At 45.5% G+C, this 115,343-nt stretch carries 88 protein-coding genes and 1 tRNA gene (1 of these 89 running past the window's edge); 43 read left to right on the forward strand and 46 right to left on the reverse strand.

Translation table 11 applies throughout. The annotated features are described in order from the left end of the window. Positions 1 to 881 carry the 3' portion of a replication restart helicase PriA gene (priA, locus tag K7R11_RS12235; RefSeq protein ID WP_224491030.1) on the forward strand. The gene continues 1,585 nt to the left of window position 1, outside the view, so only the last 881 of its 2,466 coding nucleotides appear in the window; the start codon falls outside the window, past its left edge; the stop codon is at positions 879 to 881. A gap of 19 nt (positions 882 to 900) precedes the next feature. On the opposite strand, the gene K7R11_RS12240 is transcribed toward priA, so the two are convergent. Next, positions 901 to 1,590, reverse strand: a complete 690-nt coding sequence (locus K7R11_RS12240) for a LytR/AlgR family response regulator transcription factor (RefSeq protein ID WP_224491031.1) — start codon at positions 1,588 to 1,590, stop codon at positions 901 to 903. A 210-nt stretch (positions 1,591 to 1,800) separates the two neighbouring features. On the opposite strand from K7R11_RS12240, the gene rpsF reads away from it, so the two are divergent. From rpsF to K7R11_RS12355, 17 genes are all read left to right on the forward strand, one after another. Next, positions 1,801 to 2,139, forward strand: coding sequence for a 30S ribosomal protein S6 (gene rpsF, locus K7R11_RS12245; RefSeq protein ID WP_224491032.1), 339 nt, complete (start codon positions 1,801 to 1,803; stop codon positions 2,137 to 2,139). A 1-nt stretch (position 2,140) separates the two neighbouring features. Beyond that, a complete protein-coding gene (gene rpsR / locus K7R11_RS12250; protein WP_224491204.1) occupies positions 2,141 to 2,440 on the forward strand; it encodes a 30S ribosomal protein S18 in 300 nt (99 codons plus the stop codon). A 13-nt stretch (positions 2,441 to 2,453) separates the two neighbouring features. After that, positions 2,454 to 2,909 (forward strand): 50S ribosomal protein L9, encoded by a 456-nt coding sequence (gene rplI / locus K7R11_RS12255; RefSeq protein ID WP_224491033.1) that lies wholly within the window; start codon positions 2,454 to 2,456, stop codon positions 2,907 to 2,909. Positions 2,910 to 3,011: 102 nt separating this feature from the next. Further along, a complete protein-coding gene (locus tag K7R11_RS12260; protein WP_224491034.1) occupies positions 3,012 to 6,200 on the forward strand; it encodes a TonB-dependent receptor in 3,189 nt (1,062 codons plus the stop codon). A 65-nt stretch (positions 6,201 to 6,265) separates the two neighbouring features. Next, positions 6,266 to 6,736, forward strand: coding sequence for a DUF6495 family protein (locus K7R11_RS12265; RefSeq protein ID WP_224491035.1), 471 nt, complete (start codon positions 6,266 to 6,268; stop codon positions 6,734 to 6,736). Positions 6,737 to 6,780: 44 nt separating this feature from the next. Further along, complete coding sequence (gene hisS / locus K7R11_RS12270) at positions 6,781 to 8,148, forward strand: histidine--tRNA ligase (protein ID WP_224491036.1); 1,368 nt, start codon at positions 6,781 to 6,783, stop codon at positions 8,146 to 8,148. Between the two features lie 304 nt (positions 8,149 to 8,452). Beyond that, positions 8,453 to 19,144, forward strand: coding sequence for a PKD domain-containing protein (locus K7R11_RS15110; RefSeq protein ID WP_317196481.1), 10,692 nt, complete (start codon positions 8,453 to 8,455; stop codon positions 19,142 to 19,144). Between the two features lie 242 nt (positions 19,145 to 19,386). After that, on the forward strand, positions 19,387 to 28,305 hold the full coding sequence (locus K7R11_RS15115; RefSeq protein WP_317196482.1) for a PKD domain-containing protein: 8,919 nt from the start codon (positions 19,387 to 19,389) through the stop codon (positions 28,303 to 28,305). Between the two features lie 99 nt (positions 28,306 to 28,404). Then, positions 28,405 to 29,037, forward strand: coding sequence for a Crp/Fnr family transcriptional regulator (locus tag K7R11_RS12315; protein ID WP_224491037.1), 633 nt, complete (start codon positions 28,405 to 28,407; stop codon positions 29,035 to 29,037). A 75-nt stretch (positions 29,038 to 29,112) separates the two neighbouring features. Continuing rightward, positions 29,113 to 29,916: a sulfite exporter TauE/SafE family protein gene (locus K7R11_RS12320; RefSeq protein WP_224491038.1), complete on the forward strand. Its 804-nt coding sequence runs from the start codon at positions 29,113 to 29,115 to the stop codon at positions 29,914 to 29,916. A 143-nt stretch (positions 29,917 to 30,059) separates the two neighbouring features. Continuing rightward, positions 30,060 to 31,472: an MBL fold metallo-hydrolase gene (locus K7R11_RS12325; RefSeq protein WP_224491039.1), complete on the forward strand. Its 1,413-nt coding sequence runs from the start codon at positions 30,060 to 30,062 to the stop codon at positions 31,470 to 31,472. 145 nt (positions 31,473 to 31,617) lie between these two features. Continuing rightward, positions 31,618 to 33,030 carry an MBL fold metallo-hydrolase gene (locus K7R11_RS12330; protein ID WP_224491040.1) on the forward strand — a complete coding sequence of 471 codons (1,413 nt, stop codon included), beginning with the start codon at positions 31,618 to 31,620 and terminating at the stop codon, positions 33,028 to 33,030. 192 nt (positions 33,031 to 33,222) lie between these two features. After that, entirely contained in the window at positions 33,223 to 33,567 is a 345-nt protein-coding gene (locus K7R11_RS12335) for a rhodanese-like domain-containing protein (protein ID WP_224491041.1), read from the forward strand. Between the two features lie 9 nt (positions 33,568 to 33,576). Next, on the forward strand, positions 33,577 to 33,852 hold the full coding sequence (locus K7R11_RS12340) for a heavy-metal-associated domain-containing protein (RefSeq protein WP_224491042.1): 276 nt from the start codon (positions 33,577 to 33,579) through the stop codon (positions 33,850 to 33,852). Between the two features lie 84 nt (positions 33,853 to 33,936). Then, the gene (locus tag K7R11_RS12345) at positions 33,937 to 35,193 is read left to right on the forward strand and encodes an NAD(P)/FAD-dependent oxidoreductase (protein ID WP_224491043.1); all 1,257 of its coding nucleotides are present in this window, start codon (positions 33,937 to 33,939) and stop codon (positions 35,191 to 35,193) included. Between the two features lie 128 nt (positions 35,194 to 35,321). Beyond that, a complete protein-coding gene (locus K7R11_RS12350; protein ID WP_224491044.1) occupies positions 35,322 to 35,879 on the forward strand; it encodes a YeeE/YedE family protein in 558 nt (185 codons plus the stop codon). Between the two features lie 18 nt (positions 35,880 to 35,897). Beyond that, positions 35,898 to 36,314: a YeeE/YedE family protein gene (locus tag K7R11_RS12355; protein WP_224491045.1), complete on the forward strand. Its 417-nt coding sequence runs from the start codon at positions 35,898 to 35,900 to the stop codon at positions 36,312 to 36,314. Between the two features lie 53 nt (positions 36,315 to 36,367). Here the strand turns inward: K7R11_RS12355 and K7R11_RS12360 are convergent, their stop codons facing one another. Beyond that, complete coding sequence (locus tag K7R11_RS12360) at positions 36,368 to 36,817, reverse strand: hypothetical protein (RefSeq protein ID WP_224491046.1); 450 nt, start codon at positions 36,815 to 36,817, stop codon at positions 36,368 to 36,370. A 207-nt stretch (positions 36,818 to 37,024) separates the two neighbouring features. On the opposite strand from K7R11_RS12360, the gene trxB reads away from it, so the two are divergent. Continuing rightward, positions 37,025 to 37,996 (forward strand): thioredoxin-disulfide reductase, encoded by a 972-nt coding sequence (trxB, locus tag K7R11_RS12365; protein WP_224491047.1) that lies wholly within the window; start codon positions 37,025 to 37,027, stop codon positions 37,994 to 37,996. A 181-nt stretch (positions 37,997 to 38,177) separates the two neighbouring features. Beyond that, positions 38,178 to 39,464, forward strand: a complete 1,287-nt coding sequence (locus K7R11_RS12370; protein WP_224491048.1) for a beta-propeller domain-containing protein — start codon at positions 38,178 to 38,180, stop codon at positions 39,462 to 39,464. Positions 39,465 to 39,584: 120 nt separating this feature from the next. Here K7R11_RS12370 and K7R11_RS12375 read toward each other — a convergent pair whose 3' ends face one another. The 4 genes from K7R11_RS12375 to K7R11_RS12390 are packed head-to-tail and all read right to left on the reverse strand — an operon-like array spanning position 39,585 to position 42,505. Beyond that, complete coding sequence (locus tag K7R11_RS12375) at positions 39,585 to 40,319, reverse strand: head GIN domain-containing protein (RefSeq protein WP_224491049.1); 735 nt, start codon at positions 40,317 to 40,319, stop codon at positions 39,585 to 39,587. A gap of 27 nt (positions 40,320 to 40,346) precedes the next feature. Next, entirely contained in the window at positions 40,347 to 41,426 is a 1,080-nt protein-coding gene (locus K7R11_RS12380; RefSeq protein ID WP_224491050.1) for a hypothetical protein, read from the reverse strand. Then, positions 41,407 to 41,952 (reverse strand): hypothetical protein, encoded by a 546-nt coding sequence (locus K7R11_RS12385; protein ID WP_224491051.1) that lies wholly within the window; start codon positions 41,950 to 41,952, stop codon positions 41,407 to 41,409. The genes K7R11_RS12380 and K7R11_RS12385 overlap by 20 nt, the downstream gene beginning before the upstream one ends. After that, positions 41,945 to 42,505 carry an RNA polymerase sigma factor gene (locus K7R11_RS12390; protein ID WP_224491052.1) on the reverse strand — a complete coding sequence of 187 codons (561 nt, stop codon included), beginning with the start codon at positions 42,503 to 42,505 and terminating at the stop codon, positions 41,945 to 41,947. The genes K7R11_RS12385 and K7R11_RS12390 overlap by 8 nt, the downstream gene beginning before the upstream one ends. 307 nt (positions 42,506 to 42,812) lie before the next feature. On the opposite strand from K7R11_RS12390, the gene lon reads away from it, so the two are divergent. From lon to rpsA, 3 genes are all read left to right on the forward strand, one after another. Then, complete coding sequence (gene lon / locus K7R11_RS12395) at positions 42,813 to 45,260, forward strand: endopeptidase La (protein ID WP_224491053.1); 2,448 nt, start codon at positions 42,813 to 42,815, stop codon at positions 45,258 to 45,260. A 3-nt stretch (positions 45,261 to 45,263) separates the two neighbouring features. Then, on the forward strand, positions 45,264 to 45,962 hold the full coding sequence (gene cmk / locus K7R11_RS12400) for a (d)CMP kinase (RefSeq protein ID WP_224491054.1): 699 nt from the start codon (positions 45,264 to 45,266) through the stop codon (positions 45,960 to 45,962). A gap of 222 nt (positions 45,963 to 46,184) precedes the next feature. Further along, the gene (gene rpsA / locus K7R11_RS12405) at positions 46,185 to 47,996 is read left to right on the forward strand and encodes a 30S ribosomal protein S1 (protein WP_224491055.1); all 1,812 of its coding nucleotides are present in this window, start codon (positions 46,185 to 46,187) and stop codon (positions 47,994 to 47,996) included. Positions 47,997 to 48,345: 349 nt separating this feature from the next. Here the strand turns inward: rpsA and K7R11_RS12410 are convergent, their stop codons facing one another. The 3 genes from K7R11_RS12410 to K7R11_RS12420 are packed head-to-tail and all read right to left on the reverse strand — an operon-like array spanning position 48,346 to position 50,874. Then, complete coding sequence (locus K7R11_RS12410; protein ID WP_224491056.1) at positions 48,346 to 49,656, reverse strand: cryptochrome/photolyase family protein; 1,311 nt, start codon at positions 49,654 to 49,656, stop codon at positions 48,346 to 48,348. Between the two features lie 16 nt (positions 49,657 to 49,672). Next, positions 49,673 to 50,365 (reverse strand): SDR family NAD(P)-dependent oxidoreductase, encoded by a 693-nt coding sequence (locus tag K7R11_RS12415; RefSeq protein ID WP_224491057.1) that lies wholly within the window; start codon positions 50,363 to 50,365, stop codon positions 49,673 to 49,675. Next, on the reverse strand, positions 50,362 to 50,874 hold the full coding sequence (locus tag K7R11_RS12420; protein WP_224491058.1) for an SRPBCC family protein: 513 nt from the start codon (positions 50,872 to 50,874) through the stop codon (positions 50,362 to 50,364). The genes K7R11_RS12415 and K7R11_RS12420 overlap by 4 nt, the downstream gene beginning before the upstream one ends. Before the next feature lie 196 nt (positions 50,875 to 51,070). On the opposite strand from K7R11_RS12420, the gene K7R11_RS12425 reads away from it, so the two are divergent. Both K7R11_RS12425 and K7R11_RS12430 read left to right on the forward strand, forming a co-directional pair. Further along, positions 51,071 to 51,916, forward strand: coding sequence for a DUF2911 domain-containing protein (locus K7R11_RS12425; RefSeq protein ID WP_224491059.1), 846 nt, complete (start codon positions 51,071 to 51,073; stop codon positions 51,914 to 51,916). Positions 51,917 to 52,097: 181 nt separating this feature from the next. Beyond that, the gene (locus tag K7R11_RS12430; RefSeq protein WP_224491060.1) at positions 52,098 to 53,471 is read left to right on the forward strand and encodes a hypothetical protein; all 1,374 of its coding nucleotides are present in this window, start codon (positions 52,098 to 52,100) and stop codon (positions 53,469 to 53,471) included. Here the strand turns inward: K7R11_RS12430 and K7R11_RS12435 are convergent. From K7R11_RS12435 to K7R11_RS12465, 7 genes are all read right to left on the reverse strand, one after another. Further along, positions 53,468 to 55,195 (reverse strand): sodium:solute symporter family protein, encoded by a 1,728-nt coding sequence (locus K7R11_RS12435; RefSeq protein WP_224491061.1) that lies wholly within the window; start codon positions 55,193 to 55,195, stop codon positions 53,468 to 53,470. The genes K7R11_RS12430 and K7R11_RS12435 overlap by 4 nt on opposite strands. A gap of 106 nt (positions 55,196 to 55,301) precedes the next feature. After that, positions 55,302 to 57,833 (reverse strand): PIG-L family deacetylase, encoded by a 2,532-nt coding sequence (locus K7R11_RS12440; RefSeq protein ID WP_224491062.1) that lies wholly within the window; start codon positions 57,831 to 57,833, stop codon positions 55,302 to 55,304. 94 nt (positions 57,834 to 57,927) lie between these two features. Next, positions 57,928 to 58,461: a mechanosensitive ion channel domain-containing protein gene (locus K7R11_RS12445; RefSeq protein ID WP_224491063.1), complete on the reverse strand. Its 534-nt coding sequence runs from the start codon at positions 58,459 to 58,461 to the stop codon at positions 57,928 to 57,930. A 5-nt stretch (positions 58,462 to 58,466) separates the two neighbouring features. Beyond that, positions 58,467 to 59,378 carry a septum formation inhibitor Maf gene (locus tag K7R11_RS12450; protein ID WP_224491064.1) on the reverse strand — a complete coding sequence of 304 codons (912 nt, stop codon included), beginning with the start codon at positions 59,376 to 59,378 and terminating at the stop codon, positions 58,467 to 58,469. A gap of 36 nt (positions 59,379 to 59,414) precedes the next feature. Next, positions 59,415 to 60,008, reverse strand: coding sequence for a Maf-like protein (locus K7R11_RS12455; RefSeq protein ID WP_224491065.1), 594 nt, complete (start codon positions 60,006 to 60,008; stop codon positions 59,415 to 59,417). A 218-nt stretch (positions 60,009 to 60,226) separates the two neighbouring features. Continuing rightward, positions 60,227 to 60,757 carry a KdsC family phosphatase gene (locus K7R11_RS12460; protein ID WP_224491066.1) on the reverse strand — a complete coding sequence of 177 codons (531 nt, stop codon included), beginning with the start codon at positions 60,755 to 60,757 and terminating at the stop codon, positions 60,227 to 60,229. Beyond that, positions 60,738 to 61,502, reverse strand: a complete 765-nt coding sequence (locus tag K7R11_RS12465; protein WP_224491067.1) for a Rossmann-like and DUF2520 domain-containing protein — start codon at positions 61,500 to 61,502, stop codon at positions 60,738 to 60,740. The genes K7R11_RS12460 and K7R11_RS12465 overlap by 20 nt, the downstream gene beginning before the upstream one ends. 182 nt (positions 61,503 to 61,684) lie before the next feature. On the opposite strand from K7R11_RS12465, the gene K7R11_RS12470 reads away from it, so the two are divergent. Beyond that, the gene (locus K7R11_RS12470) at positions 61,685 to 64,873 is read left to right on the forward strand and encodes a cytochrome c biogenesis protein CcsA (RefSeq protein WP_224491068.1); all 3,189 of its coding nucleotides are present in this window, start codon (positions 61,685 to 61,687) and stop codon (positions 64,871 to 64,873) included. A gap of 194 nt (positions 64,874 to 65,067) precedes the next feature. Here K7R11_RS12470 and K7R11_RS12475 read toward each other — a convergent pair whose 3' ends face one another. Beyond that, positions 65,068 to 66,585 carry an aminotransferase class V-fold PLP-dependent enzyme gene (locus K7R11_RS12475; RefSeq protein ID WP_224491069.1) on the reverse strand — a complete coding sequence of 506 codons (1,518 nt, stop codon included), beginning with the start codon at positions 66,583 to 66,585 and terminating at the stop codon, positions 65,068 to 65,070. Further along, entirely contained in the window at positions 66,572 to 68,704 is a 2,133-nt protein-coding gene (locus K7R11_RS12480) for a thioredoxin family protein (RefSeq protein WP_224491070.1), read from the reverse strand. The genes K7R11_RS12475 and K7R11_RS12480 overlap by 14 nt, the downstream gene beginning before the upstream one ends. A gap of 401 nt (positions 68,705 to 69,105) precedes the next feature. Between K7R11_RS12480 and K7R11_RS12485 the strand changes: the two genes are divergently transcribed. The 4 genes from K7R11_RS12485 (at position 69,106) to K7R11_RS12500 (ending at position 71,745) form a co-directional block, all read left to right on the forward strand. Beyond that, positions 69,106 to 69,621 (forward strand): glutathione peroxidase, encoded by a 516-nt coding sequence (locus tag K7R11_RS12485; RefSeq protein WP_410528200.1) that lies wholly within the window; start codon positions 69,106 to 69,108, stop codon positions 69,619 to 69,621. 16 nt (positions 69,622 to 69,637) lie between these two features. Further along, complete coding sequence (locus K7R11_RS12490; RefSeq protein WP_224491072.1) at positions 69,638 to 70,798, forward strand: trans-sulfuration enzyme family protein; 1,161 nt, start codon at positions 69,638 to 69,640, stop codon at positions 70,796 to 70,798. Between the two features lie 34 nt (positions 70,799 to 70,832). Then, positions 70,833 to 71,555, forward strand: coding sequence for a bacillithiol biosynthesis deacetylase BshB1 (bshB1, locus tag K7R11_RS12495; RefSeq protein ID WP_224491073.1), 723 nt, complete (start codon positions 70,833 to 70,835; stop codon positions 71,553 to 71,555). A gap of 114 nt (positions 71,556 to 71,669) precedes the next feature. Next, positions 71,670 to 71,745 (forward strand) — tRNA-His (locus K7R11_RS12500). Between the two features lie 1,260 nt (positions 71,746 to 73,005). Here K7R11_RS12500 and K7R11_RS12505 read toward each other — a convergent pair. Then, positions 73,006 to 74,559, reverse strand: a complete 1,554-nt coding sequence (locus tag K7R11_RS12505; RefSeq protein WP_224491074.1) for a M28 family peptidase — start codon at positions 74,557 to 74,559, stop codon at positions 73,006 to 73,008. A gap of 220 nt (positions 74,560 to 74,779) precedes the next feature. On the opposite strand from K7R11_RS12505, the gene K7R11_RS12510 reads away from it, so the two are divergent. From K7R11_RS12510 to K7R11_RS12520, 3 genes are all read left to right on the forward strand, one after another. Then, on the forward strand, positions 74,780 to 76,153 hold the full coding sequence (locus tag K7R11_RS12510; protein WP_224491075.1) for a TlpA family protein disulfide reductase: 1,374 nt from the start codon (positions 74,780 to 74,782) through the stop codon (positions 76,151 to 76,153). A gap of 435 nt (positions 76,154 to 76,588) precedes the next feature. Beyond that, positions 76,589 to 79,396 (forward strand): S9 family peptidase, encoded by a 2,808-nt coding sequence (locus K7R11_RS12515; protein WP_224491076.1) that lies wholly within the window; start codon positions 76,589 to 76,591, stop codon positions 79,394 to 79,396. Between the two features lie 251 nt (positions 79,397 to 79,647). Beyond that, positions 79,648 to 82,449 (forward strand): M16 family metallopeptidase, encoded by a 2,802-nt coding sequence (locus K7R11_RS12520; RefSeq protein ID WP_224491077.1) that lies wholly within the window; start codon positions 79,648 to 79,650, stop codon positions 82,447 to 82,449. A gap of 47 nt (positions 82,450 to 82,496) precedes the next feature. Here the strand turns inward: K7R11_RS12520 and K7R11_RS12525 are convergent, their stop codons facing one another. The 10 genes from K7R11_RS12525 to K7R11_RS12570 form a co-directional block, all read right to left on the reverse strand. After that, a complete protein-coding gene (locus tag K7R11_RS12525; RefSeq protein ID WP_224491078.1) occupies positions 82,497 to 83,771 on the reverse strand; it encodes an alpha/beta hydrolase in 1,275 nt (424 codons plus the stop codon). 180 nt (positions 83,772 to 83,951) lie between these two features. Next, on the reverse strand, positions 83,952 to 84,452 hold the full coding sequence (locus K7R11_RS12530; RefSeq protein WP_224491079.1) for a GyrI-like domain-containing protein: 501 nt from the start codon (positions 84,450 to 84,452) through the stop codon (positions 83,952 to 83,954). Between the two features lie 11 nt (positions 84,453 to 84,463). Beyond that, entirely contained in the window at positions 84,464 to 85,006 is a 543-nt protein-coding gene (locus K7R11_RS12535) for a dihydrofolate reductase family protein (RefSeq protein WP_224491080.1), read from the reverse strand. Between the two features lie 9 nt (positions 85,007 to 85,015). Continuing rightward, positions 85,016 to 85,750, reverse strand: a complete 735-nt coding sequence (locus K7R11_RS12540; protein ID WP_224491081.1) for a sulfite exporter TauE/SafE family protein — start codon at positions 85,748 to 85,750, stop codon at positions 85,016 to 85,018. 47 nt (positions 85,751 to 85,797) lie between these two features. Next, positions 85,798 to 86,325 carry a DUF1643 domain-containing protein gene (locus tag K7R11_RS12545; protein ID WP_224491082.1) on the reverse strand — a complete coding sequence of 176 codons (528 nt, stop codon included), beginning with the start codon at positions 86,323 to 86,325 and terminating at the stop codon, positions 85,798 to 85,800. Further along, positions 86,322 to 88,220: a beta-N-acetylhexosaminidase gene (locus tag K7R11_RS12550; protein ID WP_224491083.1), complete on the reverse strand. Its 1,899-nt coding sequence runs from the start codon at positions 88,218 to 88,220 to the stop codon at positions 86,322 to 86,324. The genes K7R11_RS12545 and K7R11_RS12550 overlap by 4 nt, the downstream gene beginning before the upstream one ends. 100 nt (positions 88,221 to 88,320) lie before the next feature. After that, positions 88,321 to 88,773 carry a hypothetical protein gene (locus K7R11_RS12555; RefSeq protein WP_224491084.1) on the reverse strand — a complete coding sequence of 151 codons (453 nt, stop codon included), beginning with the start codon at positions 88,771 to 88,773 and terminating at the stop codon, positions 88,321 to 88,323. A 182-nt stretch (positions 88,774 to 88,955) separates the two neighbouring features. After that, positions 88,956 to 89,501, reverse strand: a complete 546-nt coding sequence (locus tag K7R11_RS12560; protein WP_224491085.1) for a type 1 periplasmic binding fold superfamily protein — start codon at positions 89,499 to 89,501, stop codon at positions 88,956 to 88,958. Between the two features lie 21 nt (positions 89,502 to 89,522). Then, positions 89,523 to 91,934, reverse strand: a complete 2,412-nt coding sequence (locus K7R11_RS12565) for a TonB-dependent receptor (protein WP_224491086.1) — start codon at positions 91,932 to 91,934, stop codon at positions 89,523 to 89,525. Between the two features lie 85 nt (positions 91,935 to 92,019). Next, positions 92,020 to 92,319: a hypothetical protein gene (locus K7R11_RS12570; RefSeq protein ID WP_224491087.1), complete on the reverse strand. Its 300-nt coding sequence runs from the start codon at positions 92,317 to 92,319 to the stop codon at positions 92,020 to 92,022. 204 nt (positions 92,320 to 92,523) lie between these two features. On the opposite strand from K7R11_RS12570, the gene K7R11_RS12575 reads away from it, so the two are divergent. The 7 genes from K7R11_RS12575 (at position 92,524) to K7R11_RS12605 (ending at position 98,523) form a co-directional block, all read left to right on the forward strand. After that, complete coding sequence (locus tag K7R11_RS12575; protein WP_224491088.1) at positions 92,524 to 92,964, forward strand: Hsp20/alpha crystallin family protein; 441 nt, start codon at positions 92,524 to 92,526, stop codon at positions 92,962 to 92,964. A 26-nt stretch (positions 92,965 to 92,990) separates the two neighbouring features. After that, positions 92,991 to 93,428 carry a hypothetical protein gene (locus K7R11_RS12580; RefSeq protein ID WP_224491089.1) on the forward strand — a complete coding sequence of 146 codons (438 nt, stop codon included), beginning with the start codon at positions 92,991 to 92,993 and terminating at the stop codon, positions 93,426 to 93,428. 184 nt (positions 93,429 to 93,612) lie between these two features. Next, a complete protein-coding gene (locus K7R11_RS12585) occupies positions 93,613 to 94,848 on the forward strand; it encodes a PAS domain-containing sensor histidine kinase (protein WP_224491090.1) in 1,236 nt (411 codons plus the stop codon). Continuing rightward, positions 94,845 to 95,891 (forward strand): response regulator, encoded by a 1,047-nt coding sequence (locus K7R11_RS12590; protein ID WP_224491091.1) that lies wholly within the window; start codon positions 94,845 to 94,847, stop codon positions 95,889 to 95,891. The genes K7R11_RS12585 and K7R11_RS12590 overlap by 4 nt, the downstream gene beginning before the upstream one ends. Before the next feature lie 93 nt (positions 95,892 to 95,984). Then, positions 95,985 to 96,767, forward strand: a complete 783-nt coding sequence (locus K7R11_RS12595; RefSeq protein WP_224491092.1) for an MlaE family ABC transporter permease — start codon at positions 95,985 to 95,987, stop codon at positions 96,765 to 96,767. Further along, positions 96,764 to 97,543 (forward strand): ABC transporter ATP-binding protein, encoded by a 780-nt coding sequence (locus K7R11_RS12600; RefSeq protein WP_224491093.1) that lies wholly within the window; start codon positions 96,764 to 96,766, stop codon positions 97,541 to 97,543. The genes K7R11_RS12595 and K7R11_RS12600 overlap by 4 nt, the downstream gene beginning before the upstream one ends. An 8-nt stretch (positions 97,544 to 97,551) precedes the next feature. Next, a complete protein-coding gene (locus K7R11_RS12605) occupies positions 97,552 to 98,523 on the forward strand; it encodes an MlaD family protein (protein WP_224491094.1) in 972 nt (323 codons plus the stop codon). Between the two features lie 62 nt (positions 98,524 to 98,585). On the opposite strand, the gene K7R11_RS12610 is transcribed toward K7R11_RS12605, so the two are convergent. The 17 genes from K7R11_RS12610 to K7R11_RS12690 form a co-directional block, all read right to left on the reverse strand. Further along, a complete protein-coding gene (locus K7R11_RS12610) occupies positions 98,586 to 99,356 on the reverse strand; it encodes a coiled-coil domain-containing protein (RefSeq protein WP_224491095.1) in 771 nt (256 codons plus the stop codon). A 114-nt stretch (positions 99,357 to 99,470) separates the two neighbouring features. Then, entirely contained in the window at positions 99,471 to 100,343 is an 873-nt protein-coding gene (locus K7R11_RS12615; RefSeq protein WP_224491096.1) for a DUF808 domain-containing protein, read from the reverse strand. A 52-nt stretch (positions 100,344 to 100,395) separates the two neighbouring features. Continuing rightward, positions 100,396 to 101,334, reverse strand: coding sequence for an NAD(P)H-dependent oxidoreductase (locus tag K7R11_RS12620; protein WP_224491097.1), 939 nt, complete (start codon positions 101,332 to 101,334; stop codon positions 100,396 to 100,398). An 83-nt stretch (positions 101,335 to 101,417) separates the two neighbouring features. After that, positions 101,418 to 101,876, reverse strand: a complete 459-nt coding sequence (locus K7R11_RS12625) for an RES family NAD+ phosphorylase (RefSeq protein ID WP_224491098.1) — start codon at positions 101,874 to 101,876, stop codon at positions 101,418 to 101,420. Next, positions 101,876 to 102,388, reverse strand: a complete 513-nt coding sequence (gene parS / locus K7R11_RS12630) for a type II RES/Xre toxin-antitoxin system antitoxin (RefSeq protein ID WP_224491099.1) — start codon at positions 102,386 to 102,388, stop codon at positions 101,876 to 101,878. The genes K7R11_RS12625 and parS overlap by 1 nt, the downstream gene beginning before the upstream one ends. 178 nt (positions 102,389 to 102,566) lie before the next feature. Further along, entirely contained in the window at positions 102,567 to 103,994 is a 1,428-nt protein-coding gene (locus K7R11_RS12635) for a S41 family peptidase (RefSeq protein ID WP_224491100.1), read from the reverse strand. 60 nt (positions 103,995 to 104,054) lie between these two features. After that, a complete protein-coding gene (locus tag K7R11_RS12640) occupies positions 104,055 to 104,927 on the reverse strand; it encodes a sulfate/molybdate ABC transporter ATP-binding protein (RefSeq protein WP_224491101.1) in 873 nt (290 codons plus the stop codon). Beyond that, complete coding sequence (gene modB / locus K7R11_RS12645) at positions 104,924 to 105,595, reverse strand: molybdate ABC transporter permease subunit (protein ID WP_224491102.1); 672 nt, start codon at positions 105,593 to 105,595, stop codon at positions 104,924 to 104,926. Before modB ends, K7R11_RS12640 begins: the two co-directional genes overlap by 4 nt. Further along, on the reverse strand, positions 105,592 to 105,996 hold the full coding sequence (locus K7R11_RS12650) for a TOBE domain-containing protein (RefSeq protein WP_224491103.1): 405 nt from the start codon (positions 105,994 to 105,996) through the stop codon (positions 105,592 to 105,594). The genes modB and K7R11_RS12650 overlap by 4 nt, the downstream gene beginning before the upstream one ends. Next, positions 105,989 to 106,768, reverse strand: a complete 780-nt coding sequence (gene modA, locus K7R11_RS12655) for a molybdate ABC transporter substrate-binding protein (RefSeq protein WP_224491104.1) — start codon at positions 106,766 to 106,768, stop codon at positions 105,989 to 105,991. The genes K7R11_RS12650 and modA overlap by 8 nt, the downstream gene beginning before the upstream one ends. A gap of 308 nt (positions 106,769 to 107,076) precedes the next feature. Next, positions 107,077 to 107,901, reverse strand: a complete 825-nt coding sequence (locus K7R11_RS12660; protein WP_224491105.1) for a class I SAM-dependent methyltransferase — start codon at positions 107,899 to 107,901, stop codon at positions 107,077 to 107,079. A gap of 133 nt (positions 107,902 to 108,034) precedes the next feature. Further along, on the reverse strand, positions 108,035 to 108,535 hold the full coding sequence (locus K7R11_RS12665) for an O-acetyl-ADP-ribose deacetylase (protein ID WP_224491106.1): 501 nt from the start codon (positions 108,533 to 108,535) through the stop codon (positions 108,035 to 108,037). Positions 108,536 to 108,638: 103 nt separating this feature from the next. Continuing rightward, positions 108,639 to 109,235 (reverse strand): RDD family protein, encoded by a 597-nt coding sequence (locus tag K7R11_RS12670; RefSeq protein ID WP_224491107.1) that lies wholly within the window; start codon positions 109,233 to 109,235, stop codon positions 108,639 to 108,641. A gap of 144 nt (positions 109,236 to 109,379) precedes the next feature. Beyond that, the gene (locus tag K7R11_RS12675) at positions 109,380 to 109,913 is read right to left on the reverse strand and encodes a flavodoxin domain-containing protein (protein WP_224491108.1); all 534 of its coding nucleotides are present in this window, start codon (positions 109,911 to 109,913) and stop codon (positions 109,380 to 109,382) included. A 208-nt stretch (positions 109,914 to 110,121) separates the two neighbouring features. Then, positions 110,122 to 110,460, reverse strand: a complete 339-nt coding sequence (locus tag K7R11_RS12680; protein WP_224491109.1) for a TfoX/Sxy family protein — start codon at positions 110,458 to 110,460, stop codon at positions 110,122 to 110,124. Between the two features lie 18 nt (positions 110,461 to 110,478). Then, entirely contained in the window at positions 110,479 to 111,030 is a 552-nt protein-coding gene (locus K7R11_RS12685; RefSeq protein WP_224491110.1) for a GNAT family N-acetyltransferase, read from the reverse strand. Between the two features lie 23 nt (positions 111,031 to 111,053). Beyond that, complete coding sequence (locus tag K7R11_RS12690) at positions 111,054 to 112,094, reverse strand: acetamidase/formamidase family protein (protein WP_224491111.1); 1,041 nt, start codon at positions 112,092 to 112,094, stop codon at positions 111,054 to 111,056. Between the two features lie 235 nt (positions 112,095 to 112,329). Between K7R11_RS12690 and K7R11_RS12695 the strand changes: the two genes are divergently transcribed. Genes K7R11_RS12695 through K7R11_RS12705 form a run of 3 tightly spaced genes read left to right on the forward strand, consistent with a single transcriptional unit; the run spans position 112,330 to position 115,123 of the window. Then, entirely contained in the window at positions 112,330 to 112,932 is a 603-nt protein-coding gene (locus tag K7R11_RS12695) for a flavin reductase (RefSeq protein ID WP_224491112.1), read from the forward strand. After that, the gene (locus K7R11_RS12700) at positions 112,929 to 114,104 is read left to right on the forward strand and encodes a M20 family metallopeptidase (protein WP_224491113.1); all 1,176 of its coding nucleotides are present in this window, start codon (positions 112,929 to 112,931) and stop codon (positions 114,102 to 114,104) included. Before K7R11_RS12695 ends, K7R11_RS12700 begins: the two co-directional genes overlap by 4 nt. Then, on the forward strand, positions 114,101 to 115,123 hold the full coding sequence (locus K7R11_RS12705) for a hypothetical protein (protein ID WP_224491114.1): 1,023 nt from the start codon (positions 114,101 to 114,103) through the stop codon (positions 115,121 to 115,123). The genes K7R11_RS12700 and K7R11_RS12705 overlap by 4 nt, the downstream gene beginning before the upstream one ends. Positions 115,124 to 115,343: the final 220 nt, after the last annotated feature.

The raw sequence follows: 115,343 nt of genomic DNA on the forward strand, positions 1-115,343 counted from the left end.
GACACTCCCCTCAATGTCCCAATTGTGATGTGAGTCTCACCTTTCATCGGTACAAGAATCAGTTAAGATGCCATTATTGCGGGTACCATATTGCCATGCAGCACAGTTGCATGGCCTGTGGCAGTTCGGAGGTGGATACAAAGGGATTCGGAACCGAGCAGATCGAAGAGGAGTTAAGAGCGCTGTTTCCGCAGGTAAAAACAGGAAGAATGGATTCTGATACTACCCGGGGGAAACACGGCCATGAAAAGATCATTAATAAGTTTGAGGAGCGGGAAATTGATATCCTTGTAGGAACACAAATGGTTACCAAAGGTCTTGATTTTGCCAATGTAAGACTGGTAGGTGTGCTGCAGGCAGATAGTTTGCTCAATTATCCTGATTTCAGGGCCCATGAGCGAACCTATCAGTTGTTGCAGCAGGTAGCCGGGCGGGCAGGCAGGAGCAAAGAGCGGGGAAAAGTGATCATTCAGACTTTTGACCCCCTGCACCAGGTATTGCAACAGGCTTCGATGAATAGGTACGAGGATATGGTGAGTGATCAGTTAAACGAGAGGCGACAATTCAGGTATCCTCCCTTTTACAGGCTGATTAAGATCGTGTTCAGGGGCCGGGACTACAACAGGGTCAATGAAGCTGGGGAGTGGTTTTCCAGAGCCCTTAGGAGTGGATTTAAGGGTTCGTCTGTAGAGGTTCTGGGACCGGAATTCCCACCGGTGGCGAGAATTCGGAATCAGTATCACAAACATCTAATTGTGAAAATTCCGCTTTCCGGAAACCTCAGAGCTTCCAAGACTATGCTAAAAAAAATTGGCAAGAGCTACGAAGCTATTGCCAATTTCAGAAATGTAAGATTAATTTTTAACGTAGATAATTATTGATCAATACGCACAAAGATTTTTAATTGCTTAAAGCATCCGCCAATTCTTGCTTTTTGTTGCGGCTTAAGGGGATCTTCTTTCCATTCACTTCCACCGTCTTGGAATTAAATTTCTCCACCTTGTCCAGATTCACAATATAAGATTTGTGAATCCTGAGAAATCGGTCCGCGGGAAGTTCTTTTTCAAAAGACTTCATGGTAGACAGGATCACGATATTGGCCTCGTCGGTTACCAGTTTAATGTAGTCGCCAAGGGCCTCTACCCAATTGATCTCATTTAAAAACACCTTACGCTTTTTGAGGTTGCTTTTTACAAAGATGTGTTCGTCGTCTTCCTTGGAAGCCACTTTCAGTTTGTGCTTCTCCTGGGCCCGTTTTACAGCGGCGTCAAACCTGTCTTGAGTGATGGGTTTGTGAAGATAATCAGTTACATCGTAGTCAAAAGCTCTTAAAGCGTAATCTTTACTACCGGTAATTAAAATTACCTGTGGTGGGTCACTTAATGACTCCAGGAGATCGAACCCGCTAACAACGGGCATCTCGATATCCAAGAATATCAGCTCAACCTTTTGATTCTTGAGACCGTTCTTGGCTTCAATGGCGTTGCTGTACTCAGCAACTAGGTTTAGCATAGGGTGGTTTCTGATTAACCGGGCCACAGACATTCTTTGGATACTTGAGTCGTCGACAATAATACAATTCATTCTCATTTTTCTCAGGTAAGTGGTTGGGTTTATGAACACTACAATGTTAATGAAAAATAAAAAGCGCTGCAAACAAAAAGTTGTGAAATGATATAATGTAGTGGAAAAGAGGTTGAAAAACCCTAAAAATGAAGAAGTAATCCCAAAGTATTTGTTATTATCATATTTAGTGTTAATTTTGCACCCTTGAAAAAATAAATTTTAATACGTAAAACAATGAATCATTACGAAACTGTTTTCATTCTTAATCCCGTTTTATCTGAGACCCAGGTAAAGGAAACAGTTAAGAAGTTCGAAGATTTCTTAAACTCTAAGGGGGCAGAATTTGTAGCTAAAGAAGATTGGGGGCTGAAGAAACTGGCTTACCCTATCCAGAACAAAAAAAGTGGTTTTTACCATCTTTTTGAATTCACAGTGGCCGGAGAGGCTATTGAACCATTCGAGTTGGAGTTCAGACGTGACGAGCGTATCATGCGTTACCTGACCGTAAAACTGGACAAGCACGCTATCGAGTGGGCAGAGAAAAGAAGAAAGAAACTAAAAGAAAAAGCTTAACATTATGTCATCTATAGAGCAACAAGCTAAAGGAAAAAAAGATGGTGAGATCAGATATCTGACCCCTCTTAATATAGAAACCTCAAAGACTAAGAAGTACTGCCGTTTTAAAAAGGCCGGGATCAAATATATCGATTATAAAGATCCGGATTACCTGATGAAATTCGTAAACGAGCAGGGGAAAATCCTTCCAAGAAGACTTACCGGAACTTCTTTGAAATACCAGAGAAAAGTTTCGACTGCTATTAAAAGAGCACGTCACCTGGCACTTATGCCATATGTTGGAGATTTATTAAAATAAAAAACAGCAAACCATGGAGCTAATATTAAAGAAAGACGTAGAGAACTTAGGGTTCAAAGACGATGTGGTAACTGTTAAGAACGGTTACGGACGAAACTATCTTATTCCTCAGGGTTTTGCTGATTTGGCTACTCCATCTGCCAAAAAGGTACTTGCAGAGAACCTGAAGCAAAGAGCTTTTAAAGAGAAAAAGATCGTTGAGGATGCTCAGAAGCTTTCTGAGAAGCTGAACGAGCTGGAAGTTAAGATCACTGCAAAAGCAGGAACCGGAAACAAATTGTTTGGTTCTGTAAGTAACGCAGACCTTGCAGAAGCGATCAAAAAAGAATCTGATATCGATATCGAGAAGAAGTTTATCAGTATTTTCGGAGGTAACGTTAAAGTAGCAGGAAAATACAACGCGGTTATCCGTCTTCACAGAGAAGTAGTTGTTGATTTCCCTTTCGAAGTTATCGCTGAAGGAAACTAAAAATTAACTTTTTTTTAAAGATATTAAAGCCACTCTTGCGAGTGGCTTTTTTTATTGTACTTTTGCCGGCGTTAAACTCATGCTAAACTAATTCTATTCAAAATGAAGAGATTACTACTTTTGGCGTTCCTGCTTTTGGTGGGCGTCACAGGGTTCTCGCAGGTAACAACCTCCAACATTAAAGGTTTGGTTACCGATTCACAAAACGAGCCTTTACCGGGCGCCAGCGTTGTTGCGGTACACACCCCAACCGGCACCAATTACGGGGCTTCTACAAATTTTGACGGCCGATTTAACCTGCTCAACCTCAGAGTAGGTGGTCCTTACACTGTAACGGTATCCTATATCGGATTCCAGACTCAGGAAATTACAGATGTTTACCTGGAACTGGGTAAATCGACCACCATCGATGTTGTGCTTTCGGAAGACAGCCAGCAACTGGATGAGGTGGTTATTACCGGAGATCGTTCAGGACAGTTCGGATCAGACAGAACCGGAGCAGAAACCAGTGTGGGCCGAAGAGAGCTTACCAGGCTCCCGACCATCTCGAGATCGGCTCAGGATTTTACGCGTTTAGAGCCTACTGCAAGTGGGAACTCTTTTGGAGGTAGAAATGACCAGTATAACAATTTTTCCCTGGATGGTGCAATCTTCAACAATCCCTTCGGACTTGATGCTGCCACTCCTGGTGGTCAAACAGACGCACAGCCTATTTCACTCGATGCGATCGAGCAGATCCAGGTAGCCGTTGCTCCTTACGATGTTACCCTTTCCGGATTCACCGGAGCTTCGGTAAACGCTGTAACTAAAAGTGGTACCAACGATTTTTACGGTACGGTTTACGGGTTCTTCAGAAATGAGGACCTTACCGGTGGAAAGATCGAAGGAGAGAAGGTAGTTAAGCCTCAGCTCGAGCAGAATCAGTACGGGTTCAGTATCGGAGGACCGATCGTTAAAAATAAGGTATTCTTCTTCGCCAACTTTGAGCGTGACGTAAGAACCGATATCGGTACTGCAGGTTTTGCACCGAACAGAGGAACCGGAGCAATTAATGAATCAAGGGTTTCAGAATCTGACCTGATTGCTGTTCAGGATGCACTTTCCACGATCGTTATCGGTCAGGATGCCCAGGGTAACGATGTTTTTTATAACCCGGGACGTTATGAAGGATTTACCTATGGTGCAGAGTCTACCAAAGGAATCTTTAAGATCGACTGGAACATTAATGACAAGAACAGACTTGCCGTTATCTATAACTTCCTGAAGGCATCCAAAGAAAAACCAGCTCACCCGACAGCACTTGGTTTCCGTGGACCTAACACGAATACCCTTCAGTTTGAAAATGCAGGATATGAGATCAATAATAACATCCAGTCGGTTCAGGTGGAATTAAACTCTACCCTTTCTGATCAGGCTGTGAATAAACTACAGGTAGGATACACGCATTTCGATGATTTCAGAGATCCGCTATCTACACCTGCACCGAGTATCACCATCCAGGAAGATGGAAGTAACTACATCATCGCTGGTCATGAGCCGTTTTCTATCAATAACAGGCTCGATCAGAAGGTATTCCAAATTACAGATAACCTGAACTTCTTTGTGGGTGACCATACCTTTACCACTGGTTTCTCTTTTGAGAAATTTCAGTTTGACAACTCCTTTAACCTGGGAGCTTACGGAGCCGCAGGGGTATTCTTCCCTACCGCAGGTTCTGTAAATGATTTTCTTGCCCAGGTGGCCGATGGCAGCATGCAGGCGCAGTTTGATAATGCGATTAGTGTAGCGGCAAATTCTGAAGCCAACGGAACCGGAAATCCTGGTGGTTGGGCGCTTGCCGAGACCAACGTGGGACAAATGGCTTTCTACCTTCAGGACGAGTGGAATATGACTGATGATTTCAAGATCACTGCAGGTGTGCGTTTTGATAAGCCATTGTATTTTGATACCAAAACCAAGATTCAGGAGAATATAGACAGAAAGGGTGGAGCCGGAACCGGTACCTACCAGCCGGATATCGTTTATTTCGATCCTGAAACCGGAGCTGAGACTAACCTGAATTCCCTTCAATTGCCAAGCAACGACATCCTGATCTCTCCCAGATTAGGGTTCAACTGGGATGTAAAAGGTGATAATTCCTTTAAGGTACGGGGTGGATCCGGAGTATTTACCGGAAGATTCCCATTCGTATGGTTAGGAAACCAGGTACAGGGAGTTGACTTCTTCTTCTATCAGATCGTTGACCCTGACTTTAAATGGCCACAGGTATGGAGAAACAGCCTTGGAGCTGATTACCGATTCGATAACGGACTGGTACTTACCACAGATCTTTCTTATACAAAAGACCTGAATGCGGCCCATGTTCAGAACTGGGGGCTAAACACACCTTCAGGTAACCTGCAGGGTATCGATAACCGTCCGGTGTATGAGAACGCTGATAAGTCGCAGATCTTCGGAGGTCCTACAAATGCTTACGTATTTACCAACTCTGATAAGGGACGCATCTGGAATGCAACCTTTAAGGCACAGAAAAGTTTCGATAACGGATTGTATACAAGTCTTGCATATTCTTATTTGAATGCTAAGGATGTAAACTCTATCGAAGCTGAGATTACCGGGGATGCTTTTGCAGGAAACCCGGTTTCCGGAAATGCAAACAACGACGTTCTTGGATTTTCTAAGTACGGAGATACTCACAGAATCATAGGGGTAATTTCCAAGCAATTTACCTATGGAGGAGATCGTTGGGCGACCACTATCTCAGCCTTTGCCGAATATGCTCAGGGTGGAAGATTTAACTATACCTACGGAGGTGATATTAATAATGACGGGTCAAACTTTAACGACCTGCTTTATATTCCTACCGAAAGTGAGTTGGATCAGATGAACTTCAGCAGTGAAGAAGGGCGTAATGCATTTGAAGCTTATATCCAGCAGGACGATTATCTAAGTGAGAACCGCGGACAGTATGCAGAGCGTTATGCTGCTCTCGCTCCTTGGAGAAGTCGTTGGGATGTTAAGATCCTTCAGGATTACAACTTTAAGGTAGCCGGCGATAAGACCAACACTATTCAGTTGAGTCTTGATATTCTGAACTTCGGTAACCTGTTGAATTCGAACTGGGGTGTGGTACAGATCCCGAATAATATCCAACCGGTTTCTGTAAGCGTTGATGCAGATAATGTTCCGACATATGCATTCAACCCTTCACTATCTAACACCTTTAGTCCGCTGTCTGACGTTATTTCAAGATGGCAGGCTCAGATCGGTCTGAGATATATCTTCAACTAAGAGATTATTTATTTCATAAAGGAAGGCTATGCATTATGCATGGCCTTTCTTATTTTTGCACTCCTATGAAATACAGAAGGCTTACAAAAGAGCAATTGGAAGAACTCCACCGGGAATTTATCAATTTCCTGGCTACCCAGTCCATAACCGGGGAAGAGTGGAAAGAAATCAAGGCGAACAAACCGGAGGTGGCAGAGCAGGAACTTGATGTGTTCAGTGATCTCATCTGGGAAGGTGTATTAAACAAGGTGAAGTATATTGAGAACATCGCTGCCAGGCAGATGCATTTATTCTCGGTAGAAGAAAAGGAGATCAAACTGATTGCTATCCGGGTGAATAACCCCGATATTGACCTGACCACGACCCAGGGTTTTGAGTGGTTCAAAAAACACTATATGAGCGACCTGGTAGAGATTATGACGGCCGCTAAAAAATTCGGGGATGACCCTAACCAGGACAAATTCGAACTGATAGAAAAAGGGGGAGTGATCACCAAAGGTGAATTGTATAATTGGTTTGAAGAAATGCTTCCTTAAGCTTTCTTAGTAACTTGTCTAAAATATTTAAATCGACCACAGCCATGGCAAAAAAACCGGGTATTCCTAAAGGAACCAGAGACTTTACTCCGGAAGAGGTAAACAAAAGAAACTACATCATAGAAACCATTCGTGGGCAGTTCCAGCTCTATGGATTTCAACCTATTGAAACTCCAAGTTTCGAAAATTCTGAAACCTTACTGGGTAAGTACGGGGATGAAGGAGACCGATTGATTTTCAGAATCCTGAATTCCGGAGACTTTTTGAGAAAAGCCGGTGCGGAGGCCATCGAAAACAGAGACAGTAATTCGCTGGCAGCCCAGATCTCCGAAAAGGCCCTAAGGTATGATCTTACCGTACCTTTCGCCCGTTATGTGGTGATGCATCAGAACGAGATCGATCTCCCCTTTAAGAGGTATCAGATACAGCCGGTTTGGCGTGCAGACCGCCCGCAGAAAGGCAGATTCAGAGAATTTTACCAATGCGATGCCGATGTGGTGGGATCTGATTCCCTATGGCAGGAAGTGGAATTTGTGAAACTTTACGATGCCGTGTTTAATGAATTAAATCTCAAGGGAGTATCCATTAAGATCAATAACAGGAAGGTCCTGGCCGGACTGGCCGAGATCATAGGAGCTTCTGATAAACTCATAGACTTTACCGTGGCCCTCGATAAACTGGATAAGATCGGAGAAGAAGGGGTAAAGAATGAAATGCTGGAAAAGGGAATACATCAGGATGCCATAGATCGCATTCAACCCTTATTTGCCTTTCAGGGGAGCAATGAGGAACGTCTCGATCAGCTGGAAGCTATGTTGAAAGACTCGGTGGAAGGCATGAAAGGAGTGGAAGAACTCAGGTTTATAATTTCGAGGGTTGCCGGTTTAGGAACTAAAGCCTCCAGCCTGGAGGTAGATGTTACCCTTGCCCGGGGACTAAATTACTACACCGGAGCCATATTCGAGGTGGCAGCGCCTGAGGGCGTGGCTATGGGCTCTATTGGCGGTGGAGGACGTTACGACGACCTTACCGGAATTTTCGGACTCAAAGGTGTAAGCGGGGTCGGTATTTCTTTCGGACTCGATCGCATATATCTCGTTCTGGAGGAACTGGGGCTATTCCCCGAATCGGTGGTGGAACAAACCAAAGTGCTCATAATTAATTTCGGGGATGAAGAAGCCTATTACGGAATGAAACTTCTTGAAAGCCTTCGAGAACAGGGTATTAAGGCAGAGCTCTACCCGGATGCTGCTAAAATGAAAAAACAAATGAACTATGCCAATAAGCGCAATGTTCCTTATGTGATACTTGCCGGAACCCAGGAAATGAATGACGGTACCTACACCCTGAAGAACATGCGTACCGGAACGCAGGAAACCGTAAAAATGGATGCTATCCCGTACCTGGGATAAAACCGGTTTTTAGAAGAAGAATTTTAGACCTCCCTTTCCGGGGAGGTTTTTTTATTTAAGGGTTTTGTAAGATAAAACATTATTGCATTCAGAAATTAGTTAGTCTTCTTATACTTAAAGTATTACAAGTGCAGGGATAAGGGAATGCACTAAAGTAGTTAGTCGATTTTTAGAATTCTTTAACGATATGTAAAACACTGAATAGCAATAGTTTAAGACCTTTATGTAAGCTTTCTCCCATGCCTGTTACTGCCCCGTAATTAATGACAACCACCAACCATTAATATAAATAAACCGGGATTAAATGGCGTTAAAGTTACTTCCTTCAGTACATCGATTTTCAGGCAATCTTAAACTTTCTAATTTTCACATCAGCATCCTGTTTTTGGTATGTGTATTCCTCATATCCGCCCGGGGTAAGGCTCAAACCGTAAGTTTTGGGGAAACAGGACTTGTGGGAGAGGGGCTTACAAAGCCAACTTCTCTTGCTTTTGGGCCGAACAATAAATTATATGTATCCCAACAGAATGGAATAATCTGGGAGCTGACAGTAGTAAGGGATGATGCCAGTGCGGGTTCCGGAACTTACACCGTAATAGAACAGAAATCTATTTCAACCGTTAAAAATTTTACTCCTAATCACAACGATGATGGTACAATAAATAGTACCACGACGCGTCAGATTACAGGAATTTTAGTTACCGGAACTGCATCCAATCCTGTATTGTATGTCACTTCTTCCGACTGGCGAATAGGTGGTGGCGGTGATCTGGGAGATGACAGGAATCTTGATACTAATTCCGGAGTGCTCTCAAGATTGGTATGGAACGGGCAAAATTGGATAAAAACCGATCTTGTAAGAGGGTTGCCCCGGTGCGAGGAAAATCATTCTACAAATGGATTGGAGATGTTCTCTAAGGGGGGCGAAGATTTTCTTTTAGTTCAGCAAGGGGGGAATACCAATATGGGGGCCCCCTCCAATAATTTTGCAGGAGCAACAGAGACTTTTCTCTCCGGTGCCTTGCTGATTATTAACCTGAGCCAGCTCGAGCAAATGGAAAATGCAAATGGGGGACCTTACATTGATCCGCGAACCGGAACTGCTTATGTGTATGACCTCCCTACCCTGAACGATCCTGAGCGGGAAGATATCAATAATTCGGATCCGCGATTTCCCTATCCGCCGGGACATCCCATGCGTAATGCCACCATTGATGTAGGCGATCCCTTTGGAGGAAATAACGGAATTAATCAGGCCTTTCCGGAAGCAGGTGGTCCAGTACAGATTTTTGCACCCGGTTTTCGGAATGCTTATGATGTATTGATTAACGCTCAGGGGAGAATATATACCAGTGATAACGGGCCTAATTCTCCCTGGGGTGGTCCTCCATTGATTTATAACAATTCTGGAGTCCTAAAAGGTGACGATAGCAACGCTGCTTATAATCCCGGTGCCGGAGATTATGTAACTAATGAGTTTAATATCACTAATGGTGTTTCTCACGGAGACCAACTTCATTATATCGGCACGATTAATGACGTTAATGGAAATTATTATGGTGGACATCCTGCCCCGATCAGGGCCTTTCCTTCTAAGGCCGGTATTCTCAAATATGTTTATACCAGTGAAGGGTGGGTGAATTCCGGAGCTTATTCGCTTGGTAATTTACTACAGGGGGTCTCCGGATATTTTAACGGATCTTTCGGTCTTGCAGATTTCCCTGACGATCAAAGACAGGGGAATTACACAACCGATGATATTTCCAATCCGGATCTGAACATACTTGATATCGTAGGGTCTTCCACTAACGGAATATGTGAATATACTGCCTCCAATTTCGAGGGGGCCATGCAAGGTGATCTTTTAACTGCTACATTTTCATCTACGGGAAAAATTAACCGGTATAAACTGGATGCCAGTGGAACCTCTGTGGTCTTTAAGAATAATTCATTTCTCAGTGGTTTTGGAAGCCAGCCACTTGATGTGATCGCCCAGGGTGATAATGACCCGTTTCCGGGTACCATTTGGGCGGTAACCTATGGCGCTAATAATATCACCATCTTTGAGCCATCGGACTTTATCAGTTGCTTATTACCCGGAGACCCCGGATATGATGCGGCATTAGATTATGATAATGACGGTTTCACTAATGGTGATGAGGAGGCTAACGGTACCAATCCATGTTCTGCCGGTAGTCAGCCGAACGATTTTGATAATGATGGGATTTCAGACCTGACAGATCCTGATGATGATAATGATGGTATTCCTGATAAGGAAGATCCTTTTGCTATAGACCCTGATAATGGTCTTTCCACAGCTTTACCTCTACAGTACCCATTTTGGAATAACGATCCCGGAACCGGATTCTTTGGTCTTGGGTTTACCGGGTTAATGATGGATCCCGGTTTTGCTACAGATTATCTCGATCAGTTCGATGAAACCAACTTGTCGTTTGGGGGTGCTGCTGGGAAGGCTTCCATTGATGAGACCAGCCAGGGGGATGCTTTGGGAGGTCAAAATGATCAGGATTATGGATTTCAGTTTGGTATTGATGTGGATATCAATTCTCCTCCCTTCACTATTCAATCAGGATTGGATACGCCCTTTAGCGGAATTCCTCCCCAGCCAGGGCAGGAATATGGGATTTACATAGGAACCGGGGATCAGGATAATTATTTGAAGCTGGTAATTATGGATGGCGTTAGCGGGGGAGATGCAGTAAGCGGTATTCGGATCTTGCTGGAGGAACAGGGAAATGTCACCTTGTCTGAAAAGTTCGACGTTCCCGGACTTCTGAATACAAATACGATAAATTTATATATCAGTGTAGATCCTTCTGCTAATCTGGCAACCTGTTATTATTCTCTTGATGGTGGGGGAACCATCAATTCTTTAGGTTCAGCAATCCCGATTCCCAATAGCTTTTTAGATCCAAACGACGCCCATGGCCTTGCCGTAGGAATAATCGCTACAAATGGAGGGGCGGCCACCTATCCTGCCACCTGGGATTACATCAATGTCACCCAGGATCAGCCAGGTATTTTGGAAGCAGTGCCATTAACTATGGATTACGGTAATGTTCTCATCAATGGGTCGGATAATGCTTTAAGCCTTGAACTGAACAACGGGGGGGGAGCAACAGACCCGCCGATTTCTGTCACTGCTCTCAACATCTCTGGTCCGGATAGCGAGCTTTTTACCTTTAATGCAAACCTGCCACAGGTGATCGGTTCGGGTGAAACCGGAATTATTCCGATAACGATAACTCCGGGGAGTATCCCGGGAGCAGTTTCTGCGAACCTCGAGGTTGTACATTCAGGGGTTAATAGTCCGCTACAAATAAGTTTGAAGGCAGAACAGGTGGAGGTATTGAATTCTACAGTAATCCGTATCAATTCCGGGGGGGCTCAGCAAAATTATTTAGGGAATGTATACGACGCAGACCAGTATTTTTCAGGAGGTAAGACCTATGCAAATTCGTCAGCCCAGGTTCCGGCGCTGTTTCAATCAGAACGCAGTGCCAAACCACCACAATTCGGGTATAATATCCCGGTACCTGATGGGGATTATACCGTAAACATGTATTTTGCCGAGATCTTTTGGGGCGCCACCGGAGGTGGAGCCGGGGGAACGGGATCGCGCGTATTCGATGTAACCCTGGAAGGAAACCTGGTATTGGATAATTTTGATATCTATGCGGAGGCAGGACCGGAAACTCCGGTGATGAAATCATTTGACCTTACCATCACAGACGGAGAAGTGAATATTTTCCTGGATGCTTCGTCGGCTGTGGGAGGAGCCGATCAACCAAAGATTTCAGCTATTGAGATTCTCAGTGCAGCAAATCTGAACCCCGTTGCTGTTATTGGTGCCTCTGTAACTTCGGGGCCTGCGCCCCTGACGGTAAATTTCACGGCATCCGATTCTCAGGATGATGATGGGATCGTATCTTATTTATGGGACTTTGGTGACGGCAACAGTTCTCAGGAGGAGAATCCTGTGCATATATACAATATTGAAGGCACGTACACGGTAACACTTACCGTGACAGATTCCAGAGGAGCTTCAGATACCGCAACCGCTGAGATACAGGTTGATCCTTCGTCCTCTAACTCAGGGTTCCAGCTAAGGATCAATTCCGGGGGGTCTACAACTACCTATGCCGGAAAGGCCTTCCTGGCCGATCAATATTTTATAGGAGGTAAAGTGTATACCAATACCGATGTAGCATTACCTGCATTATTCCAATCGGAACGCAGCGCAAATCCACCAACTTTTGAGTACCAGATTCCGGTGATCAATGGGCAGTACCAGGTTAACCTTTACTTTGCGGAGATCTATTTCGGTGCAACGGGAGGAGGTGCCGGCGGTTCCGGTCTGCGCGTATTTGATGTATCCCTGGAAGGTGCACTGGTATTGGATAACTACGACATATACGCTGAGGCCGGAGCGGAAACCCCTGTGATAAAAACCTTTACCACCCAGGTAAATGACCAATCGCTGGATCTTTATTTTTCAGCCCTTTCCCAGGACGGAGGCATAGACCAGCCTAAGATTGCAGCTATAGAAATTATTGGTATCGACGATGGAAGTTTTTTACCTATAACCATAGCCAACATTTCCAATCAAACCAATAATCCCGGGGAAATCGCTAGTCTGGCAGTAGCAGCATCCGGAGGAGATCCTAATGAAAACTTCACGTATGCTATTTCCGGCCAACCCGATGGGGTGGATATAGAACCTACCAACGGCCAGATTTATGGGGAAATTTTAAACTCGGCCCTTACAGGAGGTCCCCAGGGAAATGGGGTTCATAATGTTGTGGTTACCGTGACCAAACCCGGATCAGATCCGGCGCAGGAAAATTTTACATGGACCGTTTCAGAAGAAAACCTGGTTTGGAATGATAAAGCAGAGAACCTGTCCTATACGGCCCGCCATGAATGTGCTTTTGTTCAGTCGGGTGATAAATTCTATCTCTTCGGGGGTCGTGAGAGCCCATCCACAGTAGATGTATATGACTATTCCACCAATACCTGGATAAACAATGCCAATAGCGCTCCACAGGATTTTAATCACATTCAGGCAGTGGCCTATGATGGTCTGATCTGGGTAGTTACCGGTTTTAAGACCAATGCATATCCGAATGAGCAGAATATCGACAACATATGGGCATTTAATCCTGTTTCCAATACATGGTACCAGGGACCTGAGATACCCTCTGCACGAAAGAGAGGAAGTGCAGGAACAGTGCTTTATAATAATAAGATCTATGTTTTAGGGGGGAATACAAATGGGCATGACGGGGGGTATGTTCCCTATTTTGATGTATACGATCCTGCTACCGGAAGCTGGAATACCCTTGCCGATGCTCCCCGGGCGAGAGATCATTTTCATACTGCGGTGATCAACGGTAAATTATATGCAGCAGGAGGGAGGCTCTCCGGAGGAAATGGAGGTGTTTTTGGCCCGGTAATTCCCGAAGTTGATGTCTATGATTTTGCAACCAATACCTGGTCGACCTTGCCTGCTTCTCAGAATATTCCGACTCCAAGGGCTTCAACGGCTACCGTGGCATTCCAGGGGAAGTTATTCGTAATGGGGGGAGAAGCAGAATCTTCAACGGTATCTTCGGCTTACAATTTAACCGAGATCTATGATCCGGTAAGTAATACCTGGGAAACCGGTCCGGCTATGAATTACGGACGTCATGGTACCCAGGCCATCGTATCAGGACAAGGCATCCATATCACGGCAGGATCGCCCAACAGGGGAGGTGGAAAGCAAAAGAATATGGAGTATCTCAACGTTGATGCCCCGCAGGGAAACCCACTTAATGAGAGTGAATTACTGCTGCCCTCTGAGGTTACTTTTGCCCAGGGAGAGACTAAAATTGTGGACCTGAATGTGGGTAATGGTAATATGGGAATATGGCTCGAAAATATCACTACGGTCGGTGATGATGCTGACCAGTTCGTTGTGGAAACCACGCCTGTTTCCCATCGGTTACTGACCTCCGGATCGAGCTTTAACCTTACTTTGAAACATGCAGGAACAAAGGAAAATGCTAGTGTTCCCCTGGAAATCACCTACAACGGAGGGCAGGTGGCTACAGTTTTTCTCAATGTTGGTGCCACAGGACCTACCGCAGTTGCCGATGCCAGTGTGTTGACTGGTCCGGTGCCATTGGAAGTGAGTTTTACCGGAAGTAATTCTGTCCCCGGTGATAATCCGATTGCCAGTTATTCCTGGGATTTTGGAGATGGAAGCTTTTCAACAGCCGTAGATCCGGTCCATACTTATTCCGCTGCCGGTAATTATACGGTACTTTTGACCGTGACGGATGAATTGGGGTTAACTGACCAGACCAGTCTGCAAATATCGGCAGAAGCAACCGGTCCTGCCGGAGACTTCGTAGAAAGTTTTACCCTGATTAATGCAGATACCGATTCGGAGTTATTAACCCTTACCGAGGGACAAATTGTGGATATTGGTATAGTGGGTGGTGTAGGTTTAAATATCAGGGCAAATACGAATCCTTCGGTAGTAGGCAGTGTAATTCTGGATCTTCAGGGACCGCAAAGTAATAACAGGAAGGAGTCTGTTGCTCCATATACACTTTTTGGAGATTCTTCAGGGGATTATTTTTCTCAGGTGTTGCCCGAAGGGAATTATACCATAACAGCAACTCCGTATAGTGCATCGGGAGGTAACGGAGATCCCGGAACACCCCTAACCATAAACTTCAGTATCGGACAGCCTGTTGGAGCTTCAGGTCCAACAGCAGTAGTCTCATCTGATGTGGCTACAGGAGAAGCTCCGTTAGAAGTGAATTTCACTGGTAGCGGATCCTCTCCCGGAGATCATGCGATAGCCTCCTATGAATGGGATTTCGGGGATGGAGTAACCTCGGCAGAAACAGATCCTGTGCATACCTATGAATCACCAGGACAGTATACAGCAATCCTTACAGTAACTGATGTCCAGGGAAATGCAGATTCAGCATCTAAAACCATAGAGGTATTTTTAACCGGTACCTTTAATACGTATTATGTAAGTAATTCAGGGAACGACGCGAATTCGGGAACAGATCCATCCTCACCCTGGCAAACCCTGGATCAGGTAAACAGCTTTAGCTTTAAGGCCGGAGACACGATTTTATTGGAATCCGGAGGGGTCTTTAGCGGTGGTATCATTCTAAATGCTGACGATGGTTCCGACCCATTGATGCCAAATTTAATAAGTACTTATAACGGAAGTCAGCCGGCAACCATCGAGTCGGGCGACCTGACGGCGATACAGGTGGTAGATCGGGGGGCAATTGAAATAAAGAATTTAGTTTTAAAAGGGAGTGGTCCCAACCAGAATAGCGGATTCGGTATTCTGCTTTTAAACCAGCTGTCCGGCAACCAGAAACTTTCTCATGTACTTGTATCGAATTGCTCCGTTAGCGGTTTTGGAGAATCGGGGATTGCTATTGCCGGTGTTAATGATATCTCCGGATTTGAGGAAGTTACCCTTGAAAATCTAAAGGTATTTGACTGCCGGGATCGTGGAATTACATCAGTTGGGTTTTTTAGTCCTGATAAATTGGGATATTCTCATAGTAATATAACCGTGAATTCCTGTGAGGTCTTTAATATTACTGGCTATGACAAAGGCGAACACTCCGGAAATGGAATCGTGCTCTCGGATGTCCAAAATTCGGTCATAGCGTATTCCACGGTGTACAATTCAGGACAGGGTAACACCAATTGCGGAGGGCCCATGGGTATCTGGTATTACGATGCAGACCAGGTGGTCATTCAATACAATGAAGTTTACGGGATGAATGCCGGTAGAGGCTGTGACGGTGGCGGATTCGACCTGGACGGGGGAGTGACCAACGGAATCATTCAATACAATTATGCTCACGATAATCAGGGCCCAGGAATATTGATAGGTCAGTTTGAAAATTCAAGGACAATGGATAATATCCAGGTGAGATACAACATCCTTGAAAATGATGCCAAAGTCAACCTCGGAGCGATAACACTATTTAATGAAAACCCGGATAAAGCTCCACAGAACATAAGTATTTACAACAATACCGTATATCTTTCCGGGTCAGATGGAAGAACAGACCGTATGGCAGTTTTGGTTACCAACACTCCAAATAGCCTGGGCAGCGGAGTTAACTTCTACAATAATATTTTTGAAGTTCATGGAACCCCCGGACTGGTATCTGTTCCTTCCGGGTCTAATGTTGGATTCTTTGGTAACCTTTATTACGCACCTGATAATTTTACAATAGATTATCTGGGCACCACTTATGGAACACTTGATGCATTCAGAAACACGGGCAATGAGGTGCATAACGGTTCAGACCTGGGCATTACTGCCGACCCATTATTTGATGAACCCGGATCAGGGGTCACTATCGGTATAGGCAATGCACTGGAGAGTTTAACCGGATATAAATTCGGACCGGGTTCTCCGGCAGTAAATGCCGGGCTGGATCTTGAGCAGGATATAGCTCAGATCTCAAATACCGGTGGATTGGATTTTTATGGGAACGCAAACCTTGTTGGGAGCACTCAGGATGCAGGAGCATATGAATTTGAGACGGCAACCGCTGCAGGTCCTGTCGCAATTCTGTCATCAGATGTTACCCAGGGAGAAGCCCCCCTTGAGGTGAATTTTACAGGGAGTGGGTCTGTTCCCGGAGACAGCCCTATTGTAGCCTATAGTTGGGATTTCGGAGACGGGACAACAGCAACGACAGCAGATCCGACGCATACCTTTACTTCGGCAGGCAACTATACAGTGGTCCTTTCTGTAACCGACCAACAGGGGATTGAAGACACAGTAGAAACAGTTATAAATATAACTAACCCTGCACCGGAAGGAGATGCTGTCGTGAGCTTTACCCTGGTGAATGCAGATAATGATACGGATATATTTAACCTGACAGAAGGACAGATCCTTGATGTTAATGAGGTGGGTCAGCTGGGGTTGAATATTCGTGCAAATACGGATCCTCAGGTTGTGGGCAGCGTCATATTCGATCTTCAGGGGCCGGTGAGTACTGCGAAGACAGAATCGGTGGCTCCCTATGCCTTGTTCGGAGATTCATCCGGAAATTATTTTGCCCAAAACTTTCCGGAGGGGTCATACTCCCTTACCGCTACTCCGTATAGTGCTTCCAAAGGCGGGGGGACTGCAGGAACACCCCTTACCCTGAATTTCTCAATCGGAGCGGTTCCCGGAACAAACGGACCTACTGCTCAGGCACTATCCGACTTAATTACCGGAGAGTCGCCACTTCAGGTTTCCTTTACCGGAAGTGGATCCCTGGCCGGAGATGCTCCTATTTCCTCATACAGCTGGGATTTCGGGGACGGGAATACTTCTATGGAGGCAGACCCTGTACATACGTATTCCGCTGCGGGGACCTTCACTGCGGTACTTACCGTAACAGATGATCTCGGGCAACAGGATTCAGATCAGATTGTTATTACAGTTAATGATCCCGCTGTTACGGGACCAACAGCCGTAGCATCTGCAAACATCACCTCAGGAGAGGTTCCCCTCCAGGTTTCCTTTACCGGAAGTGGATCCCTGGCTGGAGATGCTCCATTCGCAGAATTCAGCTGGGATTTCGGGGACGGGAATACTTCTATGGAGGCAGACCCTGTACATACGTATTCCGCTGCGGGGACCTTCACTGCGGTACTTACCGTAACAGATGATCTCGGCCAACAGGATTCAGATCAGATTGTTATTACAGTTAATGACCCCGCTGTTACGGGACCAACAGCCGTGGTATCGGCAAACCTCACCTCAGGAGAAGTTCCCCTCGAGGTTTCCTTTACCGGTAGTGGATCCCTTGCCGGAGATACTCCAATTGTAGAATACAGCTGGGATTTTGGTGATGGCAATACCTCCTCTGAGGCAGACCCTGTTCATACCTATACTTCTGCAGGGACCTTCACTGCAGTGCTTACCGTAACAGATGGGCAAGGACTTTCCTCTTCTGATGAATTAATGATCACTACCACAGTTTCTAATGTTAACGGACCTGTTGCTGTAGCCGTATCAGATCTTGACACCGGGGAAGCACCTCTAACTATAAATTTCTCAGGTTCAGGTTCTCTTGCAGGAGATAACGCAATTACAGGTTATTCGTGGAATTTCGGGGATGGCAATTTTTCAGGATTAGCTGATCCAACACATACTTATGAGGTTCCGGGGAGCTATACAGCAGTACTTACTGTAACCGATGAATCCGGGTTAGATGATGTGGATCAGATCGATATTCTGGTTACAGACCCGGTTCAGGACATGATGGAAATTATCGGTTATACGCTGGTGAATGCAGAAACCGATACTGATATTCTTGATCTTACCGAAGGCCTGCAGATCGATGCTTCACAGTTTGCAACCAATTCGCTCAATATCCGGGCCAATCCGGGAACAGTAGCTGTAGGCAGCGTTGTGCTTACAATTTCAGGAGCGGTGAATTACAACCGTGTAGAGTCGGTGGCACCCTACGCCTTATTTGGAGATTCCAACGGGAATTATTTCGGACAGAGTATGCCGGCGGGTAACTATACCCTTACTGCAGTTCCATATGCACTCTCCGGAGCCGGGGGAGCACAAGGGAATTCACTGTCTCTTAATTTTAGCATTGTTCAGATTCAATCCAAGTTTGTTTCTTCAGCTAATGATGATGAAACACCCCTGCCTGAGACAACCAACATCATCATTTATCCCAATCCGGCAAGATCAGTTGTTCATATTTCAGGTTTGAAGCTGAGTCCTGGTATTACAGACGGGGAATTTGGGCTTTTTGATATGAATGGAAGGCGCATATTGAAATATACACCATCCGAGGTGTATAATGCAGGGTTGTATTCCATTCCCCTGGATGGAGTTCAAAATGGAAGTTATTTGCTGCGTTTTGTAAATGGGCAGGGAACTCTGTTCTCAAAACAGATTATTATAGGAAAATAACGCGATTTATAGGTATTAAAATATTCGTACTATTTATAGCACTGAACTATTCGGTAATTTTCTATGGAACGTAGTATTTGAGCTTTTAAACAACTATTATTCAATATATTAACGACAATAATTGTGGTACATCGATAAACCCGTTTTGAAGTTCATAATCTACATGCTTTCGATTAATTTTGGTGTTTCCTCACCTGATCCCTGCTGTTTGTTGATTAATTACAGTTTAAGGCAACAGGTATATGAATAGAATTTTACGCTTCCCCTTTCAATGGATTTCCGGTGGCTTGTACTGCAATTGGATTCCCTTATTACTTGCAGTTCTTGTGGTTTTGATTTCCACAGGCGTGGTAACGGGTCAAACCATAAGTTTCGGTCAGACCGGTCTGCAGGGAGAATCCATTGTAAACCCGACTTCTCTGAGTTTTGGCCCTAATGGAAAGCTTTATGTTTCTCAACAGAACGGTACGCTATGGGAATTTACAGTAGCCAGGGATACTTCTGCCCCGGGTTCGGGAAATTATTCTGTGGTGGAATCCAAGACCATAACCCTCATTAAAAATGCTACCCCTAACCACAATGATGATGGGACACAAAATACGACAAGTATAAGACAGATCACCGGTATCCTGGCTACAGGAACACCGGAGAATCCAATACTGTATGTTACTTCGTCTGATTGGCGGATAGGAGGTGGAGGAAGTTTGGGTAACGACACCAACCTGGATACGAATTCCGGAATTCTTTCTCGTTTGAAATGGAACGGGCAGCAATGGGAAAAGGTGGACCTGGTAAGAGGCTTACCGAGATGCGAGGAAAATCACTCGACCAACGGGATGGATATCTTCTCTTCAAACGGACAGGATTATTTACTGGTACAGCAGGGAGGAAATACAAACATGGGAGCACCCTCCAACAACTTTGCAGGGTCTTCGGAGTTCTTTTTGGCCGGAGCCTTGTTAATTGTGAACCTGTCCCAGATACAGGAGATGGAGAGTTCCAATGGAGGGCCATTTACAGACCCCAGAACTGGAACGGCCTATATTTATGATCTTCCTACCCTCAATGATCCGGAGCGCCCGGATATCACTAATGCGAGCCCTTCCTTTCCGTATGGGCCACAACATCCGATGTATAACGCGACCATAGACCTGGGCGATCCTTTTGGAGGAAACAATGGTTTAAATCAGGCTTTTCCGGAGCCTGGTGGACCGGTACAGATCTTTGCCCCGGGTTTCAGAAATGCCTATGATGTCGTGGTAACATCTTCCGGAAAAATATATACCAGCGATAACGGGCCGAATAAGGGATGGGGTGGTCCGCCTGCCATATATGACAATACCGGTACACTAAAGGGAGATGACAGCAATACCACTTATAACAGTCAGCAGGGAGATTATGTAACCAACCAGTTTAACATTACCAACGGGGTTTCTCATGGGGATCAGTTGCATCTTATTGGAAATATAACTGATGGAAATGGAACCTATTATGGGGGGCACCCGGTACCCGTAAGAGCCTTCCCGGATAAGGCAGGCATCTATAAGTATTCTTATGACGGGAGTACTTGGATAGAACAGGGAAGTTATGCTTTTGCTGATCTCCTTTCGGGAGTATCAGGGTATCTCAATCAGTCTTTCACTTTAGCAGACTTTCCTTCAGATCCGCGGCAAGGTGATTATACCACAGACGACATTAACGATCCCAGTCTTAATATCCTTGATATTGTGAATTCTTCCACAAATGGTATCAGCGAATATACGGCAACCAATTTCGGGGGGGCTATGACCGGAGATCTTATTACAGCCTCCTTCAACGGAAGTATAAACCGGTACAAAACGGATGCTACCGGAAGTGGTCTGATCTTAAAAAACAATGCTTTTCTCAGTGGTTTCGGAAGTCAACCACTGGATGTGGTCGCCCTTGGTGATAATGCAATTTTTCCGGGTACCATATGGGCGGTGACCTACGGGGCAGATAATGTCACTATTTTTGAACCTGCAGATTTCGGGAACTGTATTCAACCCGAAGATCCGGAATATGATGCAAGTCTGGACTACGATAATGATGGGTTTACCAACGGAGATGAGATAGCCAATGGTACCAATCCCTGTTCTGCCGGGAGTCAGCCCACCGATAATGATAATGATAAGATCTCAGACCTTTCAGATCCTGATGATGATAATGACGGTATCCCGGATCTGGAAGATGCCTTTGCCATCGATCCTCAAAATGGATTATCTACGTCCTTGCCCCTGAGTTATCCATTTTGGAATAATGATCCGGGGACAGGTTTCTTTGGATTGGGATTTACAGGTCTGATGCTGGACCCGACCGGTAACACAGACTACCTGGATCAGTTTGATGAGACGAATATTTCCTTTGGGGGTGCCGCCGGCAAGGCTACAGTAGATCAGGTAGATGATGGAGAGGCCCTGCAAGGTGTTAATAACCAGAAGTATGCCTTCCAGTTTGGCGTAGCCGCAGACACTTCTTCACCTCCTTTTACGATTCAAACCGCCATAGAAACTCCTTTTGATGGTTTTCCTCCGCAGCCAGGCCAGGAATATGGTATTTATATTGGCACCGGAGACCAGGATAATTATTTTAAAATGGTGCTGGATGACGGCGCGGATCCAAATGATGATACCTACGGAATAACGCTCCTGCTGGAAGAGGGGGGTACGGTGATTTCCAGTCAGAATTTTGATGTCGCGGGTTTAATTTCTGCCAATGCAGTGACCTTTTACCTGAGTATAGATCCTGCTCAGAATACGGTAAATTCATATTATTCTCTGGATGGTGGAGGGGTAATCATGCCTCTGGGGTTACCGGTTACTCTTCCGGCCTCTTTCCTGGACCCATCCGATGCTCAGGGGATGGCTGTAGGTATTATTAGTACCAGTGGAGGAGCAGGAACCTATACCGCCACATGGGACTACCTGAATATTACCCTGGATGAGCCAGGAGTGCTGCAGGCAAATTCCCAAACATTCTCTTTCGGAACCCTGGCCATAAACGGAGAGGCAAATAGCTTATCCCTGGAGGTAACCAACCAGGGAGGAGCAACAGATCAGGCCATAACAATTTCAGACCTTATCTTTTCCGGCCCTGATAGTACACTTTTTTCGACCAATGCGGTTTTACCTCTTCAGGTAGGTCCCGGGGAAACAAAGATCATTCCTGTAACCCTGACTCCGGACGACACTGCAAGATTGGTGAGTGCTCAACTTGATGTGGTTCATGATGGAGCTAACTCACCCTTACAGGTTACCCTGGAGGGCGAATTGACGGATATTTTGAATACTACTGTTATCCGTATTAATTCCGGAGGGGCTGCAGAAAATTATGAAGGCAAAGCGTTTGCCGCCGATCAGTATTTTTCTTCAGGAAAGGTTTACAGCAATACCAAAGCCCTGGTTTCTCCTCTGTTGAGTACCGAACGTACCGCCTCCAGTCCTCCTCAATTGTTTTATAATATTCCCGTGGAAAATGGTACTTACGAGGTAAACCTCTATTTTTCTGAAATCTACTGGGGCGCCACCGGTGGTGGTAACGGAGGTGTAGGAAGCAGAGTTTTTGATGTGATTGTGGAGGGGGACCTTGTGTTGGATAATTTTGACATTTTTGCTGAGGTAGGTGCAGAAACCCTGGTTGTTAAATCATATAACGTAACGGTTACTGATGGCGAGATCAGCCTGCTATTTGATGCCAGCTCAGCTGTTGGAGGTGTGAATCAGCCAAAAATTTCAGCTATTGAAATTTTCAGTGCAAGCAATCAGGTACCGATTGCTAAGATCGGGGCCTCGGTAACATCTGGAAATGCCCCTTTGACAGTCAATTTTACCGGGGAAGACTCCCTGGATGATGATGGAATTGTAAGCTATGAATGGGATTTTGGAGATGGATCAACTTCCTCAGAGGCCAATCCTTCCCATATTTATTTATCAGAAGGCACTTTTACGGTATCCCTTACCGTAATGGATTCCAGAGGTGCCACCAATGCTGTAACTACAGAAATACAAGTAGGGCCGTCCCAAAGTAATGATGGGTATAAGCTATTGCTGAATGCCGGAGGAGGATCGGTAACCTATGAAGGGAAAGTTTTTCAACAGGATGAATATTTTACAGGAGGGAAAACCTATACCAATCCCGATGCCCTTGTCCCGGAATTACTGAAGACTGAACGAAGCGCTTCTCCCCCGGAGTTTTCATATCAAATTCCTGTGGTCAATGGTACTTATCAGGTAATTCTTCATTTTGCTGAAATCTATTGGGGCGCCACAGGAGGTGGCAGTGGAGGAGTTGGAAAACGAGTCTTCGATGTCTTTCTGGAGGGAAATATTGTCCTTGACAATTATGACATTTACGCCGACGTAGGAGCGGAAACAATAGCCTCCAAATCCTTTACTACAGAGGTTACAGACCAAAACCTGGATCTGTATTTCTCGGCTTTGGCTGCCAACGGGGGGGTAAATCAGCCCAAGATTTCTGCAATTGAGATCTATGGGATCGATAACGGTCAGTTCAGCCCGATTACCATAACTTCGATTCCCGAACAGGTAAATAAGCCGGGAGACCTTGCTGATATAACTGTGGCCGCGGTTGGGGGAGATCCGGCAAAAGCGTTTATGTACAGCTTGACCGGCCAACCGGAAGGTATTCTTATAGACTCTTTAAGCGGTAAGATTTCAGGTGAGATATCTCAAAATGCCCTTACCGGTGGTCCAGCCTCAGATGGGATACACCAGGTTGTGGTAACTGTAAATAAGGAGGGGTCTCAACCTTCAGAAGAAAATTTCCAATGGACGGTTTCTAACGGACCTGAGGCTGTAGCATCGGCCGACACACTTTCAGGTCCTGCTCCTTTCCAGGTTGCTTTCTCCGGGTTAAATTCTTCTTCAGTAAATGGAGTGATATCAGGTTATGAATGGGACTTTGGGGATGGTGTTTCTTCCACGGAGGCCAATCCAACACATGTCTATACCAGCAATGGTTCGTATGCAGCCGTATTAACTGTAACTGATGAGCTGGGATTAACGGATTCAGACACTATGAATGTAAATGTTGCCCCTGTTTCGGGTGCTTTTGAGTTACGTATTAACGCAGGAGGGGTACAATTAGACTATGAAGGCAATACCTTTTTCGGGGACCAGGGTTTTACGGGAGGATACGTTTACACAAATGCCTCTGCATTGGTTCCGGAACTCTTAAAATCGGAGCGAACTGCCGGTAGTCAGTTAGGCTACAATATAGCCGTTCCGAATGGGGAGTATACGGTTAATTTGTACTTCGCTGAGATATATTGGGGAGCTACAGGAGGCGGTTCAGGAGGCGTGGGAAGCCGGGTGTTTGACGTTTCACTGGAAAATACGTTGGTTTTGGATAATTTCGATATTATCGCCGAAGCTGGAGCAGCCGAAACCCTGGTAGTGAAATCATTTAACGTAACTGTAAGTGATGGTCAGCTGAATTTATTTTTTGATTCGTCCTCTGCTGCCGGAGGGGTGAACCAACCAAAAATATCAGCCATTGAAATCCTCAGTAATGTAGCTGATCCGATCACCCTTTCCCAGATACTGAACCAGGTAAATAAGGTCGGAGATCAGATTGATATCGCCGTTGAAGCCTCGGGAGGAGACCCTCAACAAAATTTTAATTATTCCATTAGTGGTCAGCCGGAAGGCGTGGATATAGAACCCACGAACGGACAGATCTTCGGAGTGGTATCTGAAAATGCCCTGACCGGAGGGCCGGCGGGTGATGGGGTGCATAATGTAACGGTATCGGTGACCAAGAGTGGATCTCAACCTGTGGATGAAGTTTTTCAATGGATTATAAGTAATGGTCCTGTTGCAGTAGCAGAGGCTGATACCCTTTCAGGAGTTGTGCCGTTGGAAATAAATTTTTCAGGATCAAATTCTACTGCTGGTTTGGGTTCTGTTCAAACGTACAGCTGGGACTTTGGCGATGGGGTAACGGATAGCATTGCCGATCCGCTGCATACCTACCAGGCCTCGGGAATATACACGGCTGTACTCACGGTAACCGACAGTGTGGGCTTAAGCGATACAGACTCCCTTGAGATCACGGTGACCGATCCGCTGGTCGGACCAACCGCCCTGGCGGCTGCAGATGTGCAAAGCGGGGAAGCCCCATTGGAGGTAAACTTTACCGGCAGTGGTTCAACATCGGGAGGACAACCGATCACGGCATACAGCTGGGACTTTGGCGATGGGGTTACAGATAGCATTGCCGATCCGCTGCATACCTACCAGGCTTCGGGAATATACACGGCTGTACTCACGGTAACCGACAGTGTGGGCTTAAGCGATACAGACTCCCTTGAGATCACGGTGACGGATCCGCTGGTTGGACCAACCGCCCTGGCGGCTGCAGATGTGCAAAGCGGGGAAGCCCCATTGGAGGTAAACTTTACCGGCAGTAGTTCAACATCGGGAGGACAACCGATCACGGCATACAGCTGGGACTTTGGCGATGGGGTTACAGATAGCATTGCCGATCCGCTGCATACCTACCAGGCCTCGGGAATATATACGGCCATACTCACGGTAACCGACAGTGTGGGCTTAAGCGATACAGACTCCCTTGAGATCACGGTGACGGATCCGCTGGTCGGACCAACCGCCCTGGCTGCTGCAGATGTGCAAAGCGGGGAAGCCCCATTAGAGGTGACCTTTACCGGTAGTGGTTCAACATCGGGAGGACAACCGATCACGGCATACAGCTGGGACTTTGGAGATGGGGTCACGGATAGCATTGCCGATCCGCTGCATACCTACCAGGCCTCGGGAATATACACGGCTGTACTTACGGTAACTGACAGTGTGGGCTTAAGCGATACAGACTCCCTTGAGATCACGGTGACCGATCCACTGGTTGGACCAACCGCCCTGGCGGCTGCCGATGTGCAAAGCGGGGAAGCCCCATTGGAGGTGACCTTTACCGGCAGTGGTTCAACATCGGGAGGACAACCGATCACGGCATACAGCTGGGACTTTGGCGATGGGGTTACGGATAGCATTGCCGATCCGCTGCATATCTACCAGGCCTCGGGAATATACACGGCTGTACTTACGGTAACTGATAGTGTGGGCTTAAGCGATACAGACTCCCTTGAGATCACGGTAACCGATCCGCTGGTTGGACCAACCGCCCTGGCGGCTGCAGATGTGCAAAGCGGGGAAGCCCCATTGGAGGTGACCTTTAGCGGCAGTAGTTCAACATCGGGAGGACAACCGATCACGGCATACAGCTGGGACTTTGGCGATGGGGTAACGGATAGCATTGCTGATCCGTTGCATACCTACCAGGCCTCGGGAATATACACGGCTGTACTCACGGTAACTGACAGTGTGGGCTTAAGCGATACAGACTCCCTTGAGATCACGGTGACCGATCCGCTGGTTGGACCAACCGCCCTGGCGGCTGCAGATGTGCAAAGCGGGGAAGCCCCATTGGAGGTGACCTTTAGCGGCAGTAGTTCAACATCCGGTGGACAACCGATCACGGCATACAGCTGGGACTTTGGCGATGGGGTCACGGATAGCATTGCCGATCCGCTGCATACCTACCAGGTTTCAGGAATATATACGGCTGTACTCACGGTAACCGACAGTTTAGGCTTAAGCGATACAGACTCCCTTGAGATCACGGTGACGGATCCGCTGGTCGGACCAACCGCCCTGGCTGCTGTAGATGTGCAAAGCGGGGAAGCCCCATTAGAGGTAAACTTTACCGGTAGTGGTTCAACATCGGGAGGACAACCGATCACGGCATACAGCTGGGACTTTGGCGATGGGGTTACAGATAGCATTGCCGATCCGCTGCATACCTACCAGGCTTCGGGAATATACACGGCCGTACTCACGGTAACCGACAGTGTGGGCTTAAGCGATACGGACTCCCTTGAGATCACGGTGACCGATCCGCTGGTTGGACCAACCGCCCTGGCGTCTGCAGATGTGCAAAGCGGGGAAGCCCCATTGGAGGTGACCTTTAGCGGCAGCGGTTCAACATCGGGAGGACAACCGATCACGGCATACAGCTGGGACTTTGGCGATGGGGTCACGGATAGCATTGCTGATCCGCTGCATACCTACCAGGCCTCAGGAATATACACGGCCGTACTCACGGTTACTGACAGTTTGGGCTTAAGCGATACGGACTCCCTTGAGATCACAGTGACCGATCCGCTGGTTGGACCAACGGCAGTGGTTGTTTCTGATGTGAAATCCGGGGAAGCTCCCCTGGAAGTAAGTTTTAGTGGTAGCGGGTCGCTTCCAGGGACTAACCCCATCATCAGTTATAACTGGGATTTTGGGGATGGAATAAGTGATACCCTTCCGGATCCGGTCCATATTTATGAAGCAACAGGAATGTTTACAGCTGTGCTTACGGTGACGGATAGTATCGGATTAAGCGATTCAAACTTTGTAAAGGTGCGGGTAACCGAACCTGGATTAACCTCAGAAGTAGTTAGTTTTACACTTGTTAACGCAGACACCGATACCGATCTTTTTGAGCTGGTAGATGGAAGCGTCATTGATCTCAGCACCTTAGGTGGCGCAGGATTAAATATCCGGGCAAACACCGCTCCTGCAGAGGTTGGAAAAGTAATTTTTGAGCTTCTGGGTCCTAATGCTACCACTTCCACCCAGCAAAAAATACCCTATGCTCTTTTTGGTACAAAGAATTCGGATTACCGATCGGGAATCCTGTCTCCGGGTACACATACATTAACCGCTACGCCTTATGAAACAGGAGGTAATGCACCACCGGGATTGGCCTTAACAGTAAACTTCAGCGTTGTAAATGTTCAAACCAAATCCGGCTCAGAGGCTGATTTGAACTCATTGACCTCAAATAGTATTACTTCTGGAATGATAGTCATGTACCCGAACCCGGCCAATAGCCTGGTCCATATTTCCGGATTGAATCCGCCTTCTGTATCAGGTAATACCATTTTCCATATCCATGATCTGAAAGGGAGTCTGGTGAAATCCTTAAATGGAACAGACTGGTACAGAAACAGCGAGTACCAGCTTCCGGTTGATGATCTGCAACAGGGCATCTACATCCTTAGTCTTGAAAATGGGGGGGATTTGTATTTCAGTCAGCGACTGGTCATAAAAAAATAGCTTCAGGACAGAACAGAAAATTATCATTTATGCAATCGGGATACAATTTAATGCGAAGTGTTTACCTTTATTCGCTGAATTGTTCCAAATTTGTACGCTATGCTAAATGAATTAAAGCAATATTACGGGCATCTTTTTGAGGAAGAGCTCATCAACGAGATCAATAAGGTAGGCACCTATAAGGAGGTTCCCGCAGGAAGTAAGCTCATCGAGATCGGCGATTACGTGAAATCCATGCCGCTCCTGGTTTCAGGAGCCATAAAGATCATGAGGGAAGATGCGGATGGGGATGAACTGCTGCTTTATTTTTTGGAAAGGGGAGATACCTGTGCAATGACTATGACTTGTTGTATGGGGAGTCATAAAAGTGAGATCCGGGCAATTGCCGAGAAAGATACACGCCTGATTATGATTCCTGTGCAAAAGATGGAGGAATGGATGGCAAAATACCAATCCTGGAGATCCTTTGTGCTGGAGAGTTACCAGTCCAGACTTAATGAAATGCTGGAAACTATCGATACCATTGCCTTTCTTAAAATGGACGAACGACTTATGAAGTACCTTCGCGATCGCGCCAAGATCGTCCAGGATGACTGCCTGGAAACCACCCACCAGGAAATTGCTTACGACCTGCATACTTCAAGGGTTGTCATTTCCCGCCTGTTAAAAGCGCTGGAGAAAGAAGGTAAAATCAAATTACACAGAAACCAGATCAAGGTGGTCGATCTTTAAGATCACAAGTGTAACCATTGTTACTGTAACGGTTTCTTTCGGGATCTATATTTGCTCCTGAAATAAAACTATGATATGGACATATTACACCTTATTCTGGGATACCTTGGGGCGCTTACAATAGGAGTTGTTTTGGGACTGATTGGCGGAGGGGGTTCGATCCTGACCGTTCCTGTTCTCGTATATCTATTGGCTATCGAGCCCGTAATTGCTACGGCATATTCCCTTTTTATTGTTGGGACCACCTCCCTGGTGGGTGCTGTAAAGAATATGAAAAAGGGACTTGTGGACTTTAAGACGGCCCTTGTTTTTGCAGTTCCGGCTTTTATTGCGGTTTATGCAACAAGAAAATACCTGGTTCCTGCCATCCCTGAAGAAATATTTACCCTGGGCGATTTCACCATGACCCGGGATGTGGGTATCATGATCTTTTTTGCGATCATTATGCTGCTTGCTTCAGTATCCATGATACGCGGCAGAAAGGATCAGGATATCGAAGGGGAACAAGCCGTGTCTTATAATTACCCTCTCATTATTTTGGAAGGAGCTGTAGTAGGCGTACTAACAGGAATTGTGGGTGCCGGCGGCGGTTTCCTTATTATTCCGGCTCTGGTGCTGTTGGCAAAGCTGCCTATGAAACGGGCCGTGGCCACCTCCCTGCTTATTATTTCGATAAAGTCGCTGATCGGCTTTATCGGGGATGTGGAGAATCTGGATATCGACTGGAATTTCCTGATCAGTTTCACGTTGGTTTCTGTTGTGGGGATCTTTTTAGGTATCTGGCTCAATAAATTTATTGAAGGAGGTAAACTCAAGAAATCCTTTGGTTGGTTTGTATTGATCATGGGAGTTTATATTATCCTAAAAGAATTACTCTGATAAATACCCGGATAAAATTTTTAAAAGGCTGATGAATATCAGCCTTTTTTTATTTCCAGGATTTCACCTTTGTAACAATTGATACTGCAAAACAATTTAGGGGGTAATAGCTTTACCAGACAATTATTAAATCATGAAGAATTATGAAAATTGAACAGATTTATACGGGTTGCCTTGCACATGCGGCTTATTATATAGAAAGTGATGGCGAAGCAGCTATTTTTGATCCTTTACGTGAAGTACAGCCATATCTTGATCGTGCGGTTGAGGATGGGGCCAGGATCAAATATGTTTTTGAAACCCACTTCCATGCCGATTTTGTAAGCGGACATTTGGATCTCAGGAAAAAAACCGGGGCCGATATTGTGTTCGGACCCACGGCAAAACCGGGATACGAGGCTATTATCGCAAAAGACGGACAGGTATTTCAGGTAGGTAAATATAAAATTAAGGTGCTGCACACCCCCGGGCATACCATGGAGAGCACCACCTATCTGCTGATCGATGAACATGGAAAGGAACATGGAATTATAACCGGGGATACCTTATTTATTGGGGATGTGGGCAGACCTGACCTTGCGCAACATGTTGTCGAGGACCTGACAGAAGAAAAACTGGCCGGTTATTTGTACGAATCCCTGAGAAATAAGATCATGCCTTTGCCGGATGATCTCATTGTTTATCCAAATCACGGGGCGGGTTCTGCCTGTGGAAAAATGATGAGTAAAGAAACCACGGATACCCTGGGGAATCAGAAGGCTACAAATTATGCGCTGAGGGCGGATATGACCAAAGAAGAGTTTATTGACGAATTGCTAACCGGATTGACCACCCCTCCCGGATACTTTCCGCAAAATGTACTGATGAATATTAAAGGTTATGACAGCTTCGATCAGGTAAGGGATCGGGCGGAAACCCCTATGAGTCCTGAGGAGTTCGAAATGACGGCCAATGCTTCCCAGGCTCTTGTTCTGGATACAAGAGCGGACGAAGAATTTGCAAAGGGTTTTATTCCCAACAGTATTAATATTGGTTTAAAGGGCAATTTTGCCCCCTGGGTAGGAGAAATGATCCCTGATGTGAAACAGGAGATTCTGCTGATTGCTGAACCCGGAAAGGAAGAAGAAGCGATTACCAGATTGGCCAGGGTGGGGTATGATGGTGTTATCGGGTACCTCGATGGAGGCTTCCAAAGCTGGAAAGATGCTGGTAAGGAAGTTGATCGTGTAGAGCGACTGGATGTAAGTAGCTTTGAAAATATTTTCAACGATGATATACCGGTTTTCGATGTCCGAAAAAAGAGCGAATTCGATTCGGAACATCTTATGGGTGCTGAAAATATTCCGCTGAATGAGATCAATAAGCACCTTGCTGAATTCCCAAGGAATAAGAAGTTCTACCTGCATTGTGCAGGGGGCTACAGAAGCATGATCGCGGCTTCTATACTTAAACAAAGAGGATGGGATAACTTTGCAGATCTTCGCGGAGGATTTGATAGGATCAAGGAATCAAACTTGCCTAAGTCTGATTATATATGCCCTACAACCTTGCTTTAAACCTATAATGCCAGGTGTTTCAAGGTTGTTTGAAAGGCTCCGGATTTCCGGGGCCTTTTTTCTGCGGTTTTCTGTGTAACCAATGTTACTGGCCAAAGTGCTTCCGCATCTTAATTTTACATCAAAATTAAAAGCAAAACTTTTTATGAGAATTGAACAAATATATACCGGATGCCTGGCGCAGGGCGCTTATTACATAGAAAGCAATGGTGAAGTTGCAATTATTGATCCGCTGCGGGAAGTTAAACCTTATATGGATAAGGCTAAAGCCGATGGTGCAAAGATCAAATATATCTTTGAAACCCACTTCCACGCCGATTTTGTCAGCGGTCACCTCACCTTGTCTAAACAAAGTGGCGCCCCTGTGATTTATGGCCCGCTGGCGAACCCATCATTCGATGCGGTTATCGCCCAAGATGGACAGGAGTTTGCTCTTGGAAAAATAACCATTAAGGTATTGCATACACCGGGACATACCATGGAGAGTACCACTTACCTCCTGAGAGATGAAGAGGGGAAAGATCACGCAATTTTCACGGGTGACACCTTATTTCTGGGAGATGTGGGCAGACCGGATTTGGCACAAAAAGCTGCCGATATGACCCAGGAGGATCTTGCCGGTACCCTGTTTGACAGTTTAAGAAACAAGATTATGCCATTAGCAGATGAAGTCATCGTTTATCCTGCGCATGGAGCAGGGTCTGCATGTGGTAAGAATATGATGAAGGAAACGGTGGATACCCTCGGGAATCAAAAAAACATGAATTATGCCCTGAGAGCAGATATGACCAGGGAAGAGTTTATTGAGGAGGTTACAGATGGATTATTACCACCACCAAAATATTTCCCACTGAACGTAAAAATGAATAAAGAAGGATACGAGGATATTGATGACGTTCTTGAAAGAGGGATGCAGGCTCTTGATGCAGAGGCTTTTGAACACCTGGCCAATGAAACAGGGGCATTGGTGCTCGATGTCAGGAATCAGGCGGAATTCGCCAAAGGTCATGTGCCAAGATCGATATTTATAGGACTGGATGGCGACTTTGCACCATGGGTAGGTGCTTTAATAGCCGATGTAGCCCAACCGATACTGTTGGTGGTAGAGGAAGAGAAAGTGGAAGAGGCAGTAACCCGGTTATCCCGTGTGGGATTTGATAAAACCCTTGGATATCTCAAGGGTGGGTTCAACGCCTGGAAGTTGGCTGCTAAGGAATACGATACCGTTGATTCTGTACCTGCCTCTAATTTCAGGGAGGTCATGGAGGACAACCCAATTCCGGTTATCGATGTCAGACGTAAGAGCGAGTACCTTTCTGAACGGGTAGTAAATGCCGAAAATGCGCCATTGGATTTTTTGAATGAGCATTTAAAGGAAATGCCGGAAGGTCAGAATTTCTTTGTGCATTGTGCCGGAGGCTATAGAAGTATGATCGCTGCCTCTATATTGAAAAGCCGTGGGATTCATAACCTGATCAACGTCGAAGGAGGTTTCAAAGCGATCAAGGAGGTCGGAGCTCCGGTTACGGATTATGTTTGTCCTTCTACGCTCAATTAACAGAGTTGTGTAACTATTGTTACTGTGCATAGTTTGATATTGAAGTACCTTGGTAAAGGATTAATAGGTTGGAGGCCCTTGAGAACGATTTTGCAATGTCGGGCCTCTCAATTCACAGATTGATCATTATTGGTTGGATTGGGAAGTAGTTAGGTTTTACCTGACTGCTTCCTTTTTAAATGTCAGGATAAAATGATTTTAGATACACTACGCGAACTGCTTTTTTCTCCCGGATCGGATCAGGTAAAGGTTTTATCACCGGAAGATTATAAAAGGAGAATTTCAAATGGAAATGCAGTGATTATAGATGTGCGAACCAAAAGAGAATACCTGGAAGGGCATATTGAAGGTGCTAGAAACCTGGATATTTTTCAAACCGGGAAGTTTCAGTCCCAATGTGAGCTACTCAACAGGGAGCAGCCGGTTTACATTTATTGCAGATCAGGTAATCGCAGCAGGAGGGCTTCCAAAATGTTATCCCGGATGGGATTTAAGGAGATATATGATCTGAAAGGTGGAATCTTGAACTGGTATTGAAAAGGATTCATGAGAACAAGAATAATAATTCAGAATCTGAAATGTGGCGGGTGCGCCAAATCCATCTTATCCAGGCTTTCAGGGGAGAAAGATATCCTCCATACTGAAGTAATACTGGAAGAGCATACGGTGTTGGTGGAACATGAGTTGTCGGAAACGCCTTTGCGGGTCAAATCGGTTTTAAAGCAATTGGGATACCCCTCGGTAGAAGAGGAAAATGGCATTCTTCAGAAGGCCAGGTCAGTGGTGAGCTGTGCAAGTGGGAAGATAAAGTCTTCAGAATGATCTATTCAGGCTTAAAAGGCTAACAAATATCATAATTTGCCTTTTTCTAATTCACTAATTTAGAAACAATTAAAACATACTGATATGAAATATCAAGTGCTCATTATAGGTGGTGGGACCGCGGGTTTGATGACTGCAGCCCAATTGAAAAAGGCAAATAAAGATTTGAATATCGCATTAATTGAACCTTCAGAAACACATTATTATCAGCCCGCATGGACGCTGGTTGGTGCTGGAACTTATGATTTTGAGAATACCGCTCGTCCCACCAAAAATTTTATACCCAAAGGGGTAACCTGGATAAAGGACCGTGCGACCGGATTCGATGCGCCAAACCAAATAGTTAAAACAGCCGAATCGGGAGATATCGGGTATGAATACCTGGTGGTGGCACCGGGGTTGGTGATGGACTATGATAGAATTGAGGGGTTAGCCGAGGCTATAGATAAAGGGGTGGTATGCAGCAATTATACCGACCCTAAGCATACCTGGGAGGTATTAAAGAATTTTAAGGGAGGCAATGCCATTTTTACTCAACCTTCCGGGGCCATAAAATGTGGAGGAGCACCTCAGAAAATAGCATATCTCGCAGCCGATTATGTGAGAAAACACGGATTGCAATCCAAAACCAACCTGGCGTTCTTAACCCCTGGTACAACCATTTTCGGGGTCAAGGAGATTCGCGAAACGCTTCTTAAGGTGATCGACAGGTATGGCATGATCTTCAAGCCGCATATGGAGCCGGTAAAAATAGATGGAAAAAAGCAGAAAATATGGTTCAAATACAATGGTCCGGAGGATAAAAAACCGCTGTTTGACGGAACGGGAAAATTAGAAGGGAAGGAACTGGAAAATGGTCTTATTGAGATGCATTTTGATATGCTTCATCTCGCCCCGCCCCAGGCTGCCCCTGAATTTATAAGGACTTCAGATCTGGTTAATGATGGAGGTTGGTTGGAAGTGGATCAATATTCCATGCAGCATAAGAAATATGCCAATATTTTCGGACTTGGAGATGTGGCCGGGCTACCTACCGCCAAAACCGGGGCTGCCATCAGAAAACAAGTACCCGTTGTAGTTGATAACATCCTGAAACTCATTGCGAGTAAACAGGCAGATAATCACTCCTATAACGGATATAGTTCCTGCCCCCTGGTTACGGCTTATGGAAAGATGGTATTGGCTGAGTTTGATTACGACGGAAACTTTACCCCGGACCCCAAACTAAAGCAAATGCTCATCAGCGATTCTTCAAAAGAGCACTGGAGATTGTGGATGCTCAAAAAATATATGCTTCCATATCTGTATTGGAATAAGATGCTTAAAGGGGAAAAAGTCTGAGACCTCGAAAGTATAGTTAAAGGGTGGCCAGGGAGTCACCCTTTTTTATTCCCCCCTGGCATAGGTAACCTATGTTACAGACTCAACAGCTATTTTCTCCTTTATTTGCAATAAAATATTACTCATTTATGGAATGGATTTATGAACCCTGGCCCTGGTACGTTTCCGGGCCTATGATCGCAGTGATCATGCTGCTGTTGTTGATGGCAGGAAAAAATTTCGGGATGTCTGCCAATTTAAGAACCTTTTGTACCATTGCCGGTGCCGGGAAAACCAATGATTTCTTTCGTTTCGACTGGAAATCACAACGATGGAATTTACTCCTGGTCGCGGGTGCGGTAATGGGTGGATTTCTTGCCAATACCGTCTTAAGCAGGGATACAAAAGTAAATATAAATGAAGATGTAGTCGTAGAGCTTCAGAATATGGGATTTGAGAGCGCTGGGGATGCCTATCTTCCGACGGAAATATTTTCGAATGATGTTTTTGGTCAGCCCATAACGCTCGGGCTACTGCTTCTGGGCGGATTTCTTGTGGGATTTGGAGCAAGATATGCAGGGGGGTGTACTTCGGGTCACGCGATCTCAGGAATGAGTGACCTTCAGCTGCCATCTCTGATCGCTGTGATCGGTTTCTTTGCCGGAGGCTTGATCATGATCAACCTGTTGTTCCCCCTGATTTTCTAAGAACTAAAAATGAAACGAATGAAAAGAGGAATTTTTTATATCCTGATAGGGGTGATCTTTGGTATCACCATGTTTAAATCGGAAGCAGCTTCCTGGTTCCGCATCTATGAGATGTTTCAGTTTAAGGCCTTTCATATGTACGGTATCATAGGATCTGCATTGGCCCTGGGAGTGATCTTCGTACAGTTTATTAAACGGGGTAAGATCAAAAGTTTTAGTGGCGAAGAGATCATAATCCCTCCCAAGCAAAAGAGTGTTCCCCGATACCTGATTGGCGGGGTGCTGTTCGGATTGGGGTGGGCTCTCGCCGGGGCATGCCCGGGACCCATGTTTACCCTTACCGGTGCAGGATACTGGCCCATTCTGGTAGTTATCGGAGGTGCAGTGGCAGGAACTTACATCTACGGACTTTTGAGAAGTAAACTTCCGCATTAGAAAAACAAAAAAGGCCGGGAGTGAACCACGGCCTTTTTTAATGGAAAATACGTTTAATCCAGTCTTTTGTAATTTTCAGAATACAGCGGATTACCATCGGCATCAAGTTGGATCTGGCTGTACCAGTTGTCTTTGAGAATAAGTTTGAACTGGAATACTCTGACAGTGTCAATAATTTGCATCATAGAGGCGGAACCGTATTCAAGGGTTTCTTTCAAAGAATCGTCGGTGGCGATATAACTGCCATACCCAAACCATTCTACAGAATCCTGAGGTACAAATCGTGTCCACATAACTTTTCCGTTGTAGAACATTTTGATCTGTCGGTATCCCTCGGTGGCCTTAATGGTGTCCACGACTTTTTCTCCATCGTAGGTATATTGATCAATCTGCTCCCAGGTTCCTTCTAATGAAAGTTGAGAGGATGCATCGTTTTGGAAAGGTTTGGCAGCAAATAAAACCAGTACCACAACCGTAATGATTGCGTAAGAAAATATCTTCATGATTAGCCGAATTTATGTTTGATAACATGATTTAGTTATGTTAATATACAAAAAATAGACGAATTAAATGGCTGTAAATCAGTGCAGTGAGGTGTTGTTTTTTAAGCTAAATCAGTGAGGAAGAGGATTGAGAACTAATTTTAGTTTTTTTTTGGAAATGCTTTAATCCAAATAATTTATTTTTGAACCAATTAAGAATTTTGAATTATGTCTGAAAATAAAGTAGAGCGAGTTAAATGTCTGATCATCGGATCCGGACCAGCAGGATATACAGCGGCCATTTATGCCGCCAGAGCAGATATGAAACCCCTGATGTATACGGGGATGGAGCCAGGCGGACAATTAACAACTACCACAGAAGTTGATAATTTCCCGGGTTATCCGGAAGGAATAGATGGCCCGACCATGATGGTGCAATTACAACAACAGGCCGAGAGATTTGGTACAGAAGTGCGGATTGGGATGATCACCGAAGTTGAGCTGAGTGATGAGATCGGAGGAATTCATAAGGTAAAGGTTGATAATACGACAGCACTGGAAGCGGAAACCATCATCATTGCCACAGGCGCAACAGCAAAATATCTCGGACTCCCTAGTGAACAAAAATTGCGCGGCGGAGGGGTTTCTGCCTGTGCGGTTTGTGACGGTTTCTTTTATAAAGGCCAGGATGTTGCCATCGTTGGAGGTGGAGATACAGCTGCAGAAGAAGCGACATACCTTGCCAATATCTGTAATAAGGTAACCATGCTGGTTAGAAAGGGAGAAATGAGAGCCTCTAAAGCCATGCAGCATCGGGTGGAAAATACACCAAACTTGGATGTTAAATATTTTACCGAGGTAGATGAAGTTCTCGGAGATCAGGTGGTGGAAGGCCTTAGAATGGTAAATAACCAGACCGGAGAGAAGGAAGAGATCGCGATCACAGGACTTTTTATTGCCATCGGACATAAACCCAACACAGATATCTTTAAAGGACAACTGGATATGGATGACACCGGGTATATCATTACCAAAGGGAAATCTACAAAAACCAATAAACCCGGCGTATTTGCCAGCGGGGATGTTCAGGATAAGGAATACCGTCAGGCGATCACGGCAGCAGGAACAGGATGTATGGCTGCACTTGATGCAGAGCGTTACCTGGCATCTGTTGAAAGTAAAGAGGAAGTCGAGGCCTGAAAAGCTTAGAAAATAAATCGATCGTATTAGGAAACCCTGCATTATCAAATGCAGGGTTTTTCGTTTTTTAACTCAATGATTTCCCTCATGTTTTTATAGGAATTAATTATGGAATTTCACGCTGTAAAGTTTCTGTACCCCCGCTGAAACTTCCGGACTGAAACAAAATAATTCCAGAAATATGAAAAATCATTGTTTATTATTGCTGTTTATGCTTCTCTCGGGAGCATTGCTTTCACAAATATCAAGGCAATGCATAACAGAAACCGGAGAACGACCATTAAGTTCCCCGGGGGTTGTTGACCTGAGCCGGGTACCGCCCCTGATAACAGATAGTGAAAACCCCACCGGAAAACATCAAATGGTGATGCCTGGAGAGGCGTCTCATGTAACTACGGCCGTCATGGGACGGGATGGAAGTTACTTTTACGTGAAAAGGTCATTGCTGTCTAACGATACCAGCGTGTTTTACAGGGCTGCGTATCATTCGGGTGAGATGGTGCTGTTTCAACTGGCTGATTACCATAGTGGGGAGGAGGCTTTAAATGTTATTGGGTTATACCCGGATCAAAATGCCGGAAAGGTGGCCATTGCCGTGGAAATTGAAAATTCCGGAATTTGCGATGTAGTGGTGGTTGACCTGAATGGTCATATCCTTGATAATTACCTCACAGGAATTTCTCCCTACCGGCTTTCTTGGATGCCGGATGGCCAAAACCTGCTCTACCACCGATGGTCTGCAGATGAGCGTGATGATCCGAAGTTTGCATCGAGAACCAAAACCATGATGCACAAGGTAGGTACTACGGAAAAGGAAGACCGGGTCTATTTTTCAGCTAAAACCAATCCTGAATTGACGATTGCAGACTCGGAACTCCCAACGGCCTATTTTGACAGTTCACTGGAAGCAGTTGTTGGAATAATTAGGTCAGAAGATCAGCATCTGCGGATGTACCTTAAACTTGGAGATCTTTATGATACCTCTTCCTGGATGACCCTCGCCACGGCCCGGGATCAGGTTATCCAATTCTCTGCCAGTCAACGTCAGGTTTGCTACCTTACTTCTGAAGATGCACAGAACCGCAAGATCATGATTTCTGAATTGAGATGGCCGGATATCAGTAATGCGGATCTTCTCGTTCCCGAATTTCCGGATGAGTTGATCACAAGCCTGGTGGTCAATGCCGATGGAGTGTACTTTACAACGGAAAAGAAAGAGGTAAAAGAAGCCCGGCTATGGTTTAAAGCCTTAGGCAAGAATCACCCGGAACCCATAGGATTACCCCATCCTGTTGAAGATATAAAACTGGAATTAACAGATCCTGCAGGCTCAGATATCTGGGTACAGGTATACGGGAAGAATCGTTTCGAGATGCGATATCGTTACATCAGGGCTCAGGGTAAATTTGTTGAGCAACCTGTACAACCTTCAGAAATTGAAGAGGCCAATAATGAGATGTTACAGTAAACACTTCATCGCCCTTACGGTGCCCGATAACTTCTGAATACCGCATTGAACATTTTAAAAGTAAAGCCTGCAACTCATAAGTTGCAGGCTTTACTGATTTTGGTTGGTAGTTATCTCCTTTTAGCGGGTACGCTTTTTGATATCCCCGGAACCCAGACTACTGGATTTCTCTTTTGAGGGCTCCCCCTGGTAGATCACATCGCCTGAACCAACAATGTTGGCATTTAACTGACCGTTACAGGTTACCATCACATCCCCTGAACCGGCGATGTTGGCTTCCACATCCATGGCCTTGAGATTATAGGCATCGATATCTCCAGATCCTGCAATATTGCAATCCAGCCATTCTGCTGCTCCTTCCAGATTGATGTCTCCGGAACCGGCCAGGTTGGCTGCCACTTTTTTGGCATCCGTTTTAATACTCATATCGCCCGACCCGGCAAGGTTGAACTCCACGTGATCGCCTTTGAGCACAGTTTCGGAAACCAGGTCTCCCGACCCGGCCAGAGATACTTCACTCAGTTCTTCAACAGGTACTCTGATGGTGATCTTTTTTCCGCTGCTGGGGCGCAGGTCATAGCCATCTTCGGTACCGATCTTAAGTTTACCGTTTTTGGCCTCCACTTCGATATGCGGGATCAGGTTCGATTCTGCATCAATGGAGATCATTCCCTCCGACCCTTCTGTTAAAAATACCTGGAAGCTTCCGGCAACACTTACCTTATCATAAGGTTCTGTACTCACGGTCTTTGAGGTCATTTCCCCGTTTCCTTTTACTTTCTCACCGCCCCACCATTGGGCATGACCAAGGTTGAGGCTTAATAAGGCAATTCCTGCCAGCATGAAATTTTTCATAACGTATTGGTTTTTATAATTGATGATCTAGTTCTTTCTGAATTCTACAGACCCATAATCGGACTGTATACTAAGCTGATTCTTCCCGGTACTTCCATAACTGCCTTCATAGTAGTTCTGGGAGTTTTTTTCCCGTTGAATTTTATAATTAAATTCATTGTCATCTCCTTTTACCCTGGCGTAACTCAGGTCAATTACAAAGTCAAAGCTATAGTTGGGGTTATAGCCCAGCTTCATATTGGTATAATCGGCTTTCAGGGAAATGTCTCCGCCGGTTATTTCATCAACGGTGATAGAACCGTAGTCAGATCCCAGGATTAGTCCGCCATTGACGCGACCGAACCTGGCTGTGAGATAATCCCCGTTTCCTTCGATAACCCCGGCATCTGCCACTTTCATACTACCGTAATCGCAGCTGTATGTTAACTTATTCACCTTACCTATATTCGATTTGGTATAATCGGCGTTCACCTTTAATGTTCCCGCATCGGTTACAGTATAAGACGAATAATCGGCACTAATGTTACCACTTTTGATAAAGTTAATTTCGGAATCATTGGTGTAATCAAACCGCAGTTCATTGCCATCAGCATTCAGGTCGCCTAGGATCAGTTTACCGTAGTCGCAACTTATTTGCGCCTTTCCGTCAATACGATCCAGGTTAATGCTTCCATAATCATTACTGAGATCTACCTTGTTGGTCACCGGAATTTTGATGGTATAGTTAATTTCCATACTCACGTTATTTCCATTGCCCCAGTTCCAGTTCCATCCACTTTTCTCAAATATGGTCTTGGCCGAAACAGCAGAAGGGGAGGCGTCAAAAGTAACATTGATCTCATCCAGTTTTTTCTCAGCCTTATCTTCGCTGTTACTGTTGGTCTTAATATGCACCTCAATAACGGTGCGGTTCTCTTTCCAGGTGGTAATATACAGGTTTCCGTAGCTGTTGTCTATTTTCAGCAGGGCATCGGCATTCACCTTGAATTCTTTCTTAATGGTTTTCTCCTTGGTATACTTCCCTTTAAAATCCGGATCTGCCTTGGCAAGGATCATCTGGGGAAGTACAAGCCCGATAAAGGCCAGTTTAAATAACATTGTTCTCATCACTGTTGTTTTTTAGTTTTTTGATTTCTTCAATTTGAATTAATACATCTTGTAGCAGGTTGATCCTCGTTTGAAAATTCGTGATCATCGCGTGCAGGATCATGCTCTGATCTCCGGGTTGCTGCAGGGCTTTTTCCAGGTTCTTATAATCGCCCTCCAGTTTATTTAATTGTGTCATGGTATCTTCCACAAGCTTTGCGGTAACAGGATCCTTTTCTGCCTCCAGTTTCTCGATCTCGGTTCTCAGAACCGAGGCGAAGTAATACTCCGTTTTCTTGAATTCCGGATCTGCGGTGTTCTCTCCTGTGGTATTAAAAACTCCCAGTCCGATACTGATGATCAGGGCAAAAGAAGCAGCCACGGCCAGGATGGTCCAGGTTATAGGTCCGGAACGTTTTTCCGGGGTGTCTTTTACCTGTTGCAACTTTTGTAAAAAGCGCGCTTCATGACCTTTGTTGGGCATTTCTGTGTCAAATTGCCCTTCCAGGTTCTTAAAAAGTGTCTCTATGGAATCCTGCTTATTCATAAGCCATTTCTTTTAATAAATTTCGTAATCGATCTTTTGCTCTGGATATGGTGGTACGACAATTGGCGTAACTGATATCCATGATTTCACAGATCTCTTCATAATCGTATCCCTCGATCAGGTAAAGGGTAAGAGCCAGTCTGTAATTATCCTTCAGCATTTTCATGGTTTGCAATACTTTTTGAGCCTTTATATTGTTAAACTCATGATCAGGATCAACTTCATCCTGGTCTCCAACCCTGTATTCCACCTGGTCAAGTGAAATCTCATTCGCTTTTTGTTTTTTCCTGTAGTGCTGGATACTGTTGTTTACGACAATGCGTTTCAACCAGGCTCCAAAAGTTACCTCTCCTTTGAAGCTGTCTATTTTGGTGAAGGCACTCAGGAAAGACTCCTGCATAATGTCTTCGGCTTCAAAGCTGTCTTTGACGATGCGTATGGAGGTATTATACATGGCCGCATAATAGGCTTTGTAAACCGCCATCTGTGCCTGCTGGTCTCCTTTTTTACACCGTTCAATTAACAGGTCATTATTTACACTACTCTGGCTCAAAAAGTATCGTTTATTATAAAGATGATCGTAGAACTGAAATGTTACACTTTTAGTAAAAATATTTCATTTAGCTGGTTTTAAGGGGAATGATCCTTAATTTTGCAGATCTTTCCTCCTGTCATAACTATCCTTTGGCTCCAGGCTGGGGTTCCGGATTAAATATGGCATAGCTATTGTAACTACTAAGTGTCCCTGAACGGCTTTGCCTTAAATAATCACCATTATTTGAAGGGGTTGAGGTTGGGGCGAAAAAAAATGGAAAAGAAAAACAGTCTGTCTGAAATGACAGAATGACCGTAAAAATATTATGAGCAATACTAAGTTTTTGAATATTGACAGTTTGTCATTGCAGAATTTTGATGAAGATGCAGAGTTGATTCCCTTAATGACCCCTGAGGACGAAGAGGAGATCAATAATGAAGTTCTGCCGGAATCCTTACCCATACTGCCGCTGAGAAACACCGTGCTTTTTCCCGGGGTTGTAATTCCTATTACGGCAGGGCGGGATAAGTCGATAAAATTGATCAAGGATGCCAATAACGGCACCAAGGTCATCGGCGTGGTTTCACAAAAAGATGAAAGTGTAGAAGACCCGGAGGCAAAAGATCTGAATCGCGTGGGTACCGTAGCGCGAATCCTGAGGGTTTTAAAAATGCCCGATGGGAATACGACTGTGATCATTCAGGGGAAGAAGCGCTTTAAGATCAAGGAGATCATTTCTGATGATCCATATTTTACTGCCAGCATTGAGGATCTGCCCGAGGAGAAACCAAAAGACCAGACGGAGTTTGATACCATTATCGACTCGATCAAGGAACTGGCCCTGCAGATCATAAAGGAAAGCCCGAACATCCCGACGGAGGCGTCTTTTGCCATTAAAAATATCGAGAGTTCTTCTTTCCTCATCAATTTCATTTCTTCCAATATGAATCTGGAAGTACATGAGAAGCAGGAGTTGCTGGAGAACAGTAACCTCCGTGAACGCGCTCTGGCTACGCTGAAATACATGAACGTGGAGTTTCAAAAGCTCGCGCTTAAGAATGATATTCAGAGCAAGGTGCGCTCGGATCTGGATCAACAACAGCGGGAATATTTCCTGCATCAGCAGATGAAGACCATTCAGGAAGAGTTAGGCGGCGTGTCCTCTGAAGCAGAGATCGAGGAAATGCGCAGTCAGGCTAAAACCAAAAAATGGTCGGAAAAGGTCGGGGAGCATTTTGATAAGGAACTTATGAAACTCCAGCGCATGAATCCGCAGGTGGCCGAATATTCCATCCAGCGGAATTACCTGGAGCTTTTCCTCGAACTTCCCTGGGATGAATTCTCCAAAGATCAGTTTGACCTGAAACGGGCCCAGCGCATACTTGACAGAGATCATTACGGTCTGGAAGATGTGAAACGCAGGATTATTGAGTACCTGGCGGTGCTCAAATTGCGTAATGATATGAAATCACCCATCCTCTGTTTATACGGACCTCCCGGAGTGGGAAAAACTTCGCTGGGCAAGTCTGTAGCTGAAGCCCTGGGAAGGCAGTATGTACGTATGTCGCTTGGCGGATTACGGGATGAGGCAGAAATCAGGGGGCACCGAAAGACCTATATTGGGGCCATGCCGGGCCGTATCATACAGAGTATTAAAAAGGCAGGAACCTCGAATCCTGTTTTTATATTGGACGAGATCGATAAGTTGTCTGTAAGTCACAGCGGAGATCCTTCTTCGGCTATGCTCGAGGTGCTGGATCCCGAACAGAACAGCGAATTTTATGATAATTTCCTGGAGATGGGTTACGACCTGTCTAAGGTCATGTTCATTGCCACCGCCAATAACCTGGCTACCATTCAGCCCGCATTACGCGACCGAATGGAGATCATCAATGTTACCGGGTATACCATAGAAGAAAAGGTGGAGATTGCCAGGAGACACTTGTTGCCAAAACAACTCGAAGAGCATGGGTTAACCAAGGATGATGTAAAGATCGGAAAGCGGGAACTGGAAAAGATCGTGGAAGGCTATACGCGAGAGTCCGGGGTGAGGAGCCTGGAAAAACAGATCGCTAAAATGGTAAGACATGCGGCCAAATCCATTGCGATGGAAGAGGAGTACAATATAAAAGTTACCGCAGAGGATGTAGAGAAGGTCCTGGGACCAGCCCGAATGGAGCGCGATAAATACGAGAATAACGATGTGGCCGGAGTGGTTACCGGTCTGGCCTGGACCAGTGTCGGAGGTGATATTCTCTTTATCGAGTCCATACTTACCAAAGGGAAAGGAAACCTGACCATTACAGGTAACCTCGGACAGGTCATGAAGGAATCGGCTACCATTGCCATGGAGTATATTAAATCGAATGCAGAAGAATGGGGGATAGACCCCGGGGTCTTTGAGAAATATAACGTTCACATCCATGTTCCTGAGGGTGCCACTCCCAAGGATGGCCCCAGCGCAGGGATCACCATGCTTACCTCCCTGGTATCCTTGTTCACCCAGCGTAAGGTTAAGAAGAGTCTGGCCATGACCGGGGAAATCACCTTAAGAGGAAAAGTACTCCCGGTGGGTGGCATCAAGGAAAAGATCCTGGCTGCCAAACGGGCAAGGATCAAGGAGATTATCCTGTGTGAAGATAACCGAAAAGATATAGAGGAGATCAAACAGGAGTACCTCAAAGGGCTTACCTTCCATTATGTGAAGGAAATGAGCGAGGTCATCGAGATAGCGATCACCAATCAAAAAGTTAAGAACGCGAAAACCTTATAATTCATGGCAAAGATCACCATAGCCATTGATGGATTCTCCTCTACCGGTAAGAGTACCGTAGCCCGCCAGCTGGCCGATGCCCTGGATTATATCTATGTGGATTCCGGGGCCATGTACAGGGCGGTGACCTTTTTTGCCATCAATCATGGCATTATTGATCCCGGTTCCGGAGCTTTCGACAGGGAAGCCTTACTGGAGCAATTGCCCCAAATAAAGGTAGCTTTCAGGAAGAATGAAAATACCGGTAAGGCAGAGGTTTGCCTTAATGATGAAAGTGTCGAAGACCGTATCCGGACCATGGAAGTGTCATCTTTTGTGAGTACGGTGGCTGCCATACCCGAAGTGCGCCAGAAATTGGTGGAGCAACAACGTCTTATGGGCAAGAATAAAGGAGTGGTCATGGATGGCCGGGATATTGGTACAGTGGTGTTTCCAGATGCAGAACTCAAGCTGTTCATGACCGCAAGTCCGAAGATCAGGGCCACCAGAAGGTATAAGGAACTCCTGGAAAAAGGGGAAGAGATCACTTATGAGAAGGTGCTGGAAAATGTAGAGGCCAGAGATCTCGCAGATTCCACCAGGAAAGATTCCCCGCTCATAAAGGCTGAAGATGCGGTTGAGATCGATAACAGCGATATGGGAGAAAAGGAACAATTTGAAAGAATCCTAAGCCATGCCCGGAATCTGATCTCAGGTCGCTAACCCCTGACAGAAGGGAATGATTATCAAAAGAGTATGTCTGAGAGGACATGCTCTTTTTTTATGGCATTGTTTTGTAATTCAAAACTTATAATCGTATTTTTGCACTCCTTTTTAGCAGAAGTAAGAGGAAAAAGGATTTTAAACATTTAATTACTAACACCTTCTGTGGGTAAGTGCTGCGACCTCTACCTTGTTCACAGAATACAAATTTAACTCAGCAAAATGGCTGAAACTAAAGAAACCCAAGGAGCTGAAGCTACAGCTCAGGAAGTAAAAAAGGAAAACGTATCAAAACAGGAATTCCTGGAAAACTTTAACTGGCACAATTACGAAGAAGGAATTGACCCTGTTGAAGATGATAAATTAAAGGAATTCGAAGCTCTTGTTGAAGAGAACTTCGTTGATACTGCTGATGAAGAAGTTGTTGAAGGAACGGTAGTTCACCTGACCGACAGAGAGGCGATCATTGATATCAATGCCAAGTCTGAAGGGGTGATCTCACTAAATGAATTCCGATACAACCCTGATCTTAAAGTAGGAGACAAGGTAGAAGTACTTATCGACGTAAGAGAAGATAAGACCGGACAGCTTGTACTTTCTCACAGAAAGGCCAGAACCATCAAGGCATGGGATCGTGTTAACGCTGCTTACGATAAAGGAGAGATCGTTAACGGTTACGTGAAGTGCAGAACCAAAGGAGGTATGATCGTTGACGTATTCGGAATCGAAGCCTTCCTTCCAGGTTCACAGATTGATGTGAAGCCTATCCGCGATTACGATGCTTACGTTGGAAAAACAATGGAATTCAAAGTGGTTAAGATCAATCACGAATTCAAAAACGTTGTTGTGTCTCACAAAGCGCTTATCGAGGCTGATATTGAAGAACAGAAAAAAGAGATCATCGGGCAGCTTGAAAAAGGTCAGGTACTTGAAGGTACCGTTAAGAACATCACTTCTTACGGGGTGTTCATCGACCTTGGAGGTGTTGACGGTCTTATCCACATTACAGACCTGTCATGGTCTCGTATCAACCACCCGAACGAAGTGGTTGAGCTGGATCAGAAACTCAATGTGGTTATCCTTGACTTCGATGATAACAAATCAAGAATCCAGCTTGGACTTAAGCAACTTCAGAAGCACCCATGGGATGCTCTTGGAGAAGAGGTGAAAGTTGGAGATAAGGTGAAAGGTAAGGTAGTTGTGATCGCAGATTACGGTGCATTTATCGAAGTAGCTGAAGGTGTTGAAGGACTTATCCACGTTTCTGAGATGTCATGGTCTACTCACCTGAGATCTGCACAGGATTTCGTAAAGGTAGGAGATGAGGTAGAAGCGGTTATCCTTACTCTTGACAGAGAGGAGCGCAAGATGTCTCTTGGTATCAAGCAACTTACTCCGGATCCATGGACCGATATTACTTCTAAATATCCTGTAGGTTCTAAGCATAAAGGTATCGTTCGTAACTTTACTAACTTCGGTGTTTTCGTAGAGCTGGAGGAAGGAATCGACGGACTTATCTATATCTCAGACCTTTCATGGACCAAGAAGATCAAGCATCCATCAGAATTCGTTAATGTAGGTGATGAGCTTGAAGTAGAAGTACTTGAGCTGGATGTTGATGGACGTAAACTAAGCCTTGGACACAAGCAAACTCAGGAAAATCCATGGGATAAGTACCAGGAAGAGTTTGGTGAAGGAACTGTTCACACTGCGGAGATCGATGAGATGGTAGACAAAGGAGCTACTATCAAATTCAACGAAGATATCACTGCATTTGTTCCTTCTCGTCACCTTGAAAAAGAAGACGGTAAGAAACTGAAAAAAGGAGAAACTGCAGACTTTAAGATCATTGAGTTCAATAAAGAGTTCAAAAAAGTTGTTGCTTCTCACACTGCCATCTTCAAAGAAGAGGAAGAGAAAAATGTAAAAGCTGCCGCTAAGCGTGGTAAGCAAACCGAGCAAAAAACTACGCTTGGTGACGCTAACGATCAGCTTCAGGCACTTAAGGATAAAATGGAAGGAAAAGGAGAGTAATCTCTAACCTGAAGTTTTAAAATAAAGGAAGCCTCCCGATCGGGAGGCTTTTTTATTATGTGTTTCTCTGGTACGGGATATGGGTTACAAGGTCCATTTGCCATCCCTTCCGGAAGTAAATCCTGCCATACCGCCAGGTAACAGGGGGTAAGGACATGTTCCGGGGTGTGCTCGCCTGTCGTTTTGGGAACCGTGCAGCAGTTGGGAATAAACAAAAATGGAATTTAGAAAGGGTGTGCTTCCGCATTCATTTTTAAATTCACCATTCCTCATTCACCATTCCTCATTCACCATTCCTCATTCACCATTCACGACTAACGACTAACAACTCACCATTCACGCCCCTGTCTCATCCGTCCAAAGCTGCTTTATAAACTTTCAGGCATCTTTCCCTGGCTTCTTTATGATCTACTATGGGTTCAGGATAGGTGTCGCTATCGAATTCTTTGACCCATTCCTTTATGTATTTGCGGTCCTCGTCAAATTTTTTGATCTGTGTGGTGGGATTAAAAATTCTGAAATAAGGTGCTGCATCCACGCCGCTTCCCGCGACCCATTGCCAGTTCCCAACATTGGAAGCCATTTCGTAATCGAGTAGTTTTTCGGCAAAATAGGCCTCACCCCATCTCCAGTCAATGAGCAGGTGTTTACACAGGAAGCTGCCCACCAGCATCCGAACCCTGTTGTGCATATAACCGGTGGCGTTGAGTTCTCTCATCCCGGCATCAACCAGCGGGTAGCCTGTTTTTCCCTCGCACCAGAGCCTGAATTCTTCCTCGTTGTTCCTCCATTCGATCCGGTCGTATTTCTTTTTAAAACTCTCGTCCTTGGTATGGGGAAAATGCCAGAGGATCTGCATAAAAAATTCTCTCCAGATGAGCTCATTTAGAAAGGTTTCATTTTGTTCGGCAAGGGCTTTCTTATATACGCTTCGGATGCCCACCGTTCCAAAACGAAGATGGGGTCCTATTCGCGAAGTACCATCCTGTGCAGGGAAGTTGCGTGTATCTTCGTAATTGCGGATGGTTTCGGAGGACAGGTCGTAATCGGGTACCCGCACCGAAGAGGGTTTGAAACCCATGTCTTCCAATCTTAAATAAGGTAATTCGGTACTCTGATAAAAATTGCCGGCATAAGGATCTATTTCAAATTCTTCCAGGGAGAGATCCTTAAAAACCTCTTTCCATTTTTTCATATATGGAGTGTAAACGACATATGGATCTCCATCATCCTTCACGACCTCCTCCTTTTCAAAGATCACCTGGTCTTTATAGGTGTAGAACTCGATGTATTCTGTTTCGAAGAGATCGTAAACCTGGTTGTCTCTTCGCTCGGCATAGGGCTCGTAATCGTGATTGGCAAAGACAGACTCCACCTCGAAATCTTCCAGGATTTTTGAGAACACCTTGACGGGTGTCCCGTAATATACGGCCAGAGAACTGTTGTATTCTGATTCCAGCCTGGTTCGCATATTTTGCAGCTGACGATGTATAAAACTAACCCTGGCGTCCTTCTCAGGCAGTTTATCCAGAATGTTTTTATCAAAAATAAATATGGGAATCACCGGTAAATTGCCTTTCAGGGCCTTTTGCAAGCCATGATTATCGGTCAGTCTTAGGTCTCTTCTGAACCAGAAGATATTTACGGTTGGTTTACTCACGAAATAAGGTCGGTTGTTAGTTGATATTTAATGCTGATATACCTCCGTCTACTTTAAGTATTTGTCCTGTAATCCACTGGGAATCATCAGACAAGAGAAAGGTAGTTAATTTTGCCATATCTGCGGGAGTCCCCACAGACTTTAAAGGATGTCTTTCGGCCATCTTATCTCTTTTCCCGTCGTTATTCAATAATTTTGCAGCTAATGGGGTGTCCGTAAGTGAGGGTGCGATAACGTTCACTCTGATTTTCGGGGCATATTCTGCAGCCAGGGCACGGGCAAATCCTTCTACAGCTCCTTTTGCCGCGGCAATACTGCTGTGAAATGGCATTCCGGTTTGTACCGCTACCGTACTGTAAAATACCATAGCTGAACCTTGGGCCATACGAGGCATGACGGCGCTCAGAACTTTTGTTAAACCCAGGAAATTTATCTCCATATCGTTTCTGAAGTCTTTTTCCCCCAGAAGCTTGAATGGCTTAAGGTTGATGCTTCCCGGACAGTAAACAAAACCGTCAATCTTTTCAGGTAGATTCAGGGAGGATGGATCGTCTTCAAGAACATTGAACTTTTGGTAGGTAACAGGAAGCGTTTCCAGATGCTCCGAGGTTCTGCAGGCCGCGAAGATCTGGTGATCCTTGGATAAGTTCCGTATGACCTCTAAACCAATACCGTGAGACCCCCCTATAATAAGTATATTTTTTTTCATCGTTGTCCCGATTTTATAGTTTTCATTTCCAGTACCCTGGCTTCCCCCTTGTAAGAACCGAAGAGTTTTATAAGCTTCTCCTCCCGGTAAGAAAATATGGAATTCAACTGTTTCCTGACCACCAGGCTATGCATGATCCTGCCCAAAATTCCAAGAGGAAGTTTATAGTCGACAATGTCTTCCATTTCCACACCACCTTCCACCGGTCTGAAGAAATGCTTGTGATGCCATAGAGAATAGGGGCCAAACCGTTGTTCATCAACGAAGTATTTCCCTTCATTTACATGGGTGATTTCTGTGACCCATTTGGTGGGCATCCAGGGAAAAGGTTTGACTACATACTTAATGATTTGCCCGGCATACATTTTTCTGTCAGCACCGGATTGTATTTCAAAACCCATATGTTCAGGGGTAATGACCTTCAGGTTGGCCGGATCAGAAAAAAAATCCCAGGCTTCATCCATGGATATAGGTAGTTTCTGGGTGGAATGTAAACGATATATTTTCATTGAATTTCTAATGTGCATCGAAAGTACAAATTATTTTGTTTAATAAAACAAAAAATAAGTTAAACAATATGATGTGCCCGGAGACATTGCTCATTGGTCGGAATTTCCTGCTATTTATAGTTTTATTAACAGGAATAAGCTGGCTTAATTATTACCTTGGAAGGTGATTAATCACTAACTATTTAATTAAGAAAGAATGAAAAAAATATTTTTAACTGTTTGTCTGCTGGCCTCTTCATTTCTGATGAAGGCCCAGGTAAATACACCGCAGCCAAGTCCGCAGGCAACTTTTACTCAAATGGTTGGACTCACGGAAGTAAGTGTAACCTATTCCAGGCCCTCTATGAGAGGAAGAACTGTATTCGGAGATCTTGTGCCTTTTGGGGAAGTTTGGAGAACCGGGGCCAATGCCAATACCGTGGTAAAGTTTGAACACGATGTTAAGGTAGGAGGTAAGGAAGTTAAAGCCGGATCATATGCTGTTTACACAATTCCGGGAGAGAACAGTTGGGAGATTATGTTATATAACGATACTTCAAATTGGGGTGTTCCTCAGGAGTGGGATGACAGTAAGGTTGTAGCTAAGGTTACTTCAGAAACGATGACACTGCCATTTGATGTGGAGACTTTCAGTATTGGGTTTGGTAATTTGAGCAATAACAGTGCGGAAATGGGGATCTACTGGGAAAATACCTATGCTGCGATGCCTTTTGAAGTGCCTACGGAAAATCTTGTAATGGCCAGTATAGACAGAACCATGAATGGACCTGGCTCCAGGGATTATTACAGCGCTGCAGTTTACTACCTGGAAGAGGGTAAAGACCTTGAACAGGCTAATAAGTGGATGGATAAGGCTTTGGAAGGACAGGAGGAACCTGCATACTGGATGCTCAGGCAAAAATCGCTTATTCTGGCGGGCATGGGCGATAAGGCAGGAGCTATTAATGTTGCCAAACAATCCCTTGCAGCCGCCGAAAAGGCCGGGAATATGGATTATGTGGCCTTGAACAAAAAGTCTCTTGAAGAGTGGGGAGCTAACTAAATAATTACACAAGTTCGGGAAAAAGAGCACAGGTAGCCTGTGCTCTTTTTTTTATCCTTCCGGTTCGGTTACTTTGGTTACAGACCCAAGGTAATAAAGATGTTTTATTTGCAGGTATATGCAGTCGGGGTTGTTTCTCAAGGGAATGGGGAGCGATCAAGTACACTGTTAAATACCTGTTATGAAAAGACCGCAATTCTTTCTTATTGTTTTGGTGCTAATTGGAATTTTTCAAAATCACGCACAGGAAAAGGATGTACCCCGGGAATCTCAGGACCTTCAAAAGTTAACGCATCTTTTTACCAGAGGAAAGTTGGAAGGGCATATCCGAAACTATTTTATGTTGACCCATAACCAGGGAAACCTGAAGGATTATTACACCGATGCTGTCGGAGGGTCCATAGCATTCAGGACCATGCCTATTAATGGCTTTGAAGCCGGGGTGAAGGGGTTGTTTACCTACTCGGCATTTTCTGCCGATCTGAATGCCCCGGACCCCATTACAGGAGGTACTGCAAAATGGGAGCATCAACTGTACGATATCACCAATCCTTATAACCTTAATGATCTTGATCGACTGGAGCATTTGTATTTGAAATACAGGTTTTCCTCAGGCTATGTGACCTACGGGAAGATGGAGATCGAAGATACACCCTTGCTCAACGAAAGTGATGACCGCATGAAACCCTTTGCCTTTAAGGGAGTCTGGATGCACCTGGATCAAAGGGGGCATACTCTTGATCTTTCCTGGATAGACAGGGTGTCTCCCCGGAGTACGGTGGAGTGGTTTGATTTTAATGAGGCTATTGGAATAGAGGATAACGGGTACCAGCCCAATGGCACACCTGCTCATTATCATGAAAGAACGGAAAGCAGGGGGATTGCACTTCTGAATTACGAATACAGGTATGATCACTGGAGATTTCGCTATAATCATTGGTACCTGCACCGGATTTCCAATACAGGTATGCTTCATTTGGAATACGATATACCGGGGTGGCGATTCGGGATGCAGTATGCGTTGCAGACCCCGGATCATTTTCAGGCAGCTCTTCCCTATGCCGAACGATATATGCAGGAAGGGGAGCAAGGCCAGGTTTTTAGTAGCATGGCCGAATTCCGAAGATCGGGATGGATGGTAAATGCATCTTTTTCGAAGGCATTTGCCTCCGGCAGGTTCTTATTTCCAAGGGAGTTAGGAAGGGATCACTTCTATACCTCCGTTCAGCGGTCTCGACTGGATGGTTTTGGAGATGCTGCAGTTTTTACCCTGCGGGGAGGGTGGGACCTCCATCAGAAAGGTATGTTTTTGCTCACCCAGTTTACCGGGGTCTACGGACCGGAGGTAGGGGATTATCGATTCAATAAGTACAACCTGGATTCCTACTACCTGTGGAATACCAAATTTACCTGGCATCTTCACAACTTTTTTGAAGGCTTAAATCTGGAATTGCTTTACGTACGAAAATGGAACAGGAATAACAGTACACCTGAGGTGGTGTTCAATTCCAGCAACCTGGGTCAACTTAATTTTATTGTTAATTATGAATTTTAAGATTTCAGGGCTTTCCCGGATCTACCTAAGGTTTCAAATAACAGGGATATTAGAATTACCAGGGCACAGCCTATGAAATTCAGCCATAGATACCCCAGCTTTTCATCGCCGGTATCGTAGATATGGATGGCAAAATAGTAAATTCCGATCACCACCACCTGGGTAACTACACCGGCAAAAAAAACGGCATTTTTCCGAATATAGGGTATAAAAAAGGCAATCAGGAATATACCCAGTACGTTTCCGTAGAAAATGGATCCGATGATGTTCACCAGTTGTATGAGATTATCGATAAGCGATGCGAAACTTGCGAACAGAATGGCAATAATCCCCCAAAGCAATGTGAACCATCGGGAAGCTTTCAGATAGTGTAGCTGATCGTGTTCCTTCTTTTGGTTTCTTTTGTACAGATCCATCGTGGTAATTGTCCCAAGGGCATTAAGTTCGGAAGCTGTAGACGACATGGCCGCAGAGAAAATCACAGCCAGTAACAGCCCGATAAGCCCTGTGGGGATATTGTTCAGGATAAAGTGAATGAATACATAATCCTTGTCGTTGGTTTCCACGGTAGGGTCAGCTTTGCTAATCAGGGCTTTTGCTTCTTCCCGATTGGCTCTTTCAGCCTGGTTTATGGCCTGTATCCTGTTTTTTGCTGAGACGATCATTTCGTAATCCTTGACATCCAAAACGGCCGAATAATGCTCCTGTGCGATCTTTTTCTTTACCTCCAATTGTCGATGCTTTTCCTCCAGGGCTTCGTAGTCCTCCTGAAATGCCGAATTTTCAATGGCAGCTTCTGCTGCCGGATTAAAATTCAGGGGGCTGTGCTGATATTGGTAGAATACAAATACCATGACTCCTACCAGTAAAATAAAGAATTGCATGGGAACCTTAAGGAGGCCATTAAATATAAGCCCCAGCTGACTTTCCCTGACCGATCTTCCTGAGAGGTAACGCTGTACCTGCGACTGGTCTGTACCGAAATAGGCAAGAGCCAGAAAGAATCCACCCGTTATACCACTCCAGAAGGTATACCTGCTTTTGGTGTCAAAGGAGAAATCCAGGATATTTAATTTATCGTTTGCCCCTGCTATTTTAAGGGCTTTTGAAAAATTGATATCGCTGGGCAGGTAGCTCATAACAAGGAAAAAGGCAGAGAACATACCTACCATGATGACAAACATTTGCTGTTTTTGGGTAACACTAACGGCATTGGTACCCCCGGAAACTGTATAGATGATCACCATGATACCAATCATGATGTTCAGGGTTTTCAGATCCCACCCCAGAACGGCTGAAAGTATAATAGCCGGTGCATAAATGGTGATACCCGCTCCAAGACCACGCTGAATTAAAAAAAGGATGGATGCCAGGCTCCGGGTTTTAAGGTCAAATCGGTTTTCGAGGAATTCATAAGCGGTATAGACCTTTAATTTATGATAAATAGGGATAAAGATCAGGCAGATAAAGACCATGGCGAAGGGCTGCCCGAAATAAAACTGCACAAACCCCATTCCATCATGAAAGGCCTGGCCGGGTGTCGACAAAAAAGTGATAGCACTGGCCTGGGTGGCCATAACCGAGAGCCCAATAGTCCACCACTGAGCTTTTTTGCCGCCCAGTATGTAGTCTTCCACACTCTTGCTGCCCTGTGTTTTCCAGTAACCATAACCAACAATAAAAGTAAGGGTTCCGATCAAGACGATCCAGTCAAATAATTCCATATCAGATATTTGAGGTCATTATTAGGTAAAAAATGAGGATGTAAATAAAATTGGCGACCAATACCACGGTATAAGCCCTTTTCCAAACTGCTTTTTCTCGCATGAGCTATCCTTTTATCTTTGGTTTATTGTTGGTGTTGTTCTGCCTCAGAGACAACATATTGGCAAATAATTTATATGCCCCCGGGACCCCTGCAGGTAGCTCCCGGAAAAAACTTAAGCCGGTGTACACGTAATACCCCTTGCCATATGGGGCCACAAGAAGACTTCCTTTGACAGGATCTTCCCCGGGGTCGGAAAGGGACAGGACAGGGGTGAATTCCTCCGACCAGGTGTCTGGAAAGTACAATCCTCTTTCCTGTACCCACCCTTCAAAGTCTTGTTTGTCTATCTTATTGGGGTAGCTCAATACCGGGTGATCAGGTGCCAGGAATTCTACGGGAGAATTCTCATCGGTTATCCTGGTACGGGATAACTGAAGGTCATAGGGAGAGAGGTTGGGAACATTAAAACCGCGTCTGCCGGCCGTATTGTACTGAATCACCAGTGTGCCTCCGTTTTTGGCATAATCCAGAAGGTATGCCTGTTTATTTCGCAATTCATTCTCCAATACATTGTAAGCCCGGATACCGGTGACCACAGCGTCAAAACTTTCCAGATTGGCAGGGGTGATCTCTTCCGGGGTTATGGGGATGACCACGTAACCGATCTGTCTCAGGCTTTCCGGGATTTCATCACCGGCACCCATGATATACCCGATGTTTTCACCGGTTTTGCCGATATTCATTTTAACTACCCGGGCCGAAGACGGCATCAGTACATATTGCCTGGGAATATGGTTGTAATCGATTTCGATGAGTTCCTGGGTGTATTCTTTGTTGTTTACGGTGACAACCGGGGTCAGGGTTCCTGTACTTTCCCCTTTAGGAGGAGTAACCATGAAGTAATAGGTTTTGGTTCTTCCCTTTTCATCGATACGGAAATCCGCCGATTCCGGGGAACTCGTCCATCCCTCCGGAAGCTGAAGTCGGATCTTTCCATTAACCCCTGCAGTATGTGCGATCAATTCTACAGGGATGTGTTTGCCCTGGTTTTCATTGAAGATATAAACCTTGTCTGTGATGGCGCTCGTTACTTTGGGCAGGATCTCAAAGGGTTCATAGAGTTCTCCCCTGTCGGGTTCTGCATATTTGTAGAGTACTTGCTTTTCGAATGCAATGGGAACACCTGCAATCTCTGCCTCAAGAATTATCCTGGCAGCTGGAGGCGTCTCCGGCAAACCAACCAGATCACGGGGGGCACTGTACATACCCAGTGTACTCTGTTCGTTTAGCCAGTAAGGGGTACTGGGGCGTCCGTCTTCGGGGACAGATAGCTTTACCGCAAACTGTTTCAGGGTATTGGGAGGAAGTGCTTCATGGAGTTCCTGGGTTTCCCCGGAAGGGAGAACCGTAACTTTTTTGAGATCGAATTTCACCTCAGACCGACTGATGACCTGGAGGTCAATTTTGAGTTCCTCTCCCGGAACACTATAGGAAGCAGGGGCGATGGCCTCGGCCAGGAAACCTGCACAACCTTCGATAAGATTTTTGATCTGGTCTGTCTTATAGGTCCTCCAGTAATCATCTTCAAGGGCATTGATGAGCTGGTAGGCTTTGAGTAATTGGGGAAGATGTACAGAAGGATCCCTGAAGTTGAAATTCTTCTCTACTTCAGATAATATGGTTCCGATGGCTTTTCCTCCCTTAACCCTGTTCCAGCTGGTATCTATTCCGGAAAACAGATTGTTGTTTTCAGGTTGATCCCCTTTAAGGAATTCCACATATTCCATCTCTGATCCTCTTGAACTTAGCCTTCCGAATCCCTGGCTCAGGTGCTGGCTGCTCGCAACAGAGGCAAGCTCATTATTGCTCATCCCGCTGAAGGAGTAGTAGTTTCCAATGTCAAACTTTAGAAATTGTCCCTTGTCTGCTGCCTCCAGCTTTTCTTCGCTTCCATAAAACCACCAGGAGGTATTGAAGAAGATTCGCGTCGGGTTCCAGGGGTCCACTTTACTTAACTGATCCCGAAAGGCACTGCCGTCTCCGGCCATATCAAAAGCTTCAAGACTCAACATGGCAGAAGAGGTGTGGTGGCCGTGTGTGGTACCCGGAGTCCGGTGATCAAAACGGTTGATTATAACATCCGGCCTGAATTTCCTTATGGCCCAAACTACATCCGACAGTATGCTGTCTTTATTCCAGATGTTTAGGGTTTCTTCCGGGGCTTTTGAATATCCAAAATCATTGGCCCTGGTAAAAAATTGTTCTCCTCCGTCAACGCCCCTTGCAGCAAGTAATTCCTGGGTTCTTAAAACCCCGAGAAGTTCACGGAGTTCACTTCCTATAAGATTTTGCCCGCCATCTCCCCTGGTAAGCGACAAATATGCTGTTCGGGCTTTCTTTTCATTGGCTAAATATGCAATAAGCCGGGTATTTTCATCGTCGGGATGGGCTGCCACATAGAGCGCTGTTCCCAGAAAATTTAACTTTTGAAGCTCGTGATAGAGCTCTGATGAAGATCGGGTAGTCGGTTTTTGAGCAGTGATAGTGAAAATTGCCAACCACCCTGCACAGATGGTGAGTAATATCTTTTTCATATAGGTTGGATTCGGCTTTGACTCAAATATAAAAATTATGTTAAGCCTGAAGCCGTATTTAGATTTTATTTAACGCTCAATAAAATGCGAATATTCAGACGCCGGAATCGTCGTCATCCATTTTGGAAACTAAGATCACACCCTTCTGCAGCAAGAGGTTGTTGGGGTAGGTGAGCAGTTCATTCTCCTTGGTCCTCAGGTGAATATGGAACGCTTTTATGTCTTCAATCACTGCCTCTTCCGGGAAGTCCTTATCCTGAATTCTGATTCGGTCCCCGATCTTATATGGAAAGGAAAAGAAAAGGATCACGCCTGCTGTAACGTTACTTAAAATAGACCATTGTGCAAAAAGGGCAACCCCAATAACAGCAAAGACGGAAGATAACAGTAATCCGACATCCTGAAGATTTACACTCCAGATCACGCCGTATAAACCTATGAGAACGATCCAGAAAGTGGCATTGACGTATTTGACAATGAGTCTGGTCCTGCTTGTATTTAGCTCACCAGACTGTCCGACACGCTTGACTCCTTTTGTAACAAGATACCTGATCAGCAGTAGTCCCAACAGGATAATGATCGAAGAAATGATCGAATCCTGGTATTTTTCAAAAAAATCGTAAGACATATTTTTTACAATCCTAAGGCGTGGTAAAGATACGTATCATTTTTTTTGTTCTTCTTCCAGTAGGCAGTTTTAATACGCTTGATTTTTTTAGCCTTGCTTTCCAGCATAACCGGGTTCTCTCCTCCGCTGGGATAGGTGTCTGTCCACGACTGGATCTCGAAAGGGAAGGTATGGGAAAAGGTAATGGCCAGTTGACGCTTTAAGGTGGGATAGGTAAGTGTGTAGGTGTATAAATTATCTTTTTTTCTCAATACGCCCTGCGCATTATAAGCCATGGGTTCTGCGTGCATCAGTCTGAGGTACTCCAGGGAAGGAAGCATTTTAAAAGTACCCTGGGGTAATTTTTCAGGGTCCAGGCGAATAATGGTCCAGATCTCATTTTCCATATGATTGGGTTCAAGTTCCAGGTATTGATCGGCCTCGCCTTCAAAATAGGAATGGGTGAGCAATTCGTAGACCCCGCGGTTATTAAGTTGGCTGTACACCTGACCGCACCACTCCTGTACAGAGGTATTTACCTTAAGTGCGTGCTTATCCCGCTCCAGTGGGAAAAATGTGCTGCTCATTATCGAATACGGATATATACCGGTAAGAAAGCTTTTGGTCTGGTTCAGTTTAAGGACTTTTACCGCGTCGGAGGAGGATTTTTCAGATTTTACCTGATCCTTGGTATCAAAAGGTTCTGTAACGTAGATGAGCACTGCATTGCCTTTTCTGACTTCTCCATACCGGGCCTGTTCCAGGCTGTAGGAGGTGATTTCTGCCTCACCTGCATTCCAGTAATCAGAAAAATTAATAGCCAAATTAAAGGGAATCTCCTTAGGAGCAAAAACACCTTTATTGGATAACCACATAAAGCTGAAAACAAATACCAGCAGAAAAAGGAATCCCAAGAGGAGTAGCCTGGCAGATTTCATGTAGATTTAAGGTTTATAATTGTTTAAATGTACGAATTATTCTCTAATAGCGAGTATTTTCAGATTTTTATAAAGTTCGTCCACCGGAAGGCCAACCACATTGAAATAAGAGCCTTCGATCTTTTCGATGCCTACCTGCCCGATCCATTCCTGTATGCCGTAAGCTCCGGCCTTATCATAGGGTTTGTAATGGTCTACATAAAATTCGATCTCTTCCTGCAGTAATGTTCTGAAAAATACCCTGGTGATAGAATTAACGGTTTTCTGAAGCGAGGGGGTGGTAAAACAAACCGATGTGATCACTTCATGGGTCTGACCTGAAAGGGAACTCAGCATGGCAATAGCCTCTTCACGATCGGAAGGTTTACCAAGAGCTTTTTCCTGATGCCATACAATGGTGTCAGAGGTTATGAGGATGTCTCCTGGCTGTAACTCGGCCTTAAAGGGGAGCGATTTAAGTTGGGCGAGGTAATCAGAGATCTCAAATTTGTACAATCGATCGGGGTAAATCTCCTCCACCGGTTTCAGCCTGATCTCAAAATCCAGGTTGAGGTCCTTCAGAAATTGTTGTCTTCTCGGGGAGCCCGAAGCCAGTATAATATGATGATCCTTGAGTATTTCTTTTAGCATGCTCCTTGATATCTTTATACTAAAATACAAATACAATAAGAACTCTGACTCTTAAAATATAGATCGATATGGGAACGGGTAGCCTTTTGCAGGAGGAGATTTCATGTGTTTCTTCTTCAATATTATGTCAATCACATCCAGGAATGTGGTCAGTATTCGCCAAGTATTTAGATCGCCGTGTTCACTGCCTGCATTGCAGAAACCGCAATTAATCTTAATTAATCGTACCTGGCGTCTTCAGATCGCAGCCATTTCCCCTGAACTCGCATAACTTGTTCTATAATATCTCTTACGCAGCCCTTTCCACCCTTTTTATGAGAAACGTAAAGAGAAAGGTCTTTTATTTCTGCAACAGCATCGTTAGGGCAACAGGGAAGCCCCACCATTTTCATGACATGTATATCCGGAATGTCATCTCCCATATAAACCGTGTTCTCTGATTTGATACCATAAATATCAAAGTATTCGTCCAATTGCTCCACCTTATCACCAACGCCCAGGTAGACATCGGTTACCCCCAGGGCATTCAATCGCTGTTTTACTCCCTGGTTACTTCCTCCGGAAATAATACAGATGTTATATCCCTGTTGAATGGCCGCCTTCATGGCATATCCGTCTTTGGTGTGCATGGTGCGCAGCATCTGCCCGTCTGAGGTGATCTGGATGGTTCCGTCTGTTAATACGCCGTCCACATCAAAAACAAAGGTGGTGATGTGTTCCAGGTACTCTTTATAGCTTTTCTCGCTCATAGGTAGCAATAATTGAAGTCGTTAATGTCTTGTAGATCTCCTCCAGGGAAGATCCCTTTAGTTGAAGCAGCTGCGAATTTAATGTTTTTTGATCATTTCTGCGAGCCGGACCTGTCTGTGCCTCGTAGGGAGGGATATTTTGAATTTTCAGGGCAGTTTCTGATATCAATGGATGAAGAATGTCAAAAGGGATGTCGTGTTCCCTGCAATAGGATTCCCCCAGATAATACAGGTGATTCACAAAATTATTCACCAGGACAGCGGCGAGGTGTAGTCTTTTTCGCTGTTCACTGCTGAGACTGTATACCCTGTCCGAAAGCTCTCTGGCCAGGGCCGTAAGCAGTTCAATATCATCTTCCTTTTCGGCTTCCAGGCAAAAAGGAACCTCAGACCATTCTACAGCTTTATCAGGGCTGAACGATTGAAGGGGGTAAAATACCCCTCTCCGCTGAGCTGCACTTAAAGCAGTCATCGGGATGCTTCCGGAGCAGTGAACCACCAGGCGATTGCGAAAAGGAAGGTCATTGCTAACCTCACCAATGGCATCATCACTTACACAGATCAGGTAGAGATCCGCCGGTAACAACTCTTTCATATCGAAGGTTACCGGACAGGGAAAAGAAGAGGTTTTGAGCTTTCCGTTCCTGCAAAAGATCTGTACGACCTCGAAATTGTCTGTGCCTGCAATGGCTTTGGTAAAGGCCTGCCCTACGTTTCCAAATCCTATGATGACCACCGATTTCATACTGCGAAAATACTATTATAATTTTTTCCAGCCATCAGGATCCGGTAAAACCGGCCAGATCTCCCGGTCAGGCCATGATAACAGGGGCTTATGGAGCATTTAATATATCGATGTTAATATGAGGTTCTTTCTCTTATAAATACACTATTTTTGCACACTGAAATTTCAATCTGTTACCCGTAATGATGGATGCGCTTAAGAAGATACTCTTCTCTACACGTTTGATGGCTATACTATTCGTTGTTTTTGCTACCGCAATGGCATTTGGAACGTTTATAGAAAGCTGGTATAGTACCGAAACTTCCAAGATCTGGATCTACAACAGCTGGTGGTTCGAGGTGATCATGGTATTTTTTGTTATCAATTTCATTGGAAATATCAAGAGATATCGCCTGTGGAGCAAAGACCAGTGGGCGGTGCTTTTGCTACACCTGTCTTTTGTCCTTATTATCCTGGGCGCATTTGTAACCCGGTATATTGGTTTCGAAGGGGTTATGCCCATCAGAGAAGGGAGTAGTACAGATTTTATACTGACCGAGAAAAAATATGTGACGGCGTTTATAGACGGAGAGATCGATGGGGAGCCCAGAAGGCGGGCTTTACAGGATGAGATTATGGTAACCCCCGAGGCTGTCAGTGCCTCCCTGCCTTGGAAGTCAGATTTCAACGGGGAACCTTTTGAGATCAGTTACGCCGGATTTATAGAAGGAGCGGAAGAGGGATTGATCCCATCAGAAGATGGAGATCTTTACCTGAAGATCGTGGAAGCGGGCGGAGGCAACCGCCATGATCATTATTTAAAAAGCGGGGAAGTCGCCAGTATACATAACGTGCTCTTTGCCTTGAATAAACCCACTCCGGGAGCTGTGAATATTACCCTCAATGATTCAGTGAGTACCCTGGAGTCTCCATTTGAAGGCGAGTTCATGAGAATGGCTGACCAGTTAAAGGGGCAGGTGGTGGCCGATAGCGTTCAGCCTTTAATGATGCGTTCGCTCTACAATACAGCGGGAATGCAATTTGTATTTCCCGACCCATTGATCCGCGGTACCTATGGAGTGGTAGAGGCGGAAGAAAAGACCGAGAATCAACAGGATGCCCTGATACTTAATGTTACCTCCGGGGGAAAGACCAGGCAGGTAAAACTTCTCGGTGGAAAAGGTTTTATCAATGATCCGGTAAGCGTGTCATTGGGTGGTCTTGATTTTAACCTCTCATATGGTTCTATCAGGCATCAGTTGCCTTTTTCCATCAAACTCAATGATTTTATAGCAGAGAAATATCCGGGTACCGAAAGAGGGTATTCCTCTTTTATGAGCAAGGTAACGGTAAACGACGATCGCAGTTTTGATTATGACATCTATATGAATCACGTTCTTGACCATAAAGGGTACAGGTTCTTCCAGTCCAGTTTCGATCCGGATGAAAAGGGGACGGTACTTTCAGTAAATCACGATCAATGGGGAACATGGATCACCTATATCGGGTACTTCTTACTCTATCTCGGATTGATGGGGATCATGTTCTTCGGAAAGACCAGGTTTAAAGATCTGGGCGTTCTCCTGGAAAAGGTAAAGGCTAAAAAGCAGGCCATGGCAGTTGTTTTCCTTTTGTTCGCCTTCCAGGTAGCCGGTGCCCAGAACCAAGCCGAACAGGATCATGACCATACGGGGCACGATCATGAGGAAACCGCTATGATCATGCCTACACAGGCCCAGGTCGATTCGCTGTTACAAGCTACCAGGGTGAGTAAGGAGCATGCCGCTAAATTTGGGAAATTAGTGATCCAGGATGAGCGAGGGCGAATGAAGCCGGTGAATACGTTTGCCTCTGAGCTTCTGCGAAAATTGAGCAAGAGTAACGATTTTAAGGGGATGGACGCTAACCAGGTCGTGTTATCGATGCTTCAGAACCCCGGACTTTGGTATAATGTGGATTTTATCTATATCACCAAAAAGAATGACAGCATCCGCAAGATCATTGAGGTACCTGAAGACCAGAAATTCGTAAAGGCGGTTGATTTCTTTGATGGAACCTCCTATCGTCTTTCCGGATATCTTCAGGAGGCCTATGCAACGAATACACCCAACCAGTTCCAAAAAGGGTTCAGGGAATTCGATCTGAAACTGGGCTTGCTTAACCAGGCATTAGGAGGGGACATTCTCAGGATTTATCCCTTACCCGGAGACGAAAACAATAAATGGGTGTCTGCTCCCGAGTTTGCCAAAGGGGAGTTTACCGTTAAAGATTCGCTATATGCCAACTTTATTAAAAACTCACTCCCATTTTATGTGATGAGTTTGCGTAAGGCCAGAGTCACAGGCGATTACAGCGAAGCTGATAATATACTTCAGGCTCTGCACAGAAATCAGGAGAATTACGGGTCAGAGGTTATGCCTAGTACCACCAAGGTGGAGACAGAGATCCTTTACAACGAGGTGAACCTGTTTGAAAAACTTCTGGTGTATTATATGCTGTTCGGGGTGGTTATGTTTGCCCTGATTATTCTCCAGATCTTCCGGGATGCGAAATGGATACGCTGGGCGATACTCGCCATGAAAGGAGGTATCTTTTTACTGTTCCTGCTGCAAACGGCCGGATTAGGCGTGCGTTGGTACATTAGTGGCCATGCTCCCTGGAGCGATGCTTACGAGAGTGTACTGTATGTTGCGTGGAGTACGATGGCACTCGGACTGGCCTTTGCAAGAAAGAGTGATCTTACCATTGCGGCTACCGCATTTGTAACGGCGATCATACTTTTCGGGGCCCATATGAACTGGCTCGATCCGGCTATTGCCAATCTACAGCCCGTACTTGACAGTTACTGGTTAATGATACACGTGGCGGTTATTGTGGGGAGTTATGGGCCGTTTACCCTCGGGATGATTCTCGGAGTGGTTTCCCTGTTTCTTATGATCTTTACCACCTCTTCCAATAAAAAGAAGATGGAACTGAATATCCAGGAGTTGACCGTTATTAATGAACTTGCCTTAACAGTAGGGCTGGTTATGCTTACCATTGGTAACTTCCTCGGTGGACAATGGGCTAATGAGAGTTGGGGTCGCTATTGGGGTTGGGACCCTAAAGAAACCTGGGCCCTGATCAGTATCATGGTGTATGCCTTTGTAATTCATATGCGCCTGGTCCCCGGACTCAGAGGTCGTTGGGCGTTTAATTTTGCAAGTATCGTGGCCTTCGCCAGTATTATGATGACCTATTTTGGGGTTAATTTTTACCTGACCGGTCTGCATTCTTATGCCAGTGGAGATAAGGTGATCACCCCAACCTTTGTGTGGTATTCTGTGGTCTTTGTGATCATTCTGGGTGCCGTGAGTTTCTGGGCTTACAGGAGGAACTACAGGAAAGTATGATAATTTGATATTGTAAAATATAATTAGAAAAGGACTGCTGAAAAGCAGTCTTTTTTTTTACCATTTAGGATAGTTCAATAGCAATGAGAGGAAGACAGAGGTGATATTGCGATAAAAAGAAAAGAGCCGGAAAAATGATTTTCTCCGGCCCCCTGTGTATATGTTTTAATAGCCTTGACGGCTATGAGTAACGGTTATGAAAACCATTCCTGTACCAATATCTTTTCTGAGCAAGGATCGTTCTTATGGCGATACTCATTGCCTGCAGCATCGTAATGGTAGTCTTTACCCCATTCCTTGTAATTTGCCGCAACAGCCGCTATGGCCTCACAGATGAAATCTGCTTCGGCATTCGTCATGGTAGGGTGAATAGACATTCTGATCCATCCCGGACGCTCTATAAAACATCCTTCCAGGATCTTCTTTTCAATGGCCTTTGAGGTATTCTGGTCAACATTTAGCAGGAAGTGGCCATAGGTACCGGCGCAGGAACATCCGCCACGGGTTTGAATACCGTAACGGTCATTGAGCAGCTTAACTATGAGGTTAAAATGTACATTTTCAATAAAGAAGGAGAAGATCCCTAATCGATTTGTATGCTGCCCGGCAAGGATATGCAGGTTACTGATCTTTTTAAGTTTATTGAAGATCCTGTCGTTGAGTTCATGCTCTCTGTCAAGAATATTTTTTATTCCCATCTGTTCCTTCAGCCGGATACAAAGGGCGATCTTAATAGCCTGGAGAAATCCGGGGGTTCCTCCGTCTTCTCTTGATTCGATATCGTCAACATAGTCGTGATCTCCCCAGGGATTGGTATAGGTTACCGTACCTCCTCCCGGATTGTCGGGGATCATGTTTTTATACAGCTTTTTATTGAAGATCAGAACCCCTGAAGTACCGGGTCCTCCCAGGAATTTGTGAGGGGAAAAGAAAATGGCATCCAGGTACTCATCTTCGTTTTGAGGGTGCATATCAATGCTTACATAAGGAGCTGAGCATGCAAAATCAACAAAACACAGTCCGTTGTATTTATGGATGAGCCCGGCGATCTTATGGTAATTCGTGGTAATCCCGGTTACATTGGACGCTGCGGTAACAGAGGCGATCTTAATAGGGTGGTCCTGGTGTTCCTGAAGTAACTTTTCAAAACTGTCCAGGCAGATAAGTCCATCCTCATCACAAGGTATTACCTTAACCCTGGCTATGGTTTCCAGCCAGGATGTCTGGTTGGAATGATGTTCCATATGGGATACAAATACCAGGGGTCTTTTTTCTTCCGGAACTTCTGTATGGTCTTTTAGGTTTTCAGAGACCTTGAGTCCAAGGATCCTTTGAAACTTGTTTACGGCACCGGTCATTCCGGAACCAGTGGTAATGAGCACATCATCTGCATTTGCATGAACATGCTTTTTTATGATGTTACGCGCCTCGTGATAGGCGTGGGTCATGGAGGATCCGGTAAAGGTGGTTTCTGTATGAGTGTTGGCTACAAACGGGCCGATATCATTCAGGAACTTCTCTTCAATATCTCTGTATAATCGTCCGCTGGCAGTCCAGTCAGCATAGATCAGTTTCTTTTCCCCAAAAGGGGTGGTTATGGTTTTGTCTATTCCGAGGATACGATTCCGAAAAGGCTCGAAATAGTGTTCCAGGTCCTGATTCTTGTTACTTTTTGGGGCAGGGTGCTCAGGGCGTTGTTTAAAATTTGCCAATGCCTTCCTGTAGCCAGTTGTAATACTCTTCAACATTTGGATTGTAAGCTGAGGGTTCAGTTAAATTTTCTTCATTATGGTCAATAAGCACGTAAAAGGGCTGTGCATTTGCATTGTAGCGCAGTTCCTGGAATTCGCTCCACTTCTGGCCGATATTGCGAAACTTGCGGCCTGTCTTTTTTGAGATGTTTTCTTCCCCGTCAGGCAGTTCCCTTTTATCATCAACGTACAAAGATACCAATACTATGTCATTGTTCAATACTTCCAGTACATTTGGGTCCGACCAAACGTTGTCTTCCATCTTCCTGCAGTTAACACAGGCATGTCCTGTAAAGTCGATCAGTACCGGTTTATTTACTTTTTTGGCATAGGCGAGCCCCTGGTTGTAATCGTGGAAACTTACGATATCGTGTGGTCCCAGGTGGGCGCCTTCGGGTAACTCGTCATGACCGGCGGTTGAATTTCCGCCTTTAGAATTGCCTACACCATATGGCGATTCTGAATAATTGATCGGTGGCGGAAATCCGCTAATGAGTTTTAATGGCGCTCCCCATAAACCGGGGATGAGGTATACCACAAATGTGAGTACCAGGAGTCCTAATCCCAGTCGACCTACCGAAATATGAGTAAGGGGAGAGTCGTGTGGTAACTGGATCTTCCCGAAAAGGTAAAGGGCCAGGGCTCCGAAGATGGCGATCCAGATGGCCAGGAATACCTCTCTTTCCAGCCAGTGTAATTGCAATACCAGGTCGGCATTGGATAAAAATTTAAAAGCCAGGGCAAGCTCGAGGAATCCCAGTACCACCTTTACGGTGTTGAGCCATCCACCGGATCTTGGCAGGGAATTAAGCCATCCCGGGAATGCTGCGAACAGGGCAAAGGGGAGAGCTAATGCAAGAGAGAATCCAAGCATTCCCACAATAGGGGCAATGCCCCCTTTTGATGCGGCTTCTACAAGCAAGGTACCTACTATAGGACCGGTACAGGAAAAGGACACAATGGCCAGGGCTAAAGCCATGAAAAGGATACCGATCACGCCTCCTTTCGTAGACTGGGAATCCACCTTATTTGCCCATGAACTCGGAAGTGTAATTTCGAATGCCCCGAGAAAGGAAATTGCGAAAACCACCAGTAACAAAAAGAATATGATATTAAAGGTAACATTGGTGGATAACCTGTTCAGGGAATCGGCCCCGAATACGGCTGTAACCAGGGTGCCGAGCAGTACGTAGATCGCAATGATCGAAATACCGTAAAATATAGCGTTTCTTATTCCCGCAGATTTACTTTTACTCTGCTTGGTAAAGAAGCTTACCGTTAAGGGGATCATTGGAAATACACAAGGGGTGAGCAATGCGGCAAACCCTGAAAGGAAAGCGATAATGAAGATGCTGGTCAGGCCTCTCTTTTCCCCGGATTTTCCCAGGGGTTTCGATTCTGCGGCAATTTCACTTTTTGAAGTTTGGGTTAATTCTTCCGATTCAGTGCTCACGGGAGTTCTTTCCCCGATCAGGGCCTCAGTTGTGGTCGCCACCGGCTCTGATGCTTCTTCTTTGGCCGCTGAGTCTTCCGCTTGCTTTTCTTCAGTGGCAGGCGTATTACTTTCTGCTTGCTTTGCAGGAGTTGAGGTGGTTTGTGCTTTGGCTGGCTCCGGTTTTGCCGGAGCAGCGTATTTGGCATTTACCGGGAATTCCAGGGTTACGTAATTCGGAGGCAAACACCGCTCGTCGTCACATACCTGAAATTCAACCTCTGCTGTGATTACATCCACATCGCCTGAGATCTTTATGCGTTGTCTGAATTCGGCCTCATCGGAAAAATATTTTATAACGGTTTCCCAGGTATTGTCAAATTCTTCGTGACCCTCAGGTTCTGATGTAGCACCTTCCAGGCTGTAATTCTCATTTGTTTTGAAGGTAAATACGGTAGGTAGTGGCCCGTCTTCAGGCACGTTTTGCGAATACAGGTGCCACCCCATATCTATGGTTGCTCTGGAAACCAGGTCGTATTCATTGTCTGAAACCTTTTCCACAGAGGTGCTCCAGCTCACCGGATCCAGGATCTGGGACTGAACCAGGGAGGAAAGGATTAAAAACAGTCCTAAAAATAAATTTCTCATAGTATGTAGTTAGTAAGTCGTTGCAAATCTAAAAGGGTTGGAGGGCTTTACCCCAACCCTTAACATCTTTTTTTGAAAAAACTATAACACAAATTCAGGTTTCAAAGGGAAAATTCTACCCGGAAATCGCTAATTCGAATCATTTTAATGACGCCTGAAAATGGCGATACACTTATAATCTCAAGTTAAAAGTTTGTTAAACGATTCTAAGATCTGTGCTGTATCTAAGAAATAGCCTGATTTCAGGGCTTTAGTTTTAATTTTTAAGGCAGGGGGCGAAATGCGTGATTATTGATTAAATTGGCGCTAAAAAAGAATAACCTATGAAAAAATTATTTACGGTTGCAATGATGATCATTTTATCCGGTTGTAAGGACAATTCTGCAGAATCGGCAACTATTATGGCGGCTAATAATGAAATTGAACCCGTTGCTCAGCAAAAGAACGTTTATGGATTTGAAGTTGAGGATATCAATGGGGAGCTCTTTAAGTTCTCCGATCTGAAGGGAAAGAAAATAATGATTGTAAATACGGCAAGTAAATGCGGTCTTACGCCTCAATACGAGCAACTTCAGGAATTATATGAAACTTACGGGGGAGACGATTTTATCATTGTAGGCTTCCCGGCGAACAACTTCGGGAATCAGGAGCCCGGAACCAATACGGAGATTGCAGAATTCTGCTCCCTGAATTTTGGGGTAAGTTTCCCGATGATGAGTAAGATCTCGGTTAAGGGAGAGGACATGCACCCGGTCTACAGGTTTTTAACCCAAAAATCTGAAAATGGGGTGATGGACTCTGAGGTGACCTGGAACTTTCAGAAATATCTTATTGATGAAGATGGTACCCTGGTTGCTGTAGTAGACCCTCAAACCCTGCCTACAGATCCAAGTATTACGGAATGGATTTTAAAATAACCCCTCAATCAGCTTTATGAAAAAAGGCATCAACACCATTTGCACACATACCGGAGAATTAAAGGACGATACTTTTAAAGGAGCGGTATCTCCATTGTATATGTCAACCTCCTATGCCTATGAGGAGGTGTCGGAGAAACGGTATCCGCGGTATTTTAATACTCCCAATCAGCAGGCCCTCTCCAAAAAGCTGGCAGCTCTTGAAAAAACGGAAGCCGCTCTTGTGTTCGGCAGCGGCATGGCTGCAGTAAGTACTGCATTACTTGCTTTTCTTTCTAAGGGAGATCATATCGTCCTTCAGAAAACACTTTACGGAGGGACCTTTAATCTTGTTGTGGAAGAATTTGAGCATTTCGGTATCGAATACAGTTTTACCAAGGGGTTAAGCCGGGAAGATTTTGAAAAGGAGATCCGGGAAAATACCCGGGTTATTTATGCCGAGACCCCTTCCAATCCGTTACTCACCATAACCGATCTGAGGATGGTGGGAGTTTTGGCCAGGGAATACAACCTGGTTTCTATGGTCGACAATACATTTGCCTCTCCCGTAAACCAGAATCCTGCAACCCTGGGGATCGATGTGATCATTCACAGCGCTACCAAATACCTGGGTGGGCATAGTGACATTCTGGCCGGGGCAGTGTGTGCATCTGAGGCACATATAGAAAGAATTTTTTCATTGGGTAAAAATCTTGGCGGCAGCCTGAGCGATTATACGGTTTGGCTCCTGGAGCGAAGTATAAAAACCTTGGGTATCCGGGTCAAGGCTCAGAATAAAAATGCCCGAAAGATGGCCAGGTTTCTGGAAAAACACCCTGCCATAGCCAGGGTGTATTATCCGGGGCTTAAGCATCACCCCGACCACAGGATCGCCTGCGAACAGATGTCGGACTTTGGTGGAATGCTTTCCTTTGAGTTTGACCCGTCGGTAGATCAGGTGAGTTTTCTAAAACATTTAAAGCTCATTAAACCTTCCATGAGTCTTGCGGGGGTAGAGAGTACCATTCTTTCTCCTGCAAAAACTTCTCATGCCTTATTGTCGGAGCAGGAAAGGGCAGACCAGGGGATCTCTGACCGGCTCTTGCGCTTTTCGCTGGGTATTGAAGATAAAAGCGATTTGATCGAAGACATCGAGCAGGCGCTTCAGGCTGTGGGATGGGGAGTAGAGGTCAATTAAGGAATCTTCCCTATTTTTGTTTAAAAATTTATATATGAAGTTGGATATACTGGCTATCGGGGCTCACCCGGATGATGTGGAATTAGGATGTGGAGCTACCCTGGCCAAAGAGATTGCCAATGGTAAAAAGGTAGGGATCATTGATCTTACCCGCGGGGAATTAGGAACCAGGGGCACAGCAGAGATCCGCGACGAGGAGGCTGCAGAGGCTGCTCGCCGGCTTGGGGTAGTAGTTCGTGAAAACCTGGAATTTGCCGATGGTTTCTTTGTGAACGATAAAGCACATCAACTGGAGGTCATTCGGATGATCCGGAAATACCGTCCTGAAATTGTTTTATGCAATGCTATTGACGACAGGCATATCGATCATGGGAAAGGGAGCAAGCTGGTAAGCGATGCGTGTTTTCTAAGCGGATTGCGAAAGATCGATACCAAGTTTGATGGCGACGATGAGTGGCAGGAACCCTGGAGACCCAAGAGGGGTTATCACTATATCCAATGGAAACCTATTGAGCCGGATTTTGTCATGGACGTCAGCGGATTTATGGAGGCTAAAATGAATGCCATAGAGGCCTATGCTTCCCAGTTCTACGACCCTAAGAGTAATGAGCCAAGTACACCTATCAGTTCGAAGAATTTCTTTGACAGTTTGGATTACAGAGCACGCGATCTCGGTCGTTTAATAGGGGTGGAGCATGCGGAAGGATTTACCACAGAACGCTATGTGGCTGTTAAGCAGCTGGATGATCTGATATAGGGGGATGCGGAAGGAGATCGGACTAAATTTTTTTAAAAAAATATTTGGCAAAAAGAGATAAAATAAGCTACATTTGCACTCGCTTTGCCACTTGGCAGAGCAAGCGCAACAAATGGTGGTTGTAGCTCAGCTGGTTAGAGCGCTGGATTGTGGTTCCAGAGGTCGCCGGTTCGAACCCGGTCTTCCACCCAATAAAGCCTTCAGAGAGATCTGAGGGCTTTTTTTGTACCCGAACGTGAAAAGCTCGCTTTTCTAAGTGAGTGGTACAAAAAAAGCCCCGGCGCCTGCAGGGCGCTGAAGGCTTTATTAGCAGGTTTCCCTCTGTCGGCTCAGCGACCGAAGGGAGCTAACCCGGTAGTTTGTTTGAAAAATATGATGTTGCCCCGAAAGCCTGACTGTCGTCAGACAGGCTCGCTTTTCTAAGTGAGTGGTGCAAAAAAAGCCCCGGCGCCTGCAGGGCGCTGAAGGCTTTATTAGCAGGTTTCCCTCTGTCGGCTCAGCGACCGAAGGGAGCTAACCCGGTAGTTTGTTTGAAAAATATGATGTTGCCCCGAAAGCCTGACTGTCGTCAGACAGGCTCGCTTTTCTAAGTGAGTGGTACAAAAAAAGCCCCGGCGCCTGCAGGGCGCTGAAGGCTTAATTAGCAGGTTTCCCTCTGTCGGCTCAGCGACCGAAGGGAGCTAACCCGGTAGTTTGTTTGAAAAATATGATGTTGCCCCGAAAGCCTGACTGTCGTCAGACAGGCTCGCTTTTCTAAGTGAGTGGTACAAAAAAAGCCCCGGCGCCTGCAGGGCGCTGAAGGCTTAATTAGCAGGTTTCCCTCTGTCGGCTCAGCGACCGAAGGGAGCTAACCCTGTAGTTTGTTTAGAAAACATGATGTTGCCCCGAAAGCCTGACTGTCGTCAGACAGGCTCGCTTTCTAAGTGAGTGGTACAAAAAAAGGCCCCGGCGCCTGCAGGGCGCTGAAGGCTTTATTGAGGGCCGAGCGTTTTAAAAAGGTCCGCCGGACCTTTTTATCGAAGGAGCCAGGCGGCGAGTTGGCAAATGCAGCTTTCATGAACCATCCCGACCTGGGGCCACCCCTCCTTAAAAAGGAGGGGTATTTCACTACATTAAAGGAAGAGTTGTTGTGCTATTGCAGCTGACAGATCAATATATTTTAAAATTAAAAAGGCTCCCCGCCCTGGACAGGGAGGGGTGGATCAAGGCGTAGCCTTGAGTCGGGGAGGGTTGATGGGTAATCTCCGGGAACTATCCCGTTTCATATACCCATCGCCCCGGCTGGCCCCTTAAGGGGAAGGAGTCAACACCTCCCGATGGTCATCAGAAGGCGTTGACGGATGATGACTCCCCGCCAAGAAAACTTTCTAATGGCATAAAAGCCTATTAATGGGAAATACATTCACCACCTTATCACACAAAAAAGCCCCGCAATTGCGGGGCTTTTTCCTTATTCGATCTCGGCCTTATCGACCTCCAGGCGTTCGGGCCTGTTGGCGATCTCCCAGGCGGTGTGAAACACCAGCTTGGCCCTGTTGGCAAGCAGATCGTAATTGATCTTGTCCGGCGTATCGCTCGGCTGGTGATAATCATCATGAGTTCCGTTGAAGTAAAAGATCACGGGGACATTATTCTTCGCAAAATTGTAATGGTCGCTTCTGTAGTAAAAGCGATTGGGGTCATTCTTATCGTTATAGGTGTAATCCAGTTCAATATTGGTATAGGTTCGGTTCACCTCTTCTGACAGTTCATGAAGATCGGTACTGAGTTTGTCTGACCCGATCAGGTAGATATAATTCCGGTTTCCTTCCCGTTTAGGGTCAATACGACCGATCATGTCGATATTGAGATCGGCTACTGTATTTTCGAGGGGGAAAACGGGGTTAGAGGTATAGTATTCTGATCCAAAGAGCCCTTTCTCTTCTCCCGTTACATGGAGAAATACTACCGAACGCTCCGGACCGTTTCCTTCTTCTGCAGCTTTTTTAAAGGCTTCAGCAATTTCAAGGATGGCTACGGTACCACTTCCATCATCATCAGCACCGTTATAAACCTCTCCGTTGCTGTTTACCCCCACATGATCCAAATGGGCAGAGATTACCAGGAATTCATCCGGTTTGCTTTTCCCTTTAATATAGGCTACCACGTTGTTGGCAATTACCTCTTCACTGTTATTATCTCCTTCCACCTTAAGGCTTATGGCCTCCTCCAGGTTGGCATTTTGAGGGTAAAGGTCCTGAAGCAGACTTTCGGAGGCAAAAAGAATGTTCTTGTTGGCCACATCATCTGCCAGGCTTAATTGCCCGCCGTGATCAGCGTTTTTCATGTATTCATATCTCCTCTGAAGACGACTTTTAAATTCGTCGTCGAGGTAGATCACTGCTTCTGCTCCCTTCTCGAAAGCGATCTCTATCCTGGTTTCCAGGGTTTCTCTCCAGTTGCTCCAGTCACTTTTTTCAGTGCTGCCGGTAATAACGTAGGTACCATCTGTTTGCTTCGGCTCCCCGGCTTTGATGATCACCGCCTTACCGCTAACATCCAGACTCGCATAATCCGAGTACTTTTCAGTTTCGATGCCATACCCCGCAAACACGGCCTGGAGTTCTCCATTGTATAAGCCTGAAGCCGTAAAAATATCCTTGCCGATAGTCAGTTTGTTATCTTGTAAATATACCGATCCGGTTGGCAGGGCATACCTCATCAGGGGTACGGGCTGCAGGTAATCCTGGTTTCCTCTCGCAGCTGCAATTCCCATTTCTTTATAAGCATTACTCAGGTAATCTGTTGCCATTTTTTCACTCTCCGTACCGGTGTCGCGACCCTTGAATTCGTCTGACGCGTACGTGAAAAGGTGTTCCTTGAGCTCCTCCTCAGTGATGGTATTGGCATAAGTAACCGGAGAAACTTCTTCTTTGGAAGCAGGGGCCTGCTGGGCTGCTACATTTTGCTGGGCACTGTTACATGCTGCAAGGAGCAGCGCTCCTGCATAAAGCGCTATTTTCATAGAATTGTTTTTTTTGGTTTCGTTCTTTCGCCAAATATAGTATAAGTTGAGGGAAGTGATTCCCATCCGTATAAACTTTAGAGCAATCGACACTCCCAAATTAAAATGTTACGATATATTTCTAAATTTTAGATTTCTTTTAAGGAAAAGAAAAAAAATATTATTTATTCTTGAAGGTTTGTAAAATTTCATAGCATTATAAAAACCGAATAAGCAATTAATGAAAAAAACACTTTTTGTACTTGGATTAGCCGTACTCACCCTGGGCTGCAAGCAGGAATCGAAAGTAGATTATGCCATCTTGGAAGGTAATATCTCTAACTTTAAAGGAAAGGAACTGGCGATAAACGATTTGTCCGGAGCCTTCAGGGGTAAGATTACTCTCAAAGAGGATGGTAGCTTTATCGATACCCTGAAATCCGCCTCCGGTACTTACATGCTTAGTGATGGTAAAAATAAAATGCAGTTTTACCTGGAAGAGGGAGATCGTTTAAAAGTTAATTACGACGCAGCCAATTCCGCAACCCTTACTTTTGATGGTTCTGCCGCTGCAACTGCTACCTATTATGAGGCTAAGAAAAAGAAATCCCAGGACCTGGAGGTCGGAGCTCAGAATATCTATACCCTTGATGAAGAGGCCTTTCTTGCCACTTTAAATGAGGTTAAAAAAGCACATCAGGACCTGTTAACCGCCTCTACCAGTCTTTCTGCTTCCTTTAAAAATCTGGAAGAGGCCAATATCAATTTCGAATACCTGAACCAGGTGAATAATTACGAGCTTTACCACGGGTATTATACCAATAACAGAGAATTCAAGGCTTCCGAAAAGATTCACGCTCTGCTGAAGGAGGTTAACATGGGAGATCCTGAGGCATATCGTTTTTCGACGGCCTATAAAAGCCTGCTAACAGGGACTTACAATCAAAAAGCAGCAGAATTGGTGGAAAAGGATTCCTTACCACAACCGCTGGCTTTGCTTAAGGCTATTTCGGAAAACCCGAATGATGGTATTAAGAACAATCTGTTGTTCGAAAATGCAAAGGTATATCTGTCTTACTCCGAAGAGCCGAAAACGTATTTTGAGTTTTATATGGCGAATGCTACCGATGAGGAGCAAAAGGCAGAGATCAGGAAGGATTATGAGAAGTTGATGACCCTGTCTGAGGGGAATCCTTCTCCTGAATTTACTGATTATGAAAATTATGCGGGTGGCACTACCTCTCTCGAAAATCTGAAAGGAAAATATGTATATATAGATGTATGGGCAACCTGGTGTGGTCCCTGTAAGCGGGAGATTCCTTTCCTGAAAACGCTGGAGGCTGATTATCACAACAGGAACATTGAATTCGTCAGTATCTCTATTGACAGCAGGGAAGATCACGACAAATGGCAGAAGATGGTAGCTGATCTTGAGCTTGGAGGTGTGCAGTTATTTGCCGATAACGACTGGGAATCGCAATTCATTCAGGATTATATGATCAAGGGGATCCCAAGATTCATTCTGCTTGATCCACAGGGAAATATAGTGAACAGCAATGCGCCAAGACCTTCTTCTGACGAAATTCGCAATGTATTTGAAACCCTCGAAATGTGATCGGGTTCAAAAATTCATATTTAAAAGACCTGCTTTTCAGCAGGTTTTTTTTATGTCCTGCTCCGATCATTCTCTTCCTGAAAATGAAGTGCGGTTTGCGAGGTTTATATCGCAGGTTTAACTGCTGATCTCCAAAGGAGGATCATCCGGGGAAGTAGCGTGGAATGAGGCCTTAATTTCCTGAATTCGGTACAAAGTTCAAAAGGCTAACCGCCTGGTTAATAATCGATTAACTGCCTATTCAATAGGATGAAATACCCTTGTTAACTTAATATTACACGTATTATTCTGTCTTTAAGGTATTTATAATCATAAAATTCAATTTTTTTCTCTTAAAATTTGATAATTATTTTTCAGGTTTTATTTCCCTTGTTATCTTGCAGCTGTCTGAAAATCAACGTATTGATTTTTGGATGTAACCCAAACCTTAACATCATGAACATTTACTTAAAAGAACACCGTTTACGGGTGGTACTTTCCCCTGTTTTTTTATGGATACTTTTTCTTTGTTCAGCCGGTTTAATCGCACAGGACCATACTGAAGAAGCACTTAAACCTCTGACCCCTTCCGATTACGGAAAGTGGGAAAGCGTTAGGGGTGCGGAATTCTCAGAAAATGGAAATTGGTTAGCCGTGATCAAAGGTACTAATGAAGGAGATCGTTCCCTGATCCTGAACGATCTTAGATCGGGAGAAGAGATGATCTTTAATGATGTGAATGGGATTGAATTCTCTCCTGACAGTCACTGGGCAATTTTAAGAAGGACTCTTCCGGGTAAGGAAATGCAACGCATCAGAGAGGTAAATGGAAAGGTTGAAGCCCGTGCCTGGCTATACGGTCTCAATACTAAGGATACTGTTGCCTTGAATAACCTGAAGAGTTATGAGTTTAGCTCGGATGGGGCCTACCTGGCGCTTACCAGGAATAAGGATCACGGAAATGCCCTGGTGATTAGAAATATCAGGACCGGGAAGGAAATTAGTTTCGGAAATGTACATGGTTTTGAATGGAACAATCAGAGTAACCTGATCCTCTTCAAGGTCGAGAATCATAATGGAGATAATGAAATTCAACTTTACGACCCGGCATCGGGAACCATAAAACTACTGGATAATCATGAGCATGACTATACCGTGATGCGTTGGATTGAAGGTTCCAATGATGCCTTAGTGGTGAAGCAACGTGTTAATGAGGCCTATGAAGAGTCTTCTCATGATGTGATACTTTTAAAAGGACTTGATAAGGAATCTTATAATGTAGTGAGTTTCGAACCTCATAGGCAGGACATCCTGGCGGAAGATATGCGGGTCCTGGCTGATGATATCGTATTGGCCAAAAACAACAGCAGGTTGTATTTCAGCATTCATAAACGCACATCTAAATTTAATAAGGCCCCAGAGGAAACCCTGGACACTGCAGTGGTAATGAATGAAGACCACAATGAAGCGATCCGCCCGGTATATTACAACAAACATGACGAGGCACCGGACCTTCAGATCTGGCATAGCAAGGACCCTGTCCTGGTTCCGGCTCAGCATTTGTCAGGAATGAATGGTTTTGAAACTCCTAAGACGGCAGTATGGGATTTTCAAAAGGAAAGCCTCACTGTACTGCAGGGGGATATCCTGGAGAAGATCAATGTTACTGAAGAAGGGGAGGTTTTTCTGGGGTACGACGAAACTCCCTACAGGAAGGAAGTGATGTTTGGCAGGCATTTTTATGATGTGTATGCGTTAGACCCCCTAAATGGACAAAAGTCAAAGCTGGTTGACAGGGTCAGTAAGTATTATGAACTGAGCCCGGATAGCAGGTACTTTGTATACCTTAAAGAGGATGCTCTTTTTCTTTATGATATTAAAACCGGGGAGGTCAGAAACCTCACTGCGGGTATCGATGCAGATTTTATAGACCACCACAATGACCATCCGTTGCCCCAGAAACCGGCATTTGGATTTGCAGGTTGGGCAAAGGGAGGCAGATCGTTTCTCCTGAATTCGGAATTTGATGTATGGCAATTCTTTACGGATGGAAGGGCGCCCCGAAGGCTTACCCAGGGGAAGGAAAGTGAGAACATTTACAGGCTGGATTTTACGGCTAAGGACGATGGTTTTGTCATGGTGAATAAACCGTTGTTTTATCAGGTAGAAGGAAAATGGACGAAGCAGACCGGGTATGCTTCAGGGAAACCCGGATCAGCGGTAACGGTCCATATTCTGGAGGATGCCAGTATCCGGAGGATTGCCCGAAATGAAGACACCGGGCAGATGGTATTCGTGCGGTCTTCCTACGATATTCCCGGGGATGCCTATTACACATCAGATAACTTTAAAACCCAAAAACAGCTCACCTTTATCAATGAGTTTCAGGAGGAGTACCAGTGGAGCAAGGCCGAACTGGTAGATTTTAAAACCTCCCAGGGTAACCGGTCTCAGGGGGTATTGTACTTCCCGGCGAATTATGTTCCCGGGAATAAGTATCCGATGATTACCTATGTATACGAAAAGTTGTCTCATGGTTTACATAACTATATGCAGCCTTCAGAGAACGATTACTACAATACGTTGCTGTGGGTGCAATCCGGTTATTTCGTATTCAAACCTGATATGGAATTTGAAGCAGGGAATCCCGGGGTTTCTGCAGCCAGAACACTGGAGAACGCTGTTGCTGCCGTAGTGGAAAAGTGGGATGTGGATGCTGATAAAGTTGGACTGATCGGTCATTCCTGGGGAGGATACCAGGCCGGTTTCGTACCTACCCAAACCGATATCTTTGCGGCCACTGTGGCCGGAGCCGGATTAACAGACCTGATAAGTATGAACCTGGCCATCACCCCTGCCTTTGGTTGGCGGCCTGAAAATGATCATTTCGAGGTAGGACAGGAGCGTATGGAAGTGGCTCCATGGGTAGCTCCGGATAAATATGTAGCGAATTCTACTGTAATGCAGGTGGATAAACTCAATACCCCGGTGATGTTCATGGTGGGAGATGCTGATGCCAATGTAAACTGGTCTCAGGGAGTGGAATATTATAATGCGGCCAGAAGGGCCGGTAAGGAATTTGTGTTGCTGGTGTATCAGAATGAAGGGCATAGTCTGAGCAGAAAGAAGAATCAGATCGATTACCAGCAGCGCATCCTCAAATGGTTTGATTACCATCTGAAGGGGCAGCAGCCCGAAGATTGGATGATTAACAGTATTCCATATTCCGATCAGAAAGAGCGCCTCGAGGAGTGGAATAAATAAAGCATGGTTAATGGGTTAATTTGATGATCGCTACCCGTAAAACAAAGGCGAGGTCTTAGTTTTATACATGTTCAAATTAAGTAGAAAAGTCTCCTTTTAAGGAGACTTTTCTTATTTGTAGATCAGGTATTTTGGACAAGAAGTGCTATGGAAGGACGACTTTTGGAAATTTAACAAAATATTACAACTGCCTGTTTAGGTGATAGCCTTAATTACTGCGTCTAAAGAATAGATAACTTAAATAATAAATTATGAAAAATATACTCAGGGTCTTTTGTATTGGAATTCTGGGAATTTCTGCCATCCATGGCCAGGAATCCAAATCGGTTCCGATGGACAAGGCTGTGGTAACAGGTCAGTTGGAAAACGGTATTAAATATTATATCCGGCATAACGAAGAGCCAAAGGACCGCGCCTCTTTTTACTTTGCTCAAAATGTAGGTTCTGTTCTTGAAAAGGATTCTCAGCGCGGACTGGCACACTTTTTAGAGCATATGGCTTTTAACGGACTGGAGCATTTTGAAGGGAAGGCCATGCTGGAATACCTCGAAAAGAATGGAATTCGTTTTGGTTCTGAGATCAATGCCTTTACCGCTTTTGATGAAACGGTTTACAACGTAAGCAGTGTTCCTGTGGGAAGAGAACAGCTTCTCGACTCTGTACTGCTGGTACTGAAGGATTGGTCTAACGGACTAACCCTGAACGGTAAGGATATCGATGAAGAGCGGGGGGTCATTAACGAAGAATGGAGAACCCGGAATACCCCGGGTCTCAGGGCTGCTTTCAAAATCTGGGAAGAGGGAACCTTAAAAGGTTCAAAATACGCAGAGCGTTTCCCGATTGGTCTGATGGAAGTGGTCAACAATTTTGAATACGATGAATTGCGCGATTATTATAAAACCTGGTATCGCCCGGACCAACAGGCCGTTGTGGTTGTTGGGGATATTGATGTGGAGGCGATGGAAAAGAAGATCAGAGCGCTGTTCTCCACCATTCCCCTTCGCAAGGGACTTCCAGAGAGGGGTAGCTTTGAGGTGCCTTTACCGGGAGAATTTAATTATGTGGAAGTTGTGGATCCGGAACTAGGTTCTGCCAGCCTGCAATTTATTGCCAAGCGGAAAGCTGACGATTACGAGGGGACGGAAAAACTGGACATGGATATGGTCCAGTCTGTGGTAAGTTCAGTTTACGGAAGCCGTATGAGCGAGTTTCTGACCAATGTGGAGGCACCTGCACTTTCTGTACGTTTTGGTTATTCGAATTTTGTTCGTCCAACTGAAGTCTTTACCCTGAGTGTTACACCGAGAGAAGGCAGGATGGTGGAGGCCATGGAATTCGCCCTGATGGAAATGAAGCGACTTGCCCAACACGGCGCTACCGAGGGAGAATTGGAAAGAACCATCACCGCGATGAAGACCGGTATCATTAACCGTGAAAAGAATAAACATAAGATCAGCAACGATCAGCATGCCAAGCAATTGTACAACCATTATTTTAATGGGGGTCCTTTAGCAGATATTAGTTGGTACAAAGATTATGCCCTGGCCAGGCTGGAAACCATTTCGAACGAAGATATTAAAGCCTGGATCAATGACCACTTTGACCTCAGTAATACGGTTATAGCCGTTACCGGTAACGGGAAGGAGGAGTATCCGTCCAAGGCTGCATTTGAAGGGGTATTGGAGAAGGTGAAAACCCTGGAAACATCGCCTTACAAGGACACCTATGTCGATAAGCCTCTGGTGGAAGATGAGCTTAAGGATGTAGCCATAGTAGCTACCGAGCAGATCGAAGCCCTTGATGCAAGGATCTACACCCTGGAAAACGGAGTGCGTTTTGTACTTTACCCTACAGACCATAGCAAGGATCAGATCATGATGAAGGCTTACAGCCCGGGAGGAATGTCTTTACTCAATAAGGAGGCATTACCTGCTGCACAACTGGCAACCTATGTAAGCAGTCAATCCGGCCTGGGAAGTTTTGACCTGAACGATCTGAGAAAGAAATTGAAAGGGAAAAGGGCAAATGCTTCTGTCGGGCTCCAGGGCAATGCCGAAAGCCTGAACGGCAGCAGTAACAGGGAAGACCTGGAAGTATTGTTTCAGCAGGTCTACCTGTTTTTTGAAGCCCCCAGATTTGAAGAGGATGCGCTGAGCCTGACCAAAGACTTCATCAGGAAAAATCTTAAGAGTAGGGAAGGAGATAAGCAGGCCATCTTCCGGGATTCCCTGCAGCTGGCTTCGGCCAACTATCATGAGCGGGTATTTTTCTTTGATGAGGAATTGGTTGAAAACATTGACCTGGCAACCATAAAAGAGGTGTATGCCGATCGCTTCTCAAACATTTCGGATTTCACCTTTTTCTTTGTGGGAGATTTCGATGAAGCCCGTTTAAAGGAATACGCACGTCGTTATCTCGGGTCCATTAAAGGCCAGGGGAAGGAGGAAACCTATATTGACCACGATATGGAACCAGCTAAGGGAAAAACCCTTGTACACCTTAAGGAAGAGCTGGAGACACCCCAAACTTCGGTGAATATTTCCCTGACGCATGAGATGCCTTATAATTACAGAAACACCATTAAGAACGGTATGCTCGCAGAATTGCTTAAGAAAAGATACAATGAGGTGATCCGGGAGCAGGAAGGCGGAAGTTACGGCGTAGGGGTCGGTTCAAACGTAAGCAGGATTCCGGATGAGCGGTTTGGCCTTTCCGTTAATTTTAATTGTAATCCGGAAATGAGGGATAAACTCGTGGCCGTGGTTTATGATGAAATGCAAAAGATCCAGGGACATATTGAACTGAATGACCTCGTAGAGGTGAAGAAGAATATGCAGAAGTCGCGTGCAGAACAGTACACGAAAAATTCATATTGGATGAGTGCCTTGCTCGGACATGTTCTGTATGGAAATGAAGTGATAGATCAGGAGGATTTTAATACCCTGATCGATGACATTTCAGCAAAGGAGCTCATGGAGTTTGCAACCTATATCAACAGTGCAGATGTGGTGGAAGGGATCCTTGATCCGATTGTCTCTGAGACTGCTGAATAGGCTGATTTTTGTGTTAAACGAAAAACCCCGGTGAGCACCGGGGTTTTTTATTGCTTTCTTTTCAGAAAGTGAAGTTTTTGCATGGAGATGGGATTTCTGTCCAAAGTGACGGCCTTGAGATAGTACTTTTCTGCGTGATAGGGACGGTCTGTAGCCAGGAAAAAATCGCCCATGGAATCGTAGGCTCTTGAACTTTCCGGGAAATTGGTGATATTGAACCGAAACAGGGCTTCGGCCTTTTCAAAGTCTTCCAGCTCCAGGCTGCGGTATCCCATGGAGCTGATCAGATCTTCCTCAGGAAGCACCTCGTATCCCAGCTCCCTGGAAATATTTTTGTAATGGTTACGGAAGGCCCTCAAAAAACGCTGGGTACTGATGTTGTGAAGGATCTCCGGGTCAAATTGCTTTAGTACGGGGTCGATATTATAAAAATCAAAGATCCTGGAAAAGGCATCATAGAAAGCCGGAATACTGATATTGGCATGACTGTTATCCTGATAAAACCGATAGTGGAACTGATCTTTTCCACAACCGTTTTTTTCCAGATACTCCGCATAGGCCGTAATGGCCCTGAAATGTGCGGTACGGTTGCTCCTGTCGTTTTCAACGGCCATGAGGTCTGTACCCTCCGGAAGGGTATTGGCAGCGGCAAGATAGAACTCGGTATCCGTGTTCAGAGGACAGTTTTTGTATGGGTCCAGTTGTTTTATCAGGTAGTTGTTATCCCACCAGTAGCTGGGGTCTATGGCAATATAATTGCGAAAGGCCTGGTTCGCTGTGTGCATGGCATAGGTGGTAAATAATCCTCCAAGGGAATGCCCAAGAAGGCTTCTGTAGGAGGTGGCAGGATAGTGATTTTCTACATAGGGGATAAGCTCTTCTGTGATGAATTTTAAAAAGTCGGAGGCTCCCCCCGTATTCTTCAAATACGTTTCCGGCATATCCTCCAACCGGTGTATCCTGGATGGGGTCAGATCCCGCATGCGATCTGTGCTTTCGATGCCGATAACGATCATTTTTGGCCAGAACATCTCTTCTCCCAATTGGCTGGCCATGGCCGCCATAGCGGTAAAATGTGAGCTGGCATCCAGAATGAACAAAACCGGATACTGCATGCCCCGGTCATACCCCATGAGGTAGTTCGCGGGTAAATGCACCCAAATCCGCCTGTTTTCCTGTAGAATTTGAGAATAAACCTCGTCTACATGGGCAAAGGAAAGGGTTTCCCGCCCTATGCGTTCGGGAATAGTGTCCTGTCCCGAAACTATAGTGGTGACGAGAAATAAGAATGCATTAAAGAGCCATCTGCAGTACCTGTCCATTTCCTGCGTTATTGAATCACAGGTCAAGTCGTTGTTGTGTTAAAGGGCGGGAGGTAAGAGGGTAGAATGATTAATCGGCGTCTAAAATAATGAAATTCAATGAATTAACGCATTATTATCTAGCGATTTTTCTGTATAAAGTGAGGGAATGTTAGGTTAATAGGAGGGAAAATCACTTTTTTATTCATTCAAACGAACCGGGACCCAAACTTCTTCTTCTGCATCCGGGTGTTCCGGCCCTTTGTACTCCGGAGTCATGACCTGCAGGTGGGGACGTTGTTCCAGTACATATCCTGAATCCGGCAACCACCCGTTAAGAATGTCATCCATGGTTTTAGAAAATTCCCTGGCCGGTCCGCGATGCAGGAAAACTGCATAGCTGCCCGACGTTACGGTAAGGCTTTCAACCTCCTTAGGTAGCAGGTTCGCCTCATTTCTCATACGTATTCCGGCCCAGAAATGGATGATGGTCGCGGGACCATATTGGGGTGAATCGGGATTCGTCTGGTATTCCTGGACGGCATAGAGATAGGAGTCTGCCCTGCCGGAGGCAAGTGTTTTTAACAGCGGCATAAATTTCATCCAGGGTTCCTGGGGTTGTATCCTGCAGGCTTCAAAGGATCTTTTAATTCCGATGATCCTGAAACCGGGGCTATTGATGATTCTTTCCGGGGAAATCATAAAATAAAATTTTAGTCTTTAATGATCTTGTAATGGGAATAGACCATACCGGAAGGATACGACCAATTCTCCAGAAGCGATAATCTTACAGGCTTCCTGAATTCCGGGAACAGGCGAATGCCTTCTCCAAGTACAATGGGTGCGGTAAACAACATGATCTCGTCAATACACTGGTGCTCCAGGAAAGAGCGGGTTGTGATCCCGCCTCCCAGTAACCAGATGTGCTTATCACTCCATACATTTTTGATCCTTTCGACCTCTTCGAATAAGTCTCCGGAGAATACTTCGGTGTTCGGGGTGTCGATGGCCAGCTCCGGATGCCTGGATACCACAAGTGTTCTGCAATGCTGATAGGGCCATTCTGTGCCAAACCCCTTGATGACCTCATAGGTTTTTCTACCCATGATCAGGGTGTCGATATCCGATAAGAAGTTTTTATACCCATAGTCGTTACTGTCAGGGTTTTCCAGTTTTTCCAGCCACTCCACACGGTGCTCCTTATCGGCTATATATCCGTCAAGAGAGGTGGCGATGTACAAGATGACTTTCTTCATGATGGTGGTTTAAAATAAAGTGGAAATTACACGTATAAAACTGATCAGCCCGATGATGAGGATAAGAAGCAGGGAGAATCGTTTAAACTTTTCCTGAGGGATATACTCCAGGATCCTTTTCCCCAGCCAGGTACCGAGAAGTCCGATGGCGAACAGAAAAGGGAGATAGGTTAATTCCTGCTTTCCGATATAGCCATTGTCATAGTATACGAATGTCCTGCTGAGGTCTACCATAAAATCAATAAGAGCGGAGGTGGCGATAAATACACTTTTCTCCATATTGAAGGCGTTCATAGTGATCCCCCGGATCGCTCCTCCTGTGCCCAGTAACCCTGCCGTAAGCCCGGATAATACCCCACCGGTCACCGATTGGGGCTTTCCGGCGGTGATCACCAGGTTTTTTCTTATCAGAAACAGGAGACTCATGCTTATCAGGAATACCCCAAGGATGATCTCCAGGTAAAGACTGTTAACAAACCTGGAGAGGTAACCACCGATAATGACAAATACCACTGAAGGTATTCCGAGGTAAACCAGGAGAAATTTGTTCAGGCCCTTTTTAAATAAAAAGATCTTACTGAGGTTACTTGACAGGTGAAAAATGGCTGTCATTCCCAGAACTGAATGAAAATCAAAATAAAAACTCCCAAGCGGCACGAAGAAAACCGATGAACCAAATCCGCCAATAGTACCGATGATCTCAGCAAATAAGGCTAAAACAAGAAATAGATATTCGATTTTCATGTTTTCAGGATTCCGTTTTTATTCCTATCCTTAAAGATAGGAGATAATTATAAGTGTTCCTTCGCATAGGATTCCGGGTAAAAGGAAATGAGTTTGCTTTGCTTTCCCGCATACAGAGGGTGTCTGGGGTGTCCTTTAAGGGTAGGAGGTGATAGCTGAATCCAGGAAAAAGCGTTTTTCCTGCTCAACTCCACTATGGCACCACAGGAATGCTTTAAATATTTCCGACGTTCTATGATATTGCCCCAGGCTGCCCAGATGTTCCGGATCGGAAATTGGCCGAGCACCTGTTCGATAATCTCCAGGTTTCGTTTGTGAAGGGGTTTCCGCATCCGTTGCCTGAGATTTTCCGGATGGGTTTGGCGTTCCGGCCAGAGATTGAGAACGATCCAGCCATCATAACCATGAGCTGAGGCAATGTGCCGGATCCTGTTTATGGTGTGGTCTGGTTGTCCCGGAGCAGCCGTACTGGGATTGGCAGCGATCACTGCGAGCATATGCTTTCCCTGAACGCCCAAAGCAAAACGGCAGTAATTGCGCTCATCGGTCATATAGATCCAGGCCTTTTGATTCATATTCCTTCCAGATAGTGTATTCGGACATCCTCCAGTTTTTGGGCAGAATCATCCAGTCCTCCGGGTCTGTTTCGCTTTAACCATAGTTTTTTATGGACTTCGATAAGTAGTTCCAGGGAATCAGCCATTGCTTTTCTTTCCATTTCAGGAATATGCTGAACCTCCCCGTTAGCAGCCTCCAAGCGTTTTAATCCCAGTTCGATGGCATGGAGGGAAAGGGATGCTGCCTGGCGAAGTTCTTCCTTAAGCAGAACTCCGTCCCGGACTTGAGGCCGCGAGGCTTCCAGGAGTTCAAGGCCTTTGAGAAGTTCTTCTTTTGATCGTAAAAGGCCCTTGGCCGTCATCTCCCGTGTCTGGTAATTTCCCTCCAGAGACCATGCATACCGATGCAGCATCAAATGAAAAATGTTTGCATTTCCGGGGGGAATTCCACTAACGGAATATGCATTTCCAAGGGTTAACAGGGCCCTGCTGAATTGTGCTGTCGGATCTCTGAACATATGCAGGTCCATCCAGGCGGCAAGTTCCGGTTCCGGGTCTTTCTCCGGGTTCCATGAAAGAGAGGCCCCCGCAATGATCGTGGGAATACTCACTACGGCAGGCTGCCAATGGCCATGATCGCCCCAATCGGTCAGCAGATAGCCTCTGGCTTCATTGCTGTAACCGTTACGGGCGGCATTCCTGAGGTTCTCAAACCCGTTACTGTTTCTTCCGGTAAGCGATCTCCAGGAGGAAGTTCCGGGACAAACGTAAAAATCGATACCGGCATTCCGGAATTTGGGAAGGTGTTCGTCGAAAGGATAATCTGCACTGTATCCCCATACCAGGGCCGTGATGTCTTCGGGCAGCTCATCGATGAGTTCCGGGTAGTTCAGAATGATATCGCCCCAGAACTGTACTTTTTTGCCGTGACTGGTTGCCGCGTCGTACAAATCTTTTACATAATCGAGGTAAACCCGGCCTTTTCCGTATGCTTTGCAACGTTCAGCCGATCTTCCCAGTCCCAGTTCTACGGTCTCGTCGCACCCGATATTGAAATACGCACTGCTAAAATTGGGTAGCAGTTCGTCATAGAGCGATCTCATGAATTCCAGGGACTCGGGATTTACAGGGTTCAGGGAATGCCGTTTTCGCAGCCCCCATATGGTATTGCAATTTTCAGGACATTCGGCCAGATCCAGGTAGGAGTCATGCTCAAGCCAGCGCTCCATATGACCAAAGGAATTCTGGTTAGGCACCAGATCGATATTTCTTACCCCGCAATAGGATTCCAGGGTGCGAATCTGTTCGGGGGTCATCGGGCTGGCATTTTCCCAGACTTCCCGATGTTCACTGTAGGCGAAGGTATGTTCGGTGTAAAGCTGAAGTTCGTTATACTTCAGGGAGGCCAGCATATCTACCAGGTCAAACAGGGTGTTCATGGTGGGGACTTTATCCCTGCTGATATCCAGCATATATCCCCGGCGTTCAAATCCGGGGTGGTCTTTTATTTCCAAAGCACTGGGAATCGAGTCTGCAAAAGCAGTGCTGAGCTGTTTCAGGGTTTGCCATGCATAAAACACTCCGGAGGTATCAGCAGCCTTTAAGGTAATGCTGTCATTTCTGATGCGCAGGGTATAACCCTGATTTGGGATCTCTTTTGAGGTCAGGATCCTGAGGAAAAGATGTGATCCATCTTCCTTAGGGTTGAGTTTCCAGTGTACTTCCATATCCTTTTTAAGGACAGTGGAAAGCGGTATTCCAAATGATTCAAGAGCATGCAGGGCTTCGGGAGATAGTCCTTTCCCGGGAAAAAGGCTCATTTCGCGGGGTACCGGATACAATTGTGGTACATCCTGTGCATGTCCAAAGCAGGAACACAGGAATATGCATAAAAAGAGAATTCTTCTGATCAAGATAAAGGCTTTTAGTTATGGTAAAGCTAATAAAACGGAAGTAGTAAAAAAAAAGAACCCGGAACAAGGGTCCGGGTTTTAAATTGCAGGCAGGCAGCACTTAATCCACTCCGAGAACCACCTCCAGGTCTCCTTCGATAAGGAAAACGTGGCAACAGTCAAAGGCTACGGTAAAGTCTTCATCAACTACCAATTCTCCGTTGATATACCCCTCAAAGGTGAGGCTAATTACCCTGGATCTGAAATCGGACAGGTAACTGTCACTGATCAGGGGGTACATACCGGAGGCCTGATATACCTCCAGGTCTTCCTGGGAGTAATCCAGGGTAAGGTTTCTGCCGCTCTCCACCCAGGTTACAACAAATTCATCCAGGGCTATAGGCTCCTGGCTTCTGTTTACGACAGAAACATCAAAAGCCCGGAACTCTTCGGTACAAACGGCGTTACCGCAATTCCCCTGGTTGCCATCGTCGTCACTATTGCAGGAGACCCCGAAGGAAAACACAATAGCAAAGAACAGGACATACTTTAAATATCGTTTTAAGGAATTCATAATATTGTGAAATTAGTGATTTGTTTCTGGTTTGGTTGTGGTATAACACCTTAAATTTAAGTAAAATAACTTTTAATTTATAGGTATTTGCAGGTATTGTGCCAAGTTTTTAATGGCCTCTGGAGGTAATAGTAAACAAAAAAACCGGCGAAAGCCGGTTTTTAAGAGTAAGCAATTTATTTTTAGTTGATTACAACCGTAAACGCAACCTGCACATCTGTTTCACCTCCAAGATCGTCTCTGTCTGTACCTGTTTTGGAAACAGGTTCATGAACCAGGTAAGTGGTAACAGCACCCGAGGTGGTTCCGGTCGCGCTCCAATTCGTTAGAATACCTAGCTTGTTACCCTGGGTATCTTCGAAATCCCCGCCAGCGGGAGAAATGGTAAGGGAAGAAATATCGGTTTCATAAAAAACCTGGTGCTCATCAGCCTCTTCGATCACCTCTTCTGTGATATCAATGATATTCCCGGGATTAGAAGCATTGAAAAAGCCTATTTCCACGGCATAGGTTTTTCCGGAGTTCAGTACAATGGGTTCTGGTGCTGTAGCGCCTTCTTCCCAGATAAAGGTCTCCATGGCCTGGGTGTCGGTATCTGTGATTTCCAGTACCACCCGGTCAATAAGTTCTTCTTCATTGATCTGTTCCGGGGTGTCATCGTCTGAAGAACATGCACTCAATACGATTAAGGCAACAAGGGCAAGATTGATTTTCAGGAAACTTTTCATAAGGATATAAATTAAATAGAATTAATAATTGATTTTGATTTGTAATTGTAGATTTCTTCCCAGGTCGTCCGCATAGAACCTTTGCCTGTTGAGGTAATCCCTGTAGGAAGTGTTTAAAATATTATTTGCAAGAAGTGCAACCTGCAGTTCATTGCCTTTTCCCAGCCCAAAAACCATGGAGGTATTCATTCCCAGCAGGTGATAGGCGGGGGGAGGGGTACTCAGGTCTACCGTACGGGTTACCGGAATTCCGTTTTCAATGATCTCAATTTCAAAATTATTATCGGGGAAATTGTTCTGTCGGAAGACGTAATCACTTCGAATGCTGATACTCAGGTTATGGAATTCCGGATAGTTGTAACTCACCTTATTGCTCATGTTTGCAGCAGGGATGTCTATCAGGGGAGCATCTCTGTCAAGATCCTTCCCGTACACATAGGAGAATTTATGGAAACTGGACCAATTCCGGTTGTACTGGTAGGATGCATCGAGGTCTGCTCCCAGCATGTTTGCGTTTGTTTGGCGGTACTCCCAAACCGGGAAGGCTCCCCTGATGGTTTCCTCCAGTCCGGAGGGCTCCAATACGATAAATCCGTTTATATAGCTAAAGTAGGGAGCAATGGAAAATTGCAGGGCGCCTTCTGTTTTTTCTGCTGAAAAGGAGAATTTATGGGCAACCTCTGAATCCAGGTCCAGCGCTCCGGTCTCAATAGCAGCCGCAGAATGGTGCAGGCCATCACTAAAAAGTTCTGAAGGGTTCGGGGCCCTCGATGCCAAAGCATAGTTGATCAACCAGTCAAAGGAATCCCTCGTATACCTGCCACCCAGGGTACCCGAAAAATTATGGAAATTCAGGACGGGATTTACAAGGATCTGGTTGCCGAAAACAGCTTCTTCAAATTCCGGAAATTGCGCGTCATAGCCTCTTTCCGTCCAGGTGTCCAGGTCATAATACTTCTGGGCATCCATTCTGGAGAAATCATAACGTATCCCGGCCTCCATCAGCCACTGGTCGTCAATGTGATAATTGCCGGAAAGGAATCCCCCAAGATCGTACCGGTCGTAATCCGGAATGAGCCTTCTCACTCCGGTTGCCGGATCAGGGAAATTGTTCTGATACATGGCTCTCAATCCGGTTTGCAGTTTAAAACTGGATTGGGCATCGAATTCGAAATCGGTGGTAAGGGTATGTGTATTCAGGGTGAGGTCCAGGGAAGGACGGTTGTCATTATCTTCGCCTCTTCTGATATCAAATTCAAGCCGGTTATTACTTTGATAATCGTACTGCAGGTTCCACCTTCCCAGCCCTTCGAGGCGCTTATACATGTTAATCTTGGCCAGATGATGATCTACCTTCTGTTTGGGGGCGAGGATATCATAGGTATGATCCCTGATGATGAGAGGTTCGTCACTTCGCAGGGCCCTTTCCAGGTCTTCTACATTCCCGATATGTGAGGCCCTAAGAATTCCGATCTCATTGTTGTAATAGCTGTAAAAAGCATCAAAACCGAACTCCAGGCTATTATACCCGAATCCGCCGCTAAACCCCTTCTCAAATACCCCGGTATTGCTCAAAATGTAGTCCGGGGCTTCAAAGTCACCGAGTCTTTTGATACTTCCCTGTAACTTCCAGTTCCATCCGGTATCGTATCCCTTAAATAGGGATGAGGCCAGGGTTCCTCCACGGCCATTGGTAGCTCCGGTAAGGATGGTACTTCCGTAAAGCGTATCGCGGGGAAAGATGCGTTCCGGGGAGGCTACGATTACCCCGCCAATGGCGTCTCCTCCGTATTTCAGAGCAGAAGCACCCTTAATGACGCTAAGGCTGGAGGTACTGTTTAGATCCAGGTTAGGGGCATGTTCGCTCCCCCATTCCTGATCCTGCAGGCGTACCCCGTTATTCATGATCAACACCCGGCTGCTATGCAATCCCTGGATTACAGGCTTCACAATAGCACTTCCGGTATTCAGGGATGACACACCACTTATTTCCTTCAGGGCATCCCCCAAACTTTGTCCGCTGTACTGTTCTATGGTTTGTTTACCGAGAAGCTGTTCCTGACCGGTTTGGGTTTTGCGGGCTATCCGGGACTCGGTTACCACGACCTCTCCCAATTCTTCCAGGTGGTGCTCCAACCGGATTTTTTTGTAAGTATCTCCCTCGATGGAGACCTCCAGGGTGGTGTCATCGCATTCCGGATGTGTAACCCTGACCAGGTAGGAGCCATTACACAGTCCTTTTATGGCGAACTTTCCATTGAAGTCTGTTGTCGCCTTTTCATCGGTGCCGTCCAGGGTAATGATGGCACCGAACAAGGGCGTGCCTTCATGGAAGTCGACCACTTCGCCCAAAAATATATTATTACAATCCTGAGCGTAAAGCCCCAGACTGATATGTATTAATGAAAATAGTACAACAAGATGTTGTTTCATAATTCCGCTACTCTGTAAAAATTAAGTGATATAAGAGGATACCGGTGAAACCAGTAAGGTATACCTGTATAAATAAAACAAATATTTATACCAGAGGCGGAGGCCTGGAAAACAGGGAGAAGAGGAGGGCTGTGGCGTGAAATTGTTCCCCCGGGAAAAACGCCTGTACATTAGTTTCGATAGGCTCTGTCAGGTGGTACTCCGACCCAATTGGATCTGAGATCATGGCAGGCGCCTGACTCAGGATGATCGCACTTTCACAGAATGCACAGCATTCAATACATTCATCTTCATGAGAAAGGGAATGATAGGCAGCAAATTTGGCTGAGATGAGAAATGTCACCAACAATACAGTGATAATGGTATGTGCCTTTTTTGCATACATAAGTACAAACCTAATAAGAAAATAAGGAGTTCCATGTTAAAGAAATTAAAATAAAGTCATGCCAGGGGCTTTAAACCGGCAGGAATAGCAGTTTTCAGGGACGTTTTACATCACAATTCTTTGCGGGAGGTGACCTATATCATTTTTTTTAAGGGTATTGGAGTTTAAATTCGGGATTGTAAGTTCAACATTAAATCACAGGTTATGTCACTCATCAAATTTAACAGAAGACGTCCATGGTTCTCTCAGGAACTGGAAGACCTCTTCAATTCAGAAAACCTGTTGAGGGAAGATTTCCTGAACAGGAGTGTCCTCAGGCAACCTGCAATGAATGTCAGGGAGGATGAGGAGAAATATGAGCTTGAACTGGCGGTTCCGGGACTGACCAGGGAGGATTTTCAGGTTACCGTGGAAGACGGGTACCTTACCATAGCTGTAGAGAAGGAAACCACTGCAGAAAGTACCGAAGATTACTACACCCGTAAAGAATTCAATTTCGAGCGTTTTCACAGGTCCGTATTGCTGCCTGATGATGCCCGTGAGGATGAGATCAGCGCAAATTATGAAGACGGACTGCTGCGCATCGGAATTTTTAAAAAAGATCCGGAAACAGTTAGCAGGGTAAAAAAGGTGGAAGTGGATTAAGGTTCACCTCCCTAAAACAAAGAATGATGAATACGAGCAATAACAGAAAAGAGATCGACCTGAAGAAGGCAGAGGTCCTGCATCGGGATGCAGGCGACTGGTTATCGGAAATGGAGTTCATGAATAATGAAATGGAATTTTTTGGAGAAATGCTTCGGAACTATTTTATGGCACTGGCCGAAAAGAACTTTGAACAGGAAAAAGTACTGATTAAAAACAGGCGAACCATCTCCAATGAGATCGAACTGATGAAACAAAGGGTCAAACTGCACCACGATCGCCTGATAAGACTTATTGATGAGTCCCATCGGGAGCGATCAGAAAGGGAGCTGGAGGCAGAGCACTATGAAGTGGCCTTGAATTTCAAAAAACTGAGGAAAGAATTTATTTCCTATAAAAAAGATCTTTATGACACCATTACCGTGGTAATGAAAGGGCAAAAACAAAAGAGCTTAACCAGCTAATGCCTTTATGTTGATAACAGGATTTTTGGATGCGGAACCAAACAGATGACCATAGCAATGCTATTAGATTCAGGATTTCAGCTTTAAGGGAGAAATGAAATCTGTTTGGTTCCTTTCCTGTTTTGCTGTGTGTTTTAATACGTGCAGATGCACAGGGTATCGTGGAAAAAAGGTAAATTAGAGTATGTCGGGTTTTACTGCTTACCAGGAGGTTTTTGAAGTCCTCACCAATTCGATCTCAGAGGGGGTCCTGGTGGTTGGAGCAGACCAGCACGTACTTGCAGTGAATGAGCCTTTACTGGAAATTTTCGGCTATGACCGGAAAGATCTGGAAGGGCAGAATTTTGAAGTGCTGATTCCGGGTTTTAAAAGAGACCGGCACCGGGAATATTTCAAGGGTTTTTTAAGGGAGCATTCCAAAAGGCGGATGGCCAGTGGCAGGGTTCTTTACGGCAGGCATAAGAATGGCAGTGAGATCCCTCTTGAGGTGGGGCTTACCCCTATTGTAACCGACGATTCCTTCTTTGTGGTGGCCTTGATTCTCGATGTAACCGATAAATACCAGCGGGAGAAGTCGATAGAAAGACTGAACAGAGAGTTGGAAGATAAGGTCAGGCAACGCACAGAACAGCTCAATCAAACCGTGGAGCATCTTACCCGCGAGTGCGATAAAAGGGAAATGGCCGAGAATAAAGTTCGGGAAGCCCTCAGAAGGGAGAAAGAGCTCAACGCCATAAAAACCAGTTTTATGCAGATGGTTTCTCACGAATTTAAGACCCCTTTAAGCGGTATCCTGACCTCGGCTATGCTTATTGAAAAGTACAGGGAAACAGATCAGCAGGAAAAGCGCCTGAAGCACCTGGAAAGCATAAAGCGCAAAGTCCAGCATCTGGATGCGCTGCTCAATGATTTTCTTGCCGTTGAACGGCTGGGTGCCGGACGGGAAAGTTACAGGTTCTCCCAATTCTGGTTAGGCGATCTGCTGAGGGAGGTGGTTAACGAGAGCGAACAGGTGTTAGGTTCCCGACAAACCTTGCTTACCGATATTCCGGTGGGTGCCATTCAGATGTACCAGGATAAGGTGGTGTTGAACCTGATCCTTTCCAATGTACTTAATAATGCCATTAAATATTCCGATGAGGACGGAGAGATCCGGCTGCTGGCCGAAAGGATCACCGACCAGGGACTTATCAAAATAAGGGTGCAGGACAAGGGGGTAGGTATCCCCAGAGACGAACAGCAATACATCTTTTCCAGATACTTCAGGGCATCCAATGCCAAGAATATAAAAGGCACGGGCATAGGACTTAATATGGCTAAGAAGCACCTGCAGAACCTGGGAGGACATATCTTTTTTACCAGTGAGGAAGGGGAGGGATCAGAATTTACCATTATGATCCCAGAAATATTACAGCAATGAGAAAGGTCTTGTTAATAGAAGATGACGATCAGTTAAGAGAGAATATTGCCGAATTACTCGATCTCTATAATTATGAGGTATATACTACGGCAGAGGGAGCCAGGGGAGTGGAACTTGCCCGGGAAGTACATCCGGATGTAATTGTTTGTGATATCATGATGCCGGGAATGGACGGCTACCAGGTTCTGGAAAAGCTTTCCCATAATGAGGAAACCATGCGCATCCCCTTTATTTATATGTCGGCCAAATCGGATAGGGCCGATGTGAGAAAGGGTATGGACCTGGGGGCAGACGATTATATTCCGAAGCCCTTTGAAGAACAGGAGTTGATTAGCGCTATTGAAAACCGCATTGCCAGGGTGGAACTGCTTAGGAAAAAGCAGCAGGAACAAGGAGATTTTGCGGAGGTTCCTTCCCTGCAAAACCTCGATAACCTCAAGGCCTGGTTCGCTCAATATGGAGAGATCCTTGAATTTCGCGCAAAAGACCATATTTATGAAGAAGGGAATCATTCCAATTATGTATATCTCATAAAGGAAGGAATGGTAAAGACCATCACCATGGATGAGTCAGGACATGAGCTGATCAATAAGGTTTTCAGGCCCGGGGATCTGTTTGGTTATACCGCGCTTATGGAAACCACGCCGTACAGGGAAACTTCCATTGCCATACAAGCGGCTCAGCTCTTCGCGGTAAATAAGGAAGTTATGTCCGGTATCCTTTTAAAGAATCACCATCTCACCATGGATATCATCGATCTCTTATCTTCAGATATCCTCTCTTTTAAGGAGCGGTTATTACAGATGGCTTATGGAACCGTACGTAAAAAGGCTGCATCCTCCATTTTACAATTCTTAAAACAATTGGAACCCAAACCCCAGGAAGGGATCTATATCTCGCGTTCGGACCTGGCCAGTGTGGCCGGTATTGCTCCCGAAAGTTTTATCCGGGCATTGACCGAATTTAAGAACGAGGGATTGATTTCATCAAAAGGAAGAAACATAAGGGTGCTCGATGTGGAAGGCCTGAAAAACGTCCTTTAGGCTTCGATAAACGATAATATGTTACTGAAGGTGAGAAATATCCTGTGATTTTTTTAATTGTCGTAACTTTAATTTTCGTCAAACGTATACCACATGGTAAACCTTGGAGACATTAGAGACCGTGTGTTTTCCTTTTTTGAAGAAGTGGGAGCCCTTTCACGGTTTACAAGCCGTTTTTTCCGCGAAGCCTTTCGCCCTCCTTTTGAATGGGCAGAATTCCTGAACCAGTGTTATTATGTTGGAAACAGGTCTTTAACCCTGGTGGGGATCACCGGATTTATTATCGGCCTGGTGTTTACAATGCAGTCGAGGCCTACCCTTTTAGAATTCGGTGCGGTATCCTGGATGCCTTCCATGGTTGGACTTACCATTGTGCGGGAAGTTGGTCCGGTGGTCACGGCATTGATTTGTGCAGGACGTATCGGGTCGGGTATCGGGGCAGAACTGGGATCCATGCGGGTAACTGAACAGATCGATGCCATGGAGGTCTCCGGTACCAATCCATTTAAATACCTGGTGGTTACCCGTGTGCTGGCTTGTATTTTTATGCTTCCGCTACTGGTTTTAATAGGTGATGCTCTTGCCCTCTATGGTTCTTACCTGGTGGAACACGTTAAAGGAGATGTGTCTTTTCAATTGTATTTTAACCAGGTTTTTGACGCCCTTACCTTCGGGGACCTGTTGCCCTCAACGATCAAGTCGTTCTTTTTCGGACTTGCCATTGGGGTGGTGGGTTGTTATAAGGGCTATTATTGTTCTCATGGAACGGTAGGCGTCGGGGTAGCGGCCAATACGGCTGTTGTAGTGGCTTCGTTACTGTTATTTATCCTGGATTTTATGGCCGTTGTGGTCACCGATATATTTTACGACCTATGAAAGCAGCACAAACATCACGTAAAACGTCATCGTCAGGGCCTGACGGCAGATCACGCGTGCTGGAGATTCGCGACCTGAAGAAGCAGTTTGGCGAAAATAAAGTGCTTAACGGATTTAATATGGACCTTTTCCAGGGAGAAAACCTGGTGGTCATGGGGCGTTCCGGTTCGGGAAAATCGGTGATGATTAAATGTGTTGTGGGCCTGATGCAGCCCGATAGTGGAAGTATCAAGATTCTTGGAAAGGAATTAACCCATTTGGACCGGCCTGAGCTGGATACCCTGAGAACCGAGATCGGATTTCTGTTTCAGGGCAGTGCCCTCTACGATTCCATGACGGTACGGGAGAATCTGGAGTTTCCCCTGCGCCGGCATGCCGATAAGGTGGGCAATCGCGATACGGAGTCGCTTATTATCGAAGCCCTGGAGAGTGTAAAGCTGGCACATACCCTGGACCTGATGCCAGCGGAATTGTCCGGTGGTATGCAGCGCCGGGTGGCCCTGGCACGGGCGTTGATCCTGAAACCGAAGATCATACTTTACGATGAGCCTACCAGCGGTCTGGACCCGATAACGGCAAAGGAGATTATAAAACTCATGCAGGATATCCAGGATGAATACCAGACCTCGTCGCTGATCATAACCCATGATGTGGATTGTGCACGGGTGATCTCCAACAGGATGATATTATTGGTGGACGGAGTTAATTACGCAGAAGGAACCTTCGCCGAATTATCAACTTCTCAGGACCAGAAGGTGAGGGCGTTTTTTAAATAATGATGAATATGGCAAGCAATACTTCAAGAAATATAAAACTGGGAATTTTTGTTACCCTGGGGGCACTGTTATTTATGCTGGCCGCGTATCTGATAGGAAATGACCAGAACCTGTTTCAGGACACCTTCCGGCTCAAGACCAAATTCAGGAACGTTAACGGCCTTCAGACAGGAAATAACGTAAGGTTCTCGGGAATCCATGTCGGAACGGTTAAAGACATCGATATGATCAATGATACCACCGTGGTGGTAGATATGGTTATCGAACGGAGGATACAGGAATTCATTAAGACCAATGCCGTGGCTAACATAGGATCGGATGGCCTGGTGGGGAGCAGGGTGCTTAATATTGTTCCGGGCGCCGGGGATGCGCCCATGGTGCAGTCCGGAGATTTTATCGAAGGTTATGCCAAGCTGGGAACAGAACAAATGATGAGTACCCTGGGTACTACCAGTGAAAATATTTCCCTGCTCACTTCCCAACTCATTCAGATTACCGAAAACATCAATGCCGGGAAGGGCACCCTGGGAATGCTGATCGCCGATACTACCCTGGCCGGAGATTTCAGAAAGACCATCGCCAACCTCCGGGAGACCTCAGAAAGGGTGTCAGCCAGCATGGCCAGTATCAATACTATGGCTTCGCGCTTCGACGATAAGGATGGCCTGGCATATGCCATCCTGAAGGATACCGCTATTGCCGAAAGCTTCCGTACCACTATGAAAAACCTCGAGGAATCCGGAACCCACATCAGGGAGGTGAGCACCTCGTTAAATGCGATAAGCAGTAAACTGGAATCGGAAGAAGGGGCTCTTGACTATTTAACATCAAACCAGGAACTGGTGGATCAATTAAAACAGATCCTGGATAATGTGGAGCACGGCACACAAAAATTTGATGAAAATATGGATGCCCTCCGTGAAAATTTCCTGTTTAGAAGATATTTCAGGAAGTTGGAAAAGGAGGAGGAGAAGCAATAAAAAAAGCTGAACGGTGATGTTCAGCTTTCTTGTGTATTGTATACGGTATCCGATCGCCGGTTTTAGCGACCATTTTTGATCTCTTCTCTTAACCAAAGGTAGTATTTGTCAAATCGCGGATGAAGCTTGATATAGGTTACATCGGCATCTGCTGCCTTTCCAACGGCCTCAATCCTGCCCGCTTCAATGCCTCCTGTATTAACGAGATAATCTGCTATTACCGCAGCCTTGTTGGCTACTCCCGACCAACTGGAATTCCCATTGCTCTCAACGGTTACAGCCAGGGTGTCGTGGCGCGCGATGGTGGCTGCCAGTTTGTTCATGAAATCACTGCCTGAATTGCTCAAAGCGATCTTGTTATTGGTATTGGCGAAGGTGGTGGAATTGTTTAAGATTACCAGTACAGCCCCGTTTTCCACCCCGATCTGGGCGTTTTCTCCCAGGGTGCTTTTCAAATCGGTTAAGACCTGGTATGAAATCGAATCATGAGCACTGAAACTCTCATTGATCCCTTTTAACTGGGCCTCTCTTTTTTGGAGTGCCTCCAGGGTCTGGGTGATATGGCTCGATTTCTGGGTAGAGGCTGCAATGAACTTGTTAAGGTTGTCCAGAAGATCCTGGTTGGTACGTTTTAACTGATCGTTTTGCTGCTCGATCGTGGTTGCTTTGGTTTGGGCGGTCTTCAACTCCCGTTGGGTGGTAACCAGTTCGGTCTCCAGAGAATCAATCTGACCATTCAGGTTACTGACTTCTTCAATAAGTTCACTTCTTCTTTGCGCGAAAACCTGTGTACTTAGGAATACGGCAAATAATACAGGTAAGAGGGTTCTCATTTATCTTTGATGCTTTTCGGTTAATGGCCGCAAGATATTAAATTTTATGGGTATTCGGCAATACCCGGATTTTTAACAGTGGGGATCTCAGGGAAGGGGCATTAACTTTTATTTTCAGTGTGACTTGCCAAGAATTTTTTTTGATCCATTAAGAATGCCGAGGACTATAAATCCAATGATCAAACCCGTTAGAAACTCTGCCAGGATCGAAGGTAAACCATGTAACAGGTCGTGAATGAAGGGAATATTATGAACAAAGATACCCCCGGATACCAGTAAAAGGGCAATGGTGCCAATTACCCCCAGCGACTTGATCACCCATGGCAGGGCATTGACCAGGAGTTTACCGACCTTATCGGAGAAAGAATGCTCTTCCTTATTCAGGTTAATGAGATTGTATCCCATGTCATCCATTCTCACGATCAGAGCTACGATCCCATAGACCCCCACTGTGGCCACCAGGGCTATAAAGGTAACCACCAGGATCCGGGTAGGCAGGGTTTCCTGCATAACCGTTCCCAGGGCAATAATGATGATCTCGACAGATAGGATGAAGTCGGTAACTATGGCCGACCTGATCTTTCCTTTCTCCTGTTCAAGAACTTCCTTTTTACTTAAGGGTTCAAGTTTAGCCTCTGTTTTATGCGAATCGCGGTGAAATAAATATTCATAGATCTTCTCTGCACCTTCGTAGGCCAGGTAAAGCCCACCGGCAATAAGGATAATCGTGATCGCCCATGGAGCAAAAGCACTCAGCAGAAAAGCAACAGGAAGAATGATCAGCTTATTAAGCATGGAGCCTTTGGTGATGGCCCATAGCACAGGAAGTTCTCTGGAGGAGACAAATCCGGAGGCCTTTTCGGCATTTACTGCCAGGTCGTCTCCCAGAATACCTGCAGTTTTTTTTCCGGCCACCTTACTCATGGTGGCCACATCATCCATCAGGGAGGCAATATCATCTAAAAGTGCAAAAAAGCCTGAAGCCATAATTGTATCTGGTAATAAGGTTTAACTGAGATGTGGTCGGACGAATTTACTATTATTTTTTGCATTCTGAAGGGTGGTCATAAAAGTAATCCATTCCGGGTTTAAGGGTGGTGAGTTCTACCGTATGACCATCCGGATCCTTTATATAAAGGGAAAGGAAGAAAAAGTGATCCTGCTCATTAACATTGATATTCTGATGCTCAAAATATCGCCTGGCACCTTCAAACTCCTCATAAGGGATGTGAAATGCGAAATGATCCACGCAGGGGGTGGGTATGTCCATATCGCCCTTTCCCTTTTTCTTTAAAGGGAAAAGCGCTACCCCCGAGGTGCCGGCCATCATAAATACTGGAAATGGGCCCCACTCCTGGAATCTGTAAGGTTTAAGTCCCAGGATGTTGCTGTACCAGTTGCAGGAAAGGTCGAGGTCGCGCACTCTTATAGCCACATGATCGAGAAAACGGGGTTGAAAAGGCAATGCTTTTTCTTCAGGAGATATTTTGCGGTTCAACTGGTTAAAAAAGCGTTCTGCAGTTTGATGTACATCGGTTCCCCTGACGAAGTGGGCCGTGGCCGCCAGATGCATCCCGAGATAGGTGGCTGTTTGCTGAAATGGCAACCAAAAGGCCTCCCCGAGATTGTTTCCGTTGGAACAACTTATAACAGCCATGTGCTTATCCTTAAGTCCAATACCGGTAGGCTTATCAATGGTGAGAAGGTCGCTAAGTCTGTCAAAGAAAACCTTCATGATCCCACTCATTGCATACCAGTATACCGGCGTTGCAAACACGATCCTCTGGTATTGGTCAACGATTTTTTCCATCAGGGGTAGAAAATCATCGTTCCTGTTTTCATGATCGTAATCGTAATGGGAGATGTCGTAATCCCTGAGATCGATCAGGTCCCAATGGCCCCGGTTCGCCAGGGTAGTTGCGATACGATAGGTTTCTCCCTCCTTACGGGCACTGCCGGTTATGATTACTGTTTTCATAAACGAATGTATGTTGATGTCAGCTTTCTAATTATGGTATGGAAACTGACTGTGCTGTTATCGGATTTTTAAATTAGGATGTTTTATGGAAAGAGACGGTGATCTATTGGGAAATCCGTTATTTCACATATCCTGATCTTCTCCATATCCGGGTGATTAGGGTTGATAAGAAAATTATACTCCCCGGGAACAACCGCAGAGGGGACCTTACACACCACTTCCTTTTTTTCGTGTATGAATGCATCGCCCATCAGGCGGGTTTCCATGATATGAGGAAACCGGTTCCAGTTGGCCGGCAGGTCTGCTTCCGGGATCTGGCTGATCTCCAGGCTGTCCGGTATTTCGATCTCCATCATGACATAGCCAGAGGGCAGGGTGCCAACAGAAAAATGTACAGCCACTTCTGCAAGGGCTAAGGCCCTGTTCTGAGCGGTGTAGATCATTTCCACCCCTTTGGAATTCCATCGGTTGGAGGATAATGCCGCTCCGTGACCACTAAGTTGTTGCGCATATTTCTTGCGGTTTAGCCGGTATACTCTCATCAGGCAAATATTCCGTGATCGATCCTGTTAAGTTCATTCATCACGAGTTCCTTTCCGTAGGAATCCCGCAATAATTCGGCAGGTTTTAATTGCCCCAGGGCAAAACAGGGAGTTTTCAACCATAGATAAAACTGTTCTGAAGAATCAAAAACTGACTTCCCCTTGTAGGTGACCTCTGCCAATTCAATGATCTTTTCGGTATGTATGGGCTTAAACAAATAAGCAGGGTCGTTTTTATGACGTAAAAGGGTTTTTCTTGAAATATTGAGATAGGCAGCCCAGTCTTCCTCACTAAAAGGGGTAGCCTCCCTGATCACTGCGAATAAACGATAAGGAATGCCCTCACGTATCGAGCGTATAATGAGCATCTTGTTATTCAGGAAATCGGAATAGGTGAAATTTTTATCTGCCGTTATGGCCGTATCTCCGATCTTTCTGAGGTAGGTTCGTATGGCCTTGTCCAGCGCCTTGTGTCCGGTTCCGTAATCATTTTCTAAGGGTTGCGCATTCATAATTGGAAATTTGTCTATAAAAATAAGACAATTGTCCTGAATTTCCCAGAAAGTCCTGTTTTAAATTTATGTACAGAATAGCCTTCATAGCATAGGTCTGTAATGCATCTTTTATTCTTAGTAGACAAATATGCAAATACATTCCCGGAGATTCGTGTCACCTAAGTTGTCCTTTTACCTACCATGTCCGGGAATTCCTTATCAGCTCTATAATATTTTCGGTGTCTTGTTGCGTATGTGTCATAATATGCCGGAAGAATGTCTGTCTGTCTGCATCATATTGCAGGGTAATATGCGGTGGTACACCGGTAAATTGGTAACAGTTGCCCTCCATGTCGAAATACTTCTCATTGGAGAGTGAGAAGTACCATCCGTTGGGCAGTTGTTTTTCCAGTGCATCAGAAAGGGCGCCCTGGGTAGGTGTACCCATTCTAATAAATTGAGGGAGTTCGAGGGAAGCCAGGGTAAGAAAGTCGGCAGCACTTGCCGACTGGCGGGAAGTAAGCAGGAATACGGGATGAAGATATGGATTTTCTGAAGCCGGCAGCATAAGGGTTTGCAGATCGGTGAATGTATTCCCATAGCGGGCTTGCTTCCGGGCAACAGCACGGGGTTCAGCATTAAATCTTTTAAGGATTTCCAGGCTTACCAGATCCTGACCGCCTCCGTTAAAACGAATATCCATGATCAAGGCTTTAGTGTCCTTCAGGTCGGCCATCACGGTATCCAAGAGGATGCTAACGCCCTGTCTTTCCTTTTCGATGTAATTACCTTCATAAATGGAATTCATTATGTCAGCATAGGCATCCACATGACCTATTTCTTTTATGAGGGTATCCGGTATATCCAGTTCCGCAAACAGCCACATTGCCTTAATCTGCAGGTAGCCAATACTGTCCCGGAGCGTACCCCAACGCATCAGAGTGGTATTTCGGGTGTATTCTTTTTCGAGGAAGAAATCTGAAGCCCTGTCTGCAACCTGGAAATCGCCGTAGATTTTTTCATTTTCCTCTTTCCCGGAGGTTACTGTATCCCTTTGTTCCCTGAGGAGTTCAGAGACACCCTCGGAAGCCTCCACATACCCGTGGTTGTCGCCGAGGGTATTTAAGATATCCTCCATAACCCGGAGTAGTTGTACTTCAGTAGGTTCCTTTTTTAGGATGGTTTTCGCTTTGAGATATATGTCTTCCCACGAAACCGGAGATAGGGCAAAGTAGGCGTAGTGGTCTTTTACTGTAGCGGCAAAATATTCAAAATTCAACATGATATCCGTCTGGGGCTGTATGAACCTTGTGTTACGACAGGATTCCGGAGATTCCAGGTCCTTTACGAAGTGGTATGTACTTGTCCCTTTTTTTAGTGTTAAGGTATCCGAACGCAATTCGAGAAAGGGATGGATGGCACTCCTTTTGCCTACTTGTCGCATGATACACCCTGCAGGACTGTGATCATAAAAAGTGTATTGGTCATGATGCAGCTCAAGGGTAAGGCCATATCCTACGGAGTGCCATGCCCCTTCGAGACTATCTGATCCGGTGGACTCCTCTTCACAGGAAATAAAAAGAAGGAGCATTATGATGTGAAGTGTCCTTAATCCGTGTATCATTCAACCGATATTTACCATAAGGATGTAATCCTGCAGGGAATGTTACAATACTTTAATGATTTAAATCTTAATCAGAATGGGGTTAAATGCCTTAGAAGCCACAATGACCTTGTCTCCAGGTTTCAGGTGCTCGATTTCATCGTGCTGTGCAATGATCCTTACGATATCATGATTTATGAGGACGTTCACCAGGTAGATCACCTCCTGTTTTTCAATGGACAGGACTTCGCCGGTAAATTGAAACTTACCGCTGAGTTTATTTTTAGAAAACATCTCGAGTGGGGCGCCAGTGTTGATCACCTTACCATGTTCGAGATGAATAACCTGGTTCGCCAGCTTATGAATTTCTCCAATATCGTGAGTTACCATGATGGTGGTAAGCTCGTATTTTTTGTGCACCATAAGCAGGTGGTCCTGGAGTTTTGAACGGTTTCTGGTATCCAATGCCGAAAGGGGCTCATCCAAAAGTAAAATATCGGGTTTTTGCACCAGGGCACGGGCGAGGGCCACACGTTGTTTCTGACCCCCGGAAAGGGTGTCGGGTAGCTCATTTTGTAAATTAGTAAGGCCGGTAACCGCAATAAGTTCATTAACGATTTGCGGATCCTGCTTTTTTTGAAGGGCAAATTCCAGATTTTTTCGAACATTCAGATGCGGAAATAGGGCATAATCCTGAAATACAAACCCTATCTTTCTTTGCTGTGGCCTGAGGTTCACCTTGTGCTCTGAATCATACCACACCTTACCATGTACCTCAATCTTTCCTTTTCCCGGAGAAAGTAATCCTGCCAGCATGCGCAATACGGAGGTTTTACCCGCACCGGATTCACCGTAAAGGGCTATGAACTGTCCTTGCCCGATTTGAATATCCAGGTCGAGTAACATGGGACCGGAGGCAGCGCGAAGCGATTTTTCGACGTTCATTCTTATCATTTCCAAAATCGTTTAAAAAAGCCTCCGTTCACCAGGTAAACCAGGAGTAAAATAGCAAAGGTGATCACAAACAGGATGGCCGAATAGTAATTCGCGTTGTCGTAATTCATAGCCTCCACTTCGTCGTATATGGCAATGGAAGCTACCTTGGTTTTTCCGGGTATATTTCCTCCGATCATGAGCACCACCCCAAACTCCCCGACGGTGTGGGCAAATCCTAAAATGATCGCCGTAAGCAGGGAAGAACGTATGTTGGGTAGTAATATGCGAAAAAGAGTAGTGATCCTTGATTTCCCCATCAGGTATGCAGCTTCCCTTAGCGATGGGGGAGCGGCTGAAAGTCCCGAGCTGATAGGATGTACCACAAAAGGAAGACTGTAGATCATGGAGGCGACCACCAGGCCGGAGAATGAAAATACCAGACGTATTCCAAACCAATCATTTAGCCAGGCACCAAATGCGTTATTTGGGCTAAAAGCCAGAAGAAAATAGAACCCCAGAACGGTTGGGGGTAAAACCAGGGGCATACTAATGAGGGCTTCCACAACCGGTTTTAAGCGAAACTTACTATAGGCCAGCCAGTAAGCCATTGGGATGGAGATGACCAGCAGTAAAACGGTGGTTACGGTGGCCAGTTTAAAGGTTAATACCAGGGGTTCCCAATTCATTTAGCTGTGAGCATAATTTCGTTAAACTTTACTAGGGACAAAACAGATTGTCCCTCCTCAAGTCGTAATTCTTCAAGTGCTGCCGAGGGTAAGATTCCGGTAATAACAGCTTCGGCACACTGCAGCTCCACCCGGGTCATAAGCCGGCCGGATTCTATACTTTTAATGACGCATGGGATCTTGTTGCTGATGCTTATGGCAGGATTGGGATCTGTGCTTAGAATGACCTCGGTTTCCTTGAAAACGGCATCCACAGGGTGCCCCTGTTCCAGGTAGGTGGCAGTACCGGGAGTTTCGATCACAATAGCCCTGATTTGTATCGATGGGGATACAGCAATGGTGACTATGGAAAGATCCCCTGCAGTTTCTATATCCAAAATATGTCCTGACAATCTATTCATCCACGGAATACCCATACCTGCGTAAGATTTTTTGAGCAGGTTCTGAGTTTAGAAATTTACAAAAAAGGATTTCTTTACTGTAATCTCCCTTAGGATTTTTAATGATAACCACACCTTGTTCTATCGCATCGTAGGTTCTGGAATCGATATCCTTCCATTTTCCCTTGTCCCTGAGAGCAGGAGACACTACGACAGATTTGGCTGTGATTCCAGCGTCTGCAGTCTGTGTGGCAATAAATTGATTGGTTTGAGCGATACTTTCTCCAAATACGAGTTTTCCTTTGACCTTATTATAAACTCCGCTGGAACGAAGGGCCTGCACGGCTGCAATACCATAAGGTGCCAGTTGCGGATTTGCAATGGCGATATGTTCCACCTTTTCATTTGTCAGGTTCTCAAAACTGGGGTCCAATTCCTTATCCATGGTCCAGATCACAATTTTACCATAGGCATATACCTGGGGTGTACTGGCAGCCAACCCTTGCTTTTCGACCTCCATGGGGTATTTCATATCGGCAGAAACCAGGAGATTAAAGGGAGCGCCTTCCCTGATCTGTGCTGTTAACTGGCCTGATGCACCTGTGATCATCTCACAATCGATCCCGGCAGTATTAAAAAAAGCTTCCGTAAGCTCTTCCATGGCAAACTGCATATTCGAAGCGACTGCAATACGCATTTTCTTTTCGGGTTCAGGAAGCCTGCAACCGGAAAAAAGAATAATGCAGAACAGCATCGCTAAAAGAATTCGCTGTGTTTTGTTAATTATTGCCATTTCAGGGGACGTTTAGCGCTAAAAAGGTGTTGACAAACACACTTAGATCCATCCCTGACCGGGGAGTCTTAAGTGTGTAAACCGTTGATCTAAAGTAAGAAAAGTATTTGTATTATCTGCTGTAAAGAACCCTTAATGGATGGTTCAGGATGTTCAACCGGTAGTAAAAGGGTGCAAAAAGTGATTTGGATCAACCTGTGACGGAAAGGCAGGGTCTGGTTTTGCACCTTCAGAAATTTAAGCACTTATGATAAAATTCAAAGAGATTGCCTCAGAAACTTTTCATGAGCTTAAAACGTAGAAGTGATTCAGGAAGTTCGGGTCAGGACGTAAAATTGTTCGTTGATGATCATATCCGGTTTATGACGAGGTTGGTAGCCGGAAGTATCGGCCATCGAATAGAAATCCTGATGGTCGCTGAGACGATAGGAGGGAAGCTGCTTATAAAACGTATCTTCCACGGTTTGATAATGAACCGGTGCATGCGGATCTCCGGAAACCGATTTTATAAACTGCAGTAATCTTTGAAATGCAAGGTTTCCTGTGTCTTCCTGGCGAAAGGATACGCTTCCTAAAGTGTCATTCGGAGCCTGGATCTCGCGAAACAGGTTAAAAAGGTCATCAGTTTGCTCCCCATTTAAAAAGAACAACACACCTTCGAGCAAAATGAAGCTCGAAGCCGTTCCTTTTATGCTCCTGATCTTTTCCAGTAGTACACTAAAATCATCGGACCCGAAGTTGCACCCAATATGATGAATATCCCGTTGCGGAAGGGTGTTCTTCTTTTGCCAGTAGTCAATTCTTTGCTGCTTGTAATCGATCACATTTGGGAGATCGATTTCAATATGTTTCAGGGTGTCCGGCAGCAGAAAAGGGTACATACTGAATCCACAACCAAAATTGATAAGAAATTCGACCTGATTATGCTTAACCAGATGTTTAAGGGTATCCAGAAAAAAACGGTTGCGCAGGCTGTGGGCTACCGATTCTTCCGGGGTCACATCCTGAAGATACTGCTGACTAAGTTCGCGAATGGGCTCGTCGATCCATAACCGGGCATAAGGGTCCTGGCTTAATTCCTCATGCATAGCTCTGAATGCACAGGTAACAAACGCCGTTTCATGTACTTCCATTGGATTACTGATTAGGTTATTGTAAAACTAAGCATTAAAATGAAATGATCTGTTGTCCCTGTTTAAAAGATGGTTCAGGAAATTCTCAGGTTGAAGGTAAGGTCATACCAAAGCACTAATATCAGGAACGAAATTAGTTTTGTCCTAAAGCAGTTTTATAAATGGAATAGTTCTCTTCATCAAAACATACAAAGACCACTTTTTTCAGGTGTTCCGGGGTAAAGTTCTTTACAGTGGTCAGGGCGATGCTGGCCGCCTCTTTTTTGGGAAATCCGTAAACACCGGTGCTGATATTGGGAAAGGCAATAGATTGAAGTTTATGGGCGTCAGCCAGTTTTAAACTGTTGCGATAGGAGTTTTCCAAAAGCCGCGTTTCATTTTGGTCTCCGCCCTGCCAGACAGGGCCGGGGGTATGGATAACGACCCTTGCAGGAAGTTGGCCTGCCGGGGTTAATACCGCTTCCCCTGTTTTGCATCCTCCGATCTTTTTGCAGGCCTCCAAAATAGCCGGTCCGCCCGCCCTGTGTATTGCCCCATCCACCCCGCCGCCACCTAGCAGGGAGGTATTGGCTGCATTGACGATGGCATCCACAGATTGCCGGGTGATGTCTCCTTTGATCAGTTCGATTTCCATAGTAATGACTTCCTGTTTGCAGTAAAGTTACGGAACCCTTTTCTACTTTGTTATCTGCCTGCAAATACATAGGCGGCTTTCCTCAGTTAGCTCCTGGAAATGATCAGCGGGTTCTGATAACCCTGGTTTTTGAAATGGAGTCGTGCAATCCTCTGGATTCTTCCCCCAAAAAAGAGAAGGCCTCAAAAGGTATAAAACGGCAAAGCGATCTTTTAAGAATGGTCTCAAATCCGGGTTGCTCCCCGTCAAGGGTTACCACCCTGGTTCGGGTAATGAATTTGGCCGGAGTTCTGCCCGTGAGTGTTTCGAAGAAGGTAAAATACAGCATTCCAAACAGAAAGCCTAAAGAGAGTTCTACCAGTAAATTATTGGTTTCAAAGATCTGTAATCCTGCCGGGTAGAAAACACCCATGAGCAGTCCCAGAAGCATCCCTCCAAAAAAAGAGAAAATAAGGTTAAAGAAATAATCCAGAAGTAAATTGGCAACGCGCAACGATTTGGATGCCGTCTGGGCCTCCAGCTCCTTTTCCCGTGTTTGTACTTCTTCCTTTTGCACAAGTTCCTGGTTTACATCGTAATGCTCGCAGTGTTCCTCGAAGTTCGCCTTCTCTTGAGTGATTCCACATATAATACCATATTTAATATCAAAAGTCTGGTGGTTACAGGTCTTGCAAAAGCGAAGTTGTTCTTCTCTGGTCATAGGTTTAAGATTAATAGTACTCCGGAAGCTGGGGTAGCATTTTTGGTTTGAAGGGGAAATATATAAATTATATGCTATATAATTAAAGGTTTTATTTGCTGAATTTTGGAAATTTACGAGACTGATTTTTGAAGTTTCAAGATTTTAATCAGTGCCAGAGATTTCAAAGTCTGCTATAGAAGCTTTGAGTTCGTCCCAGTTGGTATATTCATAATCAGAAGCTGTATCTACGGTAATGCCCTGCCGTTTGGCCATCAGTCGCATCACGAGTCGTTTAAAATAGTCATATTTCGTAAACCGAAGGGCCCCGGCCAGGTACCATATCTTATCGGGCTTCCAGCCGGTTTGCTCCAGAAATTTGCCGGTCATCGAATAGACCTCTTCCTGCTCTTCTGCAATATGCGATGCCATGGCCATCCCAACGGAAAAAAACGCAGACTTTTTATGATTCAGTGCAGCACTATGTTGCAGTATGTATTGTTTTACCGCATTGTGATAGGAATTCGTGTGAATCGAACTTCCAATAATAATGGCCTCATAGGCATCCGGACCCGGGGGTTCTTCGGTCGCATCTGCGATGGTGGCCTGATGTCCGGATTCGTCCAGGACGGTCTCGATGAACCTTGCGATCTTACGGGTTTGACCCTCTCCTGTGCCGTATACAATTAAATATTTCATGGGTTTCACAATTTGATCTTATTTTACCTCCATTTTCTGAGCAGGCAATCCTGAAAATAAGATGGGGCTGTGAACCAAAGGGGGGAGCAGCAAGATATAAAAAGTGACAGGAGCGGGGACTGACCAAAATCATATTTTGGGTTGTAGATATCTCAGTTAAGAAGAGATATATTTTAAAGGATAAAGCAGATAATGGAGATGAAATACCCTAGTGCTCCAGGTTAAATTCGAGGGCTTTTTCTACCCAAAAGTCCAGATCTTTGTCGGTGTCAAAGCCTTCCGGATCTATAAACAGGAACCCTCTCATGACCTTCCCGGTAAAATCCATTTCACGGCTGCCTTTTTTAAGGCGCAGGGCTTCTTCTCTGGCCTTGCCTACCCGCACCATGAGGCGGTCGTTCCCGGTGTTTTTATCACGGTCGATACCAAGGCACATCTTTCCGTTCACCATAAAGATGAGGCCACCCATCATCTTTTTTTCTTCAATGGGGTACCTATTGGTTAACCTTTGTCGTATGCGTTCGGCAAGATAGTCGCTGTAAGCCATTATTCGGGAATTTAAAATTCAGCTGTTCCAGTTCCAAAGGATGAGGTGCCAGTTATCTGTAGTATCGCGATACCGCAGCAGGGTTTGGAAGCCTGTTTTTTCATGAGCCCTGAGTGATCTTGGATTTCCTTCAGAAACCTCGGTAATGATATGATCGTACCGCCCGGAATAAAACTTCCTATGACCCTCATACAGTTTTGTGAACACCCCGGTACCGCGGTAGTACTTATCGACGCAGATCTGTCCCATGATGTAATAAGCACTGTCTTTAAGGGCTGAGCCTTCAAATGACAATCCATCTAACTTTTCAAACATGGACTCCAGTACAGGAAGCCTGTTTCTCAGATTCGGTGTCATACAAAGGGCGTACCCCACCACCTTTTTATTTACTACGGCAATAATATGCTTTAGTTCCCGGTTCATTTCCTCAAGCAGTTCAGGAGTGTGTTTTACAGTAAGAAAACCTTCGGTGGTCATTTCCGATGGTGAAAGATGGTCTTTGTGATTTTCCTGCTGCAATTGCAGGATTCCATCCAGATCTTCACGGGTACAGGCTTGTCTGATTTGCATAGTTGTTAAAACGGAATCGATGATCACTGTTTGATAAATACCGCTTTCGGCATATGCATGGTAACCAGCATATGCGGGAGGTCCACTACTTCGGCGATTTGAAGATCTCCGGCAAGGGAGCACAGGGCATAGGCCTCTTCCTGCGGTAATCCCCTTTCTTTCATCAGGTATTCTACCATATAAAGCGTTGCCTTTTTTGCTGCCTCATCCAGGGTCGGGGCAAATCCTGTGGTGGCATAATAGGCGTCTGTCTCATATTGCGGTTCTTTAAGGGTTTTATCTTTGAGAACCTCGATCTGGTATACCACCCGTAAAGGCGCCTCGATAGCCGTACCACAAACCTCTCCCTGGCCTTGTACCGCATGTCCATCCCCTACAGAGAACAGACCTCCTTCTACCAGCACAGGAAAATACAAGATGGTTCCTTCGGTCATGTTCGGGTCGTCCATATTACCTCCGTTGGCCCTGGGAGGGATGGTGTTTAAGAGCTCCTCTGTGTCGGGGGCAACCCCCATAACCCCGGGAAATGGGTTTAGCTTTAAGGAGATACTGTCGTTAAGGTAGGCCCTGGATTTATCCTTACTCAGGTCATAGATTTTAAGGTATTTCGAGTTCAGGGTGTCTGCGAGAAATCCGAAACCCGGTAGGATGGCATTCCAGCCCCAATCGCCAAGTTCAATCTCGTGTAAGGTAACCTTAAGCACATCGCCGGGAGCAGCACCGTTCACGTATACCGGCCCGGTAAGCGGATGGATGGGGTCAAAACTCAGGGAATCGAGTGCTCCTAAAGTACTGTTCAGGGAGAATTGTTCATCACTGGCATCTTCGGTATAGGCTTCGATAACCGCCCCGGAATTCACCCTGAGCACAGGCAGGATGGTTTTACTGAATTTATTGTGCGTCTGATCTTTGGTAAGGGTATGATCGATCTTCAGAGGAACTTTTTGGGTTGCAATTGCAGTGCTGGCCAAGACTCCGGTATCTTTTTTACAGCTGGCGACGGAGAGAATTACAATGCAATACATCAGGAATTTTCGGAAGGTGGAGGCAAAACGATTTCTCATGTTAGTGGAATTATCAGTTCTTTATTCAGATCCCGCCGAAACGGAACGGCACTTAAAAGTTAGTCTAAATTTCACAATTATCGCTAACACTTTCTAAACCGGATATTCTTCTCCTGTTATGTAACCATCTAAGATTGCCTGATTTGTTTCCGGGAAAGGTTCAAAACACTAACAAATATCATAATTTTTCTATGTAATGAATTTTACCTTTAAGGGAAACCTGAAGAGTTAGCGCATGAAAACGGATACATTAACCCCATTGGACCTGTCCATTCCCGTTTGGGACCAGACTTTTATTGTAGCACCCCTCGTAGTTATCGGTACTAAAGAGGGAGACGATTACGATATGGCGCCTAAACACATGGTAACTCCCCTGGGATTTGACAATTTCTTCGGTTTTGTATGCACCCCCGACCACAGTACGTATCACAACGTGATTAAACACAAGAGTTTTACGGTAAGCTTTCCCCTTCCGGGAGGTGTAACGGCAACATCACTCACCGCTTCCCCGAGAAGCAGCGGCTTATCAAAAGTAAAACCCGTGATCCGGTCCCTGGCAACGGTTAAAGCCAGAAAAGTGGATGCCCTTCTTTTGGAGGACGCCTATCTCCAGCTGGAATGCTCCATGTTTAAGATCATTGATGGCTTTGGACGCAACAGCCTGATCACAGGCACAATTAAAGCGGCCTATGTTAACCCGGAGTATAAAAAGGTGTCTGACCGCGATGAGCAGGAACAGCTGGCCAAAAATGGGCTGCTCACCTATATCGCACCCGGACGGTTTACGGTAATACGCGACACCTATAATTTTCCTTTTCCCAAAGAATTCAGAAAATGAATAATCAACAGGACATAGCGCGCCAGATAAGTTCTTATATCACGAATTCTGAGGAAGAAATGATAAAAACCCTCGAGAAGCTGGTGCGCACTGAGTCGCCATCAAAGCAACCTGAGGTATTTCCCAGGATCCTGGATTTTCTGAGTAAGGAGTTGAATGTTTTGGGTTATGAGGCCTTTCGGTTTCCCGGAAAGAATACCGGGGGATTTCTTTTTGCCCATCCGAAGAAACGCAGGAAACACAACCCTGTTCAGCTGCTCGTCGGGCATTGTGATACGGTGTGGAAAACAGATACCCTTTTGTCCATGCCCTTCCAGGAAGCGGAAGACCGGATCTCCGGCCCCGGGGCATATGATATGAAAGCGGGGATCACCCAGATCCTGTATGCATTAAAAACCCTGAAGGTTCTGAAACTCAAACCGGAACTTACCCCTGTAATTTTTATAAATACGGATGAGGAGATCGGTAGCAGGGAATCAAAGAAGGCGCTGGCAAGACTGGCCCGGATAGCCCGTAGGGCATTTATTCTGGAACCTCCCCTTGGGCCTGAAGGAAAACTCAAAACCGAACGAAAAGGGGTGGGGCGATTTCTTCTGAAGGTGAAGGGAAAGGCAGCCCATGCAGGTCTGGACCCCGAAAAGGGGATCAGCGCAATCGTGGAATTATCCCACCAGGTTCAGAAGCTTTATGCTATGAACGATCCCGACAGGGGAATAACCGTGAATGTGGGTATGATCAGTGGAGGTGTTTCCCCCAATGTGATTGCCCCGGAGAGCAGTGCAGAAATAGATGTAAGGGTGAACAATGAAAAGGATGGGGCCTGGATCACCAAAAAAATACTCGGACTCACCCCGGATCTCCCGGATAGTGAATTGTACATTGAAGGGGGGATAGGGAGGCAGCCCATGGAAGCCACAGCACGGAACCGGGCCCTTTGGGAGGCAGCCAAAAAAAATGGAAATCAACTGGGGTTGAACCTGAACCACGGAAAGGCCGGCGGCGGATCAGACGGAAATATTACCAGCTTGTATACAGCAACGCTTGATGGTCTGGGAACCCCGGGAGACGGGGCTCACGCCCCTCATGAATATATCTTTAAAAGCGGACTTATTGAACGAACCGCATTGTTAACCTTGCTTTTATTGGAACCCGATTTGAAACCAGACTCATGACACGGGAAGGCTATATATATACCACGCTCACCCGGATCTCAGATCTGGAGAAGAAGCCTTTTGAAGTGAAAAAAGTAGATCGGGACCAATGGAATACAGGCGATTATGTAGTGGCCAGGATCACAGGAATAGGAAGCTCTTCCTCAATGCTGGAGCTGCCTAATGGGCGTATGCGCGGGGTGATGGGCGGTGAACTCGTCGTGGGAGCATTGGGTATTCGTCATGCCACGCTTGAGGCTACAGGTACCTGGAAGGAAGTTGAGGAAGATGGAAATATGCATATACTTACCGGCGGGGGACTTATGGGAAAACTAACCTCTAAGTCCTTGTTTATTCCGGAAATGATCTCCATACGTTATGAGGGCCACGTGATACGAGAGGGGGTAAAGTGCATTATGGATCATTTTGTACCCCCCTGTCCAAATAAGGCATATACCATTCCTACCATACTATTTATAGGTACTTCCATGAGTGCAGGCAAAACCACCTCGGCCCGTATCGTAACTTCCCTGTTGAGCAGGGCCGGGTATAAGGTGCTGGGAGCCAAGATCACAGGTGCCGGAAGGTACAGGGATATTCTTGCTGTAAAAGATGTAGGGGCTGTAACAATTTATGATTTTGTAGATGCAGGATTACCCTCTTCCATATGTGAACCGGAGATCTATCGGGAGAAACTGCAGCATATGCTCAGTTGTATGGCAGCTTCTGATGCAGATTTTGCCGTAGTCGAGATCGGCGCCTCCCCTCTGGAGCCCTATAATGGAGATCTGGCCTATAAAGGAATAAGCGATCAGGTAAAGTGTTGTATCCTGAGCGCTTCAGACCCTTATGCTGTTTATGGACTCATGCAGGCCTTTGGCCTGAAACCAGACCTGGTAACGGGAATTTCAACCAACACCCTCGGCGGACAGGAGATGGTGGAACGTCTTTGTGGGGTACCTGCAATGAACCTGCTCGATAGCGATTCCATTCCCCGCTTAAAAAGCCTGCTGCGTCAGCGGTTGGGGGCAAAGGTGTAGAGAGTAGGAGTAGGGAGTTTGAGTTGGAGTTTGAGTTGGAGTTGGAGTTGGAGTTGGAGTTTGAGTTGGAGTTGGAGTTTGAGTTTGAGAAGGGAGAAGAGAGAAGGGAGTTTGAGTTTGAGTTTGAGTTTGAGTTGGAGTAGGGAGTAGAGAATAGAGGAGGAGGGCAAAGTGGCCTTGGAGAATGAGCCCTTTCCTAAAATAAATGGGGGGGATTTTA

The organism is Robertkochia flava (assembly GCF_020166515.1).
Lineage (GTDB): Bacteria > Bacteroidota > Bacteroidia > Flavobacteriales > Flavobacteriaceae > Robertkochia > Robertkochia flava.

Excerpts from the sequence above, each read along its gene's own strand:
- K7R11_RS12240 (WP_224491031.1), bottom strand. The coding sequence starts at position 1,590 with ATGAGAATGAATTGTATTATTGTCGACGACTCAAGTATCCAAAGAATG.
- rpsF (WP_224491032.1), top strand. The coding sequence starts at position 1,801 with ATGAATCATTACGAAACTGTTTTCATTCTTAATCCCGTTTTATCTGAG.
- rplI (WP_224491033.1), top strand. The coding sequence starts at position 2,454 with ATGGAGCTAATATTAAAGAAAGACGTAGAGAACTTAGGGTTCAAAGAC.
- K7R11_RS12260 (WP_224491034.1), top strand. The coding sequence starts at position 3,012 with ATGAAGAGATTACTACTTTTGGCGTTCCTGCTTTTGGTGGGCGTCACA.
- K7R11_RS12265 (WP_224491035.1), top strand. The coding sequence starts at position 6,266 with ATGAAATACAGAAGGCTTACAAAAGAGCAATTGGAAGAACTCCACCGG.
- hisS (WP_224491036.1), top strand. The coding sequence starts at position 6,781 with ATGGCAAAAAAACCGGGTATTCCTAAAGGAACCAGAGACTTTACTCCG.
- K7R11_RS15110 (WP_317196481.1), top strand. The coding sequence starts at position 8,453 with ATGGCGTTAAAGTTACTTCCTTCAGTACATCGATTTTCAGGCAATCTT.
- K7R11_RS15115 (WP_317196482.1), top strand. The coding sequence starts at position 19,387 with ATGAATAGAATTTTACGCTTCCCCTTTCAATGGATTTCCGGTGGCTTG.
- K7R11_RS12315 (WP_224491037.1), top strand. The coding sequence starts at position 28,405 with ATGCTAAATGAATTAAAGCAATATTACGGGCATCTTTTTGAGGAAGAG.
- K7R11_RS12320 (WP_224491038.1), top strand. The coding sequence starts at position 29,113 with ATGGACATATTACACCTTATTCTGGGATACCTTGGGGCGCTTACAATA.
- K7R11_RS12325 (WP_224491039.1), top strand. The coding sequence starts at position 30,060 with ATGAAAATTGAACAGATTTATACGGGTTGCCTTGCACATGCGGCTTAT.
- K7R11_RS12330 (WP_224491040.1), top strand. The coding sequence starts at position 31,618 with ATGAGAATTGAACAAATATATACCGGATGCCTGGCGCAGGGCGCTTAT.
- K7R11_RS12335 (WP_224491041.1), top strand. The coding sequence starts at position 33,223 with ATGATTTTAGATACACTACGCGAACTGCTTTTTTCTCCCGGATCGGAT.
- K7R11_RS12340 (WP_224491042.1), top strand. The coding sequence starts at position 33,577 with ATGAGAACAAGAATAATAATTCAGAATCTGAAATGTGGCGGGTGCGCC.
- K7R11_RS12345 (WP_224491043.1), top strand. The coding sequence starts at position 33,937 with ATGAAATATCAAGTGCTCATTATAGGTGGTGGGACCGCGGGTTTGATG.
- K7R11_RS12350 (WP_224491044.1), top strand. The coding sequence starts at position 35,322 with ATGGAATGGATTTATGAACCCTGGCCCTGGTACGTTTCCGGGCCTATG.
- K7R11_RS12355 (WP_224491045.1), top strand. The coding sequence starts at position 35,898 with ATGAAAAGAGGAATTTTTTATATCCTGATAGGGGTGATCTTTGGTATC.
- K7R11_RS12360 (WP_224491046.1), bottom strand. The coding sequence starts at position 36,817 with ATGAAGATATTTTCTTACGCAATCATTACGGTTGTGGTACTGGTTTTA.
- trxB (WP_224491047.1), top strand. The coding sequence starts at position 37,025 with ATGTCTGAAAATAAAGTAGAGCGAGTTAAATGTCTGATCATCGGATCC.
- K7R11_RS12370 (WP_224491048.1), top strand. The coding sequence starts at position 38,178 with ATGAAAAATCATTGTTTATTATTGCTGTTTATGCTTCTCTCGGGAGCA.
- K7R11_RS12375 (WP_224491049.1), bottom strand. The coding sequence starts at position 40,319 with ATGAAAAATTTCATGCTGGCAGGAATTGCCTTATTAAGCCTCAACCTT.
- K7R11_RS12380 (WP_224491050.1), bottom strand. The coding sequence starts at position 41,426 with ATGAGAACAATGTTATTTAAACTGGCCTTTATCGGGCTTGTACTTCCC.
- K7R11_RS12385 (WP_224491051.1), bottom strand. The coding sequence starts at position 41,952 with ATGAATAAGCAGGATTCCATAGAGACACTTTTTAAGAACCTGGAAGGG.
- lon (WP_224491053.1), top strand. The coding sequence starts at position 42,813 with ATGAGCAATACTAAGTTTTTGAATATTGACAGTTTGTCATTGCAGAAT.
- cmk (WP_224491054.1), top strand. The coding sequence starts at position 45,264 with ATGGCAAAGATCACCATAGCCATTGATGGATTCTCCTCTACCGGTAAG.
- rpsA (WP_224491055.1), top strand. The coding sequence starts at position 46,185 with ATGGCTGAAACTAAAGAAACCCAAGGAGCTGAAGCTACAGCTCAGGAA.
- K7R11_RS12415 (WP_224491057.1), bottom strand. The coding sequence starts at position 50,365 with ATGAAAAAAAATATACTTATTATAGGGGGGTCTCACGGTATTGGTTTA.
- K7R11_RS12420 (WP_224491058.1), bottom strand. The coding sequence starts at position 50,874 with ATGAAAATATATCGTTTACATTCCACCCAGAAACTACCTATATCCATG.
- K7R11_RS12425 (WP_224491059.1), top strand. The coding sequence starts at position 51,071 with ATGAAAAAAATATTTTTAACTGTTTGTCTGCTGGCCTCTTCATTTCTG.
- K7R11_RS12430 (WP_224491060.1), top strand. The coding sequence starts at position 52,098 with ATGAAAAGACCGCAATTCTTTCTTATTGTTTTGGTGCTAATTGGAATT.
- K7R11_RS12435 (WP_224491061.1), bottom strand. The coding sequence starts at position 55,195 with ATGGAATTATTTGACTGGATCGTCTTGATCGGAACCCTTACTTTTATT.
- K7R11_RS12440 (WP_224491062.1), bottom strand. The coding sequence starts at position 57,833 with ATGAAAAAGATATTACTCACCATCTGTGCAGGGTGGTTGGCAATTTTC.
- K7R11_RS12445 (WP_224491063.1), bottom strand. The coding sequence starts at position 58,461 with ATGTCTTACGATTTTTTTGAAAAATACCAGGATTCGATCATTTCTTCG.
- K7R11_RS12450 (WP_224491064.1), bottom strand. The coding sequence starts at position 59,378 with ATGAAATCTGCCAGGCTACTCCTCTTGGGATTCCTTTTTCTGCTGGTA.
- K7R11_RS12455 (WP_224491065.1), bottom strand. The coding sequence starts at position 60,008 with ATGCTAAAAGAAATACTCAAGGATCATCATATTATACTGGCTTCGGGC.
- K7R11_RS12460 (WP_224491066.1), bottom strand. The coding sequence starts at position 60,757 with ATGAGCGAGAAAAGCTATAAAGAGTACCTGGAACACATCACCACCTTT.
- K7R11_RS12465 (WP_224491067.1), bottom strand. The coding sequence starts at position 61,502 with ATGAAATCGGTGGTCATCATAGGATTTGGAAACGTAGGGCAGGCCTTT.
- K7R11_RS12470 (WP_224491068.1), top strand. The coding sequence starts at position 61,685 with ATGATGGATGCGCTTAAGAAGATACTCTTCTCTACACGTTTGATGGCT.
- K7R11_RS12480 (WP_224491070.1), bottom strand. The coding sequence starts at position 68,704 with ATGAGAAATTTATTTTTAGGACTGTTTTTAATCCTTTCCTCCCTGGTT.
- K7R11_RS12485 (WP_410528200.1), top strand. The coding sequence starts at position 69,106 with ATGGCGGCTAATAATGAAATTGAACCCGTTGCTCAGCAAAAGAACGTT.
- K7R11_RS12490 (WP_224491072.1), top strand. The coding sequence starts at position 69,638 with ATGAAAAAAGGCATCAACACCATTTGCACACATACCGGAGAATTAAAG.
- bshB1 (WP_224491073.1), top strand. The coding sequence starts at position 70,833 with ATGAAGTTGGATATACTGGCTATCGGGGCTCACCCGGATGATGTGGAA.
- K7R11_RS12505 (WP_224491074.1), bottom strand. The coding sequence starts at position 74,559 with ATGAAAATAGCGCTTTATGCAGGAGCGCTGCTCCTTGCAGCATGTAAC.
- K7R11_RS12510 (WP_224491075.1), top strand. The coding sequence starts at position 74,780 with ATGAAAAAAACACTTTTTGTACTTGGATTAGCCGTACTCACCCTGGGC.
- K7R11_RS12515 (WP_224491076.1), top strand. The coding sequence starts at position 76,589 with ATGAACATTTACTTAAAAGAACACCGTTTACGGGTGGTACTTTCCCCT.
- K7R11_RS12520 (WP_224491077.1), top strand. The coding sequence starts at position 79,648 with ATGAAAAATATACTCAGGGTCTTTTGTATTGGAATTCTGGGAATTTCT.
- K7R11_RS12525 (WP_224491078.1), bottom strand. The coding sequence starts at position 83,771 with ATGGACAGGTACTGCAGATGGCTCTTTAATGCATTCTTATTTCTCGTC.
- K7R11_RS12530 (WP_224491079.1), bottom strand. The coding sequence starts at position 84,452 with ATGATTTCCCCGGAAAGAATCATCAATAGCCCCGGTTTCAGGATCATC.
- K7R11_RS12535 (WP_224491080.1), bottom strand. The coding sequence starts at position 85,006 with ATGAAGAAAGTCATCTTGTACATCGCCACCTCTCTTGACGGATATATA.
- K7R11_RS12540 (WP_224491081.1), bottom strand. The coding sequence starts at position 85,750 with ATGAAAATCGAATATCTATTTCTTGTTTTAGCCTTATTTGCTGAGATC.
- K7R11_RS12545 (WP_224491082.1), bottom strand. The coding sequence starts at position 86,325 with ATGAATCAAAAGGCCTGGATCTATATGACCGATGAGCGCAATTACTGC.
- K7R11_RS12555 (WP_224491084.1), bottom strand. The coding sequence starts at position 88,773 with ATGAATTCCTTAAAACGATATTTAAAGTATGTCCTGTTCTTTGCTATT.
- K7R11_RS12560 (WP_224491085.1), bottom strand. The coding sequence starts at position 89,501 with ATGAAAAGTTTCCTGAAAATCAATCTTGCCCTTGTTGCCTTAATCGTA.
- K7R11_RS12565 (WP_224491086.1), bottom strand. The coding sequence starts at position 91,934 with ATGAAACAACATCTTGTTGTACTATTTTCATTAATACATATCAGTCTG.
- K7R11_RS12570 (WP_224491087.1), bottom strand. The coding sequence starts at position 92,319 with ATGTATGCAAAAAAGGCACATACCATTATCACTGTATTGTTGGTGACA.
- K7R11_RS12575 (WP_224491088.1), top strand. The coding sequence starts at position 92,524 with ATGTCACTCATCAAATTTAACAGAAGACGTCCATGGTTCTCTCAGGAA.
- K7R11_RS12580 (WP_224491089.1), top strand. The coding sequence starts at position 92,991 with ATGAATACGAGCAATAACAGAAAAGAGATCGACCTGAAGAAGGCAGAG.
- K7R11_RS12585 (WP_224491090.1), top strand. The coding sequence starts at position 93,613 with ATGTCGGGTTTTACTGCTTACCAGGAGGTTTTTGAAGTCCTCACCAAT.
- K7R11_RS12590 (WP_224491091.1), top strand. The coding sequence starts at position 94,845 with ATGAGAAAGGTCTTGTTAATAGAAGATGACGATCAGTTAAGAGAGAAT.
- K7R11_RS12595 (WP_224491092.1), top strand. The coding sequence starts at position 95,985 with ATGGTAAACCTTGGAGACATTAGAGACCGTGTGTTTTCCTTTTTTGAA.
- K7R11_RS12600 (WP_224491093.1), top strand. The coding sequence starts at position 96,764 with ATGAAAGCAGCACAAACATCACGTAAAACGTCATCGTCAGGGCCTGAC.
- K7R11_RS12605 (WP_224491094.1), top strand. The coding sequence starts at position 97,552 with ATGGCAAGCAATACTTCAAGAAATATAAAACTGGGAATTTTTGTTACC.
- K7R11_RS12610 (WP_224491095.1), bottom strand. The coding sequence starts at position 99,356 with ATGAGAACCCTCTTACCTGTATTATTTGCCGTATTCCTAAGTACACAG.
- K7R11_RS12615 (WP_224491096.1), bottom strand. The coding sequence starts at position 100,343 with ATGGCTTCAGGCTTTTTTGCACTTTTAGATGATATTGCCTCCCTGATG.
- K7R11_RS12620 (WP_224491097.1), bottom strand. The coding sequence starts at position 101,334 with ATGAAAACAGTAATCATAACCGGCAGTGCCCGTAAGGAGGGAGAAACC.
- K7R11_RS12625 (WP_224491098.1), bottom strand. The coding sequence starts at position 101,876 with ATGAGAGTATACCGGCTAAACCGCAAGAAATATGCGCAACAACTTAGT.
- parS (WP_224491099.1), bottom strand. The coding sequence starts at position 102,388 with ATGAATGCGCAACCCTTAGAAAATGATTACGGAACCGGACACAAGGCG.
- K7R11_RS12635 (WP_224491100.1), bottom strand. The coding sequence starts at position 103,994 with ATGATACACGGATTAAGGACACTTCACATCATAATGCTCCTTCTTTTT.
- K7R11_RS12640 (WP_224491101.1), bottom strand. The coding sequence starts at position 104,927 with ATGATAAGAATGAACGTCGAAAAATCGCTTCGCGCTGCCTCCGGTCCC.
- modB (WP_224491102.1), bottom strand. The coding sequence starts at position 105,595 with ATGAATTGGGAACCCCTGGTATTAACCTTTAAACTGGCCACCGTAACC.
- K7R11_RS12650 (WP_224491103.1), bottom strand. The coding sequence starts at position 105,996 with ATGAATAGATTGTCAGGACATATTTTGGATATAGAAACTGCAGGGGAT.
- modA (WP_224491104.1), bottom strand. The coding sequence starts at position 106,768 with ATGGCAATAATTAACAAAACACAGCGAATTCTTTTAGCGATGCTGTTC.
- K7R11_RS12660 (WP_224491105.1), bottom strand. The coding sequence starts at position 107,901 with ATGGAAGTACATGAAACGGCGTTTGTTACCTGTGCATTCAGAGCTATG.
- K7R11_RS12665 (WP_224491106.1), bottom strand. The coding sequence starts at position 108,535 with ATGGAAATCGAACTGATCAAAGGAGACATCACCCGGCAATCTGTGGAT.
- K7R11_RS12670 (WP_224491107.1), bottom strand. The coding sequence starts at position 109,235 with ATGACCAGAGAAGAACAACTTCGCTTTTGCAAGACCTGTAACCACCAG.
- K7R11_RS12675 (WP_224491108.1), bottom strand. The coding sequence starts at position 109,913 with ATGAAATATTTAATTGTATACGGCACAGGAGAGGGTCAAACCCGTAAG.
- K7R11_RS12680 (WP_224491109.1), bottom strand. The coding sequence starts at position 110,460 with ATGGCTTACAGCGACTATCTTGCCGAACGCATACGACAAAGGTTAACC.
- K7R11_RS12685 (WP_224491110.1), bottom strand. The coding sequence starts at position 111,030 with ATGCAAATCAGACAAGCCTGTACCCGTGAAGATCTGGATGGAATCCTG.
- K7R11_RS12690 (WP_224491111.1), bottom strand. The coding sequence starts at position 112,094 with ATGAGAAATCGTTTTGCCTCCACCTTCCGAAAATTCCTGATGTATTGC.
- K7R11_RS12695 (WP_224491112.1), top strand. The coding sequence starts at position 112,330 with ATGAAAACGGATACATTAACCCCATTGGACCTGTCCATTCCCGTTTGG.
- K7R11_RS12700 (WP_224491113.1), top strand. The coding sequence starts at position 112,929 with ATGAATAATCAACAGGACATAGCGCGCCAGATAAGTTCTTATATCACG.
- K7R11_RS12705 (WP_224491114.1), top strand. The coding sequence starts at position 114,101 with ATGACACGGGAAGGCTATATATATACCACGCTCACCCGGATCTCAGAT.